Raw genomic sequence first — 86,522 nt, 5'->3', positions numbered from 1 at the left:
CCTTCTTTACCGCGCTGTGGTGGGCCCGCCCCTGTCGCGCCGCCGGTCGAAGCCCCGGGACCTGCGCCGGCCGAAGCCCCTGCCCCCGAGCGCAGCGGCTGGCTCGGCAAGCTCAAGGCCGGCCTGCGCAAGACCGGCAACGGCATCACGGCCGCCTTCGTCAATGCCCAGATCGACGAAGACCTCTACGAGGAGCTCGAAGCCGCGCTGCTGATGGCCGATACCGGCGTCAAGGCCACCGAGTACCTGCTGGAGGACCTGCGCAAGCGCGTGCGCAGCAACATGGCCACGGAGGCTTCACAAGTGAAGCTGCTGCTGGCCGATGCGATCGCCGACCTGCTGCGTCCGCTGGAAAAATCGCTGGTGATCGGCGAGCACACACCCACGGTGATCATGGTGGCGGGGGTCAATGGGGCGGGCAAGACCACCTCGATCGGCAAGCTGACCCGGCACCTGTCCAACGAGGGTGCCGCGGTGCTGCTGGCGGCCGCCGACACCTTCCGGGCGGCAGCGCGCGAGCAGTTGCTGGTCTGGGCCGACCGCAACACGGTCGAGATCGTGAGCCAGGAAGGCGGCGACCCGGCGGCCGTGAGCTTCGACGCCGTCAACGCCGGCAAGGCACGCGGCAAGGACGTGGTGCTGGTCGACACCGCCGGCCGGCTGCCGACCCAGCTGCACCTGATGGACGAGCTCAGGAAGATCAAGCGCGTCGTCACCCGGGCGGACGCCACGGCGCCCCACGAGGTGCTGCTGGTCATCGACGGCAACACCGGCCAGAACGCCCTCGCCCAGGTCAAGGCCTTCGACGAGGCGCTGGGCCTGACCGGCCTCGTCATCACCAAGCTGGACGGGACCGCCAAGGGCGGCGTGCTGTGCGCGATCGCCCGCGAGCGGCCGATCCCGGTCTATTTCATCGGCGTCGGGGAGAAGCTGGAGGACCTGGAAACCTTCAAGGCACGCGAGTTCGCCCAGGCCTTGATGGGTTAGGGCCGGTCTGGCATCCTTCCCGAAGGCCGCAGAGCCCCTTCAGGAGACAGCCATGCACAGCGCCGCCACGCCCCTGGCGGGCACCGACCGCAAGGTCGACCGCCTGCTCGCCCACTACGGCGAAAGCCACCGGAATCCGACCAACGAGGCGATCCACATGGTCGCCATCCCGGCGATCATGCTGAGCATTCTCGGCCTGCTGTTCGTCCTGCATCCCTGGGTGGCCTACGCCTTCGTGGCCGCCAGCCTGGTCTATTACGTGATGCTGCGTTCCGTCCCTTTCGTGCTGGCCATGGCGGGCTGCACTGCGCTGGCGCTGGCCGCAGTCCATGCCATGGGCGATCTTGTGTTCCCGATCTGCGCCGCCATCTTCGTCCTGGCGTGGATCTTCCAGTTCGTCGGCCACAAGATCGAGGGCAAGAAACCTTCCTTCTTCGAGGATATCCAGTACCTGTGGGTGGGACCGCTGTTCGTCCTGTCCAGGCTGTTCCTCAGGCTCGGGGTGCGCTGGTAGGCCGAAACGCACCGCGCGGCCCCTTCAGCGGTCGTCCTGCCCGCGCGCACCGGCGCCGGGGATAGGTTGTGCCTATTGTTTCCATTGGCAATTCGGGGGAACCCTTTGCTTAGCACTCCCTCAAACCGAGTGCTAATATGCCCCTGAACGAAGGAGTTTCCCCAATGACAGTCCTGTCCGGAGCCCCCGCCAACCAGCTCGCCGTGGCCAATCCCTGGTCGATGGTGCCTTCGCTGGGTAACCTGGACGCCTACATTTCCGCAGCCAACCGCCTTCCCCTGCTGACGCAGGAGGAGGAGCAAGGCTTTGCACGCCGGCTGCGCGACCATAACGACCTCGAAGCCGCCGGTGCGCTGATCCTCTCGCACCTGCGCCTCGTGATCTCCATTTCCCGCCAGTACCTGGGCTACGGGCTGCCGCACGGCGATCTGATCCAGGAAGGCAACGTCGGCCTGATGAAGGCGGTCAAGCGTTTCGATCCCGACCAGGGCGTGCGCCTGGTCAGCTACGCCATGCACTGGATCAAGGCCGAGATCCACGAGTACATCCTGAAGAACTGGCGCATGGTCAAGGTCGCGACGACCAAGGCCCAGCGCAAGCTGTTCTTCAACCTGCGCTCGATGAAGCAGGGCTTCAAGGCTGATTCCGCCGACGGCGACACGCACCGCGACACCCTGAGCGCGGACGAGGTCTCCCAGGTGGCGAGCCGCCTGAACGTGAAGCCTGAGGAAGTGTTGGAGATGGAAACCCGCATGTCGGGCGGCGACGTGCTGCTCGACCCCAGCCCCTCGGACGACGGCGACGAAGGCTTCGGCCCGATCGCCTACCTGGCGGACGCCTCGCAGGAGCCCACCGCCCAGCTGGAATCGCGGCAGCGCGACCGCCTGTCGACGGACGGCATCTCCACCGCCCTGGCCGCGCTGGATGACCGCAGCCGGCGCATCGTGGAAGAGCGCTGGCTGAAGGTCAACGACGACGGCTCGGGCGGAATGACGCTGCACGAACTGGCCGAGGTCTACAAGGTGAGCGCTGAACGCATCCGCCAGATCGAAGTGGCGGCGATGAAGAAGATGAAGAAGGCGCTGGCGGAATTCGCCTGAGCCGATCACTCTCTACCCCAGAGCCCGGCCCTGCCGGACTTTTTCTTGGGGGCGCGGGATCAGCGCTTCGCCAGCGTGCGCAGCGCCCGCCGGACGACGTATGCGGTCTCCGGCGCGCCTTTATGCTCGTCCAGCCAGCGGGCGCAGATGTCTTCCACCCATTCGGGCTGCGTCCGGCTGGCATCGTTCAGCCAGTTGGCCACCGAGTTCTGCACATAACGGCTGGGGTCCGCCCGCAGCGCCTCCAGCAGCGGCAGGCCCAGCCAGGGCTCGGCCTTGAGCCGCTCGATCTGGGCGCACCAGACGCCGCGCGGCCGCGTCAGCTCGCTGGCGAAGCGGCGGATGTTCGGGTCCGTGTCGAGCACCCAGGACTGCAGCAGGGACAGCGCCTCGTCGAGCGAAGCGATGGTCGCATCGCGCACCGCCATCCAGGCCATCTCCCGCACGCCGAAATGCGGATCGGCGGCGAAGCGGCGCACCGCCTGCAACCGCGCCGGAAGTGGCAGCCCCGACAGCGTGACCCACTGCGTCGCCCAGCAGCGCGCCACGTCGCTGGGGTGCGTGGCCAGCCGATGGGCCACCGCATCGCGCTCGGCATGCGCCGCGGTCAGGTCGTAGAGCGCCCGAGCGATGTGCCCGTGGCGCTGCATGGGCTTGAAGGCCGACAGCATGGCCAGCGTGTCGACCAGCCGCTCGCTCTCCGGATCGAGGCCCAGATGCCCGGCCACGCTCCGCGCAAGGCGGGGGAGTTCCAGCGCCATGAACTCGTTGAGGTTGACCGTCTCCAGCAGGCCCTCGTTGAGCGCCTCCAGCACTTCGGGCGGGATCAGCGCGATGCGGAAGGCGCCCTTGCGCTGCCTCAGGTGCTCGACACCCTCCGTCGCCATGGCCGGCACCTCAGGAGGACTTGAGCAGCGCCTTCACGTCCGACACCATGGCCGGCACGCCCGCGCCATAGCGCGCATAGAGCCGCAACCGGCCCTCGGTGTCGTAGACGAAGCTGGCGGCCGAGTGGTCCATCGAATAGCTGGTCGGCGTCTTGCCTTCGACCTTCTTGTAGTAGACCTTGTAGTCCTTGGCGACCGCGGCGAGCTGCTCCTGCGTGGGGATCAGCGCGACGAAGGCCGGGTCGAAGGCGCCCATGTAGGCCTTCATCACCTCGGGCGTGTCGCGCTCCGGATCGACCGTGACGAAGACCACCTGCAGCTTGTCGGCGTCGCTGCCGAGCTGCTGCTTGACCTGCGCCATCTCGCTCATCGTGGTCGGGCAGACGTCGGGGCACTGGGCATAGCCGAAGAACATCACGACCACCTTGCCCTTGAAGTCGGCCAGCGTGCGCTGCTTTCCTTCGGCATCGGTGAGCGAGAAGCCCTTGGCATAGTCGGCACCCGTGATGTCGACGGCATTGAAACTGGGCTTGTTCTCCGAGCAGGCCGCCAGGCTTAGCGCGGCTGCGGCGGCGAGCCCGGTCCAGCCCATCAGCCGCAGCGCCTGCCGCTTGTTCATCGATTCGTTCATCGCAGGTAATGGTCGATCAGCAGCGCCGCGAAGAGCACGCTGAGGTGGATGAGGGAAAAGCGGAAGGTCTTGCGCGCCAGCTGGTCCGAATAGCGACGCCACAAGGCGAAGGCATAGCCGGTGAAGCCGATGCTCACGGCCACCGCGACCGCGAGATACAGCCAGCCGCTCATGCCGTAGATGAAGGGCATGAGGCAGGCCGCGAACAGGATGAAGGTGTAGAGCAGCACCTGCAGCCGCGTGAACTCGTTGCCGTGCGTGACCGGCAGCATCGGCAGGCCGGCCTTGCGGTAGTCCTCCACGCGGTAGAGCGCGAGCGCCCAGAAATGCGGCGGCGTCCACAGGAAGATGATGAGGAAGAGGATCAGCGCCTCCGGTCCGACCTCCCCTGTCAGCGCGGCCCAGCCCAGCACCGGTGGCATGGCGCCAGAGGCGCCGCCGATCACGATGTTCTGCGGCGTCAGCGGCTTGAGGATGACGGTGTAGATCACCGCATAGCCGACGAAGGTCGCGAAGGTCAGCCACATGGTGAGCGGGTTCACCGCGAACCACAGCACGGCCGAGCCCGCGGCGCACAACAGCGCCGAGAACAGCAGGGCCTGGCGGTCACTGAGCTCGCCGCGCGCGGTGGGCCGCCAGGCGGTGCGCTTCATCTTGGCGTCGATGCCCTTCTCCACCAGGCAGTTGAACGCAGCCGCGGCGCCCGCCACCAGCCAGATGCCGATGCAGGCCACCACGATGCGCTGCGCTTCGGCCAGGCTGGGCAGGCCGGGAATCGCGAGCACCATGCCGATGAGCGCGCAGAAGACGATCAGCTGCACCACGCGCGGCTTGGTGAGCGCGTAGAACTGCCGCATCACGCTGGCGGTGCTATGGCTGTGGACCGAGGCCTTGGTCGTCATGCCGCCTCCATCCCGGCGCCGCGCGTCGGCGTGCCCACGGGAACGCGCGTGCCGGCGCGCCGGCTCTCGCACAGCGCCCAGGTGAGCACCACTGCCAGCGCCGCGGCGCCGCCGGTGTGCAGCACGGCCGCGATCAGCGGCCAGCCCAGCAGGACATTGCCCAGCCCGGTCGCGAGTTGCAGCAGCGCCAGGCCGGCCAGCCAACGGGCTTGCGGGCGCAGGGGCACGATACGGCGCAATTGCCAGGCCAGCAGGCCGATCGCCAGGAACACAGCGTAGGCCATGAGGCGGTGCACATAGTGGATTGCCGTCAGGGCCGCAAAGTCAATCGGCGTGCCGTCGCCGCCTTCACCCAGCGAACGCCAGACGTGGAAGCCATCGGCGAAGTTCATCGGCGGCCACCAGCTGCCCTGGCAGGTCGGGAACTCGGCGCAAGCCAGAACCGCATAATTGGTGCTGACCCAGCCGCCGAGCGCGATCTGCAGGAGCAGCAGCGCGCTCACCACGAACAGCAGCGCGCGCAGGCCCGGCGACACCGCCACAGGTTGCCGGGCGGCCGCGGCCTGCCGGTAGCGCACCGCCTGGATACACAGCAGCGCCAGCAGGACGATAGCGCCCAGCAGGTGCAAGGTGACGATCGCCGGATAGAGCTTCCAGGTCACGGTCAGCGCGCCGAAGGCACCCTGCAGGCAGACCCACACGAGCGTGGCGGCCGGCCACCACGCGCTCAGCGGCCGTTCGCCGCCATGCGCCTCATGCCGCCGCCGGCGGCGGGCCACCCAGGTGGACACGGCCAGCACGAGGATCAGAAAGCCGACGCCGGTGGCCAGGTAGCGGTGCACCATCTCCACCCAGGCCTTGCTGTGCGTGACCGGGCCGGTGGGCTGGACGGCCTGCGCCATCGCGATCTCATGACGCGCGCCCAGGGGGCTGGCATTGCCGTAGCAGCCGGGCCAGTCTGGACAGCCCAGGCCGGAGTCGGTCAGACGGGTGAAGGCGCCGAACAGGGTGAGGTCGAAGGTCAGGAACAGCGTGAGCACCGTCAGCACATGCAGGCGGCGGGCCGCGCCATGGCCCGCGCTGCGCCGCCAGACCCAGAGGAGCGGCCCGAGCGCCAGCAGCACGCCCACCACCAGCAACCAGGCGATGGGTGTGAGGTCGTAGAGCGAGGTCGAGTCCATGGGGCTATGGTTTGCCGTATTAGCGGCCCGGCTCATCCCAGGAAGAGGAGGCGCGCAGGAGGCGATCCAGGTCGCGCTTGGCACGGCCTGCGCCCGCGTTGTCCATGCGGGCCGGGAAACGCATCATCCAGTTGCCCATGGGATCGACCACGTAGAAATGCTCTGCGAGCGCGTGGCCGGGTTCGGGCGCCAGCCATTGGGCCAGCTGCGCCGCCGGCACGCGCAGCACGGTCGCGCCGCGCAGGCCCGTGTCCAGACGCGCGGGCACCGCTGCTGCGTCGCTCACCAGCCAGACGCGGTCGATGCGGTCCTTCTCGCGGCCCAGGCTTTCGCGCAACTGGCGCTGCAGGTAGAGCTGCTGCTCGCACAGCGTGTCGCAGGCCCCATCTGCAACCGCGACCAGCAGCCACTGGCCCTTGAGCGAGGAGAGCCGCACCGGCGTGCCCTCGCGCGTGGTCGCCACGAGGTCGGGCAGGGTGCGCTGCGGATCGATCAGCTCGCCGTACACGCGCCGCCCCTCGGGGCGGACCACGTAGTAGGTGAAGTAGGAGGCAATGACCGGCGATGCGCAGCACAGCATGACCAGGATCATCTTCCAGCGGCCCATCACGGTGCGCCGGCCCTCCGCGCCGTCCAGCGCCTGGCGCGGCGAGGGCATGGAGTGCACCGTCAGGCCGAGCGGCTCGTCAGCCGCGGCGGAGACGGCGCGCGCGGCGGTAGGGGGCGATGAATTGAAACCAGACATAGAGGATGACGACGAGGGCCGCGAGCCCGAACCACTGGAATGCATAGCCGTAGTGCTTCTCGATGCCCAACGCGGGAACCGGCCAGTCGCGCTGGAGGCCTTCGGACGCCGGGCCGGTCTGCAGCAGCGAGACGTCGGTCCGCAGCGGCAGGCCGGTCTCGGCCCGGAATGCTTCCAGGTCGAGATTCTGCCGGATGGGCGAAGACCCCGCGGACGCGGCGGACGGCGGTGTTTCCTTGCCCAGCTCGAGCAGGTGCGCGGGCGGCGGTGCTATCCGGGCCGTCACATCGACCAGGCCGCTCGGCGTCTCCACCGGCGCGAGCTGCGCACGATCCGTGAAATTGCGCTGCACCCAACCCCGCTGTATCAGCACGGTCCGGTTGCTGTCCTCGATGGCGAAGGGCGTGAGCACGTAGAAACCCGGGACGCCATGCATCTGGCGGTTGTCCAGGTAGATGGTGTGCGGCGCCAGCCAGAGCCCGCGCAGATGGACCGGCCGGTGCATGGCCTCCGTGGCCGGATCGAGCGCGAGGAATTCGCCTTCGCTGAGCAGCGGCATGTTCTTGCGCGCCTCGATCTGGGCCTGCAGGGCCTCCTTCTGCGCAGCGCGGGACAGTTGCCAGCGCCCGAGCGAGACGGTGGCGGCCAGCATGACCACCGCCGCCATGGTGACGAGCCAGAAGCGGCCGCCACGCGAGCGCGGCGCGGCCATGACCAAGCCATCGTTCACGTCAGGTGCCTGCTGCTGCGGCCGATAATCGGCGTCATGAAATACCTTGTCGCCCTGGCCTTCATCGGCATCCTGGCGAGCCTCGTTGTCGCGCTGTTCTTCATGCTGAGGGATGGGCGCGAAGGCCGCGCCAAGAGCGGCGGGATGGTGCGCGCCCTCACCGTTCGGATCGGCTTGTCCGTGGTTTTGTTCCTGTGCCTGCTGCTGGCCTGGAAACTCGGCTACATCCAGCCGGGGGGACTCCCGCTCGGCAAGTAGGTCGTGCTCGTTCCACAACCTCCATGAAAAAAGCGCCTGGCGGCGCTTTTTTGTCGTGCCGTTGGGACCGCTCAAAGCCAATAGACCAGGAAGTACAGGCCGAGCCAGACCACGTCGACGAAGTGCCAGTACCAGGCGGCGCCCTCGAAGCCGAAGTGCCGCTCCGGCGTGAAGTGGCCGCTGCGCAGGCGCAGCGTGATGAACAGCAGCATCAGCATGCCAATGAACACATGCAGGCCGTGGAAGCCGGTCAGCATGAAGAAGGTGGAACCGTAGGCGCCGGAGCTGAGCTTGAGGTTCAGCTCGGTGTAGAGGTGGTAGTACTCGTAGCCCTGCACGCCCAGGAAGGTGGCACCCAGCAGCACGGTGAGCCACATGAAGCGGATCGCCTGGGCGCGGTGGTCAGCACGCAGCGCATGGTGCGCGATGGTCAGCGTGACACCCGAGCTCAGCAGCAGCGCGGTGTTGATGGTCGGCAGCCAGAAGGGGCCGACGGTCTGGAAGGGCTCGACGATGTCGGCCGGCGATCCGGTGACGCCGGCGCTCACCGTTGGCCACACGGCCTTGAAGTCGGGCCACAGCAGCGCGTTGTCCAGACTGCCGAGGGTCGGCAGCGCATGGGTGCGGGCCCACCACAGCGCGGTAAAGAAGGCGCCGAAGAACATCACCTCGGAGAAGATGAACCAGCTCATGCTCCAGCGGAAGGAGAGGTCCACCTTGTGGCCGTACTGGCCGCTCTCGCTCTCGCTGATCGCGCGGCGGAACCAGACGAAGAGCGTGCCCAGCCACCACACCATGCCCAGCAGCAGCGACCAGGCGCCCCACTGATGGCCGTTGATCCACTGCGCGGCGCCGAAGATCACGAAGAGCAGGCCGATCGCGGCCATGACCGGGTAGGCCGATGGCCCGGGCACGAAGTAGTAGGGCGTAGTGCCGTGGGTGGTTGAACTCATATCAGGTCCTGGTTCTCTTCTCTAGCTTCAATCTGTGGGGGCAGGCGTCTCTGGTCAGCTTGTCAGGGCGCGACGACGAACTTCACCAGCAGGATCAGGCCGACCACGAAGAGGATGGCGGCGACGATCCCGACGGCAACGATGTGCAGCGGCGAGAGCCGGGCGATGTCTTCCTGGTAGGCGCTGTTCTTGCGCACGCCGAAGAAGCCCCAGGCCACCGCCTTCACGGTGCGCCAGAGGGATCCCTTTCGCGGCAGCGTCTCGGTCATGGTCACGAACGCGGCTCCGCAGCCGGCGCCGGCGCAGCGCTGTTGGCGGCCACGGGCGCCGGCGGCGTTTTGCCGCCGACCTCGAAGAAGGTGTACGACAGCGTGATGGTCTTGACGTCCTTGGAGATCTTCGGATCGATCACGAAGGCGACCGGCCACTGCTTCTTCTCGCCCGCATCGAGCGTGTACTGATTGAAGCAGAAGCACTCCAGCTTGTTGAAATACGGCGCGGCCTGCTGCGGCGCGTAGCTGGGGATGGCCTGCGCGGCCATGCGGCGGTTCTGCACGTTCTGGAACTCGTACATCACGGTGTTGAGCTGGCCCGGATGGACCTCCATCGAACGCTGCGCGGGCTTGAAGTCCCAGAGGCCGCGCACGTTGGCATCGAACTCGACGGTGATGGTGCGGCTGGTGTCGACCTGGGTGTTGTCGGGCACGCGGACGTTCTTGCCACCGCTGGCACCACCCGGCACCTCGAGCTCCGACAAGGCGAGGATGTTGATGCCGGTCATCTCGCAGATGGCGCGGTACAGCGGCACCAGCGCATAGCCGAAGGCGAACATGCCGCAGGCCACCACGGCCAGCTTGCCGACCATGCGAACGTTCTCACGGCGAATGCGTTGACCGATGCCCATCGTTGCCTCGTTCCGCGTCAGTGGCCGATCCAGACCATGCGGACGACGAAGCCGATGAAGAAGATCACGGCGATGGAGGCCAGCGTCAGCCCCATGCGGCGGTTGTTCCTCTTCTGTTCAGGCGTCATCGCGCTCTGTCCTCTCATCCGGCGCTCAGCCGATCACCTTGGTGGCGGTCGGGTCGAGCTTGGGCGGGGTCTCGAAGGTGTGGAAAGGCGCGGGCGACGGCACTTCCCATTCCAGGCCCTCGGCGGCTTCCCAGGGCTTTTGCGAAGCCTTCTCGCCCTTGCCCATCATGTTCGGCAGGACGATGAAGAAGAAGAAGTACACCTGCGCCAGGCCGAAGGCGAAGGCGCCGACCGAGGCCACCGCGTTGAAGTCGGCGAACTGCATCGGGTAGTCGGCATAGCGGCGCGGCATGCCCGCCAGGCCCAGGAAGTGCATCGGGAAGAAGGTGACGTTGAAGGAGATCAGCGACCACCAGAAGTGGATCTTGCCGCGCGTCTCGTCATACATCACGCCGGTCCACTTGGGCGCCCAGTAGTAGTAGCCCGCGAACATCGCGTACAGCGAGCCCGCCACCAGCACGTAGTGGAAGTGGGCCACCACGTAGTAGGTGTCCTGCAGCTGGATGTCGATCGGCGCGACCGCCAGGATCAGGCCGGTGAAGCCACCCATGGTGAACACGAAGATGAAGCCCACGGCGAACAGCATCGGGGTCTCGAAGGTCATCGAACCCTGCCACATGGTGGCGATCCAGTTGAAGATCTTCACTGCCGTCGGCACCGCGATCAGCATGGTGGCGTACATGAAGAAGAGCTGGCCCGTCACCGGCATCCCGGTGGTGAACATGTGATGCGCCCACACGATGAAGGACAGGATCGCGATCGAGCTGGTCGCATACACCATCGAGGCGTAGCCGAACAGACGCTTGCGCGAGAAGGCCGGCACGATCTGGCTGACGATGCCGAAGGCCGGCAAGATCATGATGTAGACCTCGGGGTGGCCGAAGAACCAGAAGATGTGCTGATACATCACCGGGTCGCCGCCGCCGGCGGGGCTGAAGAAGCTGGTGCCGAAGTGGCGGTCGGTCAGCGTCATGGTGATGGCACCGGCGAGCACGGGCATCACGGCGATCAGCAGGTAGGCGGTGATGAGCCAGGTCCAGCAGAACATCGGCATCTTCATCAGCGTCATGCCGGGGGCGCGCATGTTGAGGATGGTCACGATGATGTTGATCGAGCCCATGATCGAGGAGGCGCCCATGATGTGCATCGCGAAGATGCCGGCGTCCATCGAGGGGCCCATCTGCAGCGTGAGCGGCGCGTAGAGCGTCCAGCCGGCCGCGGGTGCGCCGCCGGGCATGAAGAAGGAGCCCACCAGCATGATGGCCGCCGGGATCAGCAGCCAGAAGCTGAAGTTGTTCATGCGCGCGAAGGCCATGTCGGAGGCCCCCACCTGCAGCGGGATCATCCAGTTCGCGAAACCCACGAAGGCCGGCATGATCGCGCCGAACACCATGATCAGCCCGTGCATGGTGGTGAACTGATTGAACAGCTCGGGGTTCACCACCTGCAGGCCGGGCTGGAACAGCTCGGCACGGATCAGCAGCGCCAACACGCCGCCCACCATCAGCATCGTGAAGGAGAACAGCAGGTACAGCGTGCCGATGTCCTTGTGGTTGGTGGCGAACACCCAGCGGCGCCAGCCGGTCGGCGCGTGGTGGTGATGGTCGTCGTGGGCATCGTGGCCGTGGGCGTGGCCGTGGGGATCGATGACTGCGCTCATTCTGATATTCCTTGCAAACTCTTCGTCGTGCGGTTCGGCGGCCGGCTTACTTGCCGCGCTGCGCCAGCACCTCGGCCGGCTGCACCAGCTGGCCCGTCTTGTTCGACCAGCTGTTCTTGGTGTAGCTCGCCACGGCGGCGATGTCGGTGTCGCTGAGCTGCTTCCAGGCCGGCATGGCACCGTTGTTCTGGCCGTTCAGGATCACGTGAAGCTGCTTGTTGTGATCGGCGTCGAGCACCACGGGCGAGCCGTCCAGCGGCTTGATCGGGCCGGCGCCCTTGCCGTTGGCCTGGTGGCAGGCGGCACAGTTGGCCGCGTACACCTTCTCGCCGCGGGCCATGATGTCCGGCAGGGTCCAGACCTTGTTCGGGTCGTCCTGCTTGGCCGCGGCTTCCTTGCGCTTGGCATCGACCCAGGCCGTGTAGTCGGCCTTGGAGACCACCTTCACCATGATCGGCATGTAGGCGTGCTCCTTGCCGCAGAGCTCCTGGCATTGGCCGTAGTAGACGCCCACCTTCTCGGCACGGAACCAGGTGTCGCGCACGAAGCCGGGGATGGCGTCCTGCTTGATGCCCAGCTGCGGCACGGCGAAGGCGTGGATCACGTCGTTGGCGGTGGTGATGATGCGCACCTTGGTGTCGACCGGCACCACCATCGGGTTGTCGACCTTCAGCAGGTAGTCGTCGGGCACCTCGCCCTTGGCGCCAGCGTCGGACAGGGCGCGGTGCGTGCTGTCGAGCGTGGAGATGAAGGCCAGGCCCTCGCCCTCGCCCTTGATGTAGTCGTAGCCCCACTTCCACTGGTAGCCGGTGGTCTTGATCGTGAGGTCGGCGTTGGTGGTGTCCTTCTGCGCGACCAGCACCTTGGTGGCGGGCAGCGCCATCAGGATCACGATGATGAAGGGAACGATGGTCCAGATCACCTCGACCACCACCGATTCATGGAAGTTGGCCGCCTTGTGGCCCACCGACTTGCGGTGCTTCCAGATCGAATAGAACATGACCGCGAAGACGGCGACGAAGATGACCGTGCACAGCACCATCATGGCGTTGTGCAGGAAATGCTGTTCCTCGGCGATCTTCGTGACGCCCACCGGAAGATTGAGCTGGCGCACCGCCGGGCCGCCGGCCAGGTCGTTGACTGCGTGCGCCGCGCCGCTCCAGGCCGCGCCGGCTGCCAGCAGCAGATTCGCCGGCCAGAACTTGTTGCGCCAATTGCTCTTCATCGTGTTCACTTCTCGATTTTTCCAGTTAACCCCACCGGTCCCCACGGTGCCGACCGCGCGAGCCGCCCTCAGGCGCCGCGCAATGCCATGCGGATCTCGCGCGCCAGCGCCGCGCGCAACTCCGGGCGCACATAGCGCCCCACCCTGACCGAACGACCCTGTCCCGAGACTTCGATCAGCGAGCGGTCGCTGATCTGCGGCTCGACCCGCACCTGGTGCGGCAAGAATTCAGTGCGCTCGTAGTGCCCGCCGTTCTCCAGCTCGACCACGAGGCGGCCACCCTGCAGCGCGATGCGCTCGCCATCGGCAGCGTGCCGGGCGTAGAGCAGGAAAGCAAATCCGACGGCACCCAGCTCGAGCCAGGCGAAGGGCAGCACCAGCGGTGCGCCGTGCAGCCAGAAGGCAGTGCCGATGCCCAGCGAGATCACGCATAGCGAAGCGTAGAGCCAGCCGAGCTGGCTCGGCGTGATCGAACAGTTGCGCTTCAGGAACCAGTGGATGTTCTGGCCTGAGACAGTGGCAAAGCGAAACACGGAATTCGACACGGGCGAGGGCGAGTTCTGCAAATCGGTGTGCGTCGATCGCCTTCAAACCATGTCCGACAGGCCTCGATCACGGGACAATCCCCGGGGTTCACGCAACGGCGGATTGTAGCGGCTGATCCGAACGATTCATTTGACGGCCTTCGCGCTGCATGCCTCGCCCGGCCGGCGAAGCCAGGCCCCTTCGGGAAACACCGCGGAACCGGCTTGGCCGGGCCGCTGGTGCTGCCCCCGGAAGGGGGTTGGCGGACCACACGAAGTGGGGAAGCCTGGGGGAGAGCTCATTCACCGGCCGCGCTGGAGCATCGAGCGCATCTCGCGTAGGGACACGGCGCTCTCGGCCGCCAGGGCCACCCGCGGCGCGGGCTTGAAGGCATGACCGTAGATGATCTCGAAGGTCAGCGCGATCCGCCCCGCACCCTCGGCCGACAGGGCCACCTCGGGCAGCGCGCGGCGCAGCGCCCGGTGCCAGGTCCGCCCGCGCAGCGCCGGGAAGCGCGCCCGGTGCAGGTTGCGCCCCAGGGTGCGCAGCTCGGCCAGCGCTGCCTCCGCGCTCGGCCAGGTCAGCACGATGCGCTCCATGTCCATCACGGGCTCGGCGAAGCCAGCATGGACCAGCATGTCGCCCCAGTCATGCATGTCGGTGAACTCGTGGCTGGCCGGGGGCCAGCCCAGGCGCTCGTGCAGCATGCGCAGCTCCCGCACCGTGTCCGGGCCGAAACAGGAGAACATCAGGAAGCCGTCGGTCGCCACCAGCCGGTGCCATCGGGCGATCAGGGCCTCCGGGTCGGCGGCCATGTGCAGCGCCATGTTGGCCCACAGCAGATCCACCCCGTCCTCGGGCGGCGCATCGAAGCTCGGCCGGGCGCCCTGCCAGCGCCGCGCGCTCCACCAGGGCGCAGCCAGCGCCTCGCGGGTGACCGCCGCCAGGGCCGGCTCCGGCTCGGCCACGAAGGCGGCGGCGTCGCGGTAGCGCTTCGCCACCAGCGCATGCGCCTCCAGGCCGCCGCGCAGCGGCGACCAGCTCGCCCAATGGCGCGGCGTGGCCTTGATCCACTGAAGCCGGTCCTCCATGCGGCGGCCGATCTCCTCGTGCAACCAGGGCGATCCGCCAGTCGGTACGAGACGGCTCCAGCGGGCGGCGGCCGCGGCATCGATGGTCGGCGGTCGCTGGGGGGGATCGGTGGCCATGGGGGGCTCAGTATATTGAGCCATGTCCAACCCCTGGCGCAGACGTCTTTCCTTCTTCTCTTCCCTGCTCGAACGCGTGCCGAGCCAGTGCGCCGTGTGCCGCGCATGGCCCACCCGGGCGGTGTGCGACGCCTGCGTGACGCGCTTCGCGCCCCCGGCCTCGCGTTGCAGCGGCTGCGCCCTGCCGGTGCCGGCCGGCATCGCCCGGTGCGGCGAATGCGTCGCCCATCCACCGCCCCTGGATGCCTGCCTCGCGGCCTGCGCCTATGCCTGGCCCTGGCCCGATTGCATCGCTCAATTCAAGTTCCACGGCCGCGCCGGCTGGGCCGCGCCGCTGGCGACCCTGCTGCGCAGCGCGCCCTGGGTCGAGCCCGCGGTGGAGCAGGCCGGGCTGCTGCTGCCGATGCCGCTGGCGCCGCGCCGGCTGCGCGAACGCGGCTTCAACCAGGCCCACGAGTTGGCGCGCCGGCTGGCGCCGCGCAAGACCGACCCGCGGCTTCTGCTGCGCATCCGCGAAACGCCGGCCCAGAGCGGGCTCTCGCGCGCCGAGCGGCTGCGCAACCTGCAAGGCGCCTTCGCGCTGGAGCCGCTGCGTGCCGACGCGGTGCGGGGCCAGCGCGTCGTGCTGGTGGACGACGTGATGACCAGCGGCGCCTCGCTGTTCTCGGCGGCGCAGGTGCTGCGCGCCGCCGGGGCGGCCCACATCACGGCCGTGGTGCTGGCGCGCACGGACCTGCCGGTCGCGGCCTGAAGAGAATCACCCCATGTTCCATATCGTCCTGGTCGAACCCGAGATCCCGCCCAACACCGGCAACGTGATCCGTCTGGCCGCCAACACCGGTTGCACCCTGCACCTGGTGGAGCCGCTGGGCTTCTCGATGGACGACCGTCTGCTGCGCCGCGCCGGCCTGGACTACCACGAATACGCCGAGATACGGCGCCACGCGGACTGGGCCGCGCTGCTGGCGGCCGAGCAGCCGGCGCCGGACCGCCTGTTCGCGCTCACGACCAAGGGAACGCGCGCGGTCCACGACGTGGCTTTCCGCCCCGGCGACTGGCTGGTCTTCGGCTCGGAGACGCGAGGTCTCGATCCCGCGCTGCGCGATGGATTTCCGCCGGCCCAGCGCCTGCGTCTGCCCATGCGCGAGGGCCAGCGCAGCCTGAACCTGTCGAACGCCGTGGCTGTGACCGTCTTCGAGGCCTGGCGCCAGAACGGCTTCGCCTGATCCCGCCTTCAGCGGTAGCGGCGCACCACCGATTCGGCGACGCAGGCGGGCTTGGCCGCGCCCTCCAGCTCGATCGTGGTTTCCCAGACCATCTGGACGCCCTCCCCTTCGATGGGATCGCACTTCAGCAGCTTCATGCGGCCGCGCAGCCGGCTGCCGACCGGCACCGGCGTCATGAAGCGCACCTTGTTGAGCCCGTAGTTCACCCCCATGCGCGACTCCACCACGTCGAAGGCCGTGTCGTAGAAGCGCGGCAGCAGCGACAGGGTCAGGAAGCCATGGGCGATCGGCGCGCCGAAGGGCCCGGCCTTGGCGCGCTCCACGTCCACGTGGATCCACTGATGGTCGCCGGTGGCCTCGGCGAACTGGTTGACCTGTTCCTGCGTGACGGTGATCCAGTCGCTCACCGCGACTTCCTGGCCGACGCAGGCGGCGAGGTCCTGAAGGGTCTGAAATGTCTTCTTCATGCGCGTCACTCTATCTGGCCGAAGCCGTCGTCACTGTAGCTGGCGTGACAAGGAGGATTTCCGTTCGGGGAGCGCCGCGGAACCGGCTTTGCCGGGCCGCTGGTGTTGCCCCCGGTGCGGGGGTTGGCGGACCACACGAAGTGGGGGAGCCTGGAGGAGAGCCTCATTTCAGGGAAAACCTCGATCAGGCCTCGAGCCAGTTGCGGATGGGCTCCCATTGCTCCAAATCGCGCTGCACCCGTCCCGGTGCGATGTCGAACAGCGTCAATCCGCGCGCCGCCAACTGCACGTAGTTCTGCGTGTCGCGCAATTCGCCCAGCACCGGCACGCCCAGCCCGGCGACGAACTCGCGCAGGCGCTCGGCCGCCAGCGTGCGGCCGTCGACGCGCATGCCCACCACGCCGACCTGCGTCTTGCCGACATGGCGGTTCGCCAGCAGCTTGTCGAGGAAATCGCGGGTGGCGTAGATGTCGAAAATGCTGGGCTGCAGCGGCACCAGCACCTTGTCGGCGATCGGCAGCACCTCCTTGAGGCGCGAGCCGTGCAGGCCCGCCGGCGTGTCGATCACCGCATGGGTGGTGCCGCGCGGCGGTCGCACCACGCTGCCGTCTTCGGAGGCCTCCCAGGTCCTGATCTCCCGCGCGGCCGGCGTGCGCAGCCCCAGCCACAGGCGGGAGGACTGCTGGCGGTCGATGTCGCCCAGCATCACCGCATGGCCGCGGCTCGCGAAGTAGCCCGCGATGTTGGTTGCGAGCGTGGATTTGCCGACCCCACCCTTGGGATTGGCGACCAGGACCACCGGCATGAGAGGCTCCTTCCAGGCTGAAGAGACAGGCGCCATGGTAGCCGCGCCGCCAGTTGCGCTATGTTCGCGCACCATGAGCACAACAACAGACCCGGGCGGCTCCGCGGGCGGCATCTACGTGCTGGCCGCCCATCCCCACTGGCGCGACTCGCGCGTGAACTGGCAGCTGCTGCAGGCCGCGCGCAGCGTGCCGGGCTGCGACGTCAACGACCTCTACGGCACCTACCCCGACTTCGCGATCGACGTGCAGGCCGAGCAGGCGCGCCTTGCCCGCGCCGGCCTGCTGGTGCTGCTGCACCCGATCCAGTGGTACTCGATGCCGGCGCTGCAGAAGCTCTGGCTGGACGAGGTGCTGAGCTACGGCTGGGCCTACGGCGGCGGCGGTACCGCGCTGCAGGGCAAGGACTGCTGGCTGGTCGCCACCACCGGCGGTTCCGAGCGCAGCTACCACCCGCAGAACTACAACCGCTATTTCTTCGACGCCTTCCTGCCGCCTTACGAGCAGACTGCCGCGCTGTGCGGCATGCGCTTCCTGCCGCCGCTGGTCTTCCACGGCTCGCGCAGCGCCAGCCAGGAGGTGCTGACGGCGCATGTCGAGGTGTTCCGCCAGCGCCTGGCCAGCTACCCCGACTGGCCGGAGCTGGAGGATCTGCCCGAGTGCGTCAGCTGCGAAGTGCCCGCCAGCGACCGCCCGCAGGAACACGAGGAGGCTTGAGCGCATGGAACACGCACCGGGCTGGCTGACCAACTCCCTGATCTACCTGGGCGCCGCCGTGCTGGTGGTGCCGCTGTCCAAGGCGTTAGGCTTGGGCGCCATCATCGGCTACCTGGCCGCCGGCATCGTCATCGGGCCCTGGGGCCTGGGCCTTGTGAGCAACGTGGAGGACATCCTGCATTTCGCCGAATTCGGCGTGGTGCTGATGCTGTTCCTGGTCGGCCTGGAGCTGGAGCCCAAGCGGCTGTGGAACCTGCGTCGGCCGATCTTCGGGTGGGGCACCGCACAGGTCGTGGCCTGCGCCGCCGTGCTCTTCCTGGCCGGCTGGGCCGGCGGTGCCGACTGGCGCGTGGCGCTGGTGGCGGCGCTCGGCCTGGCGCTCTCCTCCACCGCGATCGCACTGCAGGTGCTGAACGAGCGCAACGTGCTGCCCACGCCCAGCGGCCAGGCCGGCTTCTCGATCCTGCTGTTCCAGGACGTGGCGGCGATCCCCATCCTGGCGCTGCTGCCGCTGCTGGCCGCTGGCCCCGACGCGGGGCAGGTGCTCGACGGCGGCAACCGTGGGCTCGAAGCGCTGAAGATCGTGGCGGTGATCGCCGGCATTGTGCTGGGCGGCCGCCTGGTGCTGCGCCCGCTGCTGCGCTGGATCGCCCGCAGTGACACGCCCGAGATCTTCACCGCCGCCTCGCTGCTGCTGGTGGTGGCGATCGCCGCGCTGATGCAGTTCGTCGGCCTGTCGATGGCGCTGGGCGCCTTTCTCGCCGGCGTGCTGCTGGCCGAGAGCGAATACCGGCGCGAGCTGGAAACCGACATCGAGCCCTTCAAGGGCCTGCTGCTGGGCCTGTTCTTCATCGCGGTGGGCATGAGCATCGACTTCGGCGTGCTGCTGGCCAATCCCGGGTTGATGGCGCTGGTGGTCGCCGGCTTCATGCTGCTGAAGGCGGCCGTGATCTATTCGCTGGCGAAGCTGATGGGCCTGCCCTACCAGCAGCGGCCGGTGTTCACGCTGCTGCTGGCCCAGGGCGGCGAGTTCGCCTTCGTGGTGTTCCAGGCCGCCGGCCCGCAGGTGCTGCCGCCGGGCGTGGCCTCCTTCCTGATCGGGGCGGTGGCGCTGTCGATGCTGCTGTCGCCGCTGGTGCTGGTGGCCCTGGACAAGTGGGTGCTGCCGCGCTACAGCGCCGGCACGCCGGTGGCGATGGAGGAGATTTCCGAGCAGCAGGACGCCAAGGTGCTGATCTGCGGCTTCGGCCGCTACGGCCAGATCCTCGGGCGCATGCTCAGCGCGCAGGGCCTGAAACTGACCGTGCTCGACCACGATCCCGACACCATCGAGAACCTGCGCGAATTCGGCTTCCGCGTCTTCTACGGCGACGCCACGCGGCTGGACCTGCTGCGCACCGCCGGCGCCGCCACGGCGAAGGTGCTGGTGGTGGCGGTGGACGACGTCGAGCAGTCGCTCGCCATCGTGGACATCGCGCGCGAGCATTTCCCGAACGCGCGCATCGTCGCGCGGGCGCGCAACGTCGGCCATCTCTACCAGCTGCTGGACCGCGGGGTGGAGATCGTCGAGCGCGAGCTCTTCGAATCCTCGCTGCGCAGCGCCCGCTCGGTGCTGGAGGGCCTGGGCTGGCCGGCCCACGAGGCGCGCGAGGCGGCGATGCGCTTCCGCCGCCGCAACATCGAGCTCATGCACGAGCTCTACCCGCACTACAAGGACCGCGCCAAGCTGATCGCCGTCTCCAAGGAGGGCCGGCAGCAGTTCCAGGAGCAGATCGCGCGCGAGCGCGAGGAGCGCAAGCTGCGGGCCGGGCGCGAATGGAACCCGGCGGGCGAGCCGGAAGAACCCGCGCCCTGAGCCACGCCGCGGCTACATCGGCTTCGGCGCGCCGTTGATGCCCCACGGCACGCCGTAGCGGTCGGTGACCATGCCGAACTGCTCGGCCCAGAAGGTCTCGGCCATCGGCATCTGCACCTGGCCGCCGCCTCCGGCCAGTGCGGCGAACACGCGCTGCGCCTCGGCCGTCGCGCCGAAGCTCAGCGCCAGCATCACGCCCTGGATGCCGGCATAAGGCACGCCGGGCGGCGTGTCGCCGGCCATCAGGCTGAAGCCCTCGTGCACCAGGTAGGCATGCATGATCCGGTCGGCATGGCTGGCGGGCGGCGGTTCGCCGCCGGGAACCTGCCCGTAGGTGATGAGCGCCTCGATGCTGGCGCCCAGCACCTGGGCATAGAACTTCATCGCTTCCGCGCAATTGCCGTCGAAGGAGAGATACGCGTCGAGCTGGGTCATGGCGTCCCTTTCGGAGAGGAGTGGAAGGCCAGGCGGCCGGCCTGGGAGCGGTTCACGGACCACGGCGGCGGGCCGACGGCCGGATCGGACTGGGCATGGCGCCACGCGTAGGCCCGCCAGGGCCGCCAGCGCGCTGCGGCATCGAGCGCGCTGTCCGGCAGGGGGCAGGCGTCCGGATCGCCGAGCGCACGCAGCGCGATCCACCGGGCCAGGTGCGGTCGCCACCGGGTCGGCTCGCACAGGCGGCGCACGAAGTCCTCCCGGTCCTGGCCCGGGGCGACATGCAGGCGGCCGTCGCGCACCGCCACGGCCAGCGCGCGGATGCGCCGGGCGGCCTGGGCCTCGACGCCCTGGATCTCGGGCAGCGCGGTCGCCAGCCGGGCTGGACTCGGGAACACGAAGGCCAGGTCCGCCGGCGCGGCCGCGAAATCGGCATCGAGATCGAACAGGCGCCATCCGGCCATTGTCGGCAACGGCGGCGCGCGATGCGCCGCTTTCGGACATCGAAGTCCGGGCGGCGTTCAGCCCACCAGCTTCAGCAGCCGCACGGCGTTGTCTTTCAGGATGCCCGGCATCACCTCGGGCTTGAAGCCGGCCTCCTCGAAGTCCTTCATCCAGCGGTCCGGCGTGATCAGCGGGTAGTCGCTGCCGAACAGGATGCGGTCCTTCAGCAGCGTGTTGGCGTACTGCACCAGTTGCTTCGGGAAGTACTTGGGGCTCCAGCCCGAGAGGTCGATCCAGACGTTCGGCTTGTGCGTGGCGACGCTCAGCGCCTCGTCCTGCCAGGGGAAGCTGGGGTGCGCCATGATGATCTGCATGTCCGGGAAGTCGATCGCCACGTCGTCCAGGTGCATCGGGTTGCTGTACTCCAGCCGCAGGCCGCCGCCGCAGCGCATGCCCGAGCCGATGCCGCTGTGCCCGGTGTGGAAGACGGCCGGCAGGCCGTATTCGGCGATCACCTCGTAGATCGGCCAGGCCATGCGGTCATAGGGATGGAAGCCCTGCACCGTCGGGTGGAACTTGAAGCCCTTGACGCCATGCTCCTCGATCAGCCGCCGGGCCTCGCGCGCGCCCATCTTTCCCTTGTGCGGATCGATGCTGGCGAAGGCGATCATGATGTCGCTGTTGTTGCGCGCCGCCTCGGCGATTTCTTCGTTCGGGATGCGGCGGCGCCCGAGGTTCGACTCCGCGTCGACCATGAACATCACCAGGCCGATCTTCCGCTCCCGGTAGTAGTCGATGCTCTCCTGGATGGTCGGGCGCCGGCTCGAGCGGAAGTACTTGTCGGCCGCGCGGTCGTACTCCTCGCCGTAGTTGTCGAAGGGATTCCAGCAGCTCACCTCGGCGTGAGTGTGGGTGTCGATCGCGATCAGGTTGCGGTGGTCCATGGAATTGTCTCCAGGCAATGTTGAACTAAGGGTAAGTCCTGGGGTCGAGGCTGTCGACTCCGCTTGAATTGGTTATTTTTCATAACCATAATCGATTCATACCCGGGAGCGCAACCATGACCACCACGACCGACCTGCAACTCGAGCTTCGCGACGAGATCGCCATCATCCGCCTGACCCGTGCCGCCAAGCGCAACGCGCTGTCGGATGCCCTCATCCTCGCCCTGCGCGACACCTTCCAGAACCTGCCGTCCAGCGTGCGCGCGGCGGTGCTCGACGGCGAAGGCCCGCACTTCTGCGCCGGCCTGGACCTGTCGGAGCTGAAGGAGCGCGACGCCGGCCAGGGCCTGCACCATTCACGCCTGTGGCATGCCGCGCTGGACGTGGTGCAGGGCGGCCCGGTGCCCGTGATCGCGGCGCTGCACGGCGCGGTGGTCGGCGGCGGGCTGGAGCTGGCGAGCGCCTGCCACATCCGCGTGGCCGACAGCACCACCTTCTACGCACTGCCCGAGGGATCGCGCGGCATCTTCGTCGGCGGCGGCGGCTCGGTGCGCATCCCCAAGCTCATCGGCACGGCCCGCATGATGGACATGATGATGACCGGCCGCGTCTACGACGCCCAGGACGGCGAGCGCGCCGGCTTCGCCCAGTACCTGGTGGACGAGGGCCGCTCCTTCGAGAAGGCTTTCGAACTGGCGAAAAAGGTCGCCGGCAACGCACCGCTCACCAACTACGCGTTGATGCACGCCCTGCCCCGCATCAGCGAGCAGCCGGCCGACCACGGCTTCTTCACCGAGGCCCTGATCTCCGGCATCGTCCAGAGCGCGCCCGAAGCCAAGGAACGCGTGCGCGCCTTCCTGGAAGGCCGCGCCAACAAGGTGAGCAAGGAATGACGACGGTCCGCTACCGGCCGCTGGCCTTCGGCGTGACGCGCGCCGTGCTGCGAGAGGGCGCGCCCGGCGTGCGCTACCTGCGCGCCGAAGTCGAGCTCGCCCCCTACGCCGGCTGCATGTCCGACCGCCTGCGCCACTGGGCCGAGACCGCGCCGGAACGCACCTTCATCGCCCGCCGCGAGAAGCTGCCGGACGGCCGCACCGGCGACTGGATTCGCGTGAGCTACGCCGAAGCGCACCAGAAGGCGCGCAGCATCGCCCAGGCCCTGCTCGGCCGCCGCCTGAGCCCCGAGCGCCCAGTCGCGATCCTGAGCGAAAACGGCATCGAGCACGCCCTGCTCGCCCTGGGCTGCCTCTATGCCGGCGTGCCCTACTGCCCGGTCTCGCCCCCCTATTCGCTGGTCAGCCAGGATTTCGACAAGCTGCGCCACGTGCTGTCCACGCTGACGCCGGGCCTTGTGTTCGCCGCGGATGCGGCACGCTTCGCCCGCGCCATCACCAGTGCCGTGCCGGCCGACATCGAGCTGGTGCTGGCCGAAGGCGCGGTCGAAGGCCGCCCCGCCACCTCCTTCGCCGAGATGGCCGCGACCGAGGCCACGTCCGCCGTCGATGCCGCGCTGGCCGCCACCGGCCCCGACACCATCACCAAGTTCCTCTTCACCTCGGGCTCGACCAAGATGCCCAAGGCAGTGATCAACACCCACCGCATGTGGTGCGCCAACCAGCAACAGTTGCGCCAGTCGATCCCGGCCCTGGGCGAGGAGCCGCCGGTGCTGGTCGACTGGCTGCCCTGGAACCACACCTTCGGCGGCAACCACAACGTGGGCATCGTGCTGGACAACGGCGGCACGCTCTACATCGACGACGGCAAGCCCACGTCCGCCGGCATGGCCGAGACGCTGCGCAACCTGCGCGAGATCGCCCCCACCATCTACTTCAACGTGCCCACCGGCTTCGAGGCCATCGCCCACGCGATGGAAAGCGATGCGGTGCTGCGCCGCAACCTGCTGTCGCGGGTGAAGATGTTCTTCTACGCGGGCGCCGCCCTCGCGCAGCCCATCTGGGACAGCCTGCACCGCACCCAGGAGGCGGAGGTCGGCGAGCGCATCGTCATGGGCACCGGCCTGGGCATGACCGAATCCGGCCCCTTCGCGCTCTACATCACCGGCCCCGAGGTGAAGTCCGGCGACCTGGGCCTGCCGGCGCCCGGCATCGAGCTCAAGCTGGTCGACGTCGACGGCAAGACCGAGGTCCGCTACCGCGGCCCCAACATCACGCCGGGCTACTGGCGCGCGCCCGAGGCCACGGCCGAGGCCTTCGACGAGGAAGGCTTCTTCAGCACCGGCGACGCGGTGAAGTGGATCGACGACCACGACATCCACCGCGGCCTGCGCTTCGACGGACGCATCGCGGAGGACTTCAAGCTGGCCACCGGCACCTTCGTGAGCGTGGGTCCGCTGCGCGCGAAGATCATCGCGGCCGGCGCACCCTACGTGCAGGACGCGGTGCTGACCGGCATCAACCTCAAGGAGGTCGGCGCACTGGTCGTTCCGACGCAGAAGGTGCGCGAGCTCGCCGGCCTCGGCCCCGACGCGCCGATGCGCGAGGTGGTTGGCAGCGCGCCGGTGCAGGCCCGTTTCCAGCGCGTGTTGAACGACTTGGCCCGCGCCGCCACCGGCAGCGCCAACCGCATCGCCCGGCTGCACATCGAGCACGAGCCGCCCTCGATCGACCGGGGCGAGGTCACGGACAAGGGTTCGATCAACCAACGCGCCATGCTCAAGCACCGCGCCGAAACGGTGGAGGCGCTGCACGCCGACACCCTGCCCTTCACGTTGAAGCCCCAAGGAGACAAGCCATGAAGATCGAAGGACAAGCCGCCCTGGTCACCGGCGGCGCATCGGGCCTGGGCGAGGCCACCGCGCGCGAGCTCGCACGCCTCGGCGCCAAGGTGGCGGTGCTGGACCTCAACGCGGCGCTGGCCGAGAAGGTCGCGGCCGAGATCGGCGGCGTCGCGTGCACCTGCGACATCACCCACACCGACAGCGTCAATGCCGCCCTGGACAAGGCCGCCGCCGCCCACGGCCCGGCCCGCATCCTCATGAACGTGGCCGGCATCGGCAGCGCCAAGCGCATCGTCGGCAAGGACGGCAACCCCGCCCCGCTGGAAGACTTCATGCGCGTGGTCAACGTCAACCTCATCGGTGCCTACAACATCAGCCGCCTGTACGCCGCGCAATGCGCGAAGCTGGCCCCGCTGGAAGGCGGCGAACGCGGCGTGATGCTCTTCACCGCCTCGGTCGCGGCCTTCGACGGCCAGGTGGGCCAGCAGGCCTACAGCGCCTCCAAGGGCGGACTGGTGGGCATGACGCTGCCGATGGCGCGCGACCTCGCGCAGCACGGCATCCGCGTCTGCACCATCGCGCCGGGCCTGTTCGCCACGCCGCTCCTGAAGGAGCTGCCCGAGGCCATCCAGCAATCGCTGGCCGCCTCCATCCCCTTCCCGCCGCGGCTGGGCCATCCCTCGGAATTCGCCGAACTGGCCTGCCACATCGTGACCAACGGCCACCTCAACGGCGAGGTGATCCGCCTCGACGGCGCCCTGCGCATGGCGCCGCGCTGAGCCCCGCGCGCATTCCAGAAGGAGACACCACCATGCAACACCGCCGCCATTTCCTGCAGACCCTGGGCAGCGCCGCCGCCCTGGGCGCGCTCTCGCCGCTCACGGCCCTGGCCCAGGCGCTGGACCAGGTCAAGATCATGTACGGCTTCCCGGCCGGCAGTGCCGGCGACAGCGTGGCCCGCCGCGTGGCCGAGAAGCTGGGCGGCACGCCCTACAGCAAGAACCCCGGCTTCGTGGAGAACAAGCCCGGCGCGGGCGGCCGCATCGCGGTGGAGACGCTGAAGAACTCGCCGGCCGACGGCTCGGTGCTCACGCTGGCGCCGGTGTCGGCGCTCTCGGTCTACCCCTACATCTATCCCAAGCTCAGCTACAAGCCGGAGGACGTCACGCAGGTCTCCATCGGCGCCATCATGTTCCACGGCCTGGCCGTGGGGCCGTCAGTGCCGGCCGAGGTCAAGACGCTGAAGGACTTCCTGGCCTGGGCCAAGGCCAACCCGGCGCAGGCCAGCTACGGCTCGCCCGGCGCCGGCTCGATGCCGCACCTGCTGGGCGCGCTGCTGGGCCTGCGCGCCGGCGTGGAACTCAAGCACGTGCCCTACCGCGGCACCGTGCCCAGCATCACCGACCTGGTGGGCGGCCAGATCGCCGCCGCGATGAACCCCAGCGGCGACTACCTGCAGTACATGAAGGCCGGCCGCGTGCGCGTGCTGGCCACCTCCGGCCGCAAGCGCTCGCCCTACCTGCCCGATGTGCCGACCTTCACCGAGCTGGGATACCCGGACGTGACCTCGGAGGAATGGTTCGGCTTCTACGCGCCCGCGAAGACGCCGGCCGCCACGATTGCCGCCGCCAACGCCGCCATCAATGCCGCGCTGAAGGACAAGTCCGTGATCGATGCGCTGGCCCTGGTCGGCCTGGTGGCGAGCGGCAGCACGCCGCAGGAGATGGCGGCCGATCAGAAAGCCGAGTACGAGCGCTGGGGCCCACTGGTCAAGCAGATCGGCTTCACCGCGGAATCATGACCTCCCCCAGGCTTCGCGCACTTCGTGTCGCTGCGCCACCCCCCTCGCCGGGGGCGACACCGGCGGCCCGGCAAAGCCGGTTCCGCGGTGTCCTGGCAACCGTTGCCTTGGCATCCGGCGTGGCCGTTGTGCTTGCAGCATGCAGCGCGATCGAGCCCGGCACGCTGCCCCGCCTTGCCGCCGCGAAGCCCGGCACCCTGCTGTCCTGCACCGATCTCGCGGCGAAGGCGGCGCGGCCCGACACCGTCTATACCAGCGTCGTCGAAGTGCCCGCCGGTCCGGTCACGGTAGGCAACGCCAACGTACAGGCTCACGCCCACTGCCTCGTGCAGGGCCGCATGAACGAGCGCGTGAGCCCGGTCGACGGCCAGCGCTACGCCATCGGCTTCGAGATTCGGCTGCCGAAGAACTGGAACGGCCGCTTCTTCTACCAAGCCAACGGTGGCCTGGACGGCGTGGTGGTGCCGGCCATGGGCGGCATCGGCGGCGGCGGTCCGGCCAGCAGTGCGCTGCAGAAGGGCTTTGCCGTGATCAGCTCCGATGCGGGCCACCCCGGCGCCATGGGCCCGCGCTTCGGCCTCGACCCGCAGGCCCGCTCCGACTACGGCTACAACGCCGTCGCGCAGCTCACGCCCATGGCGAAGAACCTGATCGCACAGGCCTACGGCCGCGGCCCCGACCGCTCCTACATCGGTGGCTGCTCCAACGGCGGCCGGCATGCGATGGTGGCCGCGTCCCGCTCGGCGGCGCAGTACGACGGCGTCCTGGCCGGCAACCCCGGCTTCCAGTTGCCGAAGGCGGCGGTGGCGCAGCTCTACGGCGCACAGCAGTATGCGAAGGCGGCAGGCGCCACGACGCCGGCCGGCCAGCCTGATCTGCAGAGCGCCTTCACGCCCGCAGAACTGCAATTGGTGTCGCGCAGCATCCTGGGGCGCTGCGACGCCCTGGACGGGCTGGCCGACGGCATCGTCTCCGACGTGAAGGCCTGCCAGGCGCGCTTCCGCCTCGACACCGACGTACCCACCTGCACCGGCGCACGGGACGGCAGCTGCCTCGCGCCGGCACAGAAGAGCGCGCTCGCCAACGTGTTCGCCGGCGCGCGCGACAGCGGCGGCCGCATGATCTACAGCAGCTTCCCCTTCGATGCCGGCATCGCCGGCAGCAACTGGCGCGAATGGAAGTTCGCCAGCCCCGCGACCCGCGATGCCGGCGCCGTGGCCTTCATCTTCAGCACGCCGCCGCTGGCCGACCGGCCCGGCGGCCTGCCCTTCGCGCTGGGCTTCGACATGGACCGCGATGCGCCGCGCATCGATGCGACGGGCGGCCCCTTCCGGGAATCCGCCATGGCCTTCATGGCGCCGCCGCAGGCCGACAGGCTGGATGCGCTGCGCGCACGCGGCGCGAAGATGATCGTCTACCACGGCACCAGCGACCCCGTGTTCTCCTCCGACGACACCGCGGCCTGGTACGAACGCCTGCAAGCGACACATGGCGGCGATGCGGCCGCCTTCGCGCGTTACTTCCCGGTGCCCGGCATGAACCACTGTTCCGGCGGACCCGCCACCGACCAGTTCGACATGCTCGATGCGCTGGTCGACTGGGTCGAGCAGGGCCAGGCGCCGCAAGCCGTCACCGCCGCCGCGCGTGGCCCCGGTGCCGCGGTGGTCAATGCCGAAGTGCCGGCCGACTGGTCGCCGCGCCGCACCCGCCCCCTGTGCCCCTACCCGCGCGTCGCCAGCTACACCGGCGGCGATCCCGAAAGCGCCGCCAGCTTCCGCTGCCGATGAACTACCAGCCCCGCCCCGACGACATCCGATACCTGCTCGAGACCGTGCTCGGCGCCACGCCGCGCCTGCGCGATCTCGCCCCTTTTGCCGAATTCGACGACGACCTGCAGTCGCAGGTGCTCGGCGAAGCCGGCCGGTTCGTGGCCGCGGCCGTCGCGCCGCTCAACCGCACGGGCGACGAGACGGGCTGCCGCTTCGAAGGCGGCGAGGTCACCACGCCGCCCGGCTTCCGCGAGGCCTATCGAGGCTTGGTCGAGGGCGGGTGGCTGGCGCTGTCCGCTGCGCCCGAACACGGCGGCCAGGGCCTGCCGGCGGTGCTCGAGGCCATCCTCTTCGAGTGGCTGAGCGCGGCCAACCATGGGCTCACCATGGCGCCCGGCCTGCTGCACGGCGCCTACGAATGCCTGCGCCACCACGGCAGCGCGGAACTGCAGCAGCGTTACCTGCCGAAGATCGCCAGCGGCGAATGGCTGGCCACCATGTGCCTGACCGAAGCCCATGCCGGCAGCGACCTGGGCCTGGTGCGAACCCGCGCCGTACCGCAAACCGACGGCAGCTTTCGCGTGAGCGGCAGCAAGATCTTCATTTCCGGCGGCGAGCATGACCTCACGCCGAACATCGTGCACCTGGTGCTGTGCCGCCTGCCGGACGCACCGAGCGGCCCCAAGGGCCTGTCCCTGGTGCTGGTGCCCAAGCGCCTTCCCGAGGGGCAGCGCAACACGGTGCACTGCGAGCGCATCGAAGAGAAGATGGGCCTGCACGGCAGCCCCACCTGCGTGATGCGCTTCGACGACGCCACCGGCTGGCTGGTGGGCGAGCCGCACCGCGGCCTCGCGGCCATGTTCGTGATGATGAATTCGGCCCGCCTGCACGTGGCGCTGCAGGGCCTCGGCCTGCTCGATGCGGCCTGGCAGAAGGCCGAGGCCTATGCGCGCGAACGGCGGCAGATGCGCGCCCCCGGCCCGGTGCCCGCGAGCCGGGGCAGCGAGCCGGCCGACCTGATCGCGGAGCATCCCGCGGTGCGCCGCATTCTGGAGACCCAGCGCGCCTGGATCGACGGCATGCGGCTTTTGGCCTACCGCACCGCGCTGCAGCTCGACGTCGCGCGCCACGACGCCGACCCGGCGCGTCGGCAGCGCGCCGAGCGCTGGTGCGCGCTCGTCACGCCGGTGCTCAAGGCTGCCTGCACGCAGCAGGCCTTCGACGGCGCCAGCGCCTGCCTGCAGGTGTTCGGCGGCCATGGCTACGTGCGCGAATGGGGCATCGAGCAGGTGCTGCGCGATGCGCGCGTGACCATGATCTACGAGGGCACCAACGAGATCCAGGCCATCGACCTGGTGCAGCGCAAGCTGCTGCCCGACGGCGGCGCCGCCATGGCCGCCGTGCTGATCGAGCTGCGCGACGAGCTCGATGCCGCGCGCGAGCAGGACGCCGACGTGCAGCGCCGCTTCGCCCAGCTGCGCTACCTCGGCACCACGCTCGCGCTGGCGGCGCAGCGCGACGCCGCCCTGCCCTTCGAGGTGGCCGACGACTACCTGCGCTGCGTCGCGCTGGCCCTGCTGGCCTGGAGCTGGGCGCGCATCGCGCAGGCCGCGCCCGACGATGCGCGCTGGCGCGCGCCGGGCGCCGCCTTCCAGCGCTTCGTGCTGCCGGAATTCGAGATGCGCCTGGGCATGGTCAAGCGCGCCTGCGACGCGGTCCTCGCGCCCGCCGCCATCGCGTAGAAGAACGTAGGGGACATGCACCGATGCGGCTGCCGCGCAAAGGCAGTTAGGCTTCGGCCATGACCGCCCCACGCAAGAAAGCAGCCACCGCGATCACCACCCATCCGACCCGCTCGGAACGGCTCGACACCCAGATGCTCGAATCGCTGGTCGGCTACAACGCGCGGCGCGCCTGGCTCACGGTGAGCACGGTGTTCGCGGAGCGGATGACGGTATACGGCCTCAAGCAGGTGGACTTCTCGGTGCTCTCGCTGCTGGCGCACAACCCTGGCGCCACCTCGCGCCAGCTCTGCGCCACGCTGGACATCCTGCCACCCAACCTGGTGAACCTGATCTCCACCATGGACGGCCGCGGCCTGATCGAGCGCCGCCCCCACCCCTACGACGGCCGTGCCATCGGCCTGTACCTGACGCCGGCCGGCGAGACGCTGGTGCGCGAGGCCGAGCGCACGGTGGTGGAGCTGGAGAACGAAGCCAGCGCGCGCCTCACCGCGCGAGAGCGGGAAACGCTGATCCGGCTGCTGCAGAAGATCTATCTCTAATGCGGGCCCAGTGCTCAGGCCCCAGCGTGGGACACAGCGGCACCGGCGCCGCACGCTCGCGCAGCAGCAGTTCGCGCGCCTCGTGGGTGACGGGATCGAATTCCACCAGCCGCTCGCGCTGGCGCGCCAGCACATTCGAGAGAAGGGTGGCCAGAAGCAGGCTCACCAATGCGAGCGCAACCGCAAAGTCCATGGATCAGGAGTGCATGCGGCGGCGGCGCCAGAACTTCCACCATGGCGAGGCGCCGGAAGAGCGCGCAGGCGGCAGCGGCTGCAGGCCCGTGTCCCGAATCCGACGGCGCTGCTCGGCTTCGAGCGCCTGGGCCATGCGATGCGCGAGCTTGTCACCCTGCATGGCGCGGATGCGCCACTCCACCGCAAGCGTTTGCAGTTCGGAATCCTCGAGTTTGGCGGGCGTTGTTGTCGACTCGGACATTCGTGAAATATTGCACACCCGGCCCAGGCCCGGCAATCGTAGAGCTTTGCATTACACGGCCGCTGAGAGGCCTTTATCAGTGCGCGTTTTCAGCCCGCGAAGCCGTCCCAGCTGAGCTTGAGTCCGGTCAAAAGCATACCGAGGTACACAAAACGGTAGAACCACACCGCATCGATGCGGCGCGCGATCCGGATGCCGAGCCACACGCCCAGCGGCGCGATCGGCAACAGCACCAGCGAGGTCGCCATGTTGCGCCAGTCGAGCAGGCCCAGCCAGGCATAGGGAACCCACTTGCTCAGGTTCACCACGAAGAAAAAATAGGCCATGGTCGCGGTGTAGGCGATCGGCGTGAGCCGCAGCGGGATCACGTACGCGTTCACCGGAGGCCCGCCGGCGTGCGCGATGAAGCTGGTGAAGCCGCCGATCGCGGTAAGTACCGCACCCGTTGTTTTGGATGGCGGCACGGTGTCGGATCGCGGCGGGAACAGCAGGCGCTGCGCCAGGAACAACAGCGTGAAGACGCCGACGATGCCCGCCACCTGGTGCGCCGGCAGTACGTGGAACAGCGCCGCGCCGATCAGCGTGCCCAGCAGGCCGAAGGGAATCAGGAACCAGAGCAGCGCGCGGTCGAAATCGCGGCGGAAGGCGGCCAGGCCGAGCAGGTCCATCAGCAGCAGCACCGGCATCAGGATCGCGGCCGCCTGCGGCACGGTGACGGCCAGGGCCAGCATCGGCACCGCCAGCGAGCCGAAGCCGGCGCCGAAGCCGCTCTTGCTGACGCCGAGCATGAGCACGGCAGGGATGGCGACGGCATAGAAATGCCAGTCGCTGATGATGGGAAGCGCCATGGGGGATGCGGGAAGAAGCCACCCGGCGCGGCCGGGCGGAGGCGGCAAGCGTAGCAGGAAGCGCCGGCCCGCATCGCCGTGGGGGCGCCCCGTCAATCCTCCGCCAGGCAGCTCCCCGCCGTCCAGCCGTACAGCCACTCGAGCGCGTCGTAGAAGCGCTCCTGCGGACGGCCCTTCCACATCTCGTTGCGCACCAGGCGCTCGACGCCCTTGGCGTGGTAGATGCGGCCCATCTCGCGCGCCGACAGCACCACGCGCGCGGTGCGTGCCACGCGCGAGCGCTCGTAGAGGGCCAGCGCGCGCGTCCAGTCGCCGTCCTCGCGCCGCAGCGCGAGCGCCAGTGTGACCGCGTCTTCGCAGGCCATGCAGGCGCCCTGGGCCAGGTACTGCACCATCGGATGCGCGGCATCGCCGAGCAGCGTGGCGCGGCCGAAGCTCCAGCGCTCGATCGGGTCACGGTCGGCGGTCGAATAGCGCTTCCAGGCCTTGGGGATGCGCAGGATCTGCTGCGCCTCGCCGCAGGTCGCGCGGAAGTAGCGCTGCACCTCGGCGGGATCGCCCTCCATCGAGCCCCACTCCTCGGGCCGCTCGCTGTGGAAGGTGACGGCCAGGTTGAACTTGTCGCCGCCCTTGAGCGGGTAGTGCACCAGGTGACAGTTCGGCCCCACCCAGATGCAGGGCGCTGTGTAGCGCAGCGCCTCGGGGAACTCGGCCGTGTCGATCACCGCGCGGAACACCACGTGGCCCGAGACGCGGATGCCGTCGCCCACGTACTGCTGGCGCACCGCCGAGCGCACGCCGTCGCAGCCGATCACGGCCTGGCCCTGGTGGCGGCCGCCCTGCGCGTCGATCAGCGTCACGCCCTCCTCGTCCTGGTCGACGTGCACCACCTTGGTCGAGGTGATGAACTCGATGCCGTCGGTGGTGGCCTGCACGCCCTCGAGCAGGGCGCCGTGGATGTCGGCGCGGTGGATCACCGCGTAAGGATTGCCGAAGCGTTCCCGGAAGCGCGCATCGAGCGCGATGGAAATCACCCGCCTGGCGTCAATGGCGTCGAACATCACCATCTCGTCGGTGTAGACCGCCCGGGCGCGCAGGTTGGCGCCGACGCCGAGCGCGTCGCAGGCCGCGAAGGCGTTCGGGCTGAGCTGGATGCCGGCGCCGATCTCGCCGATCTGCGCCGACTGCTCGATCACCTTCACGCGATAGCCCTCGCGCACCAGCGCGAGCGCGGCCGCCAGTCCGCCGATGCCGCCGCCGGCCACCAGCACGGGGCGAGGGTCCTTGGCGCGGATCATGGCAGTCCGAAGAGGGTGCGCGCGTTGTCGCGCCCGATCTTGCGCCGGTCGTTCTCGCTGATCTCGCAGTGGTCGAACCAGCGCGCGGCGTCCTCGTGCTTCTCGAAGGGATAGTCCACGGAATACATGATGCGGTCGCTCCCCATCTCGAGCAAGGTGGACAGCAGGGTCGGCGTGCGGAAGTTGCCGCTGGTCGTGACGTGCACGTTGCTGCGCAGGTAGTCGCCGATCTCGCGGTCGCAGGGCATGCCGCGGCGGCCCTTGCGCAGGATGTGGTCCACGCGCCAGATGTTGAAGGGAATGCCCTCGCCGAAATGGCCGAGGATCATCTGCAGCGCGGGATGCCGGTCGAACAGCCCGCTGGACATCAACCGCAGCGCATGGATGCTGGTCTCCACCGCGAAGGCCCAGGTCGGCCCCGTCAGCCAGTGCGCGCCGTCGTAGATCGGCTCGCGCGCCGGCAGCGGGTCGCGCGGGTGCATGTAGAAGGGCTTGCCCAATGCGGCGGCCGCGGCCCAGAAGTCCGCGTACTGCGGCGCGTCGTAATACGCCACCGTGCGCTCGTCGCCCACCTGCGAGAAGCCGTTGACCAGGAAGCCGTGGAAGCCCAGCTGCGTCACGCAGCGCTCCAGCTCGCGAGCGGCGACCTCCGGGTCCTGCATGGGCAGCGCGGCGAAGCCGCCGAAGCGCTGCGGCCGGCGCGCGATCTGCTCGGCCAGCACGTCGTTCGCGCGCCGCGCCACCTCGATGGCCCGCGCCGCGTCGGCGATGCCCTGCACGGCGGGCGAATTGAGCGAGAGGATCGAGTACGCGGTGCCCCAGGCATCCATCTGCTCGATGCGCTGCTGCTCGAAGTCGAGCAGCTTGCCGCGCAGGCCGGTCCAGACCTCGGGCCGCGCATAGACCTCCGAGTCGCCGATCGTCAGGTCGATGGCGAAATGCTCCTCGAGGGCAATCTTGTCCTTCATGGGTTCTTCACTCCGGTTTGATGTTGAGCTTGTCCAGCACCGCCTGCCAGGTCCTGCGGTCCTCGGCGATGTAGTGCGCCAGTTGCTCGGGCGTGCCCGGCCGCGGGTAGGTGCCCAGCTCGCGCGACTTGGCGACCACGTCGGGCAGCAGCAGGGCCTCGCCCATGTCCTTGTTGAGCCGGGCCAGGATGGCCGGGTCCACGCCCTTCTTCGCGATCACCGCGAACCAGCCGTGCGCCACGGCGCCTGGCACGGTGCCGCTGGCCAGCGGAAAGGATTCGAGCCCCGGCTCGATCCGGTCGCCCATGCTCGCGAGGATGCGCATCCGGCCGGCCTGCACATTGCCCGCCAGCACGTTGTAGGTCTCGACCATCATCTTGGTCTGCCCGCCCAGCGTGGCCTGCATGGCCTGTGCGCCGCCGGGGTAGTGCACCTCCAGGAACTGCGCGCCCGACTGAAGCCCCAGCAGCGCCGACGCCAGGTGCGGCGCCGTGCCGCGGCCGTTGTCGGCCACCTCGACGCTCTGCGGCTTCGCCCTCGCGGCGGCGATGAAGTCGGCCAGGGTCCTGTAGGGCGAATCGCCCGGCACCGCCAGCATGAAGGGCGCCACCGCGGCGAGCGTGACCGGCACGAAGTCGCGGTTGAATTCGTAGCTCACGCCCTTGATCGTGCTCGGCGCGACCGAGATCGCCGAGCCCTGGACGAAGCCGAAGGTGCTGCCGTCCGCAGGCGCGGCGAGAAGAGTGTTCATGCCGATCACCCCACTGCCGCCGGGCTTGTTGTCGACCACCACGCTCTGGCCCCACTTCTCGCCGAGCTTGGCGCCGACATGGCGGATCAGCACGTCGGGCGCCGAGCCCGCCGGGAAGGGAACCACGAAGCGCACCGGCTGCGCCGGCCACCTGGACGAGGTGCCCTGGGCCACGGCCGCTGCCGGCAGCAACGATGAGAGCAACAGCGCAAGCACCGCGCGCCGAGGATGAAAGTGTTTCATGGCCGCCTCCTATTTACTTGAATATTCAAGCATTTAAAGACACTTTATACTTGAACTTTCAAGTAAATACCCATGAAAACCCTGCCCCCCGACCACGACCTGGAGAAGGCCATCCCCTTTCTGCTGGCGCGCGCCGGCGCACGCATGGGCAATGCCTTCTCCAAGGCACTCAAGCCCTACGGCCTGAGCCTCGTCGAATGGCGCGTCTGCGCCTCGCTGCAGCACACGCCGAACCAGACGCTGTCCGAGCTCGCGCTGCACTCCTCCAACGACCTGTCGGCGCTGTCACGCATCGTCGACCGGCTGTCGGGCAACGGGCTGGTCGTGCGCGAGCGCTGCGGCACCGATGGGCGGGCGATCCGCCTGGCGCTCACTCCGCTGGGACTGGAGCTCACGAACGAGATCATTCCGCTCGCCAAGCACTACGAGGCAGTGGCGCTGTCGGACTTCAGCGCAGCCGAAGTGAACACGCTGCGCGCGATGCTGCTGCGCATCTACGCCAACGCGGAGCCGCTGGCCTAGGAAATCGGCTCGACCCGCAGCGTCACGGCGCGCTCGCCGTCCGCGATCGCGAAGCGCAGCGGCAGGAAGCGCTCGATCACCGCGCAGTTGGTGCGCGTGTGCTCCGTCAGCTCGCTGCAACTGAAGGCAGCGGCCCGACCGCTCTGCCATGCGGCAAGCGCGAGCAACAGGGCAAGCTGATCCGCCAGGTGCGGGCCGACCGCCGCCTCGCTCGTCTGGAAGGCGCGCAGCTCCTTCACCAGCCGGCGCGCCACCTCCTCGGCCGACAGCGTCTTCTCGCCGAAACCGGTGAAAACCTCCGTCACGTGCTCGCAGGCCAGCGTGGCCATGAGTGCATTGCCCGGCCCCTCGTTCTGTCGCACGACGCCGCTGCGCAGTTGCGTGCCGGACCAGCCCATCGCGGCACCGATCGTGTCGAGCTCGCGCGCAGCCACATGCCGTGCCAGCCCCGGCGCGAGGCATTCGGCAAATGCCTCCTTCAAGGCGCCGCGCGTGAGCAGATCGAAGGGCTTCAGCATCCCGGCAGCCGGCACGATGACCGCGTCGACCGCGCCGCCGCCGGCCGGATAGAAGCCGCAGCGGTGCAGCACCAGCTGCAGATCGGCGCCCATGCAGCGCACGAGCGGCGCATAGGCACGCTCGAGAAAGTGGAAAGGCGGCGCCATCGGGTTGTGCGTGCCGCCGGACAGCGCGATGCGGCTCGGCGCGTCCGCCAGCAGCAGCGCGGGCAGCACGGTCTGCAGCACCAGCATGCAGCTGCCTGCGCTGGCGACGGCGAAGCGGTAGTCGCCCGGGCGCGCCGGCCCCGGGACGAAGCGAAGCGAGGACGAGCCCAGCACCGCCCCTTCGACCCGCGCATCGCTGATTTCCGCGGCGGCGTTCACGCACGCCAGATGCTGGCGCATCAGGCCCGGCTTGGGCCGCCGCGCGCGAATGTTGCCGACGGCCAGCGGCCGCCCGGTCACCATGGCCAGCGCCAGGCCCGTGCGCAGGATCTGGCCGCCTCCCTCGCCTTGCGAGCCGTCGAGTTCGATCATTTTTCCTCTGTCTTCATCTTGTTGTTCGTTCGAGTGCGGGGATCACGTCACCTTCTTGCCACTCGCACCGGATGCGCGCTGTTCTCGCAGCGCTCGCCGGCATGCGCGGCAGCGCACTGCCTGGCTGTCGATGTGGCCACGGGCCACCTCGTACCACCACTTCTGCTGCTTGGCGGTCCAGACCTCCTCGATGCCGCAGTCGCGGCAGGTGAAGGCACGGTCGACATAGAAGGCGGGCAACAGCCCGTAGGTGTTGTTGTAGCGCGCGAGCACCTCCTGGTCGGCTGGTTCGACGCCGGCAGGCCGCTCGGCCACGAGGCTGCGTGCATCCTGCACCTGCAGAAGCTCGCCCAGCGCAGCGGCCCGCTGGAGACGCCTTGCCTTGATCTCCGCCTTGCGTTGCTTGTTGCTTTTCATGACTCGCAATACCGAGGTATCAGATGACCTGGAATGCACGCAGGTGATACTCGGTCAGGTCCGGAAAGCCATAGGGAAGCAAGCCCCGCGGACGCCCGTCCGGCAACAGCTTCGCCTTCTGCGACCAGAGCGTCGCCAGCCTGGCACTTTGTGCCGCCTGCGGCACGACATAGCAGTTCGTCATGGCCCCGGCCCAGTCGTGTAGCTCGTTGGTGATCGCATTGGCAAGGTCGGCGTCGGGCATTCCACCATTCAGAAGCTCCAGCGCGAACAGAAGCCGATTCCAGGGCGACCCACTGCGCAGCACGGCCATGACGTCGATCGCCAGTTCTCGACGCTTCAATCCCAGACGCAGCAACGCTTCCGACGAAGGCAGAGGCGCGCCGCGGCGGATGTGCTCGACCGCCAGCCTTCGAACCTTCGGCGACTCGTCGGCCAGGATCGCCATCAGCTCGGCCTCGACAGCTTCATCTTGAGCCCCGGACAGTGTCAGAGCCCGCGCCAAGCGCCTCAAGCCGACCATCGGCGACGCCGAAAGGGCATGCGCAAATGCCAGCGCCTGCGGATCCTTGAGCAAAGCCAGTATGTGCAACGCTGAAATGCGCGACTGCCCGTCGCTGGATGGCTGCTCAAGGACGTCCCTTGCACGGCGCGCGATCTCGTCTCGTCCTTCCTTCAAGGCTCCGACGGCCAACGAACGGATGGCCGCGCTCCTGTCAAGGCACATCGCCTGAGCCAAAAGCTGCCCATTGAAGTCAGCGGAAGCGAGCAATCCGCGCATTCCCGCAGCCCGTATGCGGGGCAGCCGCGAACGGCACGCGGCCTCGAGCACCTCCCTGCGATGCGGCGGCTCCTGCAATCGGCCGATCTGGTCCAGGCAAAGCCGTGCGATCGGCAGGTCGCCCGAGCCCACACCGCGATGCAGGATGCCCAGGAGCGCCGATTCAGCATGTGGCCGATTCAAGCGCAGCGAGAAAATCCAGCGTCGAATCATGCTGTCCGGCGAGCGCGCATGCTTCTCAAGAACGTCGATATTCCGCGCCAGGAACTCTTCGATTGCTTCGATCAGATCGCGCAGATCCGTCCGCCGTACCCGATATGCAAACGCCAACTCCGGCAGCGCCCGCGCCCAATGCTCGACGAACTCGTCGCGCATCAAAGTCGCGAGACCTTGCCGGGCAGCAATGGACACCTCTGGCACCCAGTCGCCGCTGCGAACCAGCAAGGGCGCTATCGCCCGGGGCTCGGCGCGGCGCACCAGTTCGACGATGGCTGCCTCACGTTGATAGCCGTCGTAAGAGCAGCAAAGCTCCACCAGTTCCTCGAACCCGAGCATCGAACAGCCCACCTTCGACACCGCCTCGACCCTCGTTCTCCACCACTTCATCGCTCATCCTCCAGTCTTTGTCGGGTGGCGAACCGCTGATCGCCCTACCCCTTCACGCACACCACCTGCTTGAGCGTGTACACCACCTCCACCAGGTCCTTCTGCGCCTCCATCACCGCGTCGATGTCCTTGTAGGCCATCGGGATCTCGTCGATCACGTCGGCGTCCTTGCGGCACTCCACGCCCTTCGTCGCGGCGATCTGGTCGGCCACGGTGTAGAGCTTCCTGGCCTTGGTGCGGCTCATCTTGCGGCCGGCGCCATGGCTGCAGCTCATGAAGCTCTCGGGGTTGCCCTTGCCGCGCACGATGAAGCTCCTGGCGCCCATGCTGCCGGGGATGATGCCCAGCTCGCCGGCCTTTGCGCTCACCGCGCCCTTGCGGGTGATCAGCAGGTCGCGGCCGAAGTGCGTCTCGCGCTGCACGTAGTTGTGGTGGCAGTTCACCGCTTCCAGGTGCGCCTCGAAAGGCTTGCCGATCACCTTGCGCGCCGCGGCCACCACGCGCTGCATCATCACCTCGCGGTTGGCGCGCGCGAACCTCTGCGCCCAGCCGACCGCGCGCACATAGTCGCCGAAGTACCTGGCGCCTTCCTCGAAATAGGCCAGGTCCTGGTCGGGCAGGTTGCGCTGGTGTTGCTCGGCATCCTTCTTCGCGAGCTCGATGAAGTGCGTGCCGATGGCATTGCCCACGCCGCGCGAGCCGGAATGCAGCATGAACCACACCGCGCCCGCCTCGTCGAGGCAGACCTCGATGAAGTGGTTGCCTGTGCCCAGCGTGCCCAGGTGCTTGTGGTTGTTGGTGTTCTTCAGGCGCGGGTAGTCCTCGCAGATCGCATCGAACTCGTCGACCAGCTTGGCCCAGGCGGCATCGGTCTCGTCGGGCGGGGTCTCCCATGAACCCTTGTCGCGGCCCTGGCGCTTGGGGTTGCTCCCGTGCGGCACGGCCTTCTCGATGGCCGAGCGCAGCGGGCCCAGGTTGTCGGGCAGGTCGTTCGCATGCAGGGTGGTCTTGCAGGCCATCATCCCGCAGCCGATGTCCACGCCGACCGCGGCCGGGATGATCGCCCTGAAGGTCGGGATCACCGAGCCCACCGTCGCGCCGATGCCGTAGTGCACGTCGGGCATGGCCGCAATGTGGCTGAAGACGATCGGCAGGCGCGCCGCGTTCTCCAGTTGCTTCTGCGCCTCGTCTTCCACGGGCACGCCGCGCGTCCACATCTTCACCGGGACACCGCCCGCGACCGCATGCAGTTCGTAGTTCTGTTCCATCTCATTTCTCCCGCTCGGGAGGGTGCCGATTGCACCCTCCCCGACTCACGCCACGACGGCGCTTGCCATCCGTACTGCGAAGAGTGTGCCAGTACGGCTGGGGGCGCCGGCCGAACGCACAAGTCCTTGATGGCAAAGGTTTTTTTGTTGCACGACCTGGGAAGTGCGTTTGTTCAATGCTGATCAATACTAGAATTAGAGCTAGCTATTTATCCAAAATGAAGCCCATCGTCGTCATCGGCTTCCTCGGCACCCAGCTCGATGCCGGCCAGGGCGCCGGCCGCTGGGAAAAGTGGCGCCCCACCGTCTCGCTCGCGCAGCACGAGGACATGGTGGTCGCGCGCATGGAGCTGCTCTACACGCTGCGGCACAAGGCCCTGGCCGAGCGCATCCAGGCCGACATCGCCACCGTCTCGCCCGAGACCACCGTCCACCTCGTGCCGCTCGCGCTCGAGGACCCCTGGGATTTCGGCGAGGTCTACACGCGCCTCTACGACTGGGCGCGCGCCTACCCCTTCGACACCGAGCAGGAGCAGTACTGGGCCCACATCACGACCGGCACGCACGTGGCGCAGATCTGCATGTTCCTGCTGTCGGAGTCGCGCGTGATTCCCGGCGTGCTCGCGCAGACCGCGCCGCCCCGGCGCCAGCGCGAGGGCGATCCCGGCCAGTGCGTGCTGATCGACCTCGACCTCTCGCGCTACGACGCGATCGCGCGCCGCTTCGACGCCGAGCAGCGCGACGCGGTCGCCTTTCTCAAGAGCGGGATCGCCACCCGCAACCCGCGCTTCAACGCGCTCATCGAAGAGATCGAGCGCGTGGCCGTGCGCTCGCGCGCGCCCATCCTGCTCGTCGGCCCCACGGGTGCCGGCAAATCCTTCCTGGCGCGGCGCATGTTCGAACTCAAGCAGTCTCGCCACCAGATGAGCGGTGCCTTCGTCGAGGTGAACTGCGCCACCCTGCGCGGCGACGGCGCGGCCTCCACCCTCTTCGGGCATCGCAAGGGTGCGTTCACCGGCGCCGCGAGCGACCGCGCCGGCCTGCTGCGCACCGCCCACCAGGGCGTGCTCTTCCTCGACGAGATCGGCGAGCTCGGCCTGGACGAACAGGCGATGCTGCTCAAGGCCATCGAGGAGAAGCGCTTCTTCCCCGTTGGCGCCGACCGGGAGACGGAGAGCGATTTCCAGCTCATCGCCGGCACCAACCGCGACCTGCGCAGCGAGGTGGCTGCGGGCCGCTTCCGCGAGGACCTCTTCGCGCGCATCAACCTCTGGACCTACGACCTGCCGGGCCTCGCGCAGCGGCCCGAGGACATCGAGCCCAATGTTGATCACCTGCTGGCCCTCCACGCCGCAGAGAACCGCCGCGTGGTGCGCTTCAACGCCGAGGCACGCGCCGCCTACCTGCGTTTCGCGCAGAGCGCCGAAGCGAACTGGAGCGGCAACTTCCGCGACCTCGCCGCCAGCGTGACGCGCCTGGCCACGCTGGCCGACGGCGGACGCATCGCCACGCCGCTGGTGGAGGCCGAGATCGCGCGGCTGCGCTGGCTCTGGAAGCGCAGCACACCGGCCGCCGCGCAGGACGCGATCGACCTCGATGCCCTGCTGGGCCCGGAGCGCACGGCCGCGCTGGACTTGTTCGATCGCCTGCAGCTCGAAGCGGTGGTGCGCGTATGCCGCGGCGCCCGCACGCTCTCGGAGGCCGGGCGCCGGCTGTTCCAGGCCTCGCGCACGGAGCGCACGGTGGTCAACGATGCCGACCGCCTGCGCAAGTACCTCGCGAAACACGGGCTCCAATGGAGCCAGCTGTCACCCGATTGAAAGCCGTCCCGCCATGAAACAGTTCGACGCCGACGCCACCCGCCGCGCCCTGGCCTTCGACCGACTGGTCCCCGCGTTGCGCGCCGCTTTCGCGGAGGACACCCAGGTACCGCCGCGCCACGTGCACACGGTCGAGGCCGGCACGGACCGCGGCACCGTGCTGATCATGCCGGCCTGGAGCGAGGCCGGCTACCTCGGCATCAAGACCATCAATATCTTTCCCGGCAACGGGGCGCGCGGGCTTCCCGGGCTGCATGCCACCTACGTGCTCTACGACGCCCACACCGGCGTGCCGCTGGCGATGATGGACGGCAACGAGATCACCGCGCACCGCACCGCGGCCGCCTCGGCGCTGGGCGCTGCCTTCCTCGCGCGGCAGGACGCGCGCCGGCTGCTGGTGCTGGGCACCGGCCGCGTTGCGCGCCTGCTGCCGGCCGCGCACGCGAGCGTGCGGGAGATCGACCAGGTTCAGGTCTGGAACCATCGCCCCGAAGGCGCCGAGGCACTGGCCGCGCAATGGCGCAACGAGGGCTGGAACGCGCAGGCCGCGACCGACCTGGAGGCCGCGGTGCGCGAGGCGGACGTGGTGAGCTGCGCGACGCTCGCCACCGCGCCACTGGTGAAGGGGGAATGGCTGGCGCCCGGCTCGCACCTGGACCTGATCGGCAGTTTCACCCCGCAGATGCGCGAGGCCGACCCGGCCTGCTTCGCCGGTGCAAGCACCTTCGTCGACACCGAGGAAGCCCTGACGAAGGCCGGCGACCTGCTCGACGCGATCGCGGCCGGCACGCTCGCGCGCGATGCGGTGCAGGCCACGCTCTCCGACCTGTGCCGGAGCCGGCACGGCGGACGGGCGAACGCCACCGAACGCACCGTGTTCAAGGCCGTCGGCAGCGCCCTGGAGGACCTCGCGGCCGCCACGCTGGTGTGGCGGGCCGCGCAACCGTAGCCGCTCAGCGGCTCAGTCCAGCGAGACGTTCGCCTTCCGGATCACGTCGCCGAAGCGCTTGGTCTCGCTCTGCACGAACTGCGCGAATTGATCGCGCGTGGTCGGGAAGGGCTCGTAGCCGAAGCTCTTGAACTTCTCCTGCACGTCGGCCTCGGCCAGGCCCTTCTCGACGTCGCGCTTGATCTTGTCCGTCACCGCCGCCGGCAGGCCCTGCGGCACGGCGATCGCGTTCCAGCCGATCACCTCGAAGCCCTTCGGCCCGCCCGACTCGCCCACAGTCGGCACGTCCGGGAAGGCCGCGACGCGCTGCGGCGCCGCAGCCGCCAGGAACTTCAGCTTGCCGGCGCGGTACAGCGGCCCGGCGGTGGCGCTGGTGCCCAGCGCGAAGGCCAGCTCACCGGTGGACACCGAGGTGTAGAGCTGCGTGGTCTCCTTGTAGATCACGTGCTCCATCTGCGTGCCCGTGGCCGACTCGAAGAGTTCCGAGCCCAGGTGCACCGGGTTGCCCACCGACCAGGAGCCGTAGTTGAGCTTGCCCGGGTTGGCCTTGGCGTCGGCGACCAGGTCGCCCACGGTCTTGTACTTGCTGTCGCTCGGCACCGTGAAGAAGAAGTAGGTCTTGAACAGCGGCAGCAGCGCGTCGAAGTCCTTGGCCGGGTCGTACGGCAGCTTCTTGAACAGGGCCGGATAGGCCGCGAGGTGCACGTTGTCGAGGATCAGGAGGTCGTGCCCGTCCTTGGCGCCGCGCTTCCACGCGTCGATGGCGATGAAGCCGTTGCCGCCCGGGCGGTTCTCCACCACCACCGGCTGGCCCCAGGCGCGTGAGAGCTTGTCGGCCACCAGGCGCGCGACGCCGTCGGGGCCGCCGCCCACCGGGAAGGGCGTGATGATGCGCACCGGCTTGCTCGGGAAGGAGGATTGCGCGCTCGCGGTGGCGGGCAGCAGGCCGCCGGCAGCCAGGGCGAGGGCCAGCGCCGTCAGGCTGCGGCGCGACATCAGGGACTTGAGGGACATGAAGCGTCTCCGGTGTTGAAAATTCTCATTCGACGGTGGCGCCCGAGACCTTCACGATCTCGGCCCACTTGGCGTTTTCCTTCGCGATCAGCGCCGCGTACTCGGCCGGACCGCCGAGCAGCGGCACCGCGCCCTCGACGTCCAGACGGGACTGGAACTCGGCACTCGCCGCCACCTGCAGCATCTGCGCCGCGAGCTCCTTCACGAAGGGCTCGGGCGTGCCGCGCGGCGCGAGGATGCCGTAGGTGAGCGTGCTCTCGAAGTTCGCGAGCGCACGCACGCCGGACTCGGCGAGCGTCGGCACCTCGGGCAGCGAGGGCAGCCGCTTGGCGCCGGTGACGGCGAGCGCGCGCAGCTTGCCGCCCTTGACCAGCGCCAGCGCCGGCGGGATCACGCTGAACATCAGGTGCACCTGCCCGCCCGCCAGGTCGGTGAGCGCGGGGTTGGTGCCCTTGTAGGGGATGTGGTTGATCTTCGTGCCGGTGCGCTGCTCGAACAGCTCGCCGGTCAGATGGCCGCCGGTGCCGCTGCCGCTGGAGGCGAAGTCCAGCTTGCCCGGCTGCGTCTTCGCCTCGGCGACCAGTTCGGCCACCGTGCGCACTTTCGAGGAGGCCGGCACCACCAGCACCAGCGCCGAGGAGGCGAACATCGCCACCGGCTGCAGGTCCTTGCGGGCGTCGAACTTCAGGCCCTTGTAGAGCGCCGGGTTGATCGATACGGTGCCGGTATGGCCCAGCAGCAGCGTGCTGCCGTCGGGCGCGCTGCGCACCACCTGCTCGCTGCCCAGGTTGCCGCCGGCGCCGGGCTTGTTCTCCACGATCACCGCCTGCCGGCGCAGCTCGCCCAGGCTCTTGGCCATCTGGCGCGCGAACACGTCGTTGCCCCCGCCCGGGGCGAAGGGCACGACGATGCGGATCGGCCTGGCGTCGGACTGCGCGCGCACAGGCAAGCCGGCTGCTGCCAGTGCGCCCAGCAGCAGCCCGCGGCGGGCGAGGTCCATCAGACCTTTTCCAGGATGACGGCGATGCCCTGCCCCACGCCGATGCACATGGTGCACAGCGCGTAGCGGCCGCCGCCCTTGTGCAGCTGGTTGACCGCGGTGGTCGCCAGCCGCGCGCCGCTGGCGCCCAGCGGGTGGCCCAGCGCGATCGCGCCGCCGTTGATGTTGACGCGGGCGTCGTCGTCCTTCAGGCCCAAGAGGCGCAGCACCGCAAGGCCCTGCGCGGCGAAGGCCTCGTTGAGCTCGATCACGTCGAGCTGGTCGAGCGTGAGGCCGGTGAGCTTCAGCACCTTCTCGGTGGCCGGCGCCGGGCCGATGCCCATCACGCGCGGCGGCACGCCGGCGGTGGCCATGCCGACCACGCGGGCGCGCGGCGTCAGGCCGTACTTCGCCGCGCTGGCTTCGTCGGCCAGGAGCAGCGCGCAGGCCCCGTCGTTCACGCCGCTGGCGTTGCCGGCGGTCACAGTGCCGTCGGGGCGCACCACGCCCTTGAGCTTGGCCAGCGCCTCGAGGCTGGTGTCGCGCGGGTGCTCGTCCTTGTTCACGACGATCGCGTCGCCCTTCTTCTGCGGCACGTGCACCGGCACGATCTCGCTGTCGAAGAAGCCGGACTTCTGCGCCGCCACCGCGCGCTGCTGCGAAGCCAGCGCCATGCGGTCCTGCGCCTCGCGCTCGATCTTGTAGTCGGTGGCCACGTTCTCGGCGGTCTCGGGCATGGAGTCGACGCCGTACTGCGCCTTCATCAGCTTGTTGACGAAGCGCCAGCCGATGGTGGTGTCGTAGACCGCGTTGCCGCGGCTGAAGGCGCTCTCGGCCTTGGGCATGACGAAGGGGGCGCGGCTCATGCTTTCCACGCCGCCGGCGATCATGAGGCCGGCCTCACCGGCCTTGATGGCGCGCGCCGCGCTGCCCACGGCATCGAGGCCCGAGCCGCACAGGCGGTTGATGGTGCCACCGCCCAACTCGAGCGGAAGGCCGGCCAGCAGGGCCGACATGCGGGCGACGTTGCGGTTGTCCTCGCCGGCCTGGTTGGCGCAGCCGTAGAGCACGTCGGTCACGGCCTGCCAGTCGACCTCCTTGTTGCGCTCCATGAGGGCCTTGAGCGGCACCGCGCCGAGGTCGTCCGCGCGCACACTGGAGAGGGCGCCGCCGTAGCGGCCGAAGGGGGTGCGAACGGCGTCGCAGATGAAGGCTTGGTTCGTCATGGCTGTCTCTCTGGAAATGGAATGTTCAAGCGGCGATGGGCAGGCCCACCAGCTTCTCGAGCTCGGCATGCTCGAGGCCCTCGACCTTGTCGATGAGCTTCAGGCCCGAGGGCGTGCATTCGATGGTGGCCAGGTCGGAATACACGCGCTTCACGCAACCGATGCCGGTCAGCGGGTAGGTGCACTGCGCGACGATCTTGCTCTCGCCCTTCTTGGTGAGCAAGTCCATCATCACCCAGGTCTGCTTGGCACCGATGGCCAGGTCCATGGCGCCGCCGACGGCGGGAATGGCCCCTTCCTCGCCGGTGCTCCAGTTCGCCAGGTCGCCGGTGGCCGAGACCTGGAAGGCGCCCAGCACGCAGATGTCCAGGTGGCCGCCGCGCATCATCGCGAAGCTGTCGGCATGGTGGAAGTAGGCACCGCCCGGCAGCAGCGTGACGGGCTGCTTGCCGGCGTTGATGAGGTCGTAGTCCTCCTGGCCCGCGGCGGGGGCCGCGCCCATGCCGAGGATGCCGTTCTCGCTGTGCAGGATGACCTCGCGGCCGGCCGGCAGGTGGTTGGCCACCAGCGTGGGCTGACCGATGCCCAGGTTGACGACGGCACCGTCGAAGATGTCCTGGGCGACGCGGGCGGCCAGCTGGTCCTTGGTGCGGCGTTGGTAGTTGCTCATGGTCATGCTGCCTTCTTGAAGCCGCCGGCTTGGGTCGCCACACGGTCGATCTTGACGATGTTCTTGACGAAGATGCCGGGGGTCACGATGGTCTCGGGGTCCATCGCGCCGAGTTCGACGATCTCATGCACGGTGGCGATGGTGCGGTCGGAGGCCATGGCCATCACCGGGCCGAAGTTGCGCGCCGCCTTGCGATAGGTCAGGTTGCCCCAACGGTCGCCGCTTTCGGCCTTGATCAGCGCCACGTCGCCGCGGATGGGGTACTCCAGCACGTACTGCTTGCCGTCGATCTCGCGCGTCTCGCGCTCGCCGGCCAGTTGCGTGCCGAAGCCGGTCGGACAGAAGAAGGCGCCGACACCGGCGCCGGCGGCGCGGATGCGCTCGGCCAGATTGCCCTGCGGCACCAGCTCGAGCTCGAGCTTGCCGGTGCGGTAGAGCTCGTCGAACACGTAGCTGTCGGCCTGGCGCGGGAAGCTGCAGATGATCTTGCGCACGCGGCCCGCCTTGAGCAGCGCGGCCAGTCCGGTGTCGCCGTTGCCGGCGTTGTTGTTGACGACCGTGAGGTCCTTGGCGCCCTGCTCGATCAGGCCGTCGATGAGCTCGTTGGGAATGCCGGCGGTGCCGAAGCCGCCGATGAGTACCGTGGCGCCGTCCTGGATGCCGGCCATGGCATCGGCGACCGAACGCGCGATCTTGTCGATCATGAAATCTTGTCTCCGGGGTGAGGGAAAAGCCGAAGGCCTCGGCTTCAGGCTGGGATCACAATGCTTGCAAACTGTTCGTATGACGAACATGTGTTCGTATAATGAATTTTAGGCAAGATCGACCGACATGGCAACCCTCCAGGAAAATCAGCCCGCCCCGCCCACGCCCGGCGACAGCTACGTGCAATCCTTCGCGCGCGGGCTGCAGGTCATCCGCTCCTTCAGCGAGAAGGCGCCCCGCCAGACCCTGAGCGACGTCGCGGCCGCCACCGGCCTCACGCGTGCCGGCGCGCGCCGCATCCTGCTGACGCTGCAGGCCCTGGGCTACGTGGCCTCCGACGGCAAGCTCTTCGCGCTGACGCCGCGCATCCTCGACCTGGGCTTCGCGTATCTGTCGTCGATGCCCATCTGGAACCGCGCGGAGCCGGTGATGGAAACGCTGGTGCAGCAGGTGCAGGAGTCCTGCTCGGCGGCGGTGCTGGACGGCACCGACATCGTCTACGTGCTGCGCGTGTCCACCCACAAGATCATGCGCATCAGCCTGGGTGTGGGCTCGCGCCTGCCGGCCTGGTGCACCTCGATGGGCCGCCTGTTGTTGTCGGAACTGGACGAGCCATCGCTACGCGAGCGGCTGGAAGCATCCGGCATCGAGGCCTTGACCCGCCATACGCTGACCGACATCGACGCGCTGGTGGCCAAGGTGCAGCAGGCGCGACGCCAGCGCTGGTGCCTGGTGAACCAGGAGTTGGAAGAAGGCCTGATCTCGATTGCAGCGCCCATCGTGGACCGCAGCGGGCGCATGGTGGCGGCGCTCAACATCAGCGGGCAGGCCAACCGGACGAGTGCCAAGGTGATGCAGGAGACGATGCTGCCACCCCTGGTGGCAGCTGCGGACGAGATTTCCCGGTTGCTCTGATGCCCGCGATGAGGCTGCGCGCGCCGCGGGAGGCGGTCTGCGGCCCGGGCTCATACTGGGGCGGTCGTCGCTTCGCGCCGACTCCGCTGCGGTGCTCGCCTGAGGGCGGTGCCGCAGAACTCGCTACGCGCCCCTGCGGGGCGCTGCGCTCAGACAGCTGCGGCAAGTCAGTCAACGAAGCACGCCTGTCCTTCGGCAGGCATGCCCGCCCTCAGGCTGCGCTCCTCGCCGCCCCAGAAATCGCCCGGTCCGCAGACCACCTCCCGCGGAGGAACCGGCGGGGGACGTTTGTTAGGGGCGGACACCGGCGCAGCACTTAAATCGCGAAGGCGCCTGCGGGTGTGCCGGCGGCGCGCCTCTGTGGCGCCGAGGAGCGGAGTGCAGCCGGCCGCACGCCTGCCGAAGGACAGGCGTGCTTCGTGATCTGACTTGCCGCAGCTGTTTGAGCGCAGCGCCCGCAGGGCGCGTAGCGAGTTCTGCGGCGGGCCGGCTGCGCGAGCACCGCAGGGGAGTCGGCGCGAAGCGCCGACCGCCACAGTGAAGCGCCGCCGGCACACCCGCAGGCGCCTTTGCAGCGCACAGAACCTACTGTTGAGCCTGCAACATCGCCGCCATCTTCTGATGAATCAGGTTGATCGCCTTGAGCGGCCGAATCATCACCTTGAAGTCAACGATCCGCCCCGCCTCGTCCCAGCGGATCATGTCGACGCCGTTGACCGAAATCCCGTCGATCTCCACCTGGAACTCCAGCACCGCATCGCGCGGCCCGGCAACCTCCCGCACGTAGCGGAAGGACGGATTGAAGAAGACGTGGAAGGCGGCCGACAGGTACTGCGTCGTCACCGCCTTGCCGGACTGCGGCGTGTGCACCACCGGCGAATGGAAGACGACCTGGTCCGCGAGCAGCGCATCCAGCCCGCGCGTATTGCGGGTGCGGACCAGTTCGTGCCAGGTGGCGAGCGTGTCTTGGGTCATGGCGAAATCTCCGGTGACGGCATTGTGGTCGCCACCCCCGGATCCGCCAAGCCCGCCCGCTCAGGACTTCCAGCCCGGCATCGGCACCGCCTTGATCAGCCGCGTCTCCTGCGCAGTGATCAGGTGCTCCGACGCCTTGAAGTAAGCCGGAAAGTCCGGGTGCGCATCACGCAACTGGCAGCGCCGCTCGTAGTCGGCCAGGTCGTCGTAGCCCCACAGGTGCACGAACTGGTTGAGCGGACCGACGTGGCTCACGTAGAAGCCCAGCGGCGTGCCCAGGGTCTCCATCAGGATCGGCAGCGCCAGGCGGTTGAACACGTCCAGGAACTCCGGCATCTTGCGCAGCCGGATGGTGTAGATGCGGTGGTCGACCAGGGCCTTAGGCGGGAACGGCATCGGCTTGCCTCGTGGGGGTGGGGACATTGGCGGAAGAAAGCGACGGCTCCAGGCCAGCCAGGTGGCGGCCGGTGATGTAGCCGAAGGTCAGGATCGGCCCCAGCGTGATGCCGGCACCGGGGTAGTTGCCGCCCATCACGCTGGCGCGGTCGTTGCCCACGGCATACAGGCCCTCGATCGGCCGCCGCTCTGCATCGAGCACGCGGCCCACCACGTCGGTGCCGATGCCGTCGAAGGTGCCCAGGTCACCCATCACGATGCGCAGCGCGTAGTAGGGGCCGTTGCCGATCGGCGCGACGCAGGGGTTGGGCTTGTTGTCCGGGTCGGCCAGGTAGCGGTTGAAGGAGGTCGTGCCGCGGCCGAACTGGCGGTCCTCGCCCTGGACGGCGCCCTCGTTGTACTCGCGCACGGTCCGCTCCAGCCCGGCCGGGTCGATGCCCGCCTTCTGCGCCAGTTCGCGCAGCGTCGCGCCCTTGACGAGGTAGCCGTTGCGCACGTAGGGCCCGAGCGGCATCGGCGCCGGCTTGGCATGGCCCAGCCCGTACTTGCCGATCGTGGCCTGGTCGCACACAAGCCACATGCCGGTGTCGGCGCCCTGCCCCGCCGCAACCATCGCCGCGCCCACGTCGTGGTACGAATTCGACTCGTTGGTGAAGCGCTGGCCGTTCTTCAGCACGCCGATGATGCCGGGCTTGTAGCGGTCCAGCAGATGCGGGAAGGCGCCGTACTCGCCCTTGCCGAGCGGCACCTTGGAGGTGGGCATCCAGGCCGCCGGCGAGCTGAAGCGGATCTCGACGCGGCCGCCCACCTTCTCGGCCATGCGCGCGCCATCGCCGGTGTTGCCCTTCGGCACGGGCGAGAAATGCTCGCCGCCCGCACGCAGGTGCGGATAAGCCTGCGCGATGCGCTCGCGGTCATGCGAGAAGCCGCCGCCGGCCAGCACCACGCCCTTGCGCGCGAGGATGCGCTGCAGGCCTTCCGGCCCCTTCACCAGTGCACCGGCCACGCGGCCGTTGTCCACGATCAGCTCCTGCGCCGGCGTGCTCGTGCGGATCGGGATCTTCAGGTCCAGCGCCGACTTCGCCAGCCGCGCCGCCAGCGCATTGCCGCTCGTCACGTTGATGCCGCGGCGATAGAGCGCCAGTTCCTTCACATGGTTGAGCAGGCGCTTCACCACGTACTTGAACGAGGTGAAGGACTTGGTGAAGCGGAAGAAGTGCTTCAGGTCCGCATTGGCGGAGTTGAACATCATCCCGATGAAGGTGATGGTCACGAGCGGCTGGCGCAGGCGTGCCATGTCCGGCCCCAGCGCGCGGATGTCATAGGGCGCGGTGAGGATCGAGCGGCCGATGTCGACGCCGCCGTCGACGTCGGGGTGATAGTCCGGATAGAGCGTGGGAACGAAGCGCACCTCGGTCTCGCGCTCGAAGAACTCCACCATCTCCGGCCCCTTGTCGATGAAGGCCTCTACCGCCGGGCCGTCGTACCATCGCCCCGTCTCGGCCTTCATGTAGCGGATGACCGCCTCGCGCGAGTCCGCGTGGCCCGCCTTCCTTGCGTGCGGCGACAGCGGGATCCACAGCACGCCGCCGGAGAAGGCGGTGGTGCCGCCGAACACCGGCTCCTTCTCGACGACGATGACGTCCAGCCCGTGCTTCCTGGCGGTGACGGCCGTGGACAGCCCGCCGGCGCCGGACCCGACGACCAGCACGTCGCATTCGATGGTAGGGATGCTGCTCGTGGTCATGCGTGGACCTCCCGCGCCGCCGCGCCGCGGCGGAGCTGGTCGAAGTAATGGCTCATCTCGGCTTCCGCCGCATCGGGATCGCGCTCGCGCATGTGCGCGAGGATCTTCCTGCGCACCGGCACCAGCTCGGGCCGGGCGCGCAACGTGGCGTCGGTCTGCAGCACGTGACGCAGCAGGGTGGTGAGCGTCTCGGCCACGACCACCAGCACCTCGTTGTGCGCCGCCAGGGTGACCAGGCGGAAGAACTCGATGCTGGCCTCGGCGCGGTGCGCCGCATCGCTGTAGTTCTCGATCTCGGCGATGTTGCGCTCGATGGCGTCGAAGTCCTCCGGCGAACCGTTCTGGCAGGCCAGGCGCAGCAGCATGCAGTTGATCAGGCGGCGTGCCTGGTCCAGATGGACCGAATCGAGCTTGCCGCTGGCCGCGAGCTCGCGCAGCGACTGGGTCAGCATCATGTAGGCGCCCTTGTAGAACACCAGCGAGGCCTCCTGCCGCCCATGGTCGAAGCGCGCCACCTGGCCGAGGAAGAGCACGTGGTCGCCCGCCAGGTGCTCGGCGAACTTGTCGCATTCGAAGGTGGCCACGCTGCCGGCGATCACCGGCAGCCCGCGATGGCCCGCCGTCCAGGGCACGCCCTCGAACTTGTCGGCGATGGCGCCGCTGGCGAAGCGCGCCGACAGCTCCTTCTGGTCTTCGGCCAGGATGTTGATGGCGAAGGCGTCGGCCTGCCGGAAGGCCTCCAGGCTCTTGCTGGCCAGCCGCAGCCCCCAGGACACCAGCGGCGGCTCCAGCGACACCGAGCTGAAGGAGTTGCAGGTGAGGCCGATCGGCTTCCCGTCCGCGCCAGTGGTCGTGATGATGGCCACGCCGGTCGGAAAGCTGCCCAGCGCATTGCGGAAGGCCCGCATGTCGAAGGCGGTGGGCGGCTCGGCGGGCGAGGGGGGCGGGATCGTCACGGGCGGCTCCAAACGTTGAATGGTTTGACCATTATAGATATACTGGCCTGCCATTTCAACCAAAGGGGACCCACCCAATGACTCGTCGAGTTGCCATCATCGGCACCAGCGCGATCCCGGTCGGCCGCCACCAGACCAAGGCGGAAGAACCGCTGCAGGTGCTGGAGCAGGAGATCATGACGAAGCTGGTGGTCGAGGCGGTCGCGGACGCCGGCGTCGAGAAGAAGGACATCGGCAGCCTGGTGCTGACGCTGCCACGGCCCTACACGCTGCAGAAGTACTTCTCCACCTTCCTGGTCAGCCACCTGCGCCTGCAATGCACCGGCAGCGTGCTGGAGGTGATGGGCAACGGCATGACCGCCGCGGTCTGCTTCGACCGGGCCTGCGACGAGATCCTGCTCGGGCGCACCAACGTCGCGCTGGCGCTGGGCATCAACATGGAGGCGGCCACGCCCGCCTCCGAGCATGCGATGAGCAGCATGCGCACCACGGGCGACGTGGACTTCCATGCCTCCAGCGGCTTCATCCCGATCAGCTGGTATGCCATGGACGCCATGCGCTACATGCACGAGTACGGCGCCACGCGCGAGCAGTTCGGCGCAGTCGCGGTCAAGAACCGCTGGCATGCCTCGATGAACCCGCTCGCGCAGTACCGCAAGCCGATCACGCTGCCGGAGGTGCTGGACCAGAGGCAGATCGTGGAGCCGCTGGGCCTGTACGACGTGCCGGGCCGCAGCGACGGCGCCGCCTGCCTGGTGCTGGCCTCGGAAGAGGTCGCGAAGTCGCTCGGCCGCCCCTATGCTCTGGTGCGCGGCCGCGGCTTCTGCCACGACGGATCGCACCAGATCAACGAGGTGCCCAACGACATGACCGAGCTGATCGCCGCCAGGGAGGCCGCCGCCACCGCCTACCGGCAGGCCGGCATCGCGTCCAGGGACATCGACGTGGCCGAGTTCTATGCGCCCTGCACCGTCGTGGAGGTGCTGGTGAGCGAGGCGGTCGGCTTCTTCGGCCGCGGGGAAGGCGCCCCGGCCGCGGCCGAGGGGCGCACGAAGCTCGGCGGACAGATCCCCATCTCCACCTCCGGCGGACTGACCTCGCGCGGCCATCCCGCGTACGTCACCTCGCTCTACAACTACTGCGAGATGGCCGACCAGCTGCGCGGCCGCGCCGGCGAGCGCCAGGTCGCGGATGCGCGCCTGGGACTGACCACCGGCGAGCTCGGCAACTACAACGCCGCCCTCGTCCACGTGCTGGAGGCCCAACGATGACGCTCGACATGATCCCCGTGGCACGCACGCGCGCCTATCCGCCGCGCGTGTCGGCCTTCACGCAGACCTTCTGGGAGGGCCTGCGCGACGGCCGCTGGCAGAGCACCTGCTGCGAGGCCTGCGGCAAGTTCACCTTCCCGCCCAAGCCCGTGTGCCCGCATTGCTGGTCGCCGCGCATGCAGTGGAAGGAGCTGGGCCAGCGCGGCACCCTGTATTCGTGGACCCGCATCCATGCCGCGCCCAAGGTCTTCGTCGACGAGGCGCCCTATGCCGTGTGCGTGGTCGACCTGGACATCGGCCTGCGCATCGCCACCCGCCTCGTCGAGCGCGAGGGCCAACCGTTCCAGTGCGGCATGCCAGTCGAGCTCGTCGTGCTGCAGTACGAGGACGGGCCCCTGCTCGCCTCGCGCCCGCTTTGAGCCAAGGAGATCTTCATCATGTTCTACGAATTCCGCACCTACACCTGCATGCCCGGCAAGCTGCCCATCGTGCTCAAGCGCTTCGAGACGGCCACCTTCGCGCTGTTCGAGAAGCACGGCATCCGTCGCATCACGCCGCTCCTCACCATCGGCGTCGGCGAGGACAACCTGCAGCTCAAGTACGTCCTGCAGTGGGAATCGCACGAGCAACGCGATCGCGCCTGGGCCGCCTTCCGCGCCGACCCCGATTGGCTGAAGGCCGTGACCGAGTCCGAGAAGGACGGCCCGGTGGTGGCCAGGATCGCCAACGAACTGCTCCTCGCGGCACCTTTCTCGCTGAAGTGAGGGGCTAGAATCCGCGCCGTGATCCACGCCGACTTCCGCCCGAAAGAAGCCTCCGAATCCGCCCTCGGGTTCGAGCCCATCGCGCCCTCGCGCGCGTTCGAGGAGATCGCGGCGCAGATCCGCGATCTCGTGGCCACCGGCCGGCTCAAGCCCGGCGATCGCCTCCCCGCCGAGCGCGATCTCTCCGCCAAGTTCAAGGTCAGCCGCAACACCCTGCGCGAGGCGCTGCGCGCCCTCGAGCTGAGCGGCATGATCGAGCTGCGCAAGGGCGCGGCCGGCGGCGCCTTCGTGCTGCCCGGCAGCTCCGGCGTGGTGGTCAACGGCCTGCGCGACCTCTACCACCTCGGCGCCATCCGGCCCGAGCACCTGACCGAGGCCCGCGTCTGGCTGAGCGAGATGGTGGTGCGCGCGGCGTGCGAGCGCATGACGGAGGAAGACCTGGCCGCCCTCGAGGCCAACGTCGCGGCGGCCACCAAGGCCGACAAGGCCGGCAACTTCCAGGAGCGCGCGGATCTGCACCGCGAGTTCCACAACCTGCTGGCGGCGGCCACCCGCAACCCCATCGTCCAGATCACGATGGAAGGCGTGATGGAAGTGATGCGCGAGTTCGTCAAGGCCATCGGCCCCAGCGACAACGCCTACACCCTGCCCTCGCGCCGGCGCCTGCTCAAGCACCTGCGCGCGCGCGACGCCGATGCGGCCGTCGCGGAGATGAGCAAGTTCCTGCAGCGCCTGCAGGCGAACTACATGGAACTGTGGAACTCGCGCAAGCAGTGATTCACGCCGCTGCCGCAGCCGCAGCGAACCGGCCGGCCCGCCTTCCCGACGTCACCGCCCAGCAGATGTGATGGCCGTTGCCGGCCAGCAGCACACCGCCCTGCCCGACCGATCCCGCCGCATAGAGCCGGGGGATCACGCTGTCGTCCTCGCGCAGAACCTGGTGCGAGGTGTTGACCGCGAGACCACCATCGGTGATGACGATGCGGGCCTCCAGCGGACCGAGTGCATGCAGCGGTGACTGCCACCGGCATTCCTGCAACGTACGCGCGAGCGCACCGTCCGGCAGGCCCATCGCAATGGCCAGTTCTGCCGGCGTGGCCCCGGTGCGGTACAGGTCCCTGCGATGCCGCCGGTAGTCCGGCAGGTAGGCGAAGGCCACGCCGGGCGCCGTCGACACGTGGTGCGGCGGCGCCGAGAACCGGCGCGCCAGCGCATCGTCGAACACCAGCCAGGCCTGGCCGCCCGGCTGCGAGGCGATCGCCAGGCCGGGGGCCTGCTGCTCGTCCACGAAGCGCTGGCCGTCGCGGTTGACCAGCACCGCGCCGCTCTTCAGCAGGGCCGCCTCCGGCCCGAGGGAGGCGGTCATGAAGGACATCACGAAGGGGCGGAACAGCGCGGGCGGCAGCGTCGCGAGCGCGGCGGCCATCAGCTGGCCCAGCGCCCATGAAGGCGGCAATCGCTGCACCAGGCTCGGCTTCGGCGGCGCGCCGAAGCGCAGGCCGGGGCCATAGACCACCTCCCCGTTGACGATGCGCGCGCCGATCGCCTCGGCCAGCCGGTGGCCGTCGCCCGTCGCCGTCGGGTTGACGCCCTGGATGGCCGCCAGCTCCGGACGGAAGCGCGCCTTCAGGGCGGCACCGTTGCTGTAGTCGCCCGCGCACAGGATCACGCCGCGGCGCGCGGCGATCTCCACGCGCTCGCCGCCGACCAGGGCCGCGACGCCGCACACGCCGCCGTCGTCGGCGCGCAGCAGCTCGAGCACCTCCGCACCGCACACGACCCGGGCACCGCGCCGCTTCGCCGCCTTCGACAGGTAGTAGGGATAGGCCCGCGAGTTCGGCAGCACGTTGTGCATGCGCGGATGGCGATGCGGCGGATCGGCGGTCGGGCCGTAGAAGCTCAGCCCCAGCGACATCAGCCAGTGCAGCGTGTCGGCCGCGTTGTCGACGAGGAGGCGGCGCAGCGCGCGATTCTCCTGCGACGCGAACGGCCCCATGAAGTGGTCCATGTCCTCGAAGTGCTCGTCGGGCGTGTCGACGATGCCGGCGCGCTGCTGCAGCCGGGAGCCGGCCGCGTTGATGGAGCCGACGGACAACCGGCTGCTGCCGCCGGGGACCGGGTTCTTCTCCAGCACCAGCACGCTGGCGCCAGCGGCCGCGGCCTCGATGGCGGCGGCGAGCCCGGAGGCGCCGCCGCCCACCACTACCACGTCGGCCGCGTTCACGCGCTCACTTGAGTTCCTGGCCCGCATGCTCCCCTTCGAGGAACCTGTTGGGCTTGAGGAAGAACGAGAGCACCAGCGCGCCATGGGGCGAGCGCGCCAGGTGCCGGTTGCCCTTGGGCCGCCAGACGAAATCGCCCTCGCGCACCTCGCCCTCGTCGTCGACGATGCTGCCTTCGAGCACGTAGGTCTGCTCCACCTCCACGTGCTCGTGCAGCGGCAGCTGCGTGCCGGGCTGCCAGCGGAACAGCGCCGTCAGCAGGCCGGTGGCGTCGTCCTGCATCAGCACCTTCATCTCGATGCCCGGCGTGGGCGTGGGCTTCCAGGGGAGGCTCGCCACGTCCACGTAGCGGGATGCGTCCGCCCCCAGCCCGTCGTGCCGGGGGTGGAAGGGCGTGAACGCCGTCATCGCCCCATCAGAACCGGTAGCCGTACTTGGCGGCGACTTCCTTGAAGCCGAACACGCGCGCGGCGTTCTCGCCCAGCACCTTGCGGCGCGACACCTCGCTCAGGTGGCCCATCTGCCGCTCGATGGCCTGCGCCGAGTGCGGCCAGGTGCCCTCGTGGTGCGGGTAGTCGTTGGCCCACATGAAGTTGTCCTGCAGGCCGTGCTCCTCCATCAGGCCGAGGCCGGCGCGGTCCTCGCCGAAGGTCGCGAAGCCGCGCGCCTTGAAGTAGTCCGACGGCAGCATCTTCAGCTTGGGCCGGACCCAGAAGTGGTGCTTGAGGTAGGCCTCGTCCATCGCGTCCAGCATCCATGGCACCCAGCCGATGCCGGCCTCCACGCTGCCGAAGCGCAGCTCGGGGAAGCGCTCGGCCACGCCGGCGGCGCAGATGTTCACCAACGGCTCCAGCGTGGGCGACAGCGAATGCACCACGTAGTTCACCACCGCGCCGCCGTTGCCGCGCGTGGTGCGCGGGTCCTTGCCGGTGGAGACGTGGAAGGTGGCGGGCACGCCGGCCTCGACGAAGCGCGCCCACATCGGGTCGAACTCCACCTTGTTGTAGTTGAGCTCGTTGGTCTTGGGCGGGCCGAACAGCGGCTTGCACGGCAGCGTGAAGTGGCGGAAGCCCAGCTTCAGGCAGCGGTCGATCTCCTTGAGCGTCGCCTCGATGTTGCCGGTGGCCAACGCAGCGGCGGGCGACAGGCGCTCCACGTGGGGGCCGAAGTTCTCCCAGGCCCAGGTGTTGTAGACCTCGATCTGCGCGTGAGCGAAATCGGGGTCGAACGTGTACCACATGCCCAGGCCCTTGCCGGGGAAGATGATCTCGCCGTCGATGCCGTCCAGCTCCAGGTCCTTCAGCCGCTGCTCGACGCTCGGGCCGCGCTCGGAGGCCGTGGCGCCGGCCTTGGAGCGGGCCAGGTCCTCGCCCTCCAGCTTGGCCAGGATCAGGCGGTCCGGCTGCTCGGACGCTTCCATCTTGCGCCACTGCACGCCCTTCTCGTCGATCCACACCTTGGGCAGCCGGTCGCGGTACTTGGCGTCGATGCGCTCGGCCCACAGGTTGCCCGGCTCGTTGGCATGCGTGTCCGACGAGATCATCAGGTACTTGTTGGCGGCGCCGGGCTGCGGCGACTGCTCCCAGCCGGCGGAGCCGGGGGTGTTCAGGCGCCATTGGTTGGCTTCGTTGACGACGATCTCGGTCATGACAGGGGTCCTCGGTGGGGAATGGAGGGTTGAACCACGTGAATTTGAATGGTTTGACCATTCTAAACTGCAAGGAACACCTGTCAACCCCTGGCCGGGAGGCGGGCGGGATTCAGCGGGATGTCTTGCGGGCCGGCGCCGGCACCGCGGCGGGCACTGCGTCCATGCCCTCCTGGACGATCGTCAGGTAATCGTCCATGCCCTTGGCGGCCGCCTTCGCATCGCGCGCGCGCAGCGCCTTCAGGATGCGGCGGCGCACCGGCACCAGCTCCGGTCGGGCCTTGCGGCCGGTCTGGTCGATCACGTAGCGGATGATGTCCGAGAGCGAATCCACCAGCATCGCCAGCACCTCGTTGCGGGTGGCGCGGGCGATCAGGCCGAAGAAGCGAACGCCCTCGTCGGCGCGCTGCGGCAGGTCCTCGCTCTTCTCGATCTCGGCGATGTTCTGCTCGATGGCGGCGAAGTCCTCCTCCGTCGCCCGCTCGCAGGCCAGCTCGATCACCATGCCGTTGATCAGGCGCCGCGCCTCGGCCAGGCCGGCCAGCGACACGCGGCCCAGGAACATCAGGTCCTGCAGCGACTGGGTGAGCAGCGCCGGGTTGCCGTCGCGGATGAAGGCGCCGCCCTTCACGCCCTTCTGCAGGGAGACGACGCCGGAGATCTCCAGCGTCCGCAGCGCCTCGCGCACCGCCGGCCGGCTGACCCTGAACTCCACCGCCAGGTCGCGCTCGGCCGGCAGCTTGTCGCCGGGCTTGAGCGCGCCGGAGGCCAGGCGCTTGCGGATCTGCTCGCAGATCTCCTCGAAGACGCGACGCGTCTTGACCTCCTGGAAGGACAGCTGCGGAGTGGGTTGCATCGCTTTGCCGATGTAGTTGCGTTGACCGAGGATAGCCCAAGGCCACCAACGGTCGGACTGCCCAACCGCATAGACTTGCAATGGACTGACCATTACACTATCTCGATGGACAACCCACCCCAGATCCACGGCACACCAGCCGGCCGCGTGTTGGTCTTCGATTCCGCGACCTACGTGGAGGACTATGTCGCCCACGCACCCGACACCGTCGGTGGCGTGTTGGTCAACGCCTCGTACAGCGGCGTGCTCTGCGCCCGCATGGTGATGCGGGCCCGGCCGCAGGCCGTCATCGGGCTGGACTGCGCGATCGGCAAGGACGGCGCGGGCATCGCCGGCCTCTGGTACTACGAGGCGCTCGGCGTGCCCGCCGCCGCGGCCGACGTGATGACCGCCGAGATGGGCCACGGCGCGGACCTGTACGACAACGGCATCGTCAGCCGCGTGAACGACGCCGCGCAGGCGCTGGGCATCGCCCCCGGCATGCCGGTGCGCGAGGCCGCGCGCTGCATGCTGACGGGCGAGAAGCGGCCGGCCGCCTTCGACCCCGTGCGCCGCCTCGTGGTCCACACCGCCGGCAGCGGCCGCAGCATCGTCTGCACCGATTCCATTGCCTACGCCCTGCCCGAGGACCGCGAGCGCAACGTGCTGTGCACGGCGGGCCACACCGGCCGCAGCGTGATCGGCTACTTCCGCGAGTTCCGGCCCTGGGCCTTCATCTGCTCCGACGGCGGCGGCGGCAAGAACGGCAGCGGCCTGAGCGCGCTCGAGGCGGTGGAGCCCGACGGCATCGCCGGCGCCAGCGTGAGTGCGCTCAGCGCGCGGATGGGCGACGGCCAGAGCACCTATTTCGACGGCGTGATCAGCGCCGCCAACCGCATCGCCCGAGGCAAGGGCGTGCGCGTGGGCCAGTCCGCCCGCGAGGCCGCCCTGCTGCTGCTGGAATGAAGTTCTCCCCCAGGCTTCCCCACTTCGTGTGGTCCGCCACCCCCCTTCCGGGGGGCAACACCAGCGGCCCGGCAAAGCCGGTTCCGCGGTGTTCCCCGACTGACCTGCACTTAGACCTCACTGGAGATCGAGATGAACCCACAATCAGCCTCCGGCCCGCTGCGCGGCCTTCGCGTCATCGAATTCGCCGGCATCGGCCCCGGCCCCTTCGCCTGTATGCTGCTGTCCGACATGGGCGCCGACGTCGTCACCATCGACCGCCCCGGCAAGAAGCTGGGCGAGCGGCACAACATCACCGGCCGCGGCCGCAGCGTGGTGCTGGCCGACCTGAAGGACGCCGCCGCGCGCGAGCAGGTGTATCAGCTGCTGGAGAAGGCCGACGTGCTGATCGAGGGCTATCGCCCTGGCGTGATGGAACGCCTCGGCTTCGGCCCCGACGCCGTGCTCGCGCGCAACCCGCGCATCGTCTACGGCCGCATGACCGGCTGGGGCCAGGACGGCCCGCTCGCCAAGGCCGCGGGCCACGACCTCAACTACATCGCCATCAGCGGCGCGCTCCATGCCATCGGGCCGAAGGACGGCGCGCCGGTGCCGCCGCTCAACCTGATCGGCGACTACGGCGGCGGCAGCCTCTACCTGATCGTGGGCGTGCTGGCGGCGCTGCGCGAAGCCGGCCTCTCCGGCCGCGGCCAGGTGGTGGATGCGGCCATGAGCGACGGCGCGGCCTCGCTGATGACCAACTTCGTGAGCCAGCAGATGCGCGGCGTGTTCCGCGAGCAGCGCGGCAGCAACCTGCTGGACGGCGGCGCGCCCTACTACCGCGTGTACGAGACCGCCGACGGCGAGCACGTGACGCTGGGCGCGATCGAGCCGCAGTTCTTCGCCGAGTTCTGCGAGCGCGTGGGCGTGCCCGCCGAGCTGCATGGGGCGCAGAACGACCGCGCGCAGTGGCCGCGCCTGCATGACGAATTCGCGCGCATCTTCAGCCGCAAGACGCAGGCGGAATGGACGGCCGCGCTGGAAGGCACCGACGTGTGCTTCGCGCCCGTGCTGTCGCTGTCGCAGGCACAGGCGCATCCGCACAACCGCGCGCGGCGCGCCTTCGTCGAGGTCGATGGCATTCATCAGCCGGCGCCCGCGCCGCGCTTTTCCGGCACGCCATCGCGCATCCAGGGCCCGGCGCCGAAGCAGGCCACGCCGGCCGCCGCCGTGCTCGAACGCTGGCCATGAATGCGGCGGCCGGTGCACCGGTCCGCCTGCTCGCGGCCGCGGCCTTCTTCAGCGCGGCCGCGCTGCGCGTGTGCGATTCGCTGCTGCCGCGCTTCGCCGCCGAATTCCACCGCAGCGCGGGCGAAGCGGGCCGGCTCATCGTCGCCTTCGCCGTCGCCTATGGGCTGATGCAGCTCCTGTCCGGCCCGCTGGCCGACCGCTTCGGCAAGCGGCGCCTCATGACGCTCGCGCTCGCCGGCTGCGGCGTCACCTCGGCGGCGGCGGCGTTCGCGGGCTCCTTCGACGCGCTGCTGGCTTGGCGGGCCCTATGGGGCATGGCGGCGGCCGGCATCGTGCCGCTCGCGATGGCCTGGATCGGCGACGCAGTGGCTTACGAGGCGCGGCAGGCCACGCTGGCGCGCCTGCTGCTCGGCACACTGTCGGGGATGGTGGTCGGCCAGCTCCTGGGCGGGCTCTTCGCCGAGACGGCGCTGGGCTGGCGCGGCGCCTTCGCGGTGCTCAGCGTGGGTTACTGGATCGTGGGCGCGCTGCTGTGGCGCAACGCCACTCGCGCGACCGCGGCGCCGTCGCAGGCCAACGGCCGCGGCGGCATCGGCACCGTCCTGGCGCAGTCCTGGGCCCGCGTGGTCCTGCTGGCCGTGTTCCTGGAAGGCACGTTCATGATCGGCCCGCTCAGCTACCTGCCCACCTACCTGCACGCGCGCGAGGGACTGAACCTCGCCGCCGCCTCCGCCGTCGCCGCGCTGTACGCAGTGGGCGGGCTGGCGTACGCCGTCTGTGCGCGCCGGGTCGTCGGCACGCTCGGCGAGATCCGCATGGCGGCGGTCGGCGGGATGCTGATGGCCACCGCACTGGCCGGCCTGTGGCTGCTGCCGCACTGGTCGACCGCCGCGCCGCTGGCGGTGCTGCTCGGCTTCGGCACCTACCTGTACCACAACACCCTGCAGACGCATGCCACGCAGATGGCGCCACAGGCGCGCGGCAGCGCCGTCTCGCTGTTCTCCTTCAGCCTGTTCGCCGGGCAGTCGCTCGGGGTGGTGGCCTTCGGCGGCATGGTCGACCTGCAGGCCTATGCAGCCCTGCTGCTGCTGCCCGCCGCCGCCCTGGCCGCCATCGGCGCGGGCTTCGCGCTGGCTCTCCGGCGCCGCGTCATCGACGCCGGATAGCGAAGGCGCCGCCCGCCGCGAGCAGCGCCGAGACGGCCCAGAACACGGCGGCCATGCCCACCGCCGCCCCCAGCGCGCCGAACATCATCGGCAGGAAGGTCTGGCTCGCGCTGGTGATGGTGGAGCGCACGCCGACCGCCTCGCCGGCCCGGTCCTCGGGCGAGTGGCTGTGCAGCAGCGCCATCGACACCGGCTGGCCGCAGCCCAGGCTCATGCCGAGCAGGAAGGACGCCAGCACCAGCATCCCGAAGTCGTGCAGGAGCGGGAAGGCCAGGTAGCCGAGCGCCGTGACGAACAAGGCGCCGCCCATCGTGGCCCACTCGCCCGCGCTGCGCGTGATGCGGGGCAGCAACAGGCGGATCGCGAAGGTCCCGATGCCGAAGGCGCCCATCAGCATGCCGGTGCTGGTGGCGCTGAGGCCGGCCCGCACGCCCTGCAGCGGCGCCAGGAAGGTGAAGAGGTCCCAGCCCATGGACAGCAGCCCGCTCACCAGGAACACGGCGCGCAGCGACCGATGACCCAACAGGTCGGCGACGCGTGGACGCGCCTGCGCACCGTTCGACGTGGGCGGCACGCGATGCCGCGAAGCCGCCCAGCGCAACAGCACCACGCTCGCCAGCGCGAAGCAGCACAGGGCCAGGAACGCGTAGCGATGCCCGGCCTGGTCGATCGCCACGCCCGCCAGCATCGGCCCCGCGAGCCCCGACAGCGAGAACGCGAGGGCCATCGCGGAGAAGGCGTCGGTGCGCCGCTGCGGCGCGCTCGCACGGCCGATGGCCAGGTTGACCGCGACGTGCGCCGACATGTAGCCGGTGCCGCTGAGCATGCTGGCGGCATAGAGTGCAGGCATCGCGGGCCAGGCGGCCACCAGCAGGCCGCCCGCCAGCAGCAGCACGAGCCCGCCGGCGGCGAAGGGCACGTAGCCGATGCGGTCCGACCAGCGGCCGATCTGCACCGCCGCCAGCATCGGCACGACCATCACCAGGCCCATGAGCGTGCCGATCGCCAGCGGCGATGCGTGCAGCGCCAGGGCGTGCAGCGTGATGGAAAAACGGTTGCCCGTGAACGCCGCGTGCCCGAGGCCGAGCGCGACGATCAGCCCGAGCGGCAGGCCGGAGGTGCCTAGGCCACGCAGCGCCACTGCATCAGCGTGAACGGTGGCTCGGCCTGCGCGTGGTGCTCGAAGACGCCCTCCACCTCGGCGCCGATCACCACCTCCTGCATCGGGTCGCCCAGCAGGTTGCCCAGCATGCGCACGCCGCCGGCCTCCGGCAGGTCCACCAGCACCACGAGGTACGGGCCGCGCCCCTTCAGGCAGGGATGCACCGGGTGCCACACGCGCTCCCAGCTGTAGATGCGCCCGCGCGGCGCGACCTCGACCCAGTCCGGATCGAAGCGGTGGCAGCGATGGCAGAGCCATTCCGGGCCGAACTGCCAGGTGCCGCAGCCGCTGCATCGTTGCACGCGCAGGCGGTTCTCGCGCAGGCCGCTCCAGTAGGGCTTCGACAGGCCGTCGCCCTCGGGCACCGGGATCGGCAGGCCGGCCGGCAGGTAGCTTTCAGAACTCACAGCACAGCCTCCGATCCGAGCATCAGGTTGCTGACGGGCGTGACCATGGGCCCGCCGATGACCAGCGCCACGTCGTTGCGCGGCGCCTGCGCGGTGGAGGTGCCGCGCACCTGCCGCACCGCCTCCAGCACCAGCTCGAAGCCGTGCATGTAGCACTCGGCGAGGTTGCCGCCGCTGGTGTTGAGCGGCAGCTTGCCATTGGGTGCCAGCAGGTTCTCGAGCTGGAGGAATTCGTTGGCCTCGTCCGGATGGAAGAGGCCATGCTCGGCCAGCGCCATCAGCACGCCACCGGTGAAGTTCTCGTAGCTCTGCACCACGCCCACGTCCTTCGGGGTGACGCCGGCCATGCGATAGAGGTTGGGCGCGACGGTGGCGAAGCTGGAGCTCGCGTAGTTGGGCGTGTTGTGCGGCACCGCGGCCACGCGCTCGTCCGAGCCGGTGGCGGCGCCGAGCACGTACACCGGCCGGTTCGGAAAGTCCTTGGCCCGCTCGGCCGGCACCATGATCACCGCGGCCGCCCCGTCGTTCTCCATGCAGCAGTCGAACAGGTGGAAGGGCTCGACGATCCAGCGCGATTCGTCGTACTGCGCCTCGGTCAGCGGCTTGCCGTGCATCACGGCGCGCGGGTTGCGCTGCGCATGCGCGTAGGAGGCCATGGCGATGGCGCGCAGCGCCTCCTGCTTCACCCCGTGCTCGTGCATGAAGCGGCGTGCCTTCATGGCGAACTTCTGGCCCGGTGAGAGCACGCCGTAGGGCGCCTGCCAGGCCATGTCGCCGGAGATGGTGGGCGCGGTGGGCGCCTGGCCGAAGCGGCCGAACTGCCCCTGCGCCAGGGCGCGGAAGGCCACCACGCAGTCCGACAGGCCCGCTGCCACCGCCGCCGCGCCGTTGGCGATGGCCGCGCAGTTGCCGCCGCCGCCGCCGCCCCACTGCATGGTGGTGGAGCGCAGTTGCTTCAGGCCGAGCGCCGCGGCCAGGCGCGAAGGATCGTTGCGGTCGTTGCTGTAAGAGGCGAAGCCATCGATGTCGCGCGGGTCGATCGCCGCGTCCTTGCAGGCGGCGAGGATCGCCTTCAGCGCCAGCTTGAACTCGGCATCGGGCGACTGGCCGTGGCGGTAGTAGCTCGTCTCGCCGATGCCGACGAGGGCGACGCGGCCACGCAATGTGCGTTCACCGGAATGCGCCATGCCGACCCTCCTCCCTCTCGATCACCCTCGGTCCCGGGAAGAACAGTCGCCATTTCATCGTCAAATCCCAAACATCAGATAGTTGAATGGATGGACCAATAGTAGCACAATCGCCCTCCGGCGCAGCCGCGAGACAAGGAGACGACACGATGCGATGGAAGAACCGGCCCGAGGGTTCCAACTGGGGCGAGTTCGGCGCGGACGACCAGATCGGCCGCATGAACCTGGTGACCCCCGCCCGCCGCCTGGCGGCGGTGCGCGAAGTCACGGAGGGCATCGCCTTCTGCCTGAGCCTGCCTCTGGACTACCCCGGCGGCCGCGAGCTCGTGCCGATGCGCCGCGCACCGCGCATCGAGGCGACGCGCCGCACCACTGGCGAGCCGAGCTACAACTTCTGCTTCTCGTGCCAGAACCACTCGGTGTTCGACATCACCTCGGACGACGCGGTGACGATCTGGACGCAGTACTCCTCGCAGTGGGACGCGCTGGCGCACTGGGGCCAGGAGTTCGACGCCGACGGCGACGGCGTGCCGGAGCCGGTCTACTACAACGGCTGGCGCGCCGGCGAACACGTGCTGAACCCCGACCAGCCGGGCGGCCCCTTCGCCAACAAGCTCGGCATGGAGACGCTGGCCGAACACGGGACCCAGGGCCGCGGCGTGCTGGTGGACCTGGCCGGCGAGTACGGCGAGCAGAACGTGCGCGTCGGCTACGACGCGCTGATGCGCGTGCTGGACAGGCAGCGCGCGACGGTGGAGGCCGGCGACTTCCTGTGCCTTTACACGGGCTGGGCCGACCTGGTGCTGGGCATGAAGAAGGAGCCGGACTTCGAGCGGCTCAAGACGGCATGCGCGGTGCTCGACGGCAACGACCGGCGCCTGCTGCAGTGGATCACCGACAGCGGCCTGGTCGCCATCTGCGCCGACAACCTCGGCGTGGAGCACGTGCAGGGCGCGGCCGCCGCGGGCGATGGGCCCAGGCATTCGATGATGCCGCTGCACGAGCATTGCCTGTTCAAACTGGGCATCTTCCTCGGCGAGATGTGGTACTTCGGCGAACTCGGCCCCTGGCTGCGCCAGCATCGACGCAGCCGCTTCCTGCTGACCGCGCCGCCGCTGCGCCTGCCGGGACTGGTCGGATCGCCGCCGGCGCCGGTGGGGACCGTTTGACGAGGCACGACGCATGACCCAGGACATCCGCGTCGCCCTCGTGACCGGTGCCGCCAGCGGCATCGGCCTCGCCACCGCCAGGCACTTCGCACGGCAGGGGCTGCGCACGGTGCTGCTGGACCGCTCGCCGCAGGTGGAGGCCATCGCGCGCGAGCTGCCATCGGGGGCCACCGCCCTCGTCGCCGACGTCGGCCGAAGCGAGGAGGTGCACGCCGCGATGGCGCAGGTCGAGGCGCGCTTCGGCCGCTGCGACATCCTCGTCAACAACGCCGGCATCCACCCGAAGAAGGACGGCGGCAAGTGGAAGATCGAAGAGATCCCGCTGGCGCAGTGGAACGAGGTGCTTGCGATCAACCTCACCTCCGCCTTCCTGTTCTGCCAGCTCGCGCTGCCGCTGATGCGCGCGCAGCGCTGGGGCCGCATCGTCAACGTGTCCTCGCGCGGCGGCCGCACCGTGTCGCCCGTCGCGAGCGCGCACTACGCCGCCACCAAGGCGGGGATGATCGGCTTCACGCGCATCGCGGCGCTGGAGGGCGCACCGGACCACATCACCGCGAACTGCGTCGCCCCCGGGCCGATCCACAGCGCGATGACCGCCGGCTCCTCGCCGGAAATCCGCGCCGCCTTCGAGAAGGCCGTGCCCCTGGGCCGCTACGGCGACCCGGCGGACATCGCCGCCACCGTCGGCTTCCTCGCCTCGGACGCCGCCGGCTTCATCACCGGCGCCGTGTTCGATGTGAACGGCGGCACCTTCATGCCTTGAACCGCGAGCAGGCCGGCATCGTGCCGGCGCGCCGAACCCTTTCCTGGAGACATTCCCATGAACCAACGATCCGTCCTCGTCACCGGCGGCGCCGCCGGCATCGGCCTGGCCATCGCGCGCGGCCTCGCGGCGCAGGGCCACCGCGTGCTGCTGGCCGACATCAGCGACTCGGTGCATGCAGCCGCCGACAGCCTCGCCACGCCCCAGGCGCCGGTGCACGGCCACGTCGCGGACATGGGCGTGGAGGCGCAGGTGCTGGGCACGGCGCAGCGCGCGGCCGAGCTCTTCGGCGGCTGCGACATCCTCGTCAACTGCGCGGGCGTGTCCCGCAAGCGCGACGGCCAGCCGATCCCCCCGGTGGAAGTGCTCACCGAGGACTGGGAGCGCGTGCTGCGCATCAACCTCACGGCGCCCTTCCTGCTCTCCCGCGAACTGCTGCCCGGCATGCGGCAGCGACGCTTCGGACGCATCATCAACATCGCCTCGCGCGCGGGCCGCACCTTCGTCGCGCCCGCGGGCGTCGACTACGCCGCCTCCAAGGCCGGCCTGATCGGCCTCACGCGCCACCTGGCCGGCACCTACGCACCCGACGGCATCACGGTGAACTGCATCGCGCCGGGGCGCATCGAGACGGCGCTGTCCTCGCTGTCCAGCCCGGAGATCATCGCGGCGGCGGCCAAGGCCATCCCGGTGGGACGCCTCGGCAACACGGACGAGGTCGCGGCCGCCGCGGTGTTCCTCGCCAGCGAGCCGGCCTCCTACATCACCGGCGTGTGCCTCGACGTCAACGGCGGTGTATTCATGGCCTAGGGCGCGCAGCCTCGCCGAGAGGCCGCTTCAGGATGGCGTCAGCACCTGCCCGCCGCAGACGGAGATGCACTGCCCGGTGACGTAGGCCGACAGCGGCGTCACCAGAAACTCCAGCACGTTGGCGCAGTCCTCCACCTCGCCGAAACGACGCAGCGGGATGCGCTTGAGTTCGCGCTCGTTCTGCATGCCGCGCTCCGCCGCCTGCTTCTTGATGCGCTCCGTCAGCATGGAGCCCGGTGCGATGCAGTTGACCCGGATGCCGCGGGGCCCCACGTCGGCAGCGAGGTAGCGCGTGTACTGCAGCACCGCCGCCTTGGCGATCGCGTAGGGCGCAAGACGGCCGCCCGTGCGCGAGGCATCGAGCGCCGCCATGGTGGCGATGTTGACGATCACGCCGAAGCCCTGCGCGGCCATCGCCGGCACCGACTCCTGGCAGCAGTACAGCGCGCTGCGGTAGTTCACGTCCAGCATCCGCTCGGTGTCTTCGTCGGGCATCTGCGACGCGGTGCTGCGCTCTACCGGCGTGAAGGCCCCGCCGGCGTTGTTCACCAGGATGTCGATGCGGCCGAACTCGGCCAGCGTCTGCCGGACGACCGCTTGCGCGCCCTCACGGCGGCTCAGGTCGGCCTGCACGCCGACGCTGCGCCGTCCGAGGGCGCGCACTTCGTCCGGCACGCCGGGCGCCGAGAGCGCCTCGCCGAATTCGCGGGCCGACGCGAGGTTCACGTCGGCGATCACCACGTCCGCGCCCAGCTTCGCGAGCCGCAATGCGTAGCCGCGGCCGAGGCCGCGTGCGGCCCCGGTAACGATTGCCACCTGCCCTTGCAGCGGCGCGGGCACCCCGGCCGCGCTCATGTGCCGCCCTCCGCGGCCAGGTGCTCGGCCGCGAGCAGGCCCGTGACGCAGGCCTTGACCAGGCCGCCCACGTAGCCGGCATGCTCGCCGCCTTCGACGCCCCCGGTGGCGCTGCCCGCCGCGTAGAGGCCCGCGAACACAGCGCCTCCGGCGTGCTGGGCCCGGGCGTGCTCATCGATCGCGATACCACCCATGGTGTGCGTGATACCGGCCGCCACCGGAACACCGTAGAACGGTGCCGTCGCGATGGGCTGCGGGGCAAGCGGCCCCTGGCTGCGCGGCGGCACCAGTCGGTCCAGTCCGCCGGCTGCGACCGCGGCGTTGTGCCGGCGGACTTCGTCGGCCAGTGCTTCGGCCGGCAGGCCCAGCTGGCCGGCGAGTTGCTCGATGGTGTCCGCTGTCACCACGGTACCGCCGTGGTCCGGCAGCCGCGGGTTGGGCGGATTCAGGAAGGCCGCACCGGGGCCGTCCCAGATCGCCTGGTCGAAGATCGCGATGGCGGAGGCGGGGTCGGGCAGAGCCGCCATGCGATTGGCGAGGTACACGCCGCCACGGCTCTCGTCGGCGAAGCGGCGGCCATCGGGCCCCACCGCCATGCCGGCCCCGGCCACGAGGTCCAGCCAGGGATAGGGCCACAGCCTGTCGCTGGACAAGGCATCGCGGCACAGGACATGGCCGTAGAAGCCCAGCATGCCGGAGGTGCGCGCACCCGCCGCGATGGCCATCCGCAAGCCTTCGCCGCGGCCGGAGCCTGCATTGCGCTGGACCACGCGCGCGGGGTCGGGCGAGATGCCGTACTCGCGCAGCAACTCGGGGTTGGCCTGGAAGCCGCCGTCGGCGATCAGGACCGCACGCGCCTCGATGCGCTCCTGCGCGCCGCCCGCATCGGCCAGCACGCCGTGGCAGCGGCCGTCGCGCACCAGCAGCTCGCGTGCCGACACGCCGCGGCGGATCGACCCGCCGGCCTTGGCGAGTGCCGCTTCCAGCGTGCGCAGCAGCACGTCGCCGCCGCGGCCGACGATGTCGAAGGGGCCTTCCTTGTGCGTCGCCGGGGGCGCCACCACGAAGTTGTGATACGCCGCCGCGCTGCCCTTGATGAAGCGCACGCCCTGGCCCTGCAGCCATCGCACCGCGCGCTCGGCGTTGCCGGCGAGCGCGCGCACGAGGCCCGGGTGGGCCGTGCCCTGCGTCGCGGCCTGGACCGCACGCTCCAGCTCCGCAGGCGGTGACAGGACGTTGGTGCTCGCCAGGTGGAACACGCAGCTGCTCATGCGGGAGTTGCACAGGTAGTGCTGCTCGGCGGACTGCTCCAGCACGACGGGCTTCAGTCCCAGTTCGGCGGCGCGCAGCGCGGCCGACAGGCCGGCCAGGCCGCCGCCGACGACGCACAGGTCGATGGGAGTTGTTGTCATTCGATTCCTCTATTGCGGCATCAGGGTTTCGGCGACCAGGGCCACGACCTCGATCGCGACGCGCAGCACGGCATGCGCCGCGGCGGCCAGGAGCAGCCCGAACAGCGCCAGCTCCGGCCAGCCCGTGCGCCAGGCGAGCCAGAAGCCCAGCAGGGCCACGCACAGTGCGCCGCCGAGCGTCACCCGGTCGCGCCAGGCCAGCAGCACCCGGATGGCAGGCCAGCGGTTCGGCCCGCTCATGCTGCAGGCCGGCCCAGGGCCTCGGGCAGCCGGTAGGCCCGGATCGCCGTGCCTGCGAACAGCTGCGCCTTCTCGTCCTCCGAGCAGGAGGCGGCGAGGCGCTTGAACGCGTTCCACAGCACGCGGTAGCTGCAGCAGGCCTTGTCCACCGGGAAGTTGCTCTCGAACATCGCGCGCCGGGCCCCGAAGGCTTCGATGCAGGTCTCGACGGCGGGGCGCCAGGCCTGCGCCAGTTCCTCGGAGGTGGGTGGCAGGTCCCGGTCGAAGAAGTCGAATCCCGACAGGCGCATGCCCATGCCGCCCAGCTTGACGAAGACATTCGGCCGCCGCGCCAGCGCCTGCATGGCGACCTTCCATTGCGCGAAGGCCTCGTCGCGCCGCGCACGGTAGGGCCCCACGCCCGCGAGCCCGCCGACGTGGTTGACGATCACGCGGGTGTCGGGGAAGGCATCCACCAGCTCGATCAGCTCGGGCAGTTGCGGATGGAAGCACCAGGCATCGAAGCTCAGGCCCAGCGGCGCGAGCTGCGCGAAACCGGCGCGGAAGCGCTCGTCACGCAGCAGGCCTGGCGTCGCCTTGCCGGGAATCGCATGGACCTCGTGGTCAGCATCCCAGGCGCTGCGATGACGGATGCCGCGGAAGCGCTCCGGCGCATGGCTTCGGCAGGCTTCCAGCACCTCGCGCGCCGACGCGCCCTGCAGGAGGTCGACCGTGCCGACGATGCCTGCGCAGGCGCGTACCGGCCCGTAGTAGCCGCTGGCGCTGGCTGCCGCTACGCCGTTGGCGAACTCCACCTCGCCCAGCGGCGCGAAGCGCGGGTCGCCCTCCGCGCGGTACATGGAGGTGCACTCGACGAACACCGTCCCGCGCACGTCGTGGCCCGCGCCCAGGTCCTCCAGCAGCTGCGGCAGCAGGTAGGTGCTGTGCGGGCGCTGCCACAGGTGATGGTGCGGATCGACGATGGGCCGGGTGGGCTCCAGCACCACCTCCGTGCGCAGCGCCAGCCAGGCGTCGTCCACCCAGTGCTGCGGCGGCACGCCGCGCCGCGTGGTCGTCAAGGCGCTCATGCCGAACCCATCGCGCACTGGCTCTCCTGCTTCGTGCCGAACATGGCGTCCACTTCGGCCGGGCTCATGGGCTTGCCGACGATGTCGAGCACGTCGTACTTGTCGGTGATCTTCTCGCGCACCTGCGACATCACGAGCGGCGTGATGAACTGGTGGTCCCAGGCGCGGAAGTAACCGGGCACACCGTCCGGCCGCACGCTTTCCAGCCCGCGCACGATGGCCGCGGGCTCGGCCGATTTCTCCTTCTCGATCGCGGCCAGCAGCATGCGTGTGGCCACCCAGCCCTGGGCCGTGCTCTGCGAAGCCGGATGGCCGGTGGCCTTGCGCACCGCGGCGTCGAGCGACTTCTCCTGCGCCGAGTTCGCGGTATTCCCGAAATGCCAGAACTTGCCCATGGTGCCGGTCGGGTTGGACTGGGCCCACAGTTCCTCGTCGCCGACCGTGAGACTGGCCAGCGGGATCTTGCCGCGCAGCCCGAACTCGTCGTACTGCTTGAGGAAGGACGTGAGGTCCGTGCCGGCGATGCCCAGCACGATCACGTCGGGCCGGGCCTGCCGGATCTTGAGGATGATGGAGCTGAAGTCGGTGGTGCCCACGGCCGCGGCGTCCATCCCCGCATCGGTGCCGCCGGCCGCGACCAGCTCGCCCTTGAGCATCTGGTAGGCCTCCTGGCCGTAGGCATAGGCGCCCACCAGGAAGTACCACTTCTTGCCGATCGGCAGCAGCTGCCGCGCGAGCAGCCTGGCGTACACCTGCGGCGGCGCGTTGACGCGGAACACGTAGGGGCTGCAGTTCTTGCCGGTGATCTCGCGCGCCAGCGCCGCGCTGATGATGGTCGGCACCTTGGCCTGCGCGCCGGTGGAGGCGAGCGCGAGCCCGGTGGCGCTGTTGCTGCCGCCGATCACGCAGCAGACCTTGTCTTCCTGGATCAGCTTCTGCATGTTCTGCTGCGCGCCCAGGGGATTCGGCTCGTCGTAGGCGACCAGTTCCACCGGCCGGCCCAGCGCCTTGTGCCCCGCCTGCTCCAGCGCGATCTTGATGCCCAGGGTCGCGGCCTCGCCCTGCAGCGCGAACGGCCCCTGCCGCGCCAGCACGCTGCCGATCTTGAGGGGCGCGCCCTGCGCGAGCAGCAGCGATGGCGCGCAGAGGGCGGCGGCGCCGGCCGCGCCGGCGCGCAGGAGGTGTCGGCGATGGAAGTCACGCATGTTCTGTCTCCGGTTGTCGGTGGTGGTGGTGATTGGACGGGGCGGGGAGCGGGCTGGCCTCCACCAGCCCCAGCAGGCGGGCCTGCAGCGCCGCATCGGCGGCCAGCACGCGCGCGTCGCCGTCCCAGGCGACGCGCCCGTTGACCAGCACCACCGCGCGGTCGACGATGGCGAGCACCTGCTCGGCGTGGTGCTCCACGATCACCATCGCGACGCGGCGGCGCAGCTTCAGGATGGCGCCCATGACCTCGTTGACGACGGCGGGCGCCAGGCCCTCGAAGGGCTCGTCGAGCAGGATCAGGCGGGCCGGCGCCACGAGGGCGCGGGCGATCGCCACCATCTGGCGCTCGCCGCCCGAGAGGTTCTCGGCCCTGGCGTGGCGCAGGGTCCCCAGGCGCGGGAACAGCTCGAACACCTCGCCGAGTGACATGCCCCCGGGCCGCATCGCGATGCGCAGGTTCTCCAGCACCGTGAGGTTGGGGAACAGGCGCCGGCCCTCGGGGACGATCGCCATGCCCAGGCGGTTCACCTGGTAGGGCGCGAGGCGGCGGATGTCCTGCCCGCACCAGGCGATCGTGCCCTCCTCCAGCGGCAGCGCGCCATAGAGCGCCTTCAGCAGCGTCGTCTTGCCGACGCCGTTGCGCCCCAGCAGCGCCACGGCCTCGCCCGCGTGCACCTCCAGGGCCGCACCGTCCAGCACGCGGCCGCCGCCGTAGCCGCCGGCCAGCCCGCGCGCCGACAGGAGCAGCTCACCGCGGCCGGCATCGGCCGGTGCGGCCGCCGGCCGGCGCTGCATGTCGGGCGGCACGCCCAGGTAGGCGCGCACCACCTCCGGGTCGGCCGCCACCTCGGCCGGCTTACCGTCGGCGATCAGGCGGCCCTGATGCAGCACCGTGATGCGGTCGGACAGGGCCAGCACGCGATCGATGTCGTGCTCGATCAGCACCACGGCATGCGTGCGGGCCAGAGCGCGGATCAACGCCGACACGCGCACGCGGTCCGCTTCGGCCAGGCCGGCGAGTGGCTCGTCCAGCAGCAGCAGGCGTGCCTCGGTCGCCAGCGTGATGCCGATCTCCAGCAGGCGGCGCTCGCCGTGCGACAAATCCGTGCAGGGCTCGGCCGCCTTGTGCACGAGGCCCACGGCGTCGAGGATGGACCAGACGCGCGCGTTCGCCGCGGCATCGCGATGCGCATCGCCCCAGGGCGCGTAGGCGCCCGGCCGGCCGGCCTGCACGGCGAGCCGCACGTTCTCGAAGGCACTGAGGTTCTGGAAGACGCTGACGATCTGGAAGGAGCGCGCCAGCCCCAGTCGGATGCGCTTGTGCATCGGCAGGCGGGTGATGTCCCGCCCGAGGAAACGCACTTCGCCGGCATCGGGCGTGACGACGCCCGACAGCATGTTGAAGAAGGTCGTCTTGCCGGCGCCGTTGGGGCCGATGAAGCTGTGCAGCGAGGCCGCATGCACGTCGAAGTCGTAGCCGGCCGCGATCACCAGCGGGCCGAAGTTCTTGCGCAGGCCACGCACCGTCAGCAACGGTCCGGTCGCGGCCTCGGCCGCAGCCGCCTCGCCGGGGCGGAAAGGCGCAATGACAGGGGGCCGCTCCGGGATGCCGGGCCGCACGAGCGTCCAGCCGTGCGCGCCGCGCAGCCGGCGCAGCAGGCCGTGGATGCCTTCGGGCGCCGCCAGGGTCACGAGCATCAGGATGGGCGCGAATACCAGCCACCAATGATCGAGGAGCGCGCCCAGCTGGTCCTCCAGCACGATGAACAGCACCGCGCCCCAGACGGCGCCCATGACGTGGTGGATGCCGCCAAGCACCGTCATCAGCACCGCGTCGGCGGCATGTTCCCAGCTCAGCGAATTGGCGTAGGTGCCGCGCATGAAGAAGGTGAGCAGCGCACCCGCGAGGCCCGTCACCGCGGCAGAGACAACAAAGGCGGCGAGCTTCACCGGATAGGTCGCGAAGCCGAGGCTGGCGGCGCGCTGCTCGTTGTCGCGCACCGCCTGGAACAGCCGGCCCAGGGGCGAATGCGCCAGGCGCCACAGCAGCGCGACCGCCGCCAGCACGACGCCGCACACGAACAGGTGGAAGGCCAGGGGCGAATCGAGCACCGGGCGCGGCACGCGCTGCAGGCCGTTCTCGCCGCCCGTGAAGTCGGTCCACTTGTAGGCGATCTCGTAGCAGATCTGCGTGCAGGCCAGCGTCAGCAGCGAGAAGTAGAGGCCGCGGCGGCGCAGGATCAGCGCCCCCAGCGGCACCGCGATCAGCACGGCGAAGCCGATGGCGACGGCCATGCCCGCGAACTCGCTGCCGCCCGGGAACCAGCGCAGCATCGCGATCGCCGCGGCGTAGCCCGCCAGGCCGAAGAACACGGATCCGCCGAAGGGCACCAGGCCGAGGTAACCGACCAGCAGGGCGATGCCGGCCGCATAGAGGACATAGATCGCCACCTGGGTGACGCGGCCGAGCGGCAGCGTCGTCACCAGGGTCAGCAGGCTCAGCGCGGCCAGGACAGCTGCCACCTGGACGACGGGATGCGAGAGCCAGCGCTTCATCCGAAATGCTCCCAGTGCTCGCCGAACAGGCCGCGCGGCCGCACCAGCAGGATGGCGGCCATCAGCACGTACATCGCGACGCCAGCCGCGTCCGGGTAGAACTGCGTGGTGAGGGCCGTCACCAGCCCCACCAGCAGGCCGGCGACCACCGCGCCGCCGTAGGAGCCCAGCCCGCCGATGGTGACGATGACGAAGGCGGGCATGATGGCCTGCGACGCCATGCCGGGCGTGACGGACCACAGCGGCGCGGCCAGCACGCCGGCGGCGCCGGCCAGCATGCACCCGATGCCGAAGGCGCCGGTCAGCACCAGCGGGAGATTGATGCCCAGCATGCCGACCATCTGCGGGTCCCGGCTACCCGCGCGCAGGATGCGGCCGTAGGGCGTGAACTTGAGGAAGGCCCACAGCGCCACCAGCAGCGCCAGGGTGAAGGCCAGCACGGCGGCGCGCCAGGTGGTCGTGAGGATCGGCCCGTACTCGATGAAGCCGGCGAAGGCCTTGGGCGGCGTCAGCGGCTGCGCGCCCGAACCCCAGCCGACGCGGATCAGCGACTCGATGAACAGCGACAGCGCAAAGGTGAGCACCAGCGTCATCAGCGGATCGCGGCCGTAGAGGCGCCGCACCAGCACCCGCTCGACCACCATGCCCACCAGCCCCACGCCCAGCGGCGCCAGCACCACCGCCGGCCAGCCGAAGCGCGCCTGCAGCGTCAGCGCAAAGTAGGCGCCGAGGGCGAAGAAGGCGCCGTGCGCCACGTTCACGATGCCCAGCAGCCCGAACACCAGCGACAGCCCGATGGACACCAGCACGAACAGGAAGCCGAGCACCAGCCCGTTGACGGCCTGCGAGAGAATGGCGTCTAGCATTGGACCAGAATATCATTGGTCAAACCATTAGGTCAACGGAGTTTCCCGCATGCAACCTGCCGCCACGACGCCCCCCATGCCCGCTCCCCTGCCCTTCGAGGTCGCGCCCATCAACCCGCAGCGCATCTTCCAGGAGGTGGCCAATCAGCTGCGTCGCCTGATCTCGGAAGGCAAGCTGCGCCCCGGCGACAAGCTGCCGCCGGAACGCGAACTCGCCAAGCGCTTCGGCGTCAGCCGCAACACCATGCGCGAGGCGCTGCGGGCGCTGGAGCTCAGCGGCCTGATCGAGTTGCGGCTGGGCGCGACCGGCGGCGCCTTCGTGCTGCAGGGCAGCTCGAACGCGGTGGTCGCGGGCATGCGCGACCTGTACTTCCTGGGCGCGATCACGCCGGAGCACCTGACCGAGGCGCGCATCGCGGTCAGCGCTGCGGTGATCCGCGTGGCCTGCGAGCGCATCACCGACGAGGAGATCGACGCCCTGGAGGCCAACGTCGCGGCTGCCGAGCGCGCCCGCCAGGCGGGCGACTTCGAGGAGCGCACGCGGCACCACCAGGCCTTCCACGTGATGCTGGCGCGGACCACGCACAACCCGGTCCTGATCGCGACGACGGAGGGGATCATGGAGATCACCCGGCAGTTCGTGAAGGCGATCGGCCCGACCGACGAGCAGACCTACACCCATCCCTCGCGCAAGCGCCTGCTCAAGCACCTGCGCGCGCGGGACGCGGAGAAGGCGATGGCGGAGATGGGCTCGGCGCTGACCAAGCTGCACCGCGGCTACATGGTGAAGGCCGCGGCGCCATCCTCCGATCGAAAGGCTAGCGCGCCAGCACCACCCCCGCCGCCTCGCGGTCCCAGGCCTGCGAGAGCCCGGCCTCGAGCTCCTGGCGCAGCCTGAACTTCTCCACCTTCTGGCTCATGGTGGTGGGCAGCGACGCGCGGAACTGGATGTAGCGCGGCACCATGAAGTAGGCCATGTTGCGCTGGCAGTGCTCGACCAGCTGCAGCTCGTCGAGCTGCACGCCGGGCTTGGCCACGATCACCGCCGCCACCTCCTCGTCGTTGGCCGGCGTCGCCACCGGGAAGACCGCGGCATCGGCCACCGCGGGATGCGTGGCGATGATCTGCTCGACCTCGAAGGCCGAGATGTTCTCGCCGCGGCGGCGGATGCAGTCCTTCTTGCGGTCCACGAAGTACAGGTAGCCGTCGGCGTCGCGCATGCCGCGGTCGCCGGTGTGGAACCACAGGTTGCGGCGCGAGGCCAGGGTGGCCTCGGCCATCTTGTAGTAGCCCATGGTGCCGCGCCACGGCTCGTCGAAGCGCAGCACCATCTCGCCCGGCTCGCCCGGCGGCAGCTCGAAGTCGTCGTCGTCCACGATGCGGACCTGCACGCCGCGCCGCGGCCGGCCGATGGAGCCGAGCTTGTCGCGCGGGTCCCACTGCGTGAAGGAGGTGACCATGCCGTAGTCCGAGAGGCCGTAGTTGTTCATCGCGCGCAGGCCGAAGCGTTCCTCGAACTCGGCGGCGTACTTGGGCGTCGGCGCCATGCTCACCAGGCGCAGGCAGTTGTCGGCATCGGCGGGCGACGGCGGCTGGCTCCAGAGGAAGCTGGACATCGCGCCGAGGAAGTTGGTGATGGTGGCCTTCGATTCGCGGATCTCGTCCCAGAACCTGGAGACCGAGAAGCGCCGCGACAGCACCACCGAGGCGCCGCACACCAGCGCCGCGCCGGTGGCGGCGAGCAGCGCGTTGTTGTGGAAGAGCGGCAGGCACACGTAGAAGATGTCCGAGGCGCGATAGCCCTGCGCCTCGGCCGCACTGGTGCCGTAGGTCAGCGCCGCGGCCTGGGACAGCATGCTTCCCTTGGACGGGCCGGTCGTTCCGGAGGTGTAGGCGATCAGCACCAGGTCGCAGAAGCGCGGCGGGGCGGCCGGCACGAAGGGCGTGGCCGGGGCGCGGTCGACCAGCGCATGGAAGTCGGCGACCGCCATCTCGCCCGCCGGCGCGATCGCGCCTTCGTCCCCCTCTCCCGTTCGGACCACGATGACGCGCCGGACGAGGGGCAGCTCCGCCAGCACCTCCTGCAGGCGGGGGGCCAGCGGGGCATCGACGATCACCGTCTCGCAGTCGGACTGGCCGAGGTAGTAGCGCAGCAGCTCGCCGCGCGCCGCGGTGTTGACCGGCACCGACACCGCCCCGATCTTGGCGATGGCGAGGAACACCGCCAGGTGCTCGGCGGAGTTGCCCATCAGCAGGCCGGCATGCCCGCCGCGCCCGACGCCGAAGTCCTGCATGGCGTGCGCGACGCGGTCCGTCCAGGCGTCGATCTCGCCGTAGGTGAAGCGGCGGCCGGTGGCCGTCTCGGTGAGGAACACCTTGTCGCGCGAAGCTTGCGCGAACCGGGCCAGCACCTTCCGAAAGGTCAGCTCGCGCAGGGCGTAGGTATCGGCCGTGACGGCGTTCGCTTCCATGTCGGGAGCAGTCGGATTCATTCGGGCGTGATGTTGTTGCGCTTGATGACGGTGAGCCAGCGCTCGTTGTGGCGGGCCAGCAGGGCGCCGAAGTCCTCGGGTGTGCTGCTGGTGGCGGTGACGCCGGCTTTCTCCATGGTCTCGCGGTAGTTGGCATCGGCCACCGCGAGCTTCATCGCCGCGGCCAGCTTGTCCACCACCGGCTTGGGCGTGCCGGCGGGCGCGACCAGCCCGAAGAAGATCTCGATGGTCAGTTCCGGCTGGCCCACCTCGGCCATGGTCGGGTACTGCGGCAGCGCCGGCTCGCGCTTGGGCGTGGTCACCGCATAGCCCTTGAGCTTGCCGGACTTCAGCAGCGGCGTGGCGGCCGACGTGGAGGTGAACATCAGGTCCACCTGGCTGCCCAGCTGCGCATTGACCCCGTCGATCTCGCCCTTGAAGGGCACGTGCAGCAGGTCGATGCCGGCGGACTGCTTGAGCAGCTCCGCCAGCAGGTGCGGCGCGCTGCCGCTGCCCGAGGACGCGATGCTGATCTTGCCCGGCGAGGCCTTGGCGAGCTTCATCAACTCGCCGAAGTCCTTGGCAGGCAGGTCGGCCCTGGAGGTCAGCGTCCACGACGAGATGGCGGCCAGGCTCACCGGCGCGAAGGCCTTGCGCGGGTCGTAGGGCGGGTTCTTCGTGATGTGGGGCGTCACGCTCATCGGGCTGTTGCCGCCCCAGCCCAGCATGTAGCCGTCGGGCTGCGCGCGGGCCACGGCGCCCATGCCGATCATCCCGCCGGCACCGGCCCGGTTCTCCACCACGAAGGGCTGGCCCAGCTGCTTCGACAGCAGGGCCGCGATCATGCGCGCCGACAGGTCGGTGGCGCCGCCCGCGGAGAAGGGCACCACGATCGTCACGGGCTTGGAAGGGTAGGCATCGGGGCCCTGCGCGAAGGAGGTCGCGGCGGCCACGAGCATCGCGGCGGCGGCAAAGAGGCGGGCGGTCTTCATGGGGTGTCTCCTGGTCTCTGCGAAAAGCGCTGGTGGTCCTATAATAACTTAAATGGTCCAACCATTCAATTATTCAAGCAATCCTGGCCTGCTGCAGAATCTGCGCGTGGTGGAGCTGTGCGAACCGGAGGCCGAGTACTGCGGCCTGCTGCTCGCCGGCCTCGGCGCGCATGTCGCCAAGGTCGAGCCGCCCACGGGTGCCGCATCGCGCCGCATGCCGCCGTTCGCGCAGGACGGACGCTCGCTCTACTTCCAGGTCTACAACCGCGACAAGGATTCGGTGCCGCTCGACCTGCCGGGCGCCTCGGCCCGTGTCGCGCTGCTGGGCCTGCTGGAAGAGGCCGACGTGTTCCTCTGCGGCAGCCTGGCGCGGCTCGAATCCGCCACCGGGCTCGCGCTGCCCGAGCTGGCCCGCCGCTTCCCGGGCCTCGTCACGGCGCGCATCACGCCCTTCGGGGACGACGGCCCGTGGAAGGACTTCCGCGGCAGCGACCTGGTTCACCTGGCCCTGGGCGGGGTGATGATGAACACGGGCTACGACCCCGACCCCCAGGGGCGCCACGACCTGCCGCCGATCGCGCCGCAGGCCTTCCATGCCGGCCACATCGCGTGCGAGCAGGCGCTGATCGGCATCCTGGCTGCGCTGATGCACCGCGCGCGCACTGGCGAGGGCCAGGACGTGAGCTGCGCGATCCATGCGGCGGTGGCCGTCTCCACCGAGATGGACCTGATGTCGTGGGTGATGCGCGCCGCCCGCCAGCAGCGCCAGACCTGCCGCCATTCGGCCGAGCTGCCCAATCCCACGACGCCGCTCGCGCAGACCAAGGACGGGCGCTGGAACCTGGGCTGGATGGTGACGGCGGCGGAGGAGAAGAAGCTCGTGGAGTTCCTCGCGTCGCACGGCATGGCCTGCGACCTCACGGGCCCCGACCCGCAGCGCGACCCGAAGAAGCGCGACGTGCCCGGCGCCACGGCCTTCGACGAGCACAAGGCCCATGTCTTCGAGGTCGTGCAGCGCTTCGTGCGCAGCTTCCGCTTCCGCGACCTGCCCTGGGAGCAGGCGCAGGCGCACGGCCTGATGTGGGCACCGCTGCGCAAGCCGCACGAGAACCTCGAGGACCCGCACTGGGCCGCGCGCGGCAGCTATGCGTGGATCGACGGCCTGCCCTACCCGCGCAGCAAGTGGATCGGCTCGACCACCGCATGGGTGGCCGCGCATGCCGCGCCCGGCCTCGGAGAGCGCAGGGCACCGCCGGCGAAAGCAATGCCAGGCGCGCAGCCACCGCAGCGTCGGCATGCACCGCGCGTCGCGCGGTCAGGCCGCGGCAGGCCCTTTGCGCTGCAGGGCATCCGCGTCCTCGACTTCTCCTGGTTCCTCGCCTCCGCCGGCGGCACGCGCATGGTGACGGCGCTCGGCGCGGAATGCATCAAGGTCGAATGGAAGGACAACCTCGACAGCCGCCTGGGCGCGATGGCACCCGTGGGCGGCCGCGAGGCGCGCCGCCGCGCCACCGGCCCGCTCCCCGGCATCGACGACCCGGCCATGGGCGGGCACTACAACCACAAGAACGCCGGCAAGCGCGGTTTGTCGCTCAACATCCGCGACCCGCGCGGCCTGGAGATCGCGCGCAGGCTGGTGGGCATCAGCGACGTGGTGGCCGAGGGTTTCTCGCCCGGCGTGATGGACCGCTGGGGCCTGGGCTACGAGGCGATGAAGGCGATCCGCCCCGACATCGTCTACGTGCAGCAGTCCGGCATGGGCGCGCACGGCCGCTACGGGCGCATGCGCACCGTCGGGCCGATCGCCGCGGCCTTCACCGGCATCAGCGAGATGTCCGGCCTGCCCGATCCCGCGCCGCCGGCCGGCTGGGGCTACTCGTACCTCGACTGGATGGGTGCCTACGGCTTTGCGCAGGCCATCCTCGCCGGGCTGCTGCACCGCGAGCGCACGGGCGAAGGCCAGTGGATCGATGCCTCGCAATGCGAATCGGGCCTGATGCTGACCGGCGTGCAATGCCTCGAATGGGCGCTGCAGCGAAAGCCCTTCGCGCGCACCGGCAACCGCTCGCCCTACCTGCCGGTGGCGCCCCACGGCGCCTACCGCTGCGCGGGCGAGGACCGCTGGATCGCGATCGCCTGCCTCGACGAGGCGGACTGGCAAGCGCTGTTGCGCGCCGCCGGCGAGCCCGCGGCGCTGCGCGATCCGCGTTTCGCCACCCTCGCCTCGCGCCTGGCGCACCAGGACGCGCTGGACGAAGCGCTGGAAGGCTGGACCCGCACGCAGGAGCGCTATGCCTGCATGGCGCTGCTGCAGTCGCACGGCATCGCGGCGGGCGTCTGCCAGACCGCGGAAGACCGCTGCGAGCACGACCCCCAGCTGGCGCACCAGCAGTGGATGACCGAGGTGACGGCACCGCGCATCGGCACCTGGCCGATCACCGAGCTGCCCGCGAGGCTGTCGAAGACGCCCAGCCATGTCGGCGGCCTGCCGCAGCGCGGCGCGCCGCTGTACGGGGAGGACAACGAGTACGTGCTGGGCGAGTTGCTCGGCTACGCGGGCGCGGAGATTCGCGCCTTGGAGCGCGACGGCGTCATCTGAACCCGGGCCGGAGCCCCAGTCTCATGGCTGGATCCCCAGTGCGCGGCGTTCCTGGAAGACGAAGTCGTCCTGGTTGCGGCGGCCGGTCTGCTGCGAGGCCGGCGGCTTCGGCAGGTCGGCGGGCACGGGCACGAACTGCTTCCAGTCCGCCACCAGCGTGCGCCGCGCGATCTTCCAGCGGCGGTCCTCGCGCCGCTCGAAGCGGTCGACATAGCGCGAGCAGGTCATGAGGTCCATGCCGCCGCCCTCGGCGCCCGCCTTGCCGCCGGCGAGCTGGTCGAGCGCGGCGCGCGCCTCGGCCGGGTAGCGCTGCGTGGTGCGGACGTAGCTCTCCACCAGCGCGAGGTCGGGGCCGGCGAATTCGATCAGGAGGTTGCTCACGGCGTGCATCGAGAAGGGGATGGCCGCGTGGCGGCTGCGAATCCAGTCGACCAGCCCATCCACCGGGCCGTCGTAGGCGCCGTGCATGTCGGTCGCATCGGCGTGGAACACGTCGCGGATGCCGCTGAAGTCCAGCCGGTCCACCGCGCGGCACCAGCGGTACATGCAGTCCTGGATCTGCATGCGGTCGGCGATGCGCTCGGGAGAGTAGTCATCCAGGTTCATCGTCATTCCGCCTCGATGCCGGCCTTGGCGATCACGCCGGTCCACAGCGCATGGTCGCGCTTCATCATGTCGCCGAAGCTGGCGGCGTCGGCCGGGCGCGGGAACATGCCCAGCGCCTTGAGCTTGGCCTGCATGGCGGGCTCGGCGATCGACTTGTTCAGCGCATCGTTGAGCTTCGCGATCACGGCGGGCGGCGTGCCTGCCGGCGCCGAGAGGCCGAAGAAGGCATTGACCGCGAAGTTGGGCAGCGTCTCGGAGATCGCCGGCACCTCGGGCAGCAGCGGGCTGCGCTTCTCGCTCGACACCGCGAGCATCTTCACGCGGCCCGAGCTGACGAAGGCATTGATCGCGTCCGAGGGCGTGGTCAGCGCCACCTTCACCTCGCCGGCGAGCACGGCGTTGACGGCCTGCGCGGCGCCCTGGTAGGGCACGAACACCATCTTCAGGCCGGCGGCCTGGTTGAACGACTCGGTCGCCAGGTGCGCGAGCGAGCCGCGCCCGGCGGAGGAGAACTCGAGCTTGCCGGGGTTGGCGCGCGCGTAGTCGACAAGTTGCCGGATGTCGGCGGCCGGCACCACCGGGTTGAGCAGGAACACCATCGGCGTGGTGGCGATCAGGCCGACCGGCAACAGGTCCTTCTGCGAGTCGTAATTGGCCGTCTTCTGCAGCATCGGCGTGGTCACCGTGGAGTTGCCCACCTGCAGCAGCGTGTAGCCGTCGGCCGGCGCGCTCTTGACGAACACGGTGCCCATCGAGCCGCTCGCGCCGAGGCGGTTCTCGACCACGATCGGCTGGCCCAGGTGGCGCTGCAGCGGCTCCTGCAGCGAACGGATCAGCACGTCGCCGGTGCCGCCCGCCGCAAAGGGCACGACGATCTTGATCGGCCGGCTCGGGAAGGTGTCGGCCTGCGCGCTGCCCAGCGCCAGCGCCGAGAGCGCGAGCGCCGACAGGGCCAGCCATTGGCGTCGGAACATCATGGGTTGTCTCCTGTTTGTGAAAGGAAGAACGCCGGCGGCGCCCGTTCAGGCCGCGGGCTTGAACACCGGGAACGCGCGCCGCGAGTCGGGGTGGCGCCAGTCCACCTCCACCGGCTGGCCGATCGCCAGGGTGTCGTAGGGTGCATCGATGCGCGCGAGCATGCGCGGCCCTTCGGCCAATTGCACCAGCGCCATCGCATACGGCAGCGCGTCGGCCAGGTGCGGCGGCCCGACGCGGCTGCGCGTGAGCGCGAAGATGGTGCCGCGGCCGCTGGCCTCGCGCCATTCCACGCCAGCCTCGCTGTAGAGGCTTTGCGGACGCGGATAGAACTGCGCGCGGCCGCTCGCGCGGTCGAACTGCAGCATCAGGCGGCCGTCGCGCAGGCCCAGGGCGAACGGGGCGCCCACGTCGGGCAGGGGATGGTTCGTCATGCTCATTGGCTCCGCTCCAGCAGCATCACGGTGCTGGTGCCCCAGGTGCGGGCGTACTGGATCACGCCGATGCCCGAGAGCATCGCGTTGCTCGCATCGCGCACCTGGCGCGCGCCCGCTTCGCCGAACATCTGGCGCAGGCACTCCACCAGGTTGACGCCGCCGCCGGCCAGGCCGGGCTGGCCGGCCGAGATCTGGCCACCGCCGGTGTTGAGCGGCAGCTCGCCGTGCCAGGTCATGTCGTGCGCCATCACGAAGGCGCCGCCCTCGCCCGGGCCGCAGAAGCCGGTCTGCTCCAGCTGCAGGATCAGCGCGATCAGGAAGTCGTCGTACCAGTGCAGCATCTTCACGTCCCGGGGCTTCCAGCCCACGGCATCGAAGGCGCGCGGCGCGACGTCGGTGAAGCCGGTGCGCAGCATGTCGCCGCAGGCTTCGGGCGGGTCGAAGTTGATGCGCTCGGCATAGGCGACCGGGTGCACCAGCTTCTGGAAGCCCATCTCGCGCGCGCGGCGCGTGGACATCACCAGCACCGCGCTCGCGCCGTCGCAGCGCATCACGCAGTCGAGGATGCGCAGCGGATCGGAGACGATCTTCGACGCCAGGTACTCGCGCTCGGTCAGCGGCCGGCGCAGCACCTCGCAGGCGTTGTCGTTGAGCAGGGCTCCCTCGCGTTGCGTGACCGCGAGCTTCGCCAACGCGTCATGCGGCAGGCCATGGCGCTGGTCGTACACGTTGGACAGGAGCGCGAAGGCCGACAGCGGGCCCGCATAACCCGCCGGGTCGCAGTACTCGGTGCGATGGCCCGACTGCACCGAGCGGTCGACCGTGGACACCGCGTCCGAGGCCAGGCACAGCACGATGTCGCACAGCCCCGCCTGGATGGCGGCCGCCGCACGTGCGATGTTGCCGCCCGAGGAAGCGCCGCCGATCTCGGTGGCCTGGCACCAGGTGAGCGACAGGCCCAGGCCCTCGGCCAGCAGGTTGCTGTAGAACGGATTGCCGCCCTCGCTCATCGCAAGGGTGGTGGCGAAGCCGTCGATGCGCGAGCGCTCGATGCCGGTCTGCGCCAGCAGCCGGTCGACGGCCTCGCCTGCCAGCGACAGCGCGGTGCGCCCGCTCCTGCGCACGAGTTGGGTCTCGGCATAGCCGACGATGGCGATGCTGCGGTCTGCGAGGGTCTTCATGCGTCGACGAATTGCACCGCCTGATCGAGCGGGGCGCGCGAGGTGCGGTAGCTGTTGGCGGGATGCGCGCTGTCTTCGTAGCCGAAGGAGATGCCGCACACCATGAGGCGCTCCGGTGCGATGCCGAGCTCCTGCTTGACCAGCGCACTCTGGTGCGCCAGCGCGGCCTGCGGGATGGCGGCCAGGCCGTGGGCCTGCATCGCGAGCAGCACCACCTGCACGTAGCCGCCCACGTCGACCGCGCCGTAGACGCCCAGGCCCGGGTCGCTGGTCAGGATGGCGACGTGCGGCGCGCCGAACAGGCGGAAGTTCTCCAGCGTCTGGCGCGCATAGCCTTCCTTGTCCCCGCGCGCCACGCCGACGGCGCTGTAGAGCTGGAAGCCGCATTCGCGCCGGCGCTCCAGGTACACGCCGCGGTATTCGTGCGGAAAGGGAAAGTCGGTGCCGCCGCCTTCGCCCGCGCGCTCGGCCGCGACCAGCTTGGCGCGCAGGCGCTCGGTCGCCTCGCCCGAGGTGACGCTGACCTGCCAGGCCTGCGAGTTGCACCACGAGGCGGCGCGCTGCGCGGTGCGCAGCACGGACTCGAGGGTGGGGCGATCCACCTGCCTGGGCAGGAAGGCGCGGCAGCTGTGGCGCTGCGCGAGCAGCGAATCCAGCACCTGGGCGGGCGTAGTGTCCATCGTGGGGTTGGGAATTGGTTGCATCGTTGAATGGTTTGACCAATATAATTATAAATCCAGTGCACGTCAATCGGCCGGGCGTACGCATCGCCTCGCCGGGTGACTGCCGCGGATTCTTCCCCCATTTGAAGAAGGAGACACACCCCATGACCGAGTGCCCCATCCGGCGCCGCGCGCTGCTCGTCGCCGGCGCCGCGCTCGCGGCCCAGCCCCTGTGGGCGCAGGAGCCGTTCCCCTCGCGGCCGATCAAGATCCTCGTGGGCGCCGGCGCGGGCGGCACCACCGACCTCACCGCGCGCCTGGTGGGCGAGAAGCTGGGCAAGCTGGTGGGCCAGCCGGTGGTGATCGAGAACCGGCCCGGCGCCTCCGGCACGCTTTCCGTGGCGCAGACGGTGCGCGCGCCGGCCGACGGCTACACCCTGGTGTGGGTGGGCAACAGCGTGATGGCGATCTCGCCCTATCTCTACAAGAACCCCGGCTACGACGTGAAGACGCTGCTGCCGGTGGGCCAGGCGACCACCTCCGGCTTCATCCTGGTGGCCTCGCCCACGCTGGGCGTGAACAGCGTCAAGGAACTGGTGGCCTACGGCAAGGCCCATCCCGGCCAGCTGAGCTTCGGCTCCAACGGCGTCAACGGCAGCCTGCACCTGCTGGCCGAGCTGCTCAAGAGCGAGGGGGGCTTCGAGGCGCTGCACGTGCCCTACAAGGGCGGGGCAGAATCGGCCGCCGCCATCATGGGCGGCAACATCCAGTTCCTGTTCGATGCGCTGTCGTCCAACATTCCGCTGGTGCGCTCGGGCAAGCTCAAGGCGCTGGCCGTGACCGGCCCGCAGCGCGAGAAGGAGCTTCCTGACGTGCCGACCATGGCCGAGCAGGGCTTCCCCGGCATGACGACCGAGGTGTTCTTCGGCCTCGTGGCACCGCCCGGCACGCCGCACGCGGTGGTGGTGAAGCTCAACGAGGCGATGGGGGTGGCGCTCGCGGATCCTGTCGTGCGCGAGGCGCTGCAACGCTCTGGCAACGAGCCGAAGTTCAGCACACCGCAGCAGTTCCGGGCGCTGGTCGACAAGGAAGGGGCGCGCTTCGAGGCGTTGCTGAAGGCGAAAGGGATTCAGCCGGAGTGACGGTTGTAGATGTGTTCTGGGCGGCGGTTGGGGGCGGGATCAGGCCGGCGGGGTGCGCTGCTCCGCTCATGTCCCCCGGCGGCCTGCGGCCGCCTCCTCCTTTACTTC

Annotated in this window: 90 protein-coding genes; 32 read left to right on the top strand and 58 right to left on the bottom strand. The window is 69.6% G+C overall.

Annotation, left to right across the window (positions count from 1 at the left end):
* The 3 genes from ftsY to rpoH all read left to right on the top strand — a co-directional run.
* A partial coding sequence (gene ftsY, locus A8M77_RS23185; protein ID WP_086923867.1) for a signal recognition particle-docking protein FtsY occupies positions 1-987 on the top strand: 987 nt, incomplete at its 5' end.
* A gap of 52 nt (positions 988-1,039) precedes the next feature.
* On the top strand, positions 1,040-1,501 hold the full coding sequence (locus tag A8M77_RS23180) for an Mpo1 family 2-hydroxy fatty acid dioxygenase (RefSeq protein WP_086923866.1): 462 nt from the start codon (positions 1,040-1,042) through the stop codon (positions 1,499-1,501).
* Between the two features lie 164 nt (positions 1,502-1,665).
* On the top strand, positions 1,666-2,601 hold the full coding sequence (gene rpoH / locus A8M77_RS23175) for an RNA polymerase sigma factor RpoH (protein WP_086923865.1): 936 nt from the start codon (positions 1,666-1,668) through the stop codon (positions 2,599-2,601).
* 59 nt (positions 2,602-2,660) lie between these two features.
* On the opposite strand, the gene A8M77_RS23170 is transcribed toward rpoH, so the two are convergent.
* From A8M77_RS23170 to A8M77_RS23145, 6 genes are read right to left on the bottom strand one after another with little or no spacing between them, the layout of a single operon-like run.
* Entirely contained in the window at positions 2,661-3,488 is an 828-nt protein-coding gene (locus tag A8M77_RS23170; protein ID WP_086923864.1) for a DNA alkylation repair protein, read from the bottom strand.
* Positions 3,489-3,498: 10 nt separating this feature from the next.
* Positions 3,499-4,107 carry an SCO family protein gene (locus A8M77_RS23165; protein ID WP_192871664.1) on the bottom strand — a complete coding sequence of 203 codons (609 nt, stop codon included), beginning with the start codon at positions 4,105-4,107 and terminating at the stop codon, positions 3,499-3,501.
* A gap of 8 nt (positions 4,108-4,115) precedes the next feature.
* Complete coding sequence (cyoE, locus tag A8M77_RS23160) at positions 4,116-5,021, bottom strand: heme o synthase (protein ID WP_086923862.1); 906 nt, start codon at positions 5,019-5,021, stop codon at positions 4,116-4,118.
* The gene (locus A8M77_RS23155; protein WP_086923861.1) at positions 5,018-6,202 is read right to left on the bottom strand and encodes a COX15/CtaA family protein; all 1,185 of its coding nucleotides are present in this window, start codon (positions 6,200-6,202) and stop codon (positions 5,018-5,020) included. Before A8M77_RS23155 ends, cyoE begins: the two co-directional genes overlap by 4 nt.
* Positions 6,203-6,221: 19 nt before the next feature.
* Positions 6,222-6,947, bottom strand: coding sequence for an SCO family protein (locus tag A8M77_RS23150; RefSeq protein ID WP_086923860.1), 726 nt, complete (start codon positions 6,945-6,947; stop codon positions 6,222-6,224).
* Complete coding sequence (locus tag A8M77_RS23145; RefSeq protein WP_086923876.1) at positions 6,889-7,659, bottom strand: SURF1 family protein; 771 nt, start codon at positions 7,657-7,659, stop codon at positions 6,889-6,891. The genes A8M77_RS23150 and A8M77_RS23145 overlap by 59 nt, the downstream gene beginning before the upstream one ends.
* A 54-nt stretch (positions 7,660-7,713) precedes the next feature.
* Between A8M77_RS23145 and A8M77_RS23140 the strand changes: the two genes are divergently transcribed.
* Positions 7,714-7,935: a twin transmembrane helix small protein gene (locus A8M77_RS23140; RefSeq protein WP_192871661.1), complete on the top strand. Its 222-nt coding sequence runs from the start codon at positions 7,714-7,716 to the stop codon at positions 7,933-7,935.
* Positions 7,936-8,006: 71 nt separating this feature from the next.
* Here A8M77_RS23140 and A8M77_RS23135 read toward each other — a convergent pair whose 3' ends face one another.
* The 8 genes from A8M77_RS23135 to A8M77_RS23105 form a co-directional block, all read right to left on the bottom strand.
* Entirely contained in the window at positions 8,007-8,888 is an 882-nt protein-coding gene (locus A8M77_RS23135) for a cytochrome c oxidase subunit 3 (RefSeq protein WP_086923859.1), read from the bottom strand.
* Between the two features lie 62 nt (positions 8,889-8,950).
* Entirely contained in the window at positions 8,951-9,157 is a 207-nt protein-coding gene (locus tag A8M77_RS23130; protein WP_086923858.1) for a DUF2970 domain-containing protein, read from the bottom strand.
* Between the two features lie 2 nt (positions 9,158-9,159).
* A complete protein-coding gene (locus tag A8M77_RS23125; RefSeq protein ID WP_086923857.1) occupies positions 9,160-9,792 on the bottom strand; it encodes a cytochrome c oxidase assembly protein in 633 nt (210 codons plus the stop codon).
* Positions 9,793-9,809: 17 nt separating this feature from the next.
* Positions 9,810-9,920, bottom strand: a complete 111-nt coding sequence (locus A8M77_RS36950; protein ID WP_238136931.1) for a cytochrome oxidase small assembly protein — start codon at positions 9,918-9,920, stop codon at positions 9,810-9,812.
* Positions 9,921-9,945: 25 nt separating this feature from the next.
* Positions 9,946-11,580, bottom strand: coding sequence for a cytochrome c oxidase subunit I (gene ctaD, locus A8M77_RS23120; protein ID WP_086923856.1), 1,635 nt, complete (start codon positions 11,578-11,580; stop codon positions 9,946-9,948).
* A gap of 46 nt (positions 11,581-11,626) precedes the next feature.
* Complete coding sequence (gene coxB / locus A8M77_RS23115) at positions 11,627-12,805, bottom strand: cytochrome c oxidase subunit II (protein WP_086923874.1); 1,179 nt, start codon at positions 12,803-12,805, stop codon at positions 11,627-11,629.
* Positions 12,806-12,873: 68 nt separating this feature from the next.
* On the bottom strand, positions 12,874-13,350 hold the full coding sequence (locus tag A8M77_RS23110) for a DUF2244 domain-containing protein (protein ID WP_086923873.1): 477 nt from the start codon (positions 13,348-13,350) through the stop codon (positions 12,874-12,876).
* A gap of 282 nt (positions 13,351-13,632) precedes the next feature.
* Positions 13,633-14,538, bottom strand: a complete 906-nt coding sequence (locus A8M77_RS23105; protein ID WP_086923855.1) for a biotin synthase — start codon at positions 14,536-14,538, stop codon at positions 13,633-13,635.
* Between the two features lie 22 nt (positions 14,539-14,560).
* Here A8M77_RS23105 and A8M77_RS23100 point away from each other — a divergent pair, with 22 nt between their 5' ends.
* Positions 14,561-15,289 (top strand): ComF family protein, encoded by a 729-nt coding sequence (locus tag A8M77_RS23100; RefSeq protein WP_086923854.1) that lies wholly within the window; start codon positions 14,561-14,563, stop codon positions 15,287-15,289.
* A gap of 13 nt (positions 15,290-15,302) precedes the next feature.
* Positions 15,303-15,764 (top strand): tRNA (cytidine(34)-2'-O)-methyltransferase, encoded by a 462-nt coding sequence (locus A8M77_RS23095; RefSeq protein ID WP_086923853.1) that lies wholly within the window; start codon positions 15,303-15,305, stop codon positions 15,762-15,764.
* Between the two features lie 8 nt (positions 15,765-15,772).
* Here A8M77_RS23095 and A8M77_RS23090 read toward each other — a convergent pair whose 3' ends face one another.
* Positions 15,773-16,231 (bottom strand): MaoC family dehydratase, encoded by a 459-nt coding sequence (locus A8M77_RS23090; RefSeq protein ID WP_192871660.1) that lies wholly within the window; start codon positions 16,229-16,231, stop codon positions 15,773-15,775.
* Between the two features lie 184 nt (positions 16,232-16,415).
* Positions 16,416-17,036, bottom strand: coding sequence for a ParA family protein (locus tag A8M77_RS23085; protein ID WP_086923851.1), 621 nt, complete (start codon positions 17,034-17,036; stop codon positions 16,416-16,418).
* A 73-nt stretch (positions 17,037-17,109) separates the two neighbouring features.
* Here A8M77_RS23085 and kefF point away from each other — a divergent pair, with 73 nt between their 5' ends.
* Both kefF and kefC read left to right on the top strand, forming a co-directional pair.
* Positions 17,110-17,751 (top strand): glutathione-regulated potassium-efflux system oxidoreductase KefF, encoded by a 642-nt coding sequence (gene kefF, locus A8M77_RS23080; protein ID WP_086923850.1) that lies wholly within the window; start codon positions 17,110-17,112, stop codon positions 17,749-17,751.
* A 4-nt stretch (positions 17,752-17,755) separates the two neighbouring features.
* Positions 17,756-19,606, top strand: coding sequence for a glutathione-regulated potassium-efflux system protein KefC (gene kefC, locus A8M77_RS23075; RefSeq protein ID WP_086923849.1), 1,851 nt, complete (start codon positions 17,756-17,758; stop codon positions 19,604-19,606).
* 12 nt (positions 19,607-19,618) lie between these two features.
* On the opposite strand, the gene A8M77_RS23070 is transcribed toward kefC, so the two are convergent.
* Genes A8M77_RS23070 through A8M77_RS23060 form a run of 3 tightly spaced genes read right to left on the bottom strand, consistent with a single transcriptional unit; the run spans position 19,619 to position 21,429 of the window.
* Positions 19,619-20,041 carry a VOC family protein gene (locus A8M77_RS23070; RefSeq protein ID WP_086923848.1) on the bottom strand — a complete coding sequence of 141 codons (423 nt, stop codon included), beginning with the start codon at positions 20,039-20,041 and terminating at the stop codon, positions 19,619-19,621.
* Positions 20,038-20,505 carry a hypothetical protein gene (locus A8M77_RS23065; RefSeq protein ID WP_086923847.1) on the bottom strand — a complete coding sequence of 156 codons (468 nt, stop codon included), beginning with the start codon at positions 20,503-20,505 and terminating at the stop codon, positions 20,038-20,040. Before A8M77_RS23065 ends, A8M77_RS23070 begins: the two co-directional genes overlap by 4 nt.
* 57 nt (positions 20,506-20,562) lie before the next feature.
* On the bottom strand, positions 20,563-21,429 hold the full coding sequence (locus A8M77_RS23060) for an amidohydrolase family protein (protein WP_086923846.1): 867 nt from the start codon (positions 21,427-21,429) through the stop codon (positions 20,563-20,565).
* 116 nt (positions 21,430-21,545) lie between these two features.
* On the opposite strand from A8M77_RS23060, the gene A8M77_RS23055 reads away from it, so the two are divergent.
* The 7 genes from A8M77_RS23055 (at position 21,546) to A8M77_RS23025 (ending at position 30,020) form a co-directional block, all read left to right on the top strand.
* Complete coding sequence (locus tag A8M77_RS23055) at positions 21,546-22,322, top strand: crotonase/enoyl-CoA hydratase family protein (RefSeq protein ID WP_086923845.1); 777 nt, start codon at positions 21,546-21,548, stop codon at positions 22,320-22,322.
* The gene (locus A8M77_RS23050; protein ID WP_086923844.1) at positions 22,319-24,184 is read left to right on the top strand and encodes a feruloyl-CoA synthase; all 1,866 of its coding nucleotides are present in this window, start codon (positions 22,319-22,321) and stop codon (positions 24,182-24,184) included. The genes A8M77_RS23055 and A8M77_RS23050 overlap by 4 nt, the downstream gene beginning before the upstream one ends.
* On the top strand, positions 24,181-24,945 hold the full coding sequence (locus A8M77_RS23045) for an SDR family NAD(P)-dependent oxidoreductase (RefSeq protein ID WP_086923843.1): 765 nt from the start codon (positions 24,181-24,183) through the stop codon (positions 24,943-24,945). Before A8M77_RS23050 ends, A8M77_RS23045 begins: the two co-directional genes overlap by 4 nt.
* A 32-nt stretch (positions 24,946-24,977) precedes the next feature.
* Positions 24,978-25,967 (top strand): tripartite tricarboxylate transporter substrate-binding protein, encoded by a 990-nt coding sequence (locus A8M77_RS23040; RefSeq protein WP_086923842.1) that lies wholly within the window; start codon positions 24,978-24,980, stop codon positions 25,965-25,967.
* A 92-nt stretch (positions 25,968-26,059) separates the two neighbouring features.
* A complete protein-coding gene (locus tag A8M77_RS23035; RefSeq protein ID WP_443272232.1) occupies positions 26,060-27,754 on the top strand; it encodes a tannase/feruloyl esterase family alpha/beta hydrolase in 1,695 nt (564 codons plus the stop codon).
* Complete coding sequence (locus A8M77_RS23030; protein WP_086923840.1) at positions 27,751-29,478, top strand: acyl-CoA dehydrogenase family protein; 1,728 nt, start codon at positions 27,751-27,753, stop codon at positions 29,476-29,478. Before A8M77_RS23035 ends, A8M77_RS23030 begins: the two co-directional genes overlap by 4 nt.
* A gap of 59 nt (positions 29,479-29,537) precedes the next feature.
* Positions 29,538-30,020 (top strand): MarR family winged helix-turn-helix transcriptional regulator, encoded by a 483-nt coding sequence (locus A8M77_RS23025; RefSeq protein WP_086923839.1) that lies wholly within the window; start codon positions 29,538-29,540, stop codon positions 30,018-30,020.
* Between the two features lie 196 nt (positions 30,021-30,216).
* On the opposite strand, the gene A8M77_RS23020 is transcribed toward A8M77_RS23025, so the two are convergent.
* From A8M77_RS23020 to A8M77_RS23000, 5 genes are all read right to left on the bottom strand, one after another.
* Complete coding sequence (locus A8M77_RS23020) at positions 30,217-30,492, bottom strand: hypothetical protein (RefSeq protein WP_143694724.1); 276 nt, start codon at positions 30,490-30,492, stop codon at positions 30,217-30,219.
* A gap of 53 nt (positions 30,493-30,545) precedes the next feature.
* Positions 30,546-31,304, bottom strand: a complete 759-nt coding sequence (locus A8M77_RS23015; RefSeq protein WP_086923837.1) for a sulfite exporter TauE/SafE family protein — start codon at positions 31,302-31,304, stop codon at positions 30,546-30,548.
* Between the two features lie 92 nt (positions 31,305-31,396).
* Positions 31,397-32,602, bottom strand: a complete 1,206-nt coding sequence (locus A8M77_RS23010; RefSeq protein ID WP_086923836.1) for a 3-hydroxybenzoate 6-monooxygenase — start codon at positions 32,600-32,602, stop codon at positions 31,397-31,399.
* Positions 32,599-33,570, bottom strand: a complete 972-nt coding sequence (locus tag A8M77_RS23005) for an amidohydrolase family protein (protein ID WP_086923835.1) — start codon at positions 33,568-33,570, stop codon at positions 32,599-32,601. Before A8M77_RS23005 ends, A8M77_RS23010 begins: the two co-directional genes overlap by 4 nt.
* A gap of 7 nt (positions 33,571-33,577) precedes the next feature.
* Positions 33,578-34,564 (bottom strand): Bug family tripartite tricarboxylate transporter substrate binding protein, encoded by a 987-nt coding sequence (locus A8M77_RS23000; RefSeq protein WP_086923834.1) that lies wholly within the window; start codon positions 34,562-34,564, stop codon positions 33,578-33,580.
* Positions 34,565-34,636: 72 nt separating this feature from the next.
* Between A8M77_RS23000 and A8M77_RS22995 the strand changes: the two genes are divergently transcribed.
* A complete protein-coding gene (locus A8M77_RS22995) occupies positions 34,637-35,086 on the top strand; it encodes a MarR family winged helix-turn-helix transcriptional regulator (protein WP_086923833.1) in 450 nt (149 codons plus the stop codon).
* Here A8M77_RS22995 and rtcA read toward each other — a convergent pair.
* From rtcA to A8M77_RS22975, 4 genes are read right to left on the bottom strand one after another with little or no spacing between them, the layout of a single operon-like run.
* Entirely contained in the window at positions 35,083-36,123 is a 1,041-nt protein-coding gene (gene rtcA / locus A8M77_RS22990) for an RNA 3'-terminal phosphate cyclase (RefSeq protein WP_086923832.1), read from the bottom strand. The two genes, A8M77_RS22995 and rtcA, sit on opposite strands and share 4 nt — an antisense overlap.
* Positions 36,124-36,165: 42 nt before the next feature.
* A complete protein-coding gene (locus A8M77_RS22985; RefSeq protein WP_086923831.1) occupies positions 36,166-36,540 on the bottom strand; it encodes a zinc-ribbon domain containing protein in 375 nt (124 codons plus the stop codon).
* 19 nt (positions 36,541-36,559) lie between these two features.
* Positions 36,560-37,927: a hypothetical protein gene (locus tag A8M77_RS22980; protein WP_086923830.1), complete on the bottom strand. Its 1,368-nt coding sequence runs from the start codon at positions 37,925-37,927 to the stop codon at positions 36,560-36,562.
* A gap of 44 nt (positions 37,928-37,971) precedes the next feature.
* Positions 37,972-39,195: an RtcB family protein gene (locus A8M77_RS22975; protein WP_086923829.1), complete on the bottom strand. Its 1,224-nt coding sequence runs from the start codon at positions 39,193-39,195 to the stop codon at positions 37,972-37,974.
* A 218-nt stretch (positions 39,196-39,413) separates the two neighbouring features.
* Between A8M77_RS22975 and rtcR the strand changes: the two genes are divergently transcribed.
* Positions 39,414-41,015, top strand: a complete 1,602-nt coding sequence (rtcR, locus tag A8M77_RS22970; protein WP_086923828.1) for an RNA repair transcriptional activator RtcR — start codon at positions 39,414-39,416, stop codon at positions 41,013-41,015.
* A 13-nt stretch (positions 41,016-41,028) separates the two neighbouring features.
* Positions 41,029-41,964: an ornithine cyclodeaminase family protein gene (locus A8M77_RS22965; protein WP_086923827.1), complete on the top strand. Its 936-nt coding sequence runs from the start codon at positions 41,029-41,031 to the stop codon at positions 41,962-41,964.
* A gap of 12 nt (positions 41,965-41,976) precedes the next feature.
* On the opposite strand, the gene A8M77_RS22960 is transcribed toward A8M77_RS22965, so the two are convergent.
* The 5 genes from A8M77_RS22960 to A8M77_RS22940 are packed head-to-tail and all read right to left on the bottom strand — an operon-like array spanning position 41,977 to position 46,557.
* Positions 41,977-42,978 carry a Bug family tripartite tricarboxylate transporter substrate binding protein gene (locus A8M77_RS22960; protein WP_086923826.1) on the bottom strand — a complete coding sequence of 334 codons (1,002 nt, stop codon included), beginning with the start codon at positions 42,976-42,978 and terminating at the stop codon, positions 41,977-41,979.
* A 25-nt stretch (positions 42,979-43,003) separates the two neighbouring features.
* Positions 43,004-43,978, bottom strand: coding sequence for a Bug family tripartite tricarboxylate transporter substrate binding protein (locus A8M77_RS22955; RefSeq protein WP_086923825.1), 975 nt, complete (start codon positions 43,976-43,978; stop codon positions 43,004-43,006).
* Positions 43,978-45,183, bottom strand: coding sequence for a 3-oxoadipyl-CoA thiolase (gene pcaF / locus A8M77_RS22950; protein WP_086923824.1), 1,206 nt, complete (start codon positions 45,181-45,183; stop codon positions 43,978-43,980). Before pcaF ends, A8M77_RS22955 begins: the two co-directional genes overlap by 1 nt.
* Before the next feature lie 25 nt (positions 45,184-45,208).
* Positions 45,209-45,853, bottom strand: a complete 645-nt coding sequence (locus A8M77_RS22945) for a 3-oxoacid CoA-transferase subunit B (protein WP_192871659.1) — start codon at positions 45,851-45,853, stop codon at positions 45,209-45,211.
* 2 nt (positions 45,854-45,855) lie between these two features.
* Entirely contained in the window at positions 45,856-46,557 is a 702-nt protein-coding gene (locus A8M77_RS22940) for a 3-oxoacid CoA-transferase subunit A (protein ID WP_086923822.1), read from the bottom strand.
* Positions 46,558-46,684: 127 nt separating this feature from the next.
* Between A8M77_RS22940 and A8M77_RS22935 the strand changes: the two genes are divergently transcribed.
* Positions 46,685-47,473 carry an IclR family transcriptional regulator gene (locus tag A8M77_RS22935; RefSeq protein ID WP_086923821.1) on the top strand — a complete coding sequence of 263 codons (789 nt, stop codon included), beginning with the start codon at positions 46,685-46,687 and terminating at the stop codon, positions 47,471-47,473.
* 585 nt (positions 47,474-48,058) lie between these two features.
* Here the strand turns inward: A8M77_RS22935 and A8M77_RS22930 are convergent.
* Genes A8M77_RS22930 through A8M77_RS22915 form a run of 4 tightly spaced genes read right to left on the bottom strand, consistent with a single transcriptional unit; the run spans position 48,059 to position 51,547 of the window.
* Positions 48,059-48,448, bottom strand: coding sequence for a nuclear transport factor 2 family protein (locus A8M77_RS22930; RefSeq protein ID WP_086923820.1), 390 nt, complete (start codon positions 48,446-48,448; stop codon positions 48,059-48,061).
* A 60-nt stretch (positions 48,449-48,508) separates the two neighbouring features.
* A complete protein-coding gene (locus A8M77_RS22925) occupies positions 48,509-48,844 on the bottom strand; it encodes an NIPSNAP family protein (RefSeq protein ID WP_086923819.1) in 336 nt (111 codons plus the stop codon).
* Positions 48,828-50,591, bottom strand: coding sequence for an FAD-dependent oxidoreductase (locus A8M77_RS22920; RefSeq protein ID WP_086923818.1), 1,764 nt, complete (start codon positions 50,589-50,591; stop codon positions 48,828-48,830). Before A8M77_RS22920 ends, A8M77_RS22925 begins: the two co-directional genes overlap by 17 nt.
* Positions 50,588-51,547, bottom strand: a complete 960-nt coding sequence (locus A8M77_RS22915) for a flavin reductase (protein ID WP_158100974.1) — start codon at positions 51,545-51,547, stop codon at positions 50,588-50,590. The genes A8M77_RS22920 and A8M77_RS22915 overlap by 4 nt, the downstream gene beginning before the upstream one ends.
* 77 nt (positions 51,548-51,624) lie before the next feature.
* Between A8M77_RS22915 and A8M77_RS22910 the strand changes: the two genes are divergently transcribed.
* The 4 genes from A8M77_RS22910 to A8M77_RS22895 are packed head-to-tail and all read left to right on the top strand — an operon-like array spanning position 51,625 to position 54,359.
* On the top strand, positions 51,625-52,818 hold the full coding sequence (locus A8M77_RS22910) for a thiolase family protein (protein WP_086923816.1): 1,194 nt from the start codon (positions 51,625-51,627) through the stop codon (positions 52,816-52,818).
* Positions 52,815-53,237, top strand: a complete 423-nt coding sequence (locus A8M77_RS22905) for a Zn-ribbon domain-containing OB-fold protein (protein ID WP_086923815.1) — start codon at positions 52,815-52,817, stop codon at positions 53,235-53,237. The genes A8M77_RS22910 and A8M77_RS22905 overlap by 4 nt, the downstream gene beginning before the upstream one ends.
* Before the next feature lie 18 nt (positions 53,238-53,255).
* Positions 53,256-53,582 (top strand): NIPSNAP family protein, encoded by a 327-nt coding sequence (locus A8M77_RS22900; RefSeq protein ID WP_086923814.1) that lies wholly within the window; start codon positions 53,256-53,258, stop codon positions 53,580-53,582.
* Between the two features lie 18 nt (positions 53,583-53,600).
* On the top strand, positions 53,601-54,359 hold the full coding sequence (locus A8M77_RS22895) for a FadR/GntR family transcriptional regulator (protein WP_238136930.1): 759 nt from the start codon (positions 53,601-53,603) through the stop codon (positions 54,357-54,359).
* 1 nt (position 54,360) lies between these two features.
* Here the strand turns inward: A8M77_RS22895 and A8M77_RS22890 are convergent, their stop codons facing one another.
* The 4 genes from A8M77_RS22890 to A8M77_RS22875 form a co-directional block, all read right to left on the bottom strand.
* Entirely contained in the window at positions 54,361-55,806 is a 1,446-nt protein-coding gene (locus A8M77_RS22890; RefSeq protein WP_238136929.1) for an FAD-dependent oxidoreductase, read from the bottom strand.
* A gap of 4 nt (positions 55,807-55,810) precedes the next feature.
* The gene (locus tag A8M77_RS22885) at positions 55,811-56,212 is read right to left on the bottom strand and encodes a cupin domain-containing protein (RefSeq protein WP_086923812.1); all 402 of its coding nucleotides are present in this window, start codon (positions 56,210-56,212) and stop codon (positions 55,811-55,813) included.
* A gap of 7 nt (positions 56,213-56,219) precedes the next feature.
* Positions 56,220-57,452 (bottom strand): amidohydrolase family protein, encoded by a 1,233-nt coding sequence (locus A8M77_RS22880; protein ID WP_086923811.1) that lies wholly within the window; start codon positions 57,450-57,452, stop codon positions 56,220-56,222.
* 112 nt (positions 57,453-57,564) lie between these two features.
* Complete coding sequence (locus A8M77_RS22875) at positions 57,565-58,308, bottom strand: FadR/GntR family transcriptional regulator (RefSeq protein WP_158100973.1); 744 nt, start codon at positions 58,306-58,308, stop codon at positions 57,565-57,567.
* Between the two features lie 105 nt (positions 58,309-58,413).
* On the opposite strand from A8M77_RS22875, the gene A8M77_RS22870 reads away from it, so the two are divergent.
* From A8M77_RS22870 to A8M77_RS22860, 3 genes are all read left to right on the top strand, one after another.
* Positions 58,414-59,253 carry a hypothetical protein gene (locus tag A8M77_RS22870; protein WP_086923809.1) on the top strand — a complete coding sequence of 280 codons (840 nt, stop codon included), beginning with the start codon at positions 58,414-58,416 and terminating at the stop codon, positions 59,251-59,253.
* A 132-nt stretch (positions 59,254-59,385) separates the two neighbouring features.
* A complete protein-coding gene (locus tag A8M77_RS22865; RefSeq protein WP_086923808.1) occupies positions 59,386-60,483 on the top strand; it encodes a CaiB/BaiF CoA transferase family protein in 1,098 nt (365 codons plus the stop codon).
* Positions 60,474-61,649, top strand: coding sequence for an MFS transporter (locus tag A8M77_RS22860; protein ID WP_086923871.1), 1,176 nt, complete (start codon positions 60,474-60,476; stop codon positions 61,647-61,649). Before A8M77_RS22865 ends, A8M77_RS22860 begins: the two co-directional genes overlap by 10 nt.
* Here A8M77_RS22860 and A8M77_RS22855 read toward each other — a convergent pair.
* Genes A8M77_RS22855 through A8M77_RS22845 form a run of 3 tightly spaced genes read right to left on the bottom strand, consistent with a single transcriptional unit; the run spans position 61,633 to position 64,405 of the window.
* Entirely contained in the window at positions 61,633-62,790 is a 1,158-nt protein-coding gene (locus A8M77_RS22855) for an MFS transporter (protein WP_086923807.1), read from the bottom strand. The two genes, A8M77_RS22860 and A8M77_RS22855, sit on opposite strands and share 17 nt — an antisense overlap.
* On the bottom strand, positions 62,772-63,218 hold the full coding sequence (locus A8M77_RS22850; protein ID WP_238136927.1) for a Zn-ribbon domain-containing OB-fold protein: 447 nt from the start codon (positions 63,216-63,218) through the stop codon (positions 62,772-62,774). Before A8M77_RS22850 ends, A8M77_RS22855 begins: the two co-directional genes overlap by 19 nt.
* Positions 63,215-64,405 (bottom strand): thiolase C-terminal domain-containing protein, encoded by a 1,191-nt coding sequence (locus A8M77_RS22845; protein WP_086923806.1) that lies wholly within the window; start codon positions 64,403-64,405, stop codon positions 63,215-63,217. The genes A8M77_RS22850 and A8M77_RS22845 overlap by 4 nt, the downstream gene beginning before the upstream one ends.
* Positions 64,406-64,554: 149 nt before the next feature.
* On the opposite strand from A8M77_RS22845, the gene A8M77_RS22840 reads away from it, so the two are divergent.
* The 3 genes from A8M77_RS22840 to A8M77_RS22830 are packed head-to-tail and all read left to right on the top strand — an operon-like array spanning position 64,555 to position 67,147.
* Positions 64,555-65,574, top strand: a complete 1,020-nt coding sequence (locus A8M77_RS22840) for a cyclase family protein (RefSeq protein WP_086923805.1) — start codon at positions 64,555-64,557, stop codon at positions 65,572-65,574.
* A 13-nt stretch (positions 65,575-65,587) separates the two neighbouring features.
* Positions 65,588-66,337: an SDR family oxidoreductase gene (locus A8M77_RS22835; RefSeq protein WP_086923804.1), complete on the top strand. Its 750-nt coding sequence runs from the start codon at positions 65,588-65,590 to the stop codon at positions 66,335-66,337.
* A gap of 57 nt (positions 66,338-66,394) precedes the next feature.
* A complete protein-coding gene (locus A8M77_RS22830; protein ID WP_086923803.1) occupies positions 66,395-67,147 on the top strand; it encodes an SDR family NAD(P)-dependent oxidoreductase in 753 nt (250 codons plus the stop codon).
* A gap of 27 nt (positions 67,148-67,174) precedes the next feature.
* On the opposite strand, the gene A8M77_RS22825 is transcribed toward A8M77_RS22830, so the two are convergent.
* The 7 genes from A8M77_RS22825 to A8M77_RS22795 are packed head-to-tail and all read right to left on the bottom strand — an operon-like array spanning position 67,175 to position 75,349.
* Positions 67,175-68,002, bottom strand: a complete 828-nt coding sequence (locus A8M77_RS22825) for an SDR family NAD(P)-dependent oxidoreductase (RefSeq protein WP_086923802.1) — start codon at positions 68,000-68,002, stop codon at positions 67,175-67,177.
* A complete protein-coding gene (locus A8M77_RS22820) occupies positions 67,999-69,414 on the bottom strand; it encodes an FAD-dependent oxidoreductase (RefSeq protein WP_086923801.1) in 1,416 nt (471 codons plus the stop codon). The genes A8M77_RS22825 and A8M77_RS22820 overlap by 4 nt, the downstream gene beginning before the upstream one ends.
* A gap of 9 nt (positions 69,415-69,423) precedes the next feature.
* A complete protein-coding gene (locus A8M77_RS22815) occupies positions 69,424-69,654 on the bottom strand; it encodes a hypothetical protein (protein WP_086923800.1) in 231 nt (76 codons plus the stop codon).
* Entirely contained in the window at positions 69,651-70,721 is a 1,071-nt protein-coding gene (locus tag A8M77_RS22810; protein ID WP_086923869.1) for an amidohydrolase family protein, read from the bottom strand. The genes A8M77_RS22815 and A8M77_RS22810 overlap by 4 nt, the downstream gene beginning before the upstream one ends.
* The gene (locus A8M77_RS22805) at positions 70,718-71,926 is read right to left on the bottom strand and encodes an ABC transporter substrate-binding protein (protein WP_158100972.1); all 1,209 of its coding nucleotides are present in this window, start codon (positions 71,924-71,926) and stop codon (positions 70,718-70,720) included. The genes A8M77_RS22810 and A8M77_RS22805 overlap by 4 nt, the downstream gene beginning before the upstream one ends.
* Positions 71,919-74,483: a branched-chain amino acid ABC transporter ATP-binding protein/permease gene (locus A8M77_RS22800; protein ID WP_086923798.1), complete on the bottom strand. Its 2,565-nt coding sequence runs from the start codon at positions 74,481-74,483 to the stop codon at positions 71,919-71,921. Before A8M77_RS22800 ends, A8M77_RS22805 begins: the two co-directional genes overlap by 8 nt.
* Entirely contained in the window at positions 74,480-75,349 is an 870-nt protein-coding gene (locus A8M77_RS22795) for a branched-chain amino acid ABC transporter permease (protein WP_086923797.1), read from the bottom strand. Before A8M77_RS22795 ends, A8M77_RS22800 begins: the two co-directional genes overlap by 4 nt.
* A gap of 49 nt (positions 75,350-75,398) precedes the next feature.
* Here A8M77_RS22795 and A8M77_RS22790 point away from each other — a divergent pair, with 49 nt between their 5' ends.
* Positions 75,399-76,247 carry a FadR/GntR family transcriptional regulator gene (locus A8M77_RS22790; protein ID WP_086923796.1) on the top strand — a complete coding sequence of 283 codons (849 nt, stop codon included), beginning with the start codon at positions 75,399-75,401 and terminating at the stop codon, positions 76,245-76,247.
* Here the strand turns inward: A8M77_RS22790 and A8M77_RS22785 are convergent.
* Positions 76,168-77,841 (bottom strand): AMP-binding protein, encoded by a 1,674-nt coding sequence (locus tag A8M77_RS22785; RefSeq protein ID WP_086923795.1) that lies wholly within the window; start codon positions 77,839-77,841, stop codon positions 76,168-76,170. The two genes, A8M77_RS22790 and A8M77_RS22785, sit on opposite strands and share 80 nt — an antisense overlap.
* The gene (locus A8M77_RS22780) at positions 77,838-78,812 is read right to left on the bottom strand and encodes a Bug family tripartite tricarboxylate transporter substrate binding protein (protein ID WP_086923794.1); all 975 of its coding nucleotides are present in this window, start codon (positions 78,810-78,812) and stop codon (positions 77,838-77,840) included. The genes A8M77_RS22785 and A8M77_RS22780 overlap by 4 nt, the downstream gene beginning before the upstream one ends.
* 52 nt (positions 78,813-78,864) lie before the next feature.
* On the opposite strand from A8M77_RS22780, the gene A8M77_RS22775 reads away from it, so the two are divergent.
* Complete coding sequence (locus A8M77_RS22775) at positions 78,865-81,411, top strand: CaiB/BaiF CoA-transferase family protein (protein WP_086923793.1); 2,547 nt, start codon at positions 78,865-78,867, stop codon at positions 81,409-81,411.
* A gap of 21 nt (positions 81,412-81,432) precedes the next feature.
* Here A8M77_RS22775 and A8M77_RS22770 read toward each other — a convergent pair whose 3' ends face one another.
* The 5 genes from A8M77_RS22770 to A8M77_RS22750 are packed head-to-tail and all read right to left on the bottom strand — an operon-like array spanning position 81,433 to position 85,314.
* Positions 81,433-82,017: a nuclear transport factor 2 family protein gene (locus A8M77_RS22770; RefSeq protein ID WP_086923792.1), complete on the bottom strand. Its 585-nt coding sequence runs from the start codon at positions 82,015-82,017 to the stop codon at positions 81,433-81,435.
* A gap of 2 nt (positions 82,018-82,019) precedes the next feature.
* Positions 82,020-82,994 carry a Bug family tripartite tricarboxylate transporter substrate binding protein gene (locus A8M77_RS22765; RefSeq protein WP_086923791.1) on the bottom strand — a complete coding sequence of 325 codons (975 nt, stop codon included), beginning with the start codon at positions 82,992-82,994 and terminating at the stop codon, positions 82,020-82,022.
* A 45-nt stretch (positions 82,995-83,039) separates the two neighbouring features.
* A complete protein-coding gene (locus A8M77_RS22760) occupies positions 83,040-83,426 on the bottom strand; it encodes a Zn-ribbon domain-containing OB-fold protein (protein ID WP_086923868.1) in 387 nt (128 codons plus the stop codon).
* Between the two features lie 2 nt (positions 83,427-83,428).
* Complete coding sequence (locus A8M77_RS22755; protein ID WP_086923790.1) at positions 83,429-84,610, bottom strand: thiolase family protein; 1,182 nt, start codon at positions 84,608-84,610, stop codon at positions 83,429-83,431.
* Complete coding sequence (locus A8M77_RS22750) at positions 84,607-85,314, bottom strand: nitroreductase (protein WP_238136926.1); 708 nt, start codon at positions 85,312-85,314, stop codon at positions 84,607-84,609. Before A8M77_RS22750 ends, A8M77_RS22755 begins: the two co-directional genes overlap by 4 nt.
* Positions 85,315-85,436: 122 nt before the next feature.
* Between A8M77_RS22750 and A8M77_RS22745 the strand changes: the two genes are divergently transcribed.
* Positions 85,437-86,414, top strand: coding sequence for a Bug family tripartite tricarboxylate transporter substrate binding protein (locus A8M77_RS22745; RefSeq protein WP_086923788.1), 978 nt, complete (start codon positions 85,437-85,439; stop codon positions 86,412-86,414).
* Positions 86,415-86,522 lie beyond the last annotated feature (108 nt).

The sequence above is a fragment of the Variovorax sp. JS1663 genome, assembly GCF_002157355.1.
Classification (GTDB): Bacteria; Pseudomonadota; Gammaproteobacteria; order Burkholderiales; family Burkholderiaceae_C; genus Variovorax.
The sequence above is the reverse complement of the archived record's forward strand: the minus strand, read 5'-3'. Positions and strand labels throughout refer to the sequence as shown.

Coding starts and splice junctions, on each gene's coding strand:
- A8M77_RS23180 (WP_086923866.1), top strand. CDS start 1,040: ATGCACAGCGCCGCCACGCCCCTGGCGGGCACCGACCGCAAGGTCGAC.
- rpoH (WP_086923865.1), top strand. CDS start 1,666: ATGACAGTCCTGTCCGGAGCCCCCGCCAACCAGCTCGCCGTGGCCAAT.
- A8M77_RS23170 (WP_086923864.1), bottom strand. CDS start 3,488: ATGGCGACGGAGGGTGTCGAGCACCTGAGGCAGCGCAAGGGCGCCTTC.
- A8M77_RS23165 (WP_192871664.1), bottom strand. CDS start 4,107: ATGAACAAGCGGCAGGCGCTGCGGCTGATGGGCTGGACCGGGCTCGCC.
- cyoE (WP_086923862.1), bottom strand. CDS start 5,021: ATGACGACCAAGGCCTCGGTCCACAGCCATAGCACCGCCAGCGTGATG.
- A8M77_RS23155 (WP_086923861.1), bottom strand. CDS start 6,202: ATGGACTCGACCTCGCTCTACGACCTCACACCCATCGCCTGGTTGCTG.
- A8M77_RS23150 (WP_086923860.1), bottom strand. CDS start 6,947: ATGTCTGGTTTCAATTCATCGCCCCCTACCGCCGCGCGCGCCGTCTCC.
- A8M77_RS23145 (WP_086923876.1), bottom strand. CDS start 7,659: ATGGCCGCGCCGCGCTCGCGTGGCGGCCGCTTCTGGCTCGTCACCATG.
- A8M77_RS23140 (WP_192871661.1), top strand. CDS start 7,714: ATGAAATACCTTGTCGCCCTGGCCTTCATCGGCATCCTGGCGAGCCTC.
- A8M77_RS23135 (WP_086923859.1), bottom strand. CDS start 8,888: ATGAGTTCAACCACCCACGGCACTACGCCCTACTACTTCGTGCCCGGG.
- A8M77_RS23130 (WP_086923858.1), bottom strand. CDS start 9,157: ATGACCGAGACGCTGCCGCGAAAGGGATCCCTCTGGCGCACCGTGAAG.
- A8M77_RS23125 (WP_086923857.1), bottom strand. CDS start 9,792: ATGGGCATCGGTCAACGCATTCGCCGTGAGAACGTTCGCATGGTCGGC.
- A8M77_RS36950 (WP_238136931.1), bottom strand. CDS start 9,920: ATGACGCCTGAACAGAAGAGGAACAACCGCCGCATGGGGCTGACGCTG.
- ctaD (WP_086923856.1), bottom strand. CDS start 11,580: ATGAGCGCAGTCATCGATCCCCACGGCCACGCCCACGGCCACGATGCC.
- coxB (WP_086923874.1), bottom strand. CDS start 12,805: ATGAAGAGCAATTGGCGCAACAAGTTCTGGCCGGCGAATCTGCTGCTG.
- A8M77_RS23105 (WP_086923855.1), bottom strand. CDS start 14,538: ATGGCCACCGATCCCCCCCAGCGACCGCCGACCATCGATGCCGCGGCC.
- A8M77_RS23100 (WP_086923854.1), top strand. CDS start 14,561: ATGTCCAACCCCTGGCGCAGACGTCTTTCCTTCTTCTCTTCCCTGCTC.
- A8M77_RS23095 (WP_086923853.1), top strand. CDS start 15,303: ATGTTCCATATCGTCCTGGTCGAACCCGAGATCCCGCCCAACACCGGC.
- A8M77_RS23090 (WP_192871660.1), bottom strand. CDS start 16,231: ATGAAGAAGACATTTCAGACCCTTCAGGACCTCGCCGCCTGCGTCGGC.
- A8M77_RS23085 (WP_086923851.1), bottom strand. CDS start 17,036: ATGCCGGTGGTCCTGGTCGCCAATCCCAAGGGTGGGGTCGGCAAATCC.
- kefF (WP_086923850.1), top strand. CDS start 17,110: ATGAGCACAACAACAGACCCGGGCGGCTCCGCGGGCGGCATCTACGTG.
- kefC (WP_086923849.1), top strand. CDS start 17,756: ATGGAACACGCACCGGGCTGGCTGACCAACTCCCTGATCTACCTGGGC.
- A8M77_RS23070 (WP_086923848.1), bottom strand. CDS start 20,041: ATGACCCAGCTCGACGCGTATCTCTCCTTCGACGGCAATTGCGCGGAA.
- A8M77_RS23065 (WP_086923847.1), bottom strand. CDS start 20,505: ATGGCCGGATGGCGCCTGTTCGATCTCGATGCCGATTTCGCGGCCGCG.
- A8M77_RS23060 (WP_086923846.1), bottom strand. CDS start 21,429: ATGGACCACCGCAACCTGATCGCGATCGACACCCACACTCACGCCGAG.
- A8M77_RS23055 (WP_086923845.1), top strand. CDS start 21,546: ATGACCACCACGACCGACCTGCAACTCGAGCTTCGCGACGAGATCGCC.
- A8M77_RS23050 (WP_086923844.1), top strand. CDS start 22,319: ATGACGACGGTCCGCTACCGGCCGCTGGCCTTCGGCGTGACGCGCGCC.
- A8M77_RS23045 (WP_086923843.1), top strand. CDS start 24,181: ATGAAGATCGAAGGACAAGCCGCCCTGGTCACCGGCGGCGCATCGGGC.
- A8M77_RS23040 (WP_086923842.1), top strand. CDS start 24,978: ATGCAACACCGCCGCCATTTCCTGCAGACCCTGGGCAGCGCCGCCGCC.
- A8M77_RS23030 (WP_086923840.1), top strand. CDS start 27,751: ATGAACTACCAGCCCCGCCCCGACGACATCCGATACCTGCTCGAGACC.
- A8M77_RS23025 (WP_086923839.1), top strand. CDS start 29,538: ATGACCGCCCCACGCAAGAAAGCAGCCACCGCGATCACCACCCATCCG.
- A8M77_RS23015 (WP_086923837.1), bottom strand. CDS start 31,304: ATGGCGCTTCCCATCATCAGCGACTGGCATTTCTATGCCGTCGCCATC.
- A8M77_RS23010 (WP_086923836.1), bottom strand. CDS start 32,602: ATGATCCGCGCCAAGGACCCTCGCCCCGTGCTGGTGGCCGGCGGCGGC.
- A8M77_RS23005 (WP_086923835.1), bottom strand. CDS start 33,570: ATGAAGGACAAGATTGCCCTCGAGGAGCATTTCGCCATCGACCTGACG.
- A8M77_RS23000 (WP_086923834.1), bottom strand. CDS start 34,564: ATGAAACACTTTCATCCTCGGCGCGCGGTGCTTGCGCTGTTGCTCTCA.
- A8M77_RS22995 (WP_086923833.1), top strand. CDS start 34,637: ATGAAAACCCTGCCCCCCGACCACGACCTGGAGAAGGCCATCCCCTTT.
- rtcA (WP_086923832.1), bottom strand. CDS start 36,123: ATGATCGAACTCGACGGCTCGCAAGGCGAGGGAGGCGGCCAGATCCTG.
- A8M77_RS22985 (WP_086923831.1), bottom strand. CDS start 36,540: ATGAAAAGCAACAAGCAACGCAAGGCGGAGATCAAGGCAAGGCGTCTC.
- A8M77_RS22980 (WP_086923830.1), bottom strand. CDS start 37,927: ATGAAGTGGTGGAGAACGAGGGTCGAGGCGGTGTCGAAGGTGGGCTGT.
- A8M77_RS22975 (WP_086923829.1), bottom strand. CDS start 39,195: ATGGAACAGAACTACGAACTGCATGCGGTCGCGGGCGGTGTCCCGGTG.
- rtcR (WP_086923828.1), top strand. CDS start 39,414: ATGAAGCCCATCGTCGTCATCGGCTTCCTCGGCACCCAGCTCGATGCC.
- A8M77_RS22965 (WP_086923827.1), top strand. CDS start 41,029: ATGAAACAGTTCGACGCCGACGCCACCCGCCGCGCCCTGGCCTTCGAC.
- A8M77_RS22960 (WP_086923826.1), bottom strand. CDS start 42,978: ATGTCCCTCAAGTCCCTGATGTCGCGCCGCAGCCTGACGGCGCTGGCC.
- A8M77_RS22955 (WP_086923825.1), bottom strand. CDS start 43,978: ATGGACCTCGCCCGCCGCGGGCTGCTGCTGGGCGCACTGGCAGCAGCC.
- pcaF (WP_086923824.1), bottom strand. CDS start 45,183: ATGACGAACCAAGCCTTCATCTGCGACGCCGTTCGCACCCCCTTCGGC.
- A8M77_RS22945 (WP_192871659.1), bottom strand. CDS start 45,853: ATGAGCAACTACCAACGCCGCACCAAGGACCAGCTGGCCGCCCGCGTC.
- A8M77_RS22940 (WP_086923822.1), bottom strand. CDS start 46,557: ATGATCGACAAGATCGCGCGTTCGGTCGCCGATGCCATGGCCGGCATC.
- A8M77_RS22935 (WP_086923821.1), top strand. CDS start 46,685: ATGGCAACCCTCCAGGAAAATCAGCCCGCCCCGCCCACGCCCGGCGAC.
- A8M77_RS22930 (WP_086923820.1), bottom strand. CDS start 48,448: ATGACCCAAGACACGCTCGCCACCTGGCACGAACTGGTCCGCACCCGC.
- A8M77_RS22925 (WP_086923819.1), bottom strand. CDS start 48,844: ATGCCGTTCCCGCCTAAGGCCCTGGTCGACCACCGCATCTACACCATC.
- A8M77_RS22920 (WP_086923818.1), bottom strand. CDS start 50,591: ATGACCACGAGCAGCATCCCTACCATCGAATGCGACGTGCTGGTCGTC.
- A8M77_RS22910 (WP_086923816.1), top strand. CDS start 51,625: ATGACTCGTCGAGTTGCCATCATCGGCACCAGCGCGATCCCGGTCGGC.
- A8M77_RS22905 (WP_086923815.1), top strand. CDS start 52,815: ATGACGCTCGACATGATCCCCGTGGCACGCACGCGCGCCTATCCGCCG.
- A8M77_RS22900 (WP_086923814.1), top strand. CDS start 53,256: ATGTTCTACGAATTCCGCACCTACACCTGCATGCCCGGCAAGCTGCCC.
- A8M77_RS22885 (WP_086923812.1), bottom strand. CDS start 56,212: ATGACGGCGTTCACGCCCTTCCACCCCCGGCACGACGGGCTGGGGGCG.
- A8M77_RS22880 (WP_086923811.1), bottom strand. CDS start 57,452: ATGACCGAGATCGTCGTCAACGAAGCCAACCAATGGCGCCTGAACACC.
- A8M77_RS22875 (WP_158100973.1), bottom strand. CDS start 58,308: ATGCAACCCACTCCGCAGCTGTCCTTCCAGGAGGTCAAGACGCGTCGC.
- A8M77_RS22870 (WP_086923809.1), top strand. CDS start 58,414: ATGGACAACCCACCCCAGATCCACGGCACACCAGCCGGCCGCGTGTTG.
- A8M77_RS22865 (WP_086923808.1), top strand. CDS start 59,386: ATGAACCCACAATCAGCCTCCGGCCCGCTGCGCGGCCTTCGCGTCATC.
- A8M77_RS22845 (WP_086923806.1), bottom strand. CDS start 64,405: ATGGCGCATTCCGGTGAACGCACATTGCGTGGCCGCGTCGCCCTCGTC.
- A8M77_RS22840 (WP_086923805.1), top strand. CDS start 64,555: ATGCGATGGAAGAACCGGCCCGAGGGTTCCAACTGGGGCGAGTTCGGC.
- A8M77_RS22835 (WP_086923804.1), top strand. CDS start 65,588: ATGACCCAGGACATCCGCGTCGCCCTCGTGACCGGTGCCGCCAGCGGC.
- A8M77_RS22830 (WP_086923803.1), top strand. CDS start 66,395: ATGAACCAACGATCCGTCCTCGTCACCGGCGGCGCCGCCGGCATCGGC.
- A8M77_RS22825 (WP_086923802.1), bottom strand. CDS start 68,002: ATGAGCGCGGCCGGGGTGCCCGCGCCGCTGCAAGGGCAGGTGGCAATC.
- A8M77_RS22820 (WP_086923801.1), bottom strand. CDS start 69,414: ATGACAACAACTCCCATCGACCTGTGCGTCGTCGGCGGCGGCCTGGCC.
- A8M77_RS22815 (WP_086923800.1), bottom strand. CDS start 69,654: ATGAGCGGGCCGAACCGCTGGCCTGCCATCCGGGTGCTGCTGGCCTGG.
- A8M77_RS22810 (WP_086923869.1), bottom strand. CDS start 70,721: ATGAGCGCCTTGACGACCACGCGGCGCGGCGTGCCGCCGCAGCACTGG.
- A8M77_RS22805 (WP_158100972.1), bottom strand. CDS start 71,926: ATGCGTGACTTCCATCGCCGACACCTCCTGCGCGCCGGCGCGGCCGGC.
- A8M77_RS22800 (WP_086923798.1), bottom strand. CDS start 74,483: ATGAAGCGCTGGCTCTCGCATCCCGTCGTCCAGGTGGCAGCTGTCCTG.
- A8M77_RS22795 (WP_086923797.1), bottom strand. CDS start 75,349: ATGCTAGACGCCATTCTCTCGCAGGCCGTCAACGGGCTGGTGCTCGGC.
- A8M77_RS22790 (WP_086923796.1), top strand. CDS start 75,399: ATGCAACCTGCCGCCACGACGCCCCCCATGCCCGCTCCCCTGCCCTTC.
- A8M77_RS22785 (WP_086923795.1), bottom strand. CDS start 77,841: ATGAATCCGACTGCTCCCGACATGGAAGCGAACGCCGTCACGGCCGAT.
- A8M77_RS22780 (WP_086923794.1), bottom strand. CDS start 78,812: ATGAAGACCGCCCGCCTCTTTGCCGCCGCCGCGATGCTCGTGGCCGCC.
- A8M77_RS22775 (WP_086923793.1), top strand. CDS start 78,865: ATGGTCCAACCATTCAATTATTCAAGCAATCCTGGCCTGCTGCAGAAT.
- A8M77_RS22770 (WP_086923792.1), bottom strand. CDS start 82,017: ATGAACCTGGATGACTACTCTCCCGAGCGCATCGCCGACCGCATGCAG.
- A8M77_RS22765 (WP_086923791.1), bottom strand. CDS start 82,994: ATGATGTTCCGACGCCAATGGCTGGCCCTGTCGGCGCTCGCGCTCTCG.
- A8M77_RS22760 (WP_086923868.1), bottom strand. CDS start 83,426: ATGACGAACCATCCCCTGCCCGACGTGGGCGCCCCGTTCGCCCTGGGC.
- A8M77_RS22755 (WP_086923790.1), bottom strand. CDS start 84,610: ATGAAGACCCTCGCAGACCGCAGCATCGCCATCGTCGGCTATGCCGAG.
- A8M77_RS22750 (WP_238136926.1), bottom strand. CDS start 85,314: ATGCAACCAATTCCCAACCCCACGATGGACACTACGCCCGCCCAGGTG.
- A8M77_RS22745 (WP_086923788.1), top strand. CDS start 85,437: ATGACCGAGTGCCCCATCCGGCGCCGCGCGCTGCTCGTCGCCGGCGCC.